At 65.9% G+C, this 112,375-nt stretch carries 110 protein-coding genes (2 of these 110 only partly in view); 38 read left to right on the top strand and 72 right to left on the bottom strand.

Annotation, left to right across the window (positions count from 1 at the left end):
- Positions 1-213: the 3' portion of an isochorismatase family protein gene (locus BDOA9_RS18285; protein ID WP_025035410.1), read on the top strand. Its footprint begins 1,362 nt before the window's first position; the window shows 213 of its 1,575 coding nt (coding positions 1,363-1,575); its start codon lies off the left edge, out of view; it ends in the stop codon at positions 211-213.
- A gap of 3 nt (positions 214-216) precedes the next feature.
- Entirely contained in the window at positions 217-843 is a 627-nt protein-coding gene (locus BDOA9_RS18280) for an FMN-dependent NADH-azoreductase (protein ID WP_025035409.1), read from the top strand.
- A gap of 238 nt (positions 844-1,081) precedes the next feature.
- On the opposite strand, the gene hydA is transcribed toward BDOA9_RS18280, so the two are convergent.
- The 6 genes from hydA to BDOA9_RS39460 are packed head-to-tail and all read right to left on the bottom strand — an operon-like array spanning position 1,082 to position 6,159.
- A complete protein-coding gene (hydA, locus tag BDOA9_RS18275) occupies positions 1,082-2,542 on the bottom strand; it encodes a dihydropyrimidinase (RefSeq protein WP_082847836.1) in 1,461 nt (486 codons plus the stop codon).
- The gene (locus tag BDOA9_RS18270; RefSeq protein WP_042336203.1) at positions 2,503-3,234 is read right to left on the bottom strand and encodes a maleate cis-trans isomerase family protein; all 732 of its coding nucleotides are present in this window, start codon (positions 3,232-3,234) and stop codon (positions 2,503-2,505) included. The genes hydA and BDOA9_RS18270 overlap by 40 nt, the downstream gene beginning before the upstream one ends.
- Before the next feature lie 9 nt (positions 3,235-3,243).
- Positions 3,244-4,020, bottom strand: a complete 777-nt coding sequence (locus BDOA9_RS18265) for an ABC transporter ATP-binding protein (protein WP_025035406.1) — start codon at positions 4,018-4,020, stop codon at positions 3,244-3,246.
- Positions 4,020-4,871, bottom strand: coding sequence for an ABC transporter permease (locus BDOA9_RS18260; protein ID WP_025035405.1), 852 nt, complete (start codon positions 4,869-4,871; stop codon positions 4,020-4,022). Before BDOA9_RS18260 ends, BDOA9_RS18265 begins: the two co-directional genes overlap by 1 nt.
- Entirely contained in the window at positions 4,855-5,859 is a 1,005-nt protein-coding gene (locus BDOA9_RS18255; protein ID WP_025035404.1) for an ABC transporter substrate-binding protein, read from the bottom strand. The genes BDOA9_RS18260 and BDOA9_RS18255 overlap by 17 nt, the downstream gene beginning before the upstream one ends.
- Positions 5,860-5,883: 24 nt before the next feature.
- A complete protein-coding gene (locus BDOA9_RS39460) occupies positions 5,884-6,159 on the bottom strand; it encodes a hypothetical protein (RefSeq protein ID WP_244521603.1) in 276 nt (91 codons plus the stop codon).
- Here BDOA9_RS39460 and BDOA9_RS18250 point away from each other — a divergent pair.
- Positions 6,059-6,769 (top strand): GntR family transcriptional regulator, encoded by a 711-nt coding sequence (locus BDOA9_RS18250; RefSeq protein ID WP_025035403.1) that lies wholly within the window; start codon positions 6,059-6,061, stop codon positions 6,767-6,769. The two genes, BDOA9_RS39460 and BDOA9_RS18250, sit on opposite strands and share 101 nt — an antisense overlap.
- A gap of 2 nt (positions 6,770-6,771) precedes the next feature.
- Positions 6,772-7,521, top strand: a complete 750-nt coding sequence (locus tag BDOA9_RS18245; RefSeq protein ID WP_025035402.1) for an aspartate/glutamate racemase family protein — start codon at positions 6,772-6,774, stop codon at positions 7,519-7,521.
- On the opposite strand, the gene BDOA9_RS18240 is transcribed toward BDOA9_RS18245, so the two are convergent.
- Positions 7,522-8,910 (bottom strand): amidase, encoded by a 1,389-nt coding sequence (locus BDOA9_RS18240; RefSeq protein ID WP_025035401.1) that lies wholly within the window; start codon positions 8,908-8,910, stop codon positions 7,522-7,524. It lies immediately after the preceding gene.
- A gap of 88 nt (positions 8,911-8,998) precedes the next feature.
- Here BDOA9_RS18240 and BDOA9_RS18235 point away from each other — a divergent pair, with 88 nt between their 5' ends.
- The 4 genes from BDOA9_RS18235 to BDOA9_RS18220 are packed head-to-tail and all read left to right on the top strand — an operon-like array spanning position 8,999 to position 12,867.
- Positions 8,999-10,093: an ABC transporter ATP-binding protein gene (locus BDOA9_RS18235; protein ID WP_025035400.1), complete on the top strand. Its 1,095-nt coding sequence runs from the start codon at positions 8,999-9,001 to the stop codon at positions 10,091-10,093.
- A 30-nt stretch (positions 10,094-10,123) separates the two neighbouring features.
- Positions 10,124-11,170, top strand: a complete 1,047-nt coding sequence (locus tag BDOA9_RS18230; protein ID WP_025035399.1) for an ABC transporter substrate-binding protein — start codon at positions 10,124-10,126, stop codon at positions 11,168-11,170.
- 18 nt (positions 11,171-11,188) lie between these two features.
- Complete coding sequence (locus BDOA9_RS18225; RefSeq protein ID WP_025035398.1) at positions 11,189-12,055, top strand: ABC transporter permease; 867 nt, start codon at positions 11,189-11,191, stop codon at positions 12,053-12,055.
- Entirely contained in the window at positions 12,052-12,867 is an 816-nt protein-coding gene (locus tag BDOA9_RS18220) for an ABC transporter permease (protein WP_025035397.1), read from the top strand. Before BDOA9_RS18225 ends, BDOA9_RS18220 begins: the two co-directional genes overlap by 4 nt.
- Here BDOA9_RS18220 and BDOA9_RS18215 read toward each other — a convergent pair whose 3' ends face one another.
- Complete coding sequence (locus BDOA9_RS18215; RefSeq protein WP_025035396.1) at positions 12,868-13,203, bottom strand: hydroxyisourate hydrolase; 336 nt, start codon at positions 13,201-13,203, stop codon at positions 12,868-12,870.
- 26 nt (positions 13,204-13,229) lie between these two features.
- Between BDOA9_RS18215 and BDOA9_RS18210 the strand changes: the two genes are divergently transcribed.
- Genes BDOA9_RS18210 through BDOA9_RS18200 form a run of 3 tightly spaced genes read left to right on the top strand, consistent with a single transcriptional unit; the run spans position 13,230 to position 16,659 of the window.
- Positions 13,230-14,426: an MFS transporter gene (locus BDOA9_RS18210; protein WP_025035395.1), complete on the top strand. Its 1,197-nt coding sequence runs from the start codon at positions 13,230-13,232 to the stop codon at positions 14,424-14,426.
- Entirely contained in the window at positions 14,407-15,774 is a 1,368-nt protein-coding gene (locus tag BDOA9_RS18205; RefSeq protein WP_025035394.1) for an amidase, read from the top strand. The genes BDOA9_RS18210 and BDOA9_RS18205 overlap by 20 nt, the downstream gene beginning before the upstream one ends.
- 24 nt (positions 15,775-15,798) lie before the next feature.
- A complete protein-coding gene (locus BDOA9_RS18200; RefSeq protein WP_025035393.1) occupies positions 15,799-16,659 on the top strand; it encodes an alpha/beta hydrolase in 861 nt (286 codons plus the stop codon).
- A gap of 124 nt (positions 16,660-16,783) precedes the next feature.
- On the opposite strand, the gene BDOA9_RS18195 is transcribed toward BDOA9_RS18200, so the two are convergent.
- The 10 genes from BDOA9_RS18195 to BDOA9_RS18150 form a co-directional block, all read right to left on the bottom strand.
- Entirely contained in the window at positions 16,784-17,116 is a 333-nt protein-coding gene (locus BDOA9_RS18195; protein WP_445291812.1) for a Rieske (2Fe-2S) protein, read from the bottom strand.
- Positions 17,109-17,813 carry an ABC transporter ATP-binding protein gene (locus BDOA9_RS18190; protein ID WP_025035391.1) on the bottom strand — a complete coding sequence of 235 codons (705 nt, stop codon included), beginning with the start codon at positions 17,811-17,813 and terminating at the stop codon, positions 17,109-17,111. The genes BDOA9_RS18195 and BDOA9_RS18190 overlap by 8 nt, the downstream gene beginning before the upstream one ends.
- Positions 17,806-18,588: an ABC transporter ATP-binding protein gene (locus BDOA9_RS18185; protein ID WP_025035390.1), complete on the bottom strand. Its 783-nt coding sequence runs from the start codon at positions 18,586-18,588 to the stop codon at positions 17,806-17,808. The genes BDOA9_RS18190 and BDOA9_RS18185 overlap by 8 nt, the downstream gene beginning before the upstream one ends.
- Positions 18,588-19,631, bottom strand: coding sequence for a branched-chain amino acid ABC transporter permease (locus BDOA9_RS18180; protein WP_025035389.1), 1,044 nt, complete (start codon positions 19,629-19,631; stop codon positions 18,588-18,590). The genes BDOA9_RS18185 and BDOA9_RS18180 overlap by 1 nt, the downstream gene beginning before the upstream one ends.
- Entirely contained in the window at positions 19,628-20,500 is an 873-nt protein-coding gene (locus BDOA9_RS18175; RefSeq protein ID WP_025035388.1) for a branched-chain amino acid ABC transporter permease, read from the bottom strand. The genes BDOA9_RS18180 and BDOA9_RS18175 overlap by 4 nt, the downstream gene beginning before the upstream one ends.
- 306 nt (positions 20,501-20,806) lie before the next feature.
- Complete coding sequence (locus BDOA9_RS18170) at positions 20,807-21,961, bottom strand: ABC transporter substrate-binding protein (RefSeq protein WP_025035387.1); 1,155 nt, start codon at positions 21,959-21,961, stop codon at positions 20,807-20,809.
- A gap of 76 nt (positions 21,962-22,037) precedes the next feature.
- Positions 22,038-23,225, bottom strand: coding sequence for a xanthine dehydrogenase family Fe-S subunit (locus BDOA9_RS18165; RefSeq protein ID WP_025035386.1), 1,188 nt, complete (start codon positions 23,223-23,225; stop codon positions 22,038-22,040).
- On the bottom strand, positions 23,222-24,058 hold the full coding sequence (locus BDOA9_RS18160) for an FAD binding domain-containing protein (protein WP_025035385.1): 837 nt from the start codon (positions 24,056-24,058) through the stop codon (positions 23,222-23,224). Before BDOA9_RS18160 ends, BDOA9_RS18165 begins: the two co-directional genes overlap by 4 nt.
- The gene (locus BDOA9_RS18155; RefSeq protein ID WP_025035384.1) at positions 24,055-26,448 is read right to left on the bottom strand and encodes a xanthine dehydrogenase family protein molybdopterin-binding subunit; all 2,394 of its coding nucleotides are present in this window, start codon (positions 26,446-26,448) and stop codon (positions 24,055-24,057) included. The genes BDOA9_RS18160 and BDOA9_RS18155 overlap by 4 nt, the downstream gene beginning before the upstream one ends.
- Before the next feature lie 9 nt (positions 26,449-26,457).
- Entirely contained in the window at positions 26,458-27,735 is a 1,278-nt protein-coding gene (locus BDOA9_RS18150) for an amidohydrolase/deacetylase family metallohydrolase (protein ID WP_025035383.1), read from the bottom strand.
- Between the two features lie 238 nt (positions 27,736-27,973).
- Between BDOA9_RS18150 and BDOA9_RS40120 the strand changes: the two genes are divergently transcribed.
- A complete protein-coding gene (locus BDOA9_RS40120; RefSeq protein WP_025035382.1) occupies positions 27,974-28,417 on the top strand; it encodes a MarR family transcriptional regulator in 444 nt (147 codons plus the stop codon).
- A 267-nt stretch (positions 28,418-28,684) separates the two neighbouring features.
- The gene (locus BDOA9_RS18140; RefSeq protein WP_025035381.1) at positions 28,685-30,103 is read left to right on the top strand and encodes a cytosine permease; all 1,419 of its coding nucleotides are present in this window, start codon (positions 28,685-28,687) and stop codon (positions 30,101-30,103) included.
- An 8-nt stretch (positions 30,104-30,111) separates the two neighbouring features.
- On the opposite strand, the gene treZ is transcribed toward BDOA9_RS18140, so the two are convergent.
- A complete protein-coding gene (gene treZ / locus BDOA9_RS18135; RefSeq protein ID WP_244521489.1) occupies positions 30,112-31,941 on the bottom strand; it encodes a malto-oligosyltrehalose trehalohydrolase in 1,830 nt (609 codons plus the stop codon).
- A 180-nt stretch (positions 31,942-32,121) separates the two neighbouring features.
- On the opposite strand from treZ, the gene BDOA9_RS18130 reads away from it, so the two are divergent.
- The 3 genes from BDOA9_RS18130 (at position 32,122) to BDOA9_RS18120 (ending at position 35,798) form a co-directional block, all read left to right on the top strand.
- Positions 32,122-32,355, top strand: coding sequence for a DUF3606 domain-containing protein (locus tag BDOA9_RS18130; RefSeq protein WP_042336195.1), 234 nt, complete (start codon positions 32,122-32,124; stop codon positions 32,353-32,355).
- 20 nt (positions 32,356-32,375) lie between these two features.
- Positions 32,376-34,613 carry a glycogen debranching protein GlgX gene (gene glgX, locus BDOA9_RS18125; protein ID WP_025035379.1) on the top strand — a complete coding sequence of 746 codons (2,238 nt, stop codon included), beginning with the start codon at positions 32,376-32,378 and terminating at the stop codon, positions 34,611-34,613.
- A gap of 174 nt (positions 34,614-34,787) precedes the next feature.
- Positions 34,788-35,798, top strand: coding sequence for a patatin-like phospholipase family protein (locus tag BDOA9_RS18120; RefSeq protein ID WP_042336193.1), 1,011 nt, complete (start codon positions 34,788-34,790; stop codon positions 35,796-35,798).
- A 223-nt stretch (positions 35,799-36,021) separates the two neighbouring features.
- On the opposite strand, the gene BDOA9_RS18115 is transcribed toward BDOA9_RS18120, so the two are convergent.
- A complete protein-coding gene (locus tag BDOA9_RS18115; protein ID WP_025035377.1) occupies positions 36,022-36,459 on the bottom strand; it encodes an NUDIX hydrolase in 438 nt (145 codons plus the stop codon).
- 280 nt (positions 36,460-36,739) lie between these two features.
- Here BDOA9_RS18115 and BDOA9_RS18110 point away from each other — a divergent pair, with 280 nt between their 5' ends.
- Complete coding sequence (locus BDOA9_RS18110) at positions 36,740-36,955, top strand: hypothetical protein (protein WP_025035376.1); 216 nt, start codon at positions 36,740-36,742, stop codon at positions 36,953-36,955.
- A 36-nt stretch (positions 36,956-36,991) separates the two neighbouring features.
- On the opposite strand, the gene BDOA9_RS18105 is transcribed toward BDOA9_RS18110, so the two are convergent.
- Positions 36,992-37,390 carry a hypothetical protein gene (locus BDOA9_RS18105; RefSeq protein WP_052363094.1) on the bottom strand — a complete coding sequence of 133 codons (399 nt, stop codon included), beginning with the start codon at positions 37,388-37,390 and terminating at the stop codon, positions 36,992-36,994.
- Positions 37,387-37,560, bottom strand: coding sequence for a hypothetical protein (locus BDOA9_RS38875; protein WP_192859581.1), 174 nt, complete (start codon positions 37,558-37,560; stop codon positions 37,387-37,389). Before BDOA9_RS38875 ends, BDOA9_RS18105 begins: the two co-directional genes overlap by 4 nt.
- A gap of 168 nt (positions 37,561-37,728) precedes the next feature.
- On the opposite strand from BDOA9_RS38875, the gene BDOA9_RS18100 reads away from it, so the two are divergent.
- A complete protein-coding gene (locus BDOA9_RS18100) occupies positions 37,729-37,917 on the top strand; it encodes a hypothetical protein (protein ID WP_025035374.1) in 189 nt (62 codons plus the stop codon).
- Positions 37,918-37,938: 21 nt separating this feature from the next.
- Here the strand turns inward: BDOA9_RS18100 and BDOA9_RS18095 are convergent, their stop codons facing one another.
- The 24 genes from BDOA9_RS18095 to BDOA9_RS17980 all read right to left on the bottom strand — a co-directional run bounded on the left by BDOA9_RS18095 (position 37,939) and on the right by BDOA9_RS17980 (position 63,058).
- Positions 37,939-38,409 carry a metallophosphoesterase family protein gene (locus BDOA9_RS18095; RefSeq protein WP_025035373.1) on the bottom strand — a complete coding sequence of 157 codons (471 nt, stop codon included), beginning with the start codon at positions 38,407-38,409 and terminating at the stop codon, positions 37,939-37,941.
- Between the two features lie 90 nt (positions 38,410-38,499).
- The gene (locus BDOA9_RS18090; RefSeq protein WP_025035372.1) at positions 38,500-39,867 is read right to left on the bottom strand and encodes a sensor histidine kinase; all 1,368 of its coding nucleotides are present in this window, start codon (positions 39,865-39,867) and stop codon (positions 38,500-38,502) included.
- Positions 39,842-41,296 (bottom strand): sigma-54-dependent transcriptional regulator, encoded by a 1,455-nt coding sequence (locus tag BDOA9_RS18085; protein ID WP_025035371.1) that lies wholly within the window; start codon positions 41,294-41,296, stop codon positions 39,842-39,844. Before BDOA9_RS18085 ends, BDOA9_RS18090 begins: the two co-directional genes overlap by 26 nt.
- Positions 41,293-42,993, bottom strand: coding sequence for a hydrogenase maturation protein (locus BDOA9_RS18080; protein WP_025035370.1), 1,701 nt, complete (start codon positions 42,991-42,993; stop codon positions 41,293-41,295). Before BDOA9_RS18080 ends, BDOA9_RS18085 begins: the two co-directional genes overlap by 4 nt.
- 8 nt (positions 42,994-43,001) lie before the next feature.
- A complete protein-coding gene (gene hypE / locus BDOA9_RS18075) occupies positions 43,002-44,042 on the bottom strand; it encodes a hydrogenase expression/formation protein HypE (RefSeq protein WP_025035369.1) in 1,041 nt (346 codons plus the stop codon).
- On the bottom strand, positions 44,039-45,181 hold the full coding sequence (gene hypD / locus BDOA9_RS18070; protein WP_025035368.1) for a hydrogenase formation protein HypD: 1,143 nt from the start codon (positions 45,179-45,181) through the stop codon (positions 44,039-44,041). Before hypD ends, hypE begins: the two co-directional genes overlap by 4 nt.
- The gene (locus BDOA9_RS18065; protein WP_025035367.1) at positions 45,178-45,414 is read right to left on the bottom strand and encodes a HypC/HybG/HupF family hydrogenase formation chaperone; all 237 of its coding nucleotides are present in this window, start codon (positions 45,412-45,414) and stop codon (positions 45,178-45,180) included. Before BDOA9_RS18065 ends, hypD begins: the two co-directional genes overlap by 4 nt.
- Positions 45,414-47,669 (bottom strand): carbamoyltransferase HypF, encoded by a 2,256-nt coding sequence (gene hypF / locus BDOA9_RS18060; protein ID WP_192859580.1) that lies wholly within the window; start codon positions 47,667-47,669, stop codon positions 45,414-45,416. Before hypF ends, BDOA9_RS18065 begins: the two co-directional genes overlap by 1 nt.
- A gap of 2 nt (positions 47,670-47,671) precedes the next feature.
- Complete coding sequence (hypB, locus tag BDOA9_RS18055) at positions 47,672-48,571, bottom strand: hydrogenase nickel incorporation protein HypB (RefSeq protein ID WP_025035365.1); 900 nt, start codon at positions 48,569-48,571, stop codon at positions 47,672-47,674.
- Positions 48,571-48,912: a hydrogenase maturation nickel metallochaperone HypA gene (gene hypA, locus BDOA9_RS18050; RefSeq protein WP_025035364.1), complete on the bottom strand. Its 342-nt coding sequence runs from the start codon at positions 48,910-48,912 to the stop codon at positions 48,571-48,573. Before hypA ends, hypB begins: the two co-directional genes overlap by 1 nt.
- Positions 48,905-49,993, bottom strand: a complete 1,089-nt coding sequence (locus tag BDOA9_RS18045) for a hypothetical protein (RefSeq protein ID WP_025035363.1) — start codon at positions 49,991-49,993, stop codon at positions 48,905-48,907. Before BDOA9_RS18045 ends, hypA begins: the two co-directional genes overlap by 8 nt.
- Positions 49,990-50,502: a [NiFe]-hydrogenase assembly chaperone HybE gene (gene hybE / locus BDOA9_RS18040; protein ID WP_025035362.1), complete on the bottom strand. Its 513-nt coding sequence runs from the start codon at positions 50,500-50,502 to the stop codon at positions 49,990-49,992. The genes BDOA9_RS18045 and hybE overlap by 4 nt, the downstream gene beginning before the upstream one ends.
- Positions 50,499-50,708: a rubredoxin gene (locus tag BDOA9_RS18035; protein WP_025035361.1), complete on the bottom strand. Its 210-nt coding sequence runs from the start codon at positions 50,706-50,708 to the stop codon at positions 50,499-50,501. The genes hybE and BDOA9_RS18035 overlap by 4 nt, the downstream gene beginning before the upstream one ends.
- Positions 50,705-51,568, bottom strand: coding sequence for a hydrogenase expression/formation protein (locus BDOA9_RS18030; protein ID WP_025035360.1), 864 nt, complete (start codon positions 51,566-51,568; stop codon positions 50,705-50,707). The genes BDOA9_RS18035 and BDOA9_RS18030 overlap by 4 nt, the downstream gene beginning before the upstream one ends.
- A complete protein-coding gene (locus BDOA9_RS18025; protein WP_025035359.1) occupies positions 51,565-52,011 on the bottom strand; it encodes a hydrogenase accessory protein in 447 nt (148 codons plus the stop codon). Before BDOA9_RS18025 ends, BDOA9_RS18030 begins: the two co-directional genes overlap by 4 nt.
- Before the next feature lie 269 nt (positions 52,012-52,280).
- Entirely contained in the window at positions 52,281-52,577 is a 297-nt protein-coding gene (locus BDOA9_RS18020; protein WP_025035358.1) for a HypC/HybG/HupF family hydrogenase formation chaperone, read from the bottom strand.
- Positions 52,578-52,605: 28 nt separating this feature from the next.
- On the bottom strand, positions 52,606-53,184 hold the full coding sequence (locus tag BDOA9_RS18015; protein WP_025035357.1) for a HyaD/HybD family hydrogenase maturation endopeptidase: 579 nt from the start codon (positions 53,182-53,184) through the stop codon (positions 52,606-52,608).
- Positions 53,185-53,200: 16 nt separating this feature from the next.
- Positions 53,201-53,944, bottom strand: coding sequence for a Ni/Fe-hydrogenase, b-type cytochrome subunit (gene cybH, locus BDOA9_RS18010; protein ID WP_025035356.1), 744 nt, complete (start codon positions 53,942-53,944; stop codon positions 53,201-53,203).
- 9 nt (positions 53,945-53,953) lie between these two features.
- Positions 53,954-55,744: a nickel-dependent hydrogenase large subunit gene (locus BDOA9_RS18005; protein WP_025035355.1), complete on the bottom strand. Its 1,791-nt coding sequence runs from the start codon at positions 55,742-55,744 to the stop codon at positions 53,954-53,956.
- A gap of 29 nt (positions 55,745-55,773) precedes the next feature.
- Positions 55,774-56,865 carry a hydrogenase small subunit gene (locus BDOA9_RS18000; protein WP_025035354.1) on the bottom strand — a complete coding sequence of 364 codons (1,092 nt, stop codon included), beginning with the start codon at positions 56,863-56,865 and terminating at the stop codon, positions 55,774-55,776.
- Positions 56,866-57,061: 196 nt separating this feature from the next.
- Positions 57,062-58,501 carry a nickel-dependent hydrogenase large subunit gene (locus BDOA9_RS17995; protein WP_025035353.1) on the bottom strand — a complete coding sequence of 480 codons (1,440 nt, stop codon included), beginning with the start codon at positions 58,499-58,501 and terminating at the stop codon, positions 57,062-57,064.
- Complete coding sequence (locus tag BDOA9_RS17990) at positions 58,498-59,514, bottom strand: HupU protein (RefSeq protein ID WP_025035352.1); 1,017 nt, start codon at positions 59,512-59,514, stop codon at positions 58,498-58,500. Before BDOA9_RS17990 ends, BDOA9_RS17995 begins: the two co-directional genes overlap by 4 nt.
- A 68-nt stretch (positions 59,515-59,582) precedes the next feature.
- Positions 59,583-60,896 (bottom strand): DUF3422 domain-containing protein, encoded by a 1,314-nt coding sequence (locus tag BDOA9_RS17985; RefSeq protein WP_025035351.1) that lies wholly within the window; start codon positions 60,894-60,896, stop codon positions 59,583-59,585.
- Positions 60,897-61,009: 113 nt separating this feature from the next.
- Positions 61,010-63,058, bottom strand: coding sequence for a methyl-accepting chemotaxis protein (locus BDOA9_RS17980; protein ID WP_192859579.1), 2,049 nt, complete (start codon positions 63,056-63,058; stop codon positions 61,010-61,012).
- A gap of 435 nt (positions 63,059-63,493) precedes the next feature.
- Between BDOA9_RS17980 and cybH (BDOA9_RS17975) the strand changes: the two genes are divergently transcribed.
- Positions 63,494-64,210, top strand: a complete 717-nt coding sequence (cybH, locus tag BDOA9_RS17975) for a Ni/Fe-hydrogenase, b-type cytochrome subunit (RefSeq protein WP_445291824.1) — start codon at positions 63,494-63,496, stop codon at positions 64,208-64,210.
- 2 nt (positions 64,211-64,212) lie between these two features.
- Here cybH (BDOA9_RS17975) and BDOA9_RS17970 read toward each other — a convergent pair whose 3' ends face one another.
- Both BDOA9_RS17970 and BDOA9_RS17965 read right to left on the bottom strand, forming a co-directional pair.
- On the bottom strand, positions 64,213-66,525 hold the full coding sequence (locus BDOA9_RS17970; RefSeq protein ID WP_025035348.1) for a TonB-dependent receptor: 2,313 nt from the start codon (positions 66,523-66,525) through the stop codon (positions 64,213-64,215).
- On the bottom strand, positions 66,506-67,585 hold the full coding sequence (locus BDOA9_RS17965) for a HoxN/HupN/NixA family nickel/cobalt transporter (protein ID WP_025035347.1): 1,080 nt from the start codon (positions 67,583-67,585) through the stop codon (positions 66,506-66,508). Before BDOA9_RS17965 ends, BDOA9_RS17970 begins: the two co-directional genes overlap by 20 nt.
- Before the next feature lie 324 nt (positions 67,586-67,909).
- On the opposite strand from BDOA9_RS17965, the gene BDOA9_RS17960 reads away from it, so the two are divergent.
- Positions 67,910-68,113: a hypothetical protein gene (locus tag BDOA9_RS17960; RefSeq protein WP_025035346.1), complete on the top strand. Its 204-nt coding sequence runs from the start codon at positions 67,910-67,912 to the stop codon at positions 68,111-68,113.
- A 26-nt stretch (positions 68,114-68,139) separates the two neighbouring features.
- On the opposite strand, the gene BDOA9_RS17955 is transcribed toward BDOA9_RS17960, so the two are convergent.
- From BDOA9_RS17955 to BDOA9_RS17910, 10 genes are all read right to left on the bottom strand, one after another.
- Positions 68,140-69,141, bottom strand: a complete 1,002-nt coding sequence (locus BDOA9_RS17955) for a formate dehydrogenase subunit gamma (RefSeq protein WP_025035345.1) — start codon at positions 69,139-69,141, stop codon at positions 68,140-68,142.
- A gap of 40 nt (positions 69,142-69,181) precedes the next feature.
- Complete coding sequence (gene fdh3B, locus BDOA9_RS17950) at positions 69,182-69,778, bottom strand: formate dehydrogenase FDH3 subunit beta (protein WP_025035344.1); 597 nt, start codon at positions 69,776-69,778, stop codon at positions 69,182-69,184.
- A gap of 13 nt (positions 69,779-69,791) precedes the next feature.
- The gene (locus BDOA9_RS17945; RefSeq protein WP_025035343.1) at positions 69,792-72,734 is read right to left on the bottom strand and encodes a formate dehydrogenase subunit alpha; all 2,943 of its coding nucleotides are present in this window, start codon (positions 72,732-72,734) and stop codon (positions 69,792-69,794) included.
- Between the two features lie 14 nt (positions 72,735-72,748).
- Positions 72,749-72,958 carry a twin-arginine translocation signal domain-containing protein gene (locus BDOA9_RS17940; protein WP_025035342.1) on the bottom strand — a complete coding sequence of 70 codons (210 nt, stop codon included), beginning with the start codon at positions 72,956-72,958 and terminating at the stop codon, positions 72,749-72,751.
- A 29-nt stretch (positions 72,959-72,987) separates the two neighbouring features.
- A complete protein-coding gene (locus BDOA9_RS17935) occupies positions 72,988-73,767 on the bottom strand; it encodes a molecular chaperone TorD family protein (RefSeq protein WP_025035341.1) in 780 nt (259 codons plus the stop codon).
- 128 nt (positions 73,768-73,895) lie between these two features.
- Entirely contained in the window at positions 73,896-74,507 is a 612-nt protein-coding gene (locus BDOA9_RS17930; protein ID WP_025035340.1) for a DUF3306 domain-containing protein, read from the bottom strand.
- The gene (locus BDOA9_RS17925) at positions 74,504-75,019 is read right to left on the bottom strand and encodes a DUF3305 domain-containing protein (RefSeq protein ID WP_025035339.1); all 516 of its coding nucleotides are present in this window, start codon (positions 75,017-75,019) and stop codon (positions 74,504-74,506) included. Before BDOA9_RS17925 ends, BDOA9_RS17930 begins: the two co-directional genes overlap by 4 nt.
- A complete protein-coding gene (locus tag BDOA9_RS17920) occupies positions 75,016-76,023 on the bottom strand; it encodes a DUF6352 family protein (RefSeq protein ID WP_025035338.1) in 1,008 nt (335 codons plus the stop codon). The genes BDOA9_RS17925 and BDOA9_RS17920 overlap by 4 nt, the downstream gene beginning before the upstream one ends.
- Positions 76,020-76,559 carry a DUF6505 family protein gene (locus BDOA9_RS17915; RefSeq protein ID WP_025035337.1) on the bottom strand — a complete coding sequence of 180 codons (540 nt, stop codon included), beginning with the start codon at positions 76,557-76,559 and terminating at the stop codon, positions 76,020-76,022. Before BDOA9_RS17915 ends, BDOA9_RS17920 begins: the two co-directional genes overlap by 4 nt.
- Entirely contained in the window at positions 76,556-77,323 is a 768-nt protein-coding gene (locus tag BDOA9_RS17910; RefSeq protein ID WP_152033343.1) for a biotin/lipoate--protein ligase family protein, read from the bottom strand. The genes BDOA9_RS17915 and BDOA9_RS17910 overlap by 4 nt, the downstream gene beginning before the upstream one ends.
- 135 nt (positions 77,324-77,458) lie before the next feature.
- Here BDOA9_RS17910 and BDOA9_RS17905 point away from each other — a divergent pair, with 135 nt between their 5' ends.
- Both BDOA9_RS17905 and BDOA9_RS17900 read left to right on the top strand, forming a co-directional pair.
- Entirely contained in the window at positions 77,459-79,429 is a 1,971-nt protein-coding gene (locus tag BDOA9_RS17905; RefSeq protein ID WP_025035335.1) for a 4Fe-4S binding protein, read from the top strand.
- Positions 79,430-79,482: 53 nt separating this feature from the next.
- Positions 79,483-79,782: a hypothetical protein gene (locus BDOA9_RS17900; RefSeq protein WP_244521488.1), complete on the top strand. Its 300-nt coding sequence runs from the start codon at positions 79,483-79,485 to the stop codon at positions 79,780-79,782.
- A gap of 7 nt (positions 79,783-79,789) precedes the next feature.
- Here BDOA9_RS17900 and BDOA9_RS17895 read toward each other — a convergent pair whose 3' ends face one another.
- Both BDOA9_RS17895 and BDOA9_RS37985 read right to left on the bottom strand, forming a co-directional pair.
- On the bottom strand, positions 79,790-81,079 hold the full coding sequence (locus BDOA9_RS17895; RefSeq protein ID WP_025035333.1) for a c-type cytochrome: 1,290 nt from the start codon (positions 81,077-81,079) through the stop codon (positions 79,790-79,792).
- Between the two features lie 74 nt (positions 81,080-81,153).
- Entirely contained in the window at positions 81,154-81,414 is a 261-nt protein-coding gene (locus tag BDOA9_RS37985; protein ID WP_152033342.1) for a hypothetical protein, read from the bottom strand.
- Between the two features lie 183 nt (positions 81,415-81,597).
- On the opposite strand from BDOA9_RS37985, the gene BDOA9_RS39900 reads away from it, so the two are divergent.
- Together BDOA9_RS39900 and BDOA9_RS17890 are read left to right on the top strand one after the other, a co-directional pair.
- Complete coding sequence (locus BDOA9_RS39900) at positions 81,598-81,720, top strand: hypothetical protein (RefSeq protein WP_256375397.1); 123 nt, start codon at positions 81,598-81,600, stop codon at positions 81,718-81,720.
- A 176-nt stretch (positions 81,721-81,896) separates the two neighbouring features.
- Complete coding sequence (locus BDOA9_RS17890; protein WP_025035332.1) at positions 81,897-83,033, top strand: GNAT family N-acetyltransferase; 1,137 nt, start codon at positions 81,897-81,899, stop codon at positions 83,031-83,033.
- A 19-nt stretch (positions 83,034-83,052) separates the two neighbouring features.
- Here BDOA9_RS17890 and BDOA9_RS17885 read toward each other — a convergent pair whose 3' ends face one another.
- On the bottom strand, positions 83,053-84,270 hold the full coding sequence (locus BDOA9_RS17885) for an FAD-dependent oxidoreductase (protein ID WP_025035331.1): 1,218 nt from the start codon (positions 84,268-84,270) through the stop codon (positions 83,053-83,055).
- Between the two features lie 408 nt (positions 84,271-84,678).
- On the opposite strand from BDOA9_RS17885, the gene BDOA9_RS17880 reads away from it, so the two are divergent.
- The 3 genes from BDOA9_RS17880 (at position 84,679) to BDOA9_RS17870 (ending at position 88,972) form a co-directional block, all read left to right on the top strand.
- A complete protein-coding gene (locus BDOA9_RS17880; protein ID WP_025035330.1) occupies positions 84,679-86,025 on the top strand; it encodes a lipopolysaccharide biosynthesis protein in 1,347 nt (448 codons plus the stop codon).
- 206 nt (positions 86,026-86,231) lie between these two features.
- On the top strand, positions 86,232-87,407 hold the full coding sequence (locus tag BDOA9_RS17875; protein WP_025035329.1) for a glycosyltransferase family 4 protein: 1,176 nt from the start codon (positions 86,232-86,234) through the stop codon (positions 87,405-87,407).
- Between the two features lie 29 nt (positions 87,408-87,436).
- Positions 87,437-88,972, top strand: a complete 1,536-nt coding sequence (locus BDOA9_RS17870) for a glucosamine inositolphosphorylceramide transferase family protein (RefSeq protein WP_025035328.1) — start codon at positions 87,437-87,439, stop codon at positions 88,970-88,972.
- On the opposite strand, the gene BDOA9_RS17865 is transcribed toward BDOA9_RS17870, so the two are convergent.
- From BDOA9_RS17865 to BDOA9_RS17835, 7 genes are all read right to left on the bottom strand, one after another.
- Positions 88,969-90,651, bottom strand: a complete 1,683-nt coding sequence (locus BDOA9_RS17865) for an FAD-dependent oxidoreductase (protein ID WP_192859578.1) — start codon at positions 90,649-90,651, stop codon at positions 88,969-88,971. The two genes, BDOA9_RS17870 and BDOA9_RS17865, sit on opposite strands and share 4 nt — an antisense overlap.
- Before the next feature lie 80 nt (positions 90,652-90,731).
- Positions 90,732-91,199 (bottom strand): MarR family winged helix-turn-helix transcriptional regulator, encoded by a 468-nt coding sequence (locus BDOA9_RS17860; RefSeq protein WP_025035326.1) that lies wholly within the window; start codon positions 91,197-91,199, stop codon positions 90,732-90,734.
- Between the two features lie 160 nt (positions 91,200-91,359).
- The gene (locus tag BDOA9_RS17855) at positions 91,360-92,307 is read right to left on the bottom strand and encodes an ABC transporter substrate-binding protein (protein ID WP_025035325.1); all 948 of its coding nucleotides are present in this window, start codon (positions 92,305-92,307) and stop codon (positions 91,360-91,362) included.
- A gap of 98 nt (positions 92,308-92,405) precedes the next feature.
- Positions 92,406-93,446, bottom strand: a complete 1,041-nt coding sequence (locus BDOA9_RS17850; RefSeq protein WP_025035324.1) for an ABC transporter permease subunit — start codon at positions 93,444-93,446, stop codon at positions 92,406-92,408.
- Positions 93,439-94,962, bottom strand: coding sequence for a sugar ABC transporter ATP-binding protein (locus tag BDOA9_RS17845; protein WP_025035323.1), 1,524 nt, complete (start codon positions 94,960-94,962; stop codon positions 93,439-93,441). Before BDOA9_RS17845 ends, BDOA9_RS17850 begins: the two co-directional genes overlap by 8 nt.
- A gap of 130 nt (positions 94,963-95,092) precedes the next feature.
- On the bottom strand, positions 95,093-96,538 hold the full coding sequence (gene xylB, locus BDOA9_RS17840) for a xylulokinase (protein WP_025035322.1): 1,446 nt from the start codon (positions 96,536-96,538) through the stop codon (positions 95,093-95,095).
- Between the two features lie 13 nt (positions 96,539-96,551).
- Positions 96,552-97,475, bottom strand: a complete 924-nt coding sequence (locus BDOA9_RS17835) for a LysR family transcriptional regulator (protein WP_025035321.1) — start codon at positions 97,473-97,475, stop codon at positions 96,552-96,554.
- 107 nt (positions 97,476-97,582) lie between these two features.
- Here BDOA9_RS17835 and BDOA9_RS17830 point away from each other — a divergent pair, with 107 nt between their 5' ends.
- From BDOA9_RS17830 to BDOA9_RS17780, 11 genes are all read left to right on the top strand, one after another.
- A complete protein-coding gene (locus BDOA9_RS17830) occupies positions 97,583-97,906 on the top strand; it encodes a Dabb family protein (RefSeq protein WP_025035320.1) in 324 nt (107 codons plus the stop codon).
- Complete coding sequence (locus tag BDOA9_RS17825; RefSeq protein WP_025035319.1) at positions 97,903-98,982, top strand: maleylacetate reductase; 1,080 nt, start codon at positions 97,903-97,905, stop codon at positions 98,980-98,982. The genes BDOA9_RS17830 and BDOA9_RS17825 overlap by 4 nt, the downstream gene beginning before the upstream one ends.
- A 4-nt stretch (positions 98,983-98,986) precedes the next feature.
- Positions 98,987-100,351 carry an amidohydrolase family protein gene (locus BDOA9_RS17820; protein ID WP_025035318.1) on the top strand — a complete coding sequence of 455 codons (1,365 nt, stop codon included), beginning with the start codon at positions 98,987-98,989 and terminating at the stop codon, positions 100,349-100,351.
- Positions 100,352-100,372: 21 nt separating this feature from the next.
- Positions 100,373-101,275 carry an NAD(P)-dependent oxidoreductase gene (locus BDOA9_RS17815; RefSeq protein WP_025035317.1) on the top strand — a complete coding sequence of 301 codons (903 nt, stop codon included), beginning with the start codon at positions 100,373-100,375 and terminating at the stop codon, positions 101,273-101,275.
- Between the two features lie 14 nt (positions 101,276-101,289).
- Positions 101,290-102,174, top strand: coding sequence for an intradiol ring-cleavage dioxygenase (locus BDOA9_RS17810; protein WP_025035316.1), 885 nt, complete (start codon positions 101,290-101,292; stop codon positions 102,172-102,174).
- Positions 102,175-102,225: 51 nt separating this feature from the next.
- On the top strand, positions 102,226-103,620 hold the full coding sequence (locus BDOA9_RS17805; RefSeq protein WP_025035315.1) for an FAD-linked oxidase C-terminal domain-containing protein: 1,395 nt from the start codon (positions 102,226-102,228) through the stop codon (positions 103,618-103,620).
- Positions 103,617-105,140 (top strand): sugar ABC transporter ATP-binding protein, encoded by a 1,524-nt coding sequence (locus BDOA9_RS17800; RefSeq protein ID WP_025035314.1) that lies wholly within the window; start codon positions 103,617-103,619, stop codon positions 105,138-105,140. The genes BDOA9_RS17805 and BDOA9_RS17800 overlap by 4 nt, the downstream gene beginning before the upstream one ends.
- On the top strand, positions 105,133-106,083 hold the full coding sequence (locus tag BDOA9_RS17795; RefSeq protein ID WP_025035313.1) for an ABC transporter permease: 951 nt from the start codon (positions 105,133-105,135) through the stop codon (positions 106,081-106,083). Before BDOA9_RS17800 ends, BDOA9_RS17795 begins: the two co-directional genes overlap by 8 nt.
- Entirely contained in the window at positions 106,080-107,057 is a 978-nt protein-coding gene (locus BDOA9_RS17790; protein WP_025035312.1) for an ABC transporter permease, read from the top strand. The genes BDOA9_RS17795 and BDOA9_RS17790 overlap by 4 nt, the downstream gene beginning before the upstream one ends.
- 42 nt (positions 107,058-107,099) lie before the next feature.
- A complete protein-coding gene (locus BDOA9_RS17785; protein ID WP_025035311.1) occupies positions 107,100-108,074 on the top strand; it encodes a sugar ABC transporter substrate-binding protein in 975 nt (324 codons plus the stop codon).
- A 76-nt stretch (positions 108,075-108,150) separates the two neighbouring features.
- Positions 108,151-108,438 carry a YciI family protein gene (locus BDOA9_RS17780; protein WP_025035310.1) on the top strand — a complete coding sequence of 96 codons (288 nt, stop codon included), beginning with the start codon at positions 108,151-108,153 and terminating at the stop codon, positions 108,436-108,438.
- Between the two features lie 251 nt (positions 108,439-108,689).
- Here the strand turns inward: BDOA9_RS17780 and BDOA9_RS17775 are convergent, their stop codons facing one another.
- The 4 genes in view from BDOA9_RS17775 to BDOA9_RS17760 are tightly spaced (at most 43 nt apart) and all read right to left on the bottom strand, a layout consistent with a single transcriptional unit that may run on beyond the window.
- Positions 108,690-109,682, bottom strand: a complete 993-nt coding sequence (locus BDOA9_RS17775; protein WP_025035309.1) for an ABC transporter ATP-binding protein — start codon at positions 109,680-109,682, stop codon at positions 108,690-108,692.
- Positions 109,679-110,668 carry an ABC transporter ATP-binding protein gene (locus BDOA9_RS17770; RefSeq protein WP_025035308.1) on the bottom strand — a complete coding sequence of 330 codons (990 nt, stop codon included), beginning with the start codon at positions 110,666-110,668 and terminating at the stop codon, positions 109,679-109,681. Before BDOA9_RS17770 ends, BDOA9_RS17775 begins: the two co-directional genes overlap by 4 nt.
- A gap of 43 nt (positions 110,669-110,711) precedes the next feature.
- Positions 110,712-111,635 carry an ABC transporter permease gene (locus BDOA9_RS17765; RefSeq protein WP_025035307.1) on the bottom strand — a complete coding sequence of 308 codons (924 nt, stop codon included), beginning with the start codon at positions 111,633-111,635 and terminating at the stop codon, positions 110,712-110,714.
- Positions 111,632-112,375, bottom strand: the 3' portion of a protein-coding gene (locus BDOA9_RS17760) for an ABC transporter permease (RefSeq protein WP_025035306.1). Its footprint extends 198 nt past the window's final position; only the last 744 of its 942 coding nucleotides appear in the window; the start codon falls outside the window, past its right edge; the stop codon is at positions 111,632-111,634. Before BDOA9_RS17760 ends, BDOA9_RS17765 begins: the two co-directional genes overlap by 4 nt.

The following is a 112,375-nucleotide window of genomic DNA, read 5'->3' as shown; positions in this document are numbered from 1 at the left end:
GGCCGCGACATGATCATCAATACCGGCGCCTGGACCAACATGTCGATCGAGCACACCGCGCGGACCGGGGCCGACAAGGGCTATTTCATGATCGTGCCCGAGGATTGCTGCTCGACCATGAATGCCGAATGGCACAATGCCTCGATCAATTTCGCCATGCAGAACGTCGCGGTCGTCACCAGGGCCGATACCGTGATCCGAGCGCTGGGATGAGTTGTGGCAAAGCTCCTGCACCTGTCCTGCTCGCCGCGCCCCGAGTCCGAATCGTCCGCCGGCGCGCGGGTCTTTCTCGACGGCTTCCGCCAGGCCCGGCCGGATTGGGACATCGACGTCGTGGACATCTGGCGTGAGCGCATGCCGGAGTTCACCGGTCCGATCGTCGAGGCAAAGTACGCGCGCATGAAAGCTCAGGGCTTCACCGATGCGCAGCGCGACAGCTTTGCCGAGGCCGAGCGAATGGCGCTGCGCTTCTCGCTCGCCGATCGCGTGCTGATCTCGACCCCGATGTGGAACTTCGGCCTTCCCTACAAGCTGAAGCAGTGGTTCGACATCATCGTCCAGCCCGGCCTCACTTTCCGGTTCGATCCGGTGCAGGGATATCTGCCGCTGCTCAAGGACCGGCCGACGCTGGTGGTCATCGCCAGCGGCAGCGATTTCGCCACCGGCATGAACCGCGGCCGCATTGATATGGCCACGCCCTACTTGCGGGAAATCCTGCGCTTCATCGGCATCAGCAATGTCCGCTTCGTGCTGATCGGCCCAACCACGGGACCGCAAGCGCCGATCGATGCCGCCCGCGAACGGGCCCATCAACGCCTCGCTGCAATCGCGGCGACGTTCTGAAGCGCGATGAGATGAGAGTTAACTGCTGCGACAACGGTAGTGCGCTCCCTCGCCCGCTTGCGGGAGAGAGTTGGGGAGAGGGTGCTTCCGCAATGGGATTGCCCCCTAGAAGAGAAAGCCCTCAGCCGCGCCTTCGGCGCGACCTCTCCCGCAAGCGGGAGAGGTGAACGAGCCGCGGCAATCGATTCAACCTCAAGCCATTCGGCTTTAGAGCGCTTCGGCGGCGTCTGGAGCCGGATCAGATCAGGCTCGACTTGCCCCGGCTCAGCACCTGGCCTGCGCCTTTGGTGCCGACGATCCGCCCCTCGCTGTAGACCACCTGTCCCTTCGCGATCGTCGTCACCGGCCATCCCGTGACGTCGAAACCTTCCCAGGGCGTATAGTCCGAGCCGTGATGCAGATCAGCCTGCCGGATCGGCTTCTTCAATTTGGGATCCCAGAGCGCGATGTCGGCATCAAAGCCGACGCCGATCGAGCCTTTGCGGGGATAGAGGCCGTAGATGCGGGCGTGGTTGGTCGCGGTCAGCTCGACGAACTTCTGTAAGCTGATGCGGCCCTTCGAGACACCTTCGGAGAACAGGATCGGCAGCCGCGTCTCGACGCCGGGGATGCCGTTCGGCACCCAGCGGAACGAGGTGCGGGCGTTCGGCGTCAGCTTGCCCTGGGGATCGTCGTAGCGGAACGGGCAGTGATCGGACGAGAAGGTCTGGAACACGCCCGACGTGATGCCTTCCCAGATCGCCTGCTGGCTCTCGACATCGCGCGGCGGCGGCGAGCAGACGTATTTCGCGCCCGTGATGTCCATGTTGAGGCCCTTCATGTCGTCGGCCGTCAGCGTGATGTATTGCGGGCAGGTCTCGGCGTGAACGGGCAGGCCGCGCTGCTGGGCCCAGCGCACCTGCTCCATCGCCTCGCGCCCGGAGACGTGTACGATCATGATGGGCACGCCGATCACCTCGGCATGGCTGATGGCGCGGTGCGTCGCCTCGCGCTCGACCGCCTGCGGCCGCGAAGTGCCGTGATAGTACGGCGCGATATGACCTTCGCGCTCCAGCTTGGAGGTGAGGAAGCGGATGGCGTCGTAGCCCTCGCAATGGACCATGACCAGCGCCTCCTCGCGGCGCGCGACCTCGAACACTTCGAGCAGCTGCTTGTCGCTGAGCACGAGGTCGTCATAGGTCATGAACACCTTGAACGAGGTGTAGCCGTCCTTGACCAGCGCCGGCAGCTCCTGCCCGAGCACCACGGCCGTCGGGTCGGAGATGATGAGATGGAAGGCGGTGTCGATGTAGCACTCGCCTTCGGCAAGCTTGCGATAGTCCTCGACGCAAGCGCGCAGCGAGGTGCCCTTCTCCTGCAGCGCGAAGGGCAGCACCATGGTGTTGCCGCCGGCCGCCGCCGCGCGCGTCGCCGAGGCGAAGTCGTCGGCCATCACCACGTCGGGGCCCGAGGGCTGCGAGATATGGACGTGGCTGTCGATACCGCCCGGCAGCGCCAATAGGCCCGTCGCATCGATCTCGCGCGCCGCGCCCTCGATGCGATCGGCGATACTGACGATGCGGCCGCCCTGAATGCCGATATCGGCACGAAACTCGTCGCTGGCCGTCACGATGGTGCCGCCGCGGATGGCGAGGTCGAGCTGCGTCACTGATGTCTCCGTCACTTGATGTCTGGCATGGTCTGGAAGATCCGCCCCCATGGCGCAAGAGCCGTCACAGCGCCGCCGGCAAGGCCCAGGGTCCGCCACAATGTGACCGCGACCGAATCGAGCACGGCGATGCCCAGCTCCCGCTCCAACGTGGCCGCGAGCGCCGCACCATCGAGATTGGTGCAGAGGATGACGATCGCGTCGGCGTCCTCCGCCGCCACCGCCCGGATCATGTCCGCGATATCGGCCGGCGCGACCTCACCAAAGGAAAAATTGTCCCGCAAGCCGAGATGCCGCTCGGCATGCGGGGCGATCCCCTCCTCGGCCCAGACGTCGGCAATACGGCGCTGCACATCGTCGGTATAGGGCGAGACCAGGCCGATGCGCCTTGCGCCGAGCGCGCGGGCTGCATCGATGCACGCCAGGGTCGATGTCGTCGCCGGCACATTCGTGCGGGCCGTGATCGCCGCGCACAGGCTGCGGTCGCGGCCGATGCCGAGCCAGCTTGCCGACGTGCCGTTCCACGCGATCGCGTCGACCTTGGCATCCGCCAGCAGATCGGCCGCCGGCAACATCACCGAGGCATCGAACTGGCTCAGCGCAGCGGCATCGAGCGCGATCTCGGTGACACGGAAACGCGAGAAATGTGCGGTGATGCCGGGGGCTCCGGCTAGCATGGCGCTGGTGACGGGCTCCAGCACCGAGTTGGAGGACGGCGTGATCATGCCGAGGCGTTTGCGCATGGCGATACCTTACGACGCCTGCGCAAGCCGCGTCGACTCCTCCCGGATCAAAGCCAGGATGCGGCGCTTGGCGTCGTTGAACTCGGGACTGGTGATGTCGCGCGGGCGAGGCAGGTCGAAATTGACGGCTTCGCGGATCCGGCCGGGGCGCCTCGTCATCACCACGATTTTGTTGCCGAGCACCAGCGCCTCGTCCACGCTGTGGGTGACGAACACGATGGTGCAGCGGCGCTTCTGCCAGATCGCGACCAGCTCCTCCTGCATTTCGAGCTTGGTCTGGGCGTCCAGCGCCGCGAACGGCTCGTCCATCAGGATCACGCTCGGGTTCATCAGCAGCGCGCGGGCGATGCCGACGCGCTGGTTCATGCCGCCGGACATTTCGGAAGGATGATGGTGCTCGAAGCCGCGCAGGCCGACGAGGTCGATGAACTCCATCGCACGGTCGTAGCGCTCGGCCTTGGCGATGCCCTTGAGCTTGAGGTGGAAGGCGATGTTGTCGATCGCGGTCAGCCACGGCATCAGGGTCGGCTGCTGGAACACCACGCCGCGGTCCGAGCCCGGCCGCTCGACCTGCTTGCCGCCGACCAGCGTGCGGCCGCTCGTCGCCTGCTCGAAACCGGCGATGATGTTGAGCAGGGTTGACTTGCCGCAGCCGGACGGGCCGAGCAGGCAGACGAAATCGTTGGCCTCGATGTCGAGATTGATGTTGTCCAGCGTCAGGAGGTCACGACCGCGCCGCTTGTCGGAAAACACCTTGACGATGTTGCGAAGCTCGATGGCCGCCATCAGCCCGCCCTGCCCTGCACGGTGGTGGTCTGCTGCCAGCGCAGCGTGCGCGCCATGATCGCCTTGAGGCCGAGGTCGGAGAGATAACCGAGCAGCCCGATCGAGATCATCGCAGCGAGCACGATGTCGTAGCGCAGGAAGTAATAGGAATCCCAAAGCACGTAGCCGAGACCGCTCTTCACCGCGACCATCTCGGCCGTGACCGTCAGCATCCAAGCCGAACCGACCGCGATGCGTAGACCTGCGAAGATCGAGGGCAGCGCCGCCGGCAGCACGATGTCGGTCAGCATCTGCCGGCCGTTCGCGCCCATCATCGCGCCGGCGCGGACCAGATTGTGGTCCACGGTCTTGACGCCATGGATGCTGTTCATCAGCACCGGAAAGAAGGCGCCGAGGAAGACCAGGAAAATCGCCGGCTTGTCGGCGATGCCGAACCAGATGATAGCGAGCGGAATCCAGGACACCGGCGGGATCGGACGCAGCATCTGCAACGTCGGCTCCAACGTCTTCTCGAACAGGCGCGACCAGCCGATCGCGACGCCGGCGAGGATGCCGAGCAGGCTCGCCAGCGCAAAGCCGCCGAACACACGAAGCGCGCTGGCGAGCGCGTCGCGCAGCCAATGGCCGGAATAGGTCTGCGTGGTCTCGTCGAAGCCGAACACCCAGTCGCCGAGCGCATGCAGCACCGCGCTCGGCGCCGGCAGCAATGCGGGCGGAAGCATGCCGCTGCGGGCAAAGACTTCCCAGCCGGCGATCAGCAGCGCCGGCACGACGAGGCGTTCAATCCCCCCAAACGCCCGTGTCAGCCGAAACGCCGGCCTTGCCGGCGAGACGTCAGTAACCGAGGTCATTCTTGGTTTTTCCGGTGGCCTGCTCCAGGAACGAATAGTCCATGTTCTTCGCTGCTTCCGCGGAGACGTCCTTGGAGATGTATTTGAGGTCGCGCATCATCGCGGCGATCGCAAGCGTCTGCGAGCGATGGATCGCGGGATCGGGCGAGGCATTCTTCAGCGCCTCGGTCGCCACGTTCTTGTCGAGACCGGTGAGCTTGTTGATGACCTCGATCCACGGCGCCTTGTCGGCGATCAGCTTGTCGTCGAGCTCGACCACGGCGCCGACGACGCCCTGGACGCCGGCGCGCTGGCTCGCGATCACGTCGGAACGGGTGACGATTAGGTTGGTGAGATTGCCTGCAGCCTGCTCGTACGGCAGCACGAAATGCTTGCCGGCGCCGGCGAGGCGGATCTGCGAGGCGAATGGCTCGACCGAGCAGATCATGTCGACCTCGCCGCGCTGGAGCGCTGCGAGATGGTCGGACGGATTGGGAATGTTGATGAACTGGATGTCCTTGTTGGGATCGACGCCCTGCTTGAGGAACGCGCCGCGCATGTGGATGTCCTGCGCATTGCCGCGGGACGCCGCGACCTTGAGCGGCTGACCGTCGCTCTTCGCCTTCGCAACGGTCGTCTTGAACGTGGCCCAGTCCTCAGGGGGAAGGCTCAACTTGGCGGAGGAGAGACATTCCGAGCCGCCATTGATCTGTCCGGAGACGGCGACGACGTCGAAACCTTTGTCGAGCGCGGTGATGTAATGGAGATAGGTGACCTGTGCGACGTCGATGCTCTTCGACACCAGCGCGGTGAGCACGTCATTGCCCGAGTTGAAGCCGGTGGCCTGGACCTCGACGCCCTTCGCCAGGCCCGGGATCAGCGACATCGGCAGGCAGTGCGCGCATTTGGCGTAGCCGAGCTTGATCTTCGCGGTCTGCGCCAAAGCGAGATCGCTGCCGCCAAGCACTAAAGCCATCACCACCAGGCCCAGTCGCACACTCGTCCGCATCGCTCACTCCGTTTCGAAGGCGCGTCATTCCCGCGCGTCGAAAACGATCATCCGCCGGCCTTCGCTGCGGCGCAATCCGGTTTTTGCATGCTGCATACAATTTGCGCGGTATGCCATTGTTTTCAGCGGGATGCGTCGGTATTTTGGGCAAGCAGACAGGCCGCAAATGGCTAAGATCAACGTGAGAAGTGAGGCACGCGTGCAGCCAAAATCGGAAGCGCCAAAGGGACGAAAGTCGCCCAAACTCAAGCGGATGGGCCTGCATGAGCGCGCCGCCGCGCGGATGCGGACGATGATCATTCGCGGCGAGCTGGCGCCGGGCTCGCAGACCCAGGAGACCAGGCTGTCGAAGGAGCTCGGGGTGTCGCGCACCCCGTTGCGCGAGGCGATGAAGGTGCTGGCGGCGGAAGGGTTGATCGAGCTGCGCCCCAACCGCAGCCCGCGCATCGCCGATATCGCGGTCGACGGCATCTCGGAATTGTTCGAGGCCCTCGCCGGCATCGAGCGGCTCGCCGCCGAGCTCGCCGCGGAGCGCGCCACCGAGCGCGACCTCGCCCGCCTGCGCACGCTGCAGACCCGGATGGAAGGTCATCACCGCAGCGGCAAGCTCGACGATTATTTCGCGCTCAACGGCGAGATCCACAACACCATCGTCCGCATGGCCCGCAACACGCCGCTGCGCGAGGCGCACGAGACGCTGATCTCCCGCGCCGAGCGTGCGCGTTATCTCGCGCTCGGGGCCGACAGGCGCTGGAGCAATTCGGTGAACGAACATGCTGATATCCTCGCCGCCCTCGAAGCGCGCGACGGCGAAGCGGCCGGCCGCCTGCTCGGCGCGCACGTCGCACGCACCGGCACGGCGCTGCTGGAAGTTCTTGCCGCCTCTCAGGCCAAGCGGACGGCGGCATAATCATGAAGCTGCTGCTGCTCAACCCCAATACCAGCGCCGAGGTCACGCAGCTGATGCTGGGCGTCGGACAGCGTGCCGCCTCACCGGGCACCGAGCTGATCCCCTGCACCGCGACCCGCGGCGTGCCCTATATCGCCACGCGCACCGAGGCGCAGATCGGCGGCGCCATCGCGCTGGAGATGCTGGCCGAGCAGCATAGGAAGGTCGACGCCGCGATCATCGCGGCGTTCGGCGATCCCGGCCTGTTCGCCGCACGCGAAACCTTCGACATCCCCGTGGTCGGCATGGCGGAGGCGGCGATGCTGACGGCGTGCATGGCCGGACGCCGCTTTGCCATCGTCACCTTCGCGCAGGCGCTGGGGCCGTGGTACGAGGAATGCGTCCGCGCCCATGGCCTGTGGGAACGCTGCGCCGGCATCCGCATGCTGGATACGCCGTTTCAGGCGATTTCCGGGGTCGGCACCGAGAAGGAGGACGTGCTGGTCGATCTCGCCCGGCGCGCCATCGTCGAGGACGAGGCCGATGTGCTGATCTTTGCCGGCGCCCCGCTCTCGGGCCTCGCCGAGCGCGTCGCGGACCGCATCCCCGTCCCCGTGGTCGATCAGGTCATCGCTTCGGTGAAGCAAGCCGAGGCGCTGCACGCGCTGCGTTTGCGCAAGGCCATTGCCGGCACGTTCCGCCGCCCCGCCGCCAAGCCGACTATCGGCCTTGCCGATGCGCTCGCCGCCCGGCTCGAACATCGCGACAGCTGATCAGAGAGGCGGCCGGCGATGCGAAAAACCCAGTTCGTTCTCAAGCACACGGCCGAAGGCAAACAAGCGGGATTCGCATCCCGGTGGCGCGATGATCTGGATGCCGAAGGGCAGCTCATTCTTCCCGCGCGGCACCGGGAGGGTCAGCACCGGAAAACCGACCAGCGACACGATGAAGGTGACGGCGAGATAATCGATCGGCGTCTCCAGCGCGGCCCCGTCGATGGCAGTGACGTCGCTGATCTCGTTCGGCCAGGGCAAGACGGACGCGGCCGGTGCGACCAGGAAATCGGCGTGAGCGAACAGCTCGCGGAAGCTGCGGTAGATCGCGCTGCGGCGGCGCTCCGCGTTGAGGTAATCCTGCGCGGACAGGTTCGCGCCGGCTTCGATATTCCAGATCACCGTCGGCGTGAGCTCCGCACGTCGCGTTCCCAGCAACTCGCCGTAAGCGTTGGCGATGTGCGCGGCACGCAAAGTGCGGAAGGTTTCGATCGCCCCGCCGCAATCGGGCGAGGATGGCGCGACAGCGGCAACACCCGCGAGCGCCTCGCAGGCCGCCGCGAAGCGCGCACGCACCTCGCGCGCAACCGGCGCGACACCGAAATCGGGCGTGACCGCAATCCGAGGACGGCCGGCGATGAGCGGATCGTCAGCGGCACTGCCGAGCGAGATCGGATCATTCGCATCGCCTCCGGCGCAAACCGACAACGCGAGTTCGAGATCGTCGACACCACGGGCGAGGAAGCCGTGGGTCGCCAGCATGTCCCAGCCGAGCGGTCGGCGCGGCGACGGGATGCGGCCGGGCGTCGGCCGGATCGAGGCGACGTCGCAGAAGCTGGCGGGCGTGCGCACCGAGCCGCCGAAATCGGTGCCATGCGCCAGCGGCACCATGTGGGAAGCAACCGCAACGGCAGAGCCGCCGGAGGATCCGCCGGAGGTCAACGCGGGATCGAACGGATTGCGGGTCGGCCCGCACAATCTGTTGGTGCAGACCGCGCCGAAGCCAAACTCCGGCGTGTTGGTCTTGCCCAGAATGATCGCGCCGGCGCGCCGCAGCCGCGCCACGACGAGATCATCCTCGGCCGGGACGTGATCGCGGAACAGCACCGATCCGTAAGTCGTCGCAAGTCCCGCAGTGTCGGTGAGGTCCTTGATCCCAATGGGCACGCCATGCAGCGGGCCGATCGGCGCAGAGGCGGCATCGCACATCTGCGCGGCGCGGCGGGCACCGTCGGCATCGACCGTCACGAACGCCGCCAATTGGCCGTCGAGGCCCGCGATCCGCGCCAGATGCGCTTCGACGACCTCACGCGAGGACACTTCGCGCCGCGCAATGGCGCGGGCAAGCTCCGTGGCCGTGAGGTCGCAAATCGATCGATCCGATGTCATCGGACCACCATGCCAAAACGCCCGCCGAAAAGCGACGGGTGCGGGCACGAGACTTGCTTTCTCCTCGGGGGCAACGGGAGGCAACACCATGGCTGATGCGCCAAGCGGCCGATCGCTCGTCGTTGATGCGGTCACCCACCGGTATCCAAGTGGCGCGCTTGCGGTCGAGAACATCAATCTCGACATCAAGGGCGGCGAGATCATCGCCCTGCTCGGCCCGTCCGGCTGCGGGAAGACCACGCTCCTGCGCATCATCGCGGGCTTCATCGCGCAGACGCAAGGGCGGATCATCATCGGCGACGACATCGTTGATGCGCTGCCGCCGAACAGGCGCGCCGTCGGCATCGTGTTCCAGAACTACGCGCTGTTTCCTCATCTCAGCATCAGCGAGAACGTCGCCTACGGCCTTGCCGCCCGCGGCATCGACAAGGCGACGCGCCAGCGCGAAGCGCAGCGCCTGCTGGAGCTGGTGCAGCTGCCGACCATGGCCGAGCGTTTGCCGCGGCAGCTCTCCGGCGGCCAGCAGCAGCGCGTGGCGCTCGCCCGCGCCCTCGCGATCAAGCCGTCGATCCTGCTGCTCGACGAGCCGTTCGCCGCGCTCGACAAGAATCTGCGGCTGGACATGCAGATCGAGGTCAAGCGGCTGCAGCGGGTCTCCGGCATCACCACGCTGATCGTGACGCACGACCAGGAAGAAGCACTGTCGATGGCCGATCGTGTCGCCGTGCTGAGCCATGGCCAGCTCGAGCAGTTCGGCTCGCCGTCCGACGTTTACGACCGGCCGCAGACGTTGTTCGTCAACACCTTCGTCGGCTCCACCAACCGCATGCCGGGTGTGGTGGTCTCGGCGGACCGCACGGCGGCGAAGGTGCGCCTCGATGCCGGCGCGGAGATCATCGCGCGTCCCGCGGGCGGTGCGCTCAGCGAGGGCGGCCGCGTCACCGTCTGCATCCGCCCCGAGCATCTGCAATTCGTCGGCGACGAGACCGGCTTTGCCGGCGTCGTCGGCATGTCGCTGCCGCTGGGCGCCACCGTCGTGCATGAAGTCACCACGGCCGACGGCTCCGGCGTCAAGGTTTCCCAGGCGCGCATTGGCGAGACGCGCGCCCTTACGAACGGCGCGGCGGTGCGCCTCGCGCCGCTCGCCCCGTCGCTCGCCAACGCCTTTCCCGCAACGCTTTAGATCCAGTTTTTGTCCAGAGGGGAGTTTGACATGATCATGAACCGCAGAAGCCTGCTGACCACGGCGCTCACGCTCGGGGCCATGAAGGCGTTTCCAGGCCTGAGCTACGCCCAGGCGCGCCCGCTGGTGTTTGCGACCTTCACCGGAAGCTGGGAGGAAGCCCACAAGGCCGTGCTGGTGCCGGCGTTCCGCAAAGCCAATGCGGATGCCGCGATGGTGCTCGATCCCATGCTCTCGGTCGACCAGATCGCCAAGGTCAACGCGGCCAAGGCCAATCCGCCGATCGACGTCATGCTGCACGATCCCGGCCCTGCCCTCGTCGCCATCGGCCAGGACCTGGTCGAGCCCTATCCGGTGGAGAAGAGCGCCTATTACAAGGACCTGATCGCCGAGGCCCAGGAGCCGACGGGCCCCGCCCCGTTCTTCCAGGTCGTCGGCCTCACCTACAATCCGGAAGCGGTCAAGACGCCGCCGACGTCGTGGGCCGATCTCTGGAAGCCGGAATTCAAGGGCCGCGTCGGCATCACCAACCTCAACTCGACGCTCGGCACCGGCTGGCTGGTGGAAATCGCCAAGATGCGCGGCGGCTCGGAGGCCAATGTCGATCCCGGCTTCAAGGCGCTGGAGGAGCTCAAGCCTAACCTCGCCGCGGTCGCCGCCAATCCCGGCGCGCTCGCCACCCTGTTCCAGCAGGGCCAGATCGACATCTCGCCCGGCAATTTCAACGCCATCCAGATCCTCAAGGCGCGCGGCGTGCCGGTCGAGTTCGTGGCGCCGAAGGAAGGCGCGATCGCCTTCAAGACCACCATCCACATCGTCAAGAACTCGCCGAACCGCGAGCTCGCCTTCAAGCTGATCGAGGCGGCGCTGACGCCGGAGGTGCAGACCACGCTGATGAACCCGCCCTACCTGATCGTGCCGACCAATTCCAAGGTGACGATGGGCGGCGAGATCGCGCGCGTGCTGGCCAAGGACACGGCTGAATTGAAGAAGAAGTTCGTGTTCCAGGACTGGAAGAAGATCAACGAGCAGCGCTCGGCCTGGATCGAACGCTTCAACCGCGAGATCAAGATCTAAACCTCGAAGGCTCAAGCCATGGGCGTAGCACCGGCAGCACGGGACGTGACGTCCTACGGAATGGGATTGGCAGCGCCGCTGGCGCTGTTCTTCCTGGTCTTCTTCGTCGCGCCGCTGCTGCAATTGTTCTGGCTTTCGCTGCACAACGACACGGCCGGGCTCCATTGGGGGCTCGGCCAATATCTGCACTTCCTCACTGACCCCTTCAGCCTCGGCGTGCTCGGCTCGACGCTGCTGCTCGGCGCCGAGGTGACGGCCGTGTGCCTCGTGCTCGGCTTCCCCATCGCCTGGCTCTATCAGCGGGTCGGGCCAAAGCTTCAGACAATCATCATCCTGATCGTGCTGCTGCCGCTCCTGACCAGCGTCGTGGTCCGCACCTTCGCCTGGATCGTCATCCTCGGGCGCCAGGGCATCATCAACGCGACGCTGCAATCGCTCGGCATCATCGATACGCCGCTCAAACTGCTCTACACCCAGTTCGGCGTCGTGATCGCGCTGGCGCAGGTGCAGATGCCCCTGATGACGCTGCCGCTGATCACCGCGCTCGGCCGCATCGATCCCAATCTCGACGATGCCTCCTGCTCGCTCGGTGCCGGGAGCTGGCGCACCTTCTTCCGGATCGTGCTGCCACTGTCGCTGCCCGGAATCATCGCCGGCTGCACGCTGACCTACGCCGCGGCGATCACCGCCTTCATCACCCAATCGCTGGTCGGCGGCGGGCAGATGCTGTTCATGCCGATGTATCTCTACCAGCAGGCCTCGACGCTGCAGAACTGGCCGTTCGCGGCCGCGATCTCGATCATCTTCCTGCTTGCCGTGCTCGCGGTCGTCTCGGTCTTCACCACGCTCGGCCGCATGTCGCGCGGCTATGGAGGGGCAGGATGAGCGGCCGCAAGCGCACGCTCGAGGCGATCAGCTTCGAGCTCGTCATGACCGTGATCGCGGTGATCGCGCTTGTCATCATCATCGCCCCCTCGCTCGTGGTGCTGATCGTCTCCTTCACCAGCGGCTTCTCGCTGCGCTTCCCGCCGCCGGGCTATTCGCTGCGCTGGTACGTCGAGCTGTGGAATGCCTGGCAGCTGCATTTCGCCGCCAAGAACAGCCTGATCGTGGCGCTGTGGGCGACGGGCCTGTCGGTCGGCCTCGGCGTCGCCGCGGCGCTTGCGATCTCCAGGTCGCGGGCGCTGTCGGCACGGCTGCTCGATTCCCTGTTCATGTCGCCGCTGGTGCTTCCCGCCCTCGCCTTCGGCCTCGCCGCGCTGATGCTGTTCTCGCTGGTCGGCCTGCCGGTGTCGCCGCTGACGCTGGTGATCGGCCACACCGTCGTGTGCGTGCCCTATGTCGTGCGCAACACGGTCGCAGCGCTGGCCCAGCTCGAGCCGACCCTGCTCGAAAGCTCGGCCGTGCTCGGCGCGAGCCGCCTCTACACGTTCCGCCGCATCGTGCTGCCGTTGATCCGGCCGGGCATCATCGCCGGCGCCTTCATCGCCTTCATGTCGTCCTTCGACAACGTGCCGGTGTCGCTGTTCCTGCGCGATGCCGCCACCGACATGCTCCCGATCCGGATGTGGCAGGATCTCGAAGGCAAGCTCGACGTCACCATCGCCGCGCTGTCGGGCGTGCTGATCATCGCCACCGTCGCGCTGGTCGCGATCATGGAGCGCGTCACCGGCCTGTCGCGACGGCTGACCAACTGATCAGGCGCCGCGGAACAGCGAATAGCCCCAGCGCGTGAATTTCAGCGGCAGATGAAAATGCTCGTCAACGTTCTTGATGCGGAAGCGGAACGGGGTCACGGTGAGGAAGCCGTCGTGATCGCCAAAGAACTCGCCGAGATGAAACAGCACCTCGTACTCGCCGGCCGTGACGCCCGCGCCTTGCGCAACGGCATGATCGAGCACGCCGTTGGCGCCGAGCCGCCCGTCGGCGATGCGCTGGGACTCCGGATCGATCCGCCAGATCTCGACGCGCAGGCCTTGTGCCGGGCGCCCGCTCGCGACATCGACCGCGTGAATGGAAATACCACCTGCCACAATGTTCCTCCCGTGAGCCTGCCGCCATGGTAGCCGGAAACACGGCCGCTCCGCCAGCGCCCGCGCTGCTGCCGGCGCTGGGGGCGATGACCGGGCTGCAGGCCCTGGTCGCGCTGGCCTTGTTCGCGCCGGGCGTGGTCGCCCCGCGCGCGCATATCGAGGTGTGGCAGCTCTCGATGTTCTCCTGCGCCGTGTTCGCGGTCGGCATCCCCGCCTCGTTCTGGGGCGGCGGCTTCATCGCGCGCCTTGGCTCGCTGCGGGTCGCGAGCCTGTGCGCGGCGGCCATCGTCCTCGGCATGGCACTGGCTTCGCTCGGAACGAGCGCCGCCCTGCTGGCCGCCGGCCTCTGCATCGGCCTTGCGATGGGGCCCGAGACGCCGGCCAGCGCGGCGCTGCTGGCGCGACTCGTCACCGCCGAGCGGCGCGCCTTCGTGTTCTCGGTGCGCCAGACCGGCAACCAGATCGGCGCGGTCTGCGGCTCGCTGGCCCTGCCCGCAATCGCGATCGCGTTCGGACCGGCGTGGTGCTATGCGGCCGTCGCTACCTTGGCGCTGGTTGCGATCGCACTGTTCGAGCGGCTGCGGCCGGCCTACGCCGGCAAAGTCGCCCCGCCGCCAAAGCTCGATCTCCGCGCGCGGCTGGCGCTGGTGATTGCGGATCGGCGGATCGCGATGCTGGCGCTGGCCTCGATGCCGTTCAGCGCGATACAGGTGTCGCTCAACACGGTGTTCGTCACGCTCGGCACGCGCGAGCTCGGCCTCAGCCATATCGAGGCCGGCATGGCGCTCGCCTGCGCGCAAGCCGGCGGGCTCGTCGGCCGGCTCGGCTGGGGCTATGTCGCCATGCGCCTCGATGCTTCGCGCGCCGTGCTCGTCGTCATCGGCCTCGGCATGGCCTTCTGTGCCGCGCTGCTGGGCCTCAACGGCGCTTCGCTCGGGCGCAGCGGACAATTCATCATGGCCGCATTGTTCGGCCTGACGGCGTCGGGCTGGAACGGCGTCTTCATCGCCGAGATCGCGCGCCTCGCCCCGCAGGACCGGATTGGCGAGACCACCGGCGCGGTGCTGACCGCCTCCTATGCCGGGCTGCTCGCGGCGCCGGCGCTGGTATCGATCCTGGACGGCGTGGCGAGCCTCGGCACGGCCTTCTTCGCCCTGGCGTGCCTTGCCCTCGGCGGCACATTGGCGTTGATGTGGGGAGGCCATGACAACGCGGACACATAGCGCGCGCGAGATCGCTGCCGAAATCACCGCCGGAAGGACCAATGCCGTCGAGACCGCGACAGCCGCGCTCGGCCGCGTCGAGGCCGGCAAGGCCTTGAACGCGGTCGTCACGATCGATCCTGCACGCACGCTGGTGGATGCTGCGGCGGTCGATGATCGCCTGCGCATGGGCGAGATCATGCCGCTCGCCGGCGTGCCCGTCATCGTCAAGGACAACATCTGGGTCGCCGGCTGGCGCGTGACGCAGGGCTCACGCTTGTTCGCCGACTTTGTCGCGCCGCGCGATGCCATCGCGATCGAGCGGCTGCGCAGGGCTGGTGCCGTCGTCGTCGGCATCGGCGCGAGTTCCGAGTTCGCATGCAAGGGCGTCACCACCTCGCAGCTATACGGGCCGACGCGACATCCGCTCGATCCGGCGCTGACGCCCGGCGGCTCATCGGGCGGCCCGGCCGCGGCGGTCGCGGCCGGCCTGGTGCCGCTCGCGATCGGCACCGATGCAGGCGGCTCCAGCCGCAGGCCGCCGGCCCATGTCGGGGTCGCCGGCTTCAAGCCGTCCTACGGCGCGATCCCCTATGGGCCGGGTTTCGCCGAGCCGTTCTTCGGCCTCTCCGTGATCGCGCCGATCGCATCCGATGCGACCGACATCGCGCTGGCGTTCGAAGCCATGGTCGGCAACGATCCGCGCGATCCGGATTCAGCCGTCGTTGCGCTTGAGGCCAAAGACATCGGCACTCAGCGCATCGCGTTCTCGCCGCGCCTCGGTCTCGACGTCGCGGTTGACGACGTGGTCGCGAACGGCCTCGGCTCCGCCGTCGACCGGCTTTCCGCCGCAGGTCTGCGCATCGCACGACGCGATCCGGTCTGGCCGGCAGGCGCCACGGAGGACGCGATCATGCCGCTGCAGCATGCGGGCCTCGCGGCGCTCCATGGCGATAGCTTCCGCAAGGATCCGGCTGTGTTCGATCCTGACATCGCCAAGCAGATCGAGCGAGGTCTGTCCTGGTCGGGCGCGGAGGTTGCGGCAGCGCTGCTCGCTAGCACCGCGATCGCCAATGCCTTCGCGGCGTTCTTCACTGAGGTCGACCTGCTGCTGGCGCCGACCGTTCCCTGCGTCGCCTGGTCGCTGACGCAGCTCGGCCCTGACATGATCGGTGGAAAACCCGCAAGCCCGCGGGCCCATGCGGTGTTCACGCCCTTCGTCAATCACGCCCGCCTGCCGGCGATCTCGATTCCGTGCGGAACGGATCGGCGCGGGCTTCCCTTCGGCCTACAGATCATCGCGGCGCGCGGACAAGACCGCTCGCTCCTCGCAGCCGCGCAAGAGATCGAAGCGATCTTGCGAGCGTAGCGCCTGACGCAAACGGAGACTCCCATGGTTGAGAACGCTCATTCGACTACTCGGCCGCTCGACCCCCGCGACCGCTGGTCCGAGTTGTCCCGGGCGGAGCGCAGCGCGGCCTATGACAACAACGCGGCCGTGAAGAACAGCCCGGCCCTGATCGCCGAGCGCAATGAGACTTCGGCACGGATGCGGGGCACGCTGAAATCCCAACTCGACCTGCCCTATGGCGAGCGGGCCAACAACAAGATCGACCTCTATCCGGCCGCCAAGCCCGATGCGCCCTGCCTGGTGTTCCTGCATGGCGGCTACTGGCAGCGCAATTCGCGCGAGCTGTTCGCCATGCTGGTCGAAGGCGTCGCCGCGCATGGCTGGTCGGTCGCAATCCCCGGCTATTCGCTGGCGCCCGAAGTGTCCCTCAGCGACATCGTCGCCGAGATCCCGCGCGCACTCGACTGGCTCGCGGCGCACGGCGCGTCCTATGGAGTTGCCGGGCCGGTCGTGCTGTCGGGCTGGTCCGCCGGCGCCCATCTTGCTGCGATGGCGCTGGACCATCCGCGTGTCCATGCGGGGCTGGCGCTTTCGGGCGTCTACGATCTCGCGCCGATCCGCGATACCGGGCTGAACGACGCGCTGAAACTGACGGACGCGGAGATCGCCGCGCTGTCGCCGCTGCGCCTGCCCGTCACCCGGAAGCGCCTCGACATCGCCTATGGCAGCAGCGAGCTGCCGGCGCTGGTCTGCGATTCAATCAATTTCTTCGACAAGCGCGCAGCGGCGGGAGCGCCGGGCAAGCTCATCGCGGTCGAAGGCGCCGACCATTTCACCATTCTGGAGGCGCTGCGCCGGCCGGACGGAGTCCTGGTGGAGGCCGCGCGGCGGCTCCTGGACTAAAGAGTGCTAAAACAACCCCATGCACAGTAGCGATGCCGTTGTTTGCAAAGGCGAATTGTTTGAGCGTCGATCGAAGTCGCCTCGGCCGCTTTGACTCGTCGGGCAAAACAGGGGCATTATGGCATCATCGCCCAGGCTGCCGCCCCTGCATCTCAATCCAGATTCGCTCGCCGATGATCCGCGCCGGATAAAGCCGCAGCGGCCGGCTCGGCCATCCCGCGCTGATTGCGCCGTCGCGCAAATCGAATGATGCCGCATGGCGGGGACAATTGAGCCGCCCGGCCGTCACCTGCCCCAAGGCCAGATCAGCCTGTTCGTGCGGGCACGCACGTTCGCAGGCGACGACGTTGCCCTCGTTCCAGATCACGAGCAGGTCGCGCCCGGCGACGCGGACGATCGTCTCCGCCTTCAGCCGGTCGAGATCGCAGACGGCAATCCACCCGGTGTCGTCACCCACCGAGATAGGCCTTGCGCACATGCTCGTTCGCGATCAGCTCGCTGCCGGCGCCGGACAGCACGATGCGGCCGCTCTCGAGCAGATAGGCGTGGTCGCACATCTCGAGCGCCGCGAACGCGTTCTGCTCCACCAGCAGCACCGTGGTGCCGGCATCGCGGATGGCGCGGATGATCGCAAAGGTGCGCTCGACGATGTTGGGGGCGAGCCCGAGCGACGGCTCGTCGAACATGATCAGCCGCGGCCGCGACATCAGCGCGCGGCCGATCGCAAGCATCTGCTGCTCGCCGCCGGATAGCGTGCCCGCCGCCTGCCGGCGCCGCTCGGCGAGCCGCGGAAATTCCGTGTAGATGCGGTCGCGATCGGCCGCGATCTCGCTCGAACCACGCCGGAGGTAAGCCCCCATGTCGAGATTTTCCTCGACGCTCATATGCGGGAACACGCGCCGGCCTTCCGGACAATGCGCGATCCCGCTCGCCAGCACCCGCGGCGGCCTCGCCCCGGTGATGTCGATGCCTTCGAACGTCATCTGGCCCGAGCGCGGCGGCACCAGGCCGGAAATCGCGCGCAGCGTCGTGCTCTTGCCGGCGCCGTTGGCCCCGATCAGGGCGACCAGCTGGCCGGCCTTCACGTCGAGCGAGATGCCGCGCAGCGCGGTGACGCCGCCATAGCCGCAGACCATGTCGCGGATCTCAAGCACGTCCTGCTCCATGTCCGAGATAGGCTTCGATCACCGCGGGATCGTTGCGGATCACGTCGGGCGTGCCTTCCGCGATGATGCGGCCATAGTTGAGCACCACGATGCGGTCCGAGACGGTCATCACCATCGGCATGTCGTGCTCGACCAGCAAGATCGTGATGCCGCGGTCGCGGATACCCCGGATCAGCTCGATGAAACGGTGCGTCTCCGAGGCGTTCATGCCGGAGACGGGCTCGTCGAGCAGCAGCATCGACGGCTCCGCCGCCAGCGCCAGCGCGACGCCGACGAGGCGCTGCTCGCCGTAGGAGAGCGAGCCCGCGGCATCATGGGCGCGGCGTTCGAGCCCGACCCATTCGAGCAGCTCGCTTGCCCGCTGCCGCAGGCGGCGCTCCGAGGCGCGGGCGCCTGGCAGGCCGAGGATGGCGTCGAGCAGCCGGACCCGGCTCTGCCGGTGCAGGCCGATCATGAGGTTGTCATAGACGGTGTCGTTCGGGAACACGCTGGTGCGCTGGAAGGTGCGGATCAGGCCGAGATCGGCGATCTCGTGCGGCTTCAATCCGGCGAGCGCCGTGTTGCGGTAGGTGACGCGGCCCGCGCTTGGCGTCAGGAAGCCGGTCATGACGTTGAAGGCGGTGGTCTTGCCGGCGCCGTTCGGCCCGATCAGGCTGACGATCTCGCCCTCGCCGACCTCAAAGCTCATGTCGGAGATTGCAACCAGTCCTCCGAAGCGGACCGCGACCTGATCGATGGTCATGGCGATGCTGCGCGCATTCATCACGCCGGCTCCTTGGCAGCGGTCTCCGTGACGGTGACCGGCGGAGGCCCCGCAGGCCGCCGCCACTTCGCCAGGCGCAGTGCGAGCGAGGGCACGATGCCGCGCGGCAGCACGAACAGGATGGCGATCAGCACGCCGCCATAGGCGATCCATTGCGCTTCCGGTGCCATCACCGGACGTAGCCCCACCGGCAGCAGGCCGAAGATCAGGCCGCCGACGACGGGCCCCGCCAGCGAGCCCTTGCCGCCGGTGATGACCATGATCACCATGGTGACGGTGTTGATGAAGGCGAAGACCTCCGGATCGATGATCCGGATGTAGTGCGCATAGAGGCTGCCGGCCGCACCGGCGATCGCGGCGGAGATCACCGCGGCAATCGTCAGCGTCCTGGTCACGTCGATGCCGACGGAGACGGCGAGCGTTTCGTTCTCCATCAGGCCACGCATGGAGCGGCCGAAATGGGAATGAACGAGGCGCGCGATCAGGAGATAGGCGATGAGCGCGACGACCAGGACGAGATAGTAGTTGTGGAATTTCGTGCGCAGCGTCAGCTCGCCGAAGCCGGGCAGCGGCAATGCGATGGACGGGATGTTGGTCAGCGCCAGCGGGCCCTGCGTCAGCTCGACCCAGTTCAGCGCGACCAGCCGGACCACCTCGGCGAAGGAGATCGTCACGATGACGAAATAGGCGCCGCGGACGCGGAACGACAACAGGCCGACGAAATAGCCGCACAATCCCGCGATCAGGATCGCCAGCACGAAGCCTATGATCGGCGGCCAGGGTGCGTGGACAAGACGAAAGCCTCCGGGCAGGCCGATGTCGAAGCCGAGCGAGGTCAGTGCGCTGACATAGGCGCCGATGCCGAAGAAGGCGATATGGCCGAGGCTGAGCTGGCCGGTGAAGCCGAGCAGCAGGTTGAGGCTCATTGCGCCGATGACGAAGATTCCGGTCGTGATCAGCGCGTTGAGCAGATAGGGGTCGCGCAGCCAGAGCGGCACCGAGGCCAGCGCTGCGACGGCGAGAATGGTGACGATCGCCTTCATCCGACGCGCTCCGCGCGCGCGAACAGGCCGGTCGGCCGGAAGATCAGCACCGCGATGATGATGAGAAAGCCCATGGCGTCGCGGTAGCCCGACGAGACGTAGCCGGCGCCGAGCTCTTCGGCCAGGGCGAGGATGAAGCCGCCGATCACCGCGCCCGTGATGTTGCCGAGGCCGCCGAGGATGACGATCGCGAAGGCCTTCACCGCGGCGAGATCGCCCATCTGCGGGAAGATCACGTAGACCGGCCCGAGCAGTGCGCCCGCGGCGGCGGCGAGGCTCGAGCCGATCGCGAAGGTCGAGGTGTAGATCATGTCGACGTTGACGCCCATCAGCGAGGCCGTGTCGTGGTCCTGGAACGTCGCCCGCATCGCGCGGCCGAGGCTGGTCTTGTTGATGAGCAGATAGGTCACCAGGATCAACATGGCCGCCGCGGCGAGCACGAACAGGCGCAGCCATGAAACGGAGACCGGCCCGAGCACCAGCGGCGCCTCCGGGAATGGCGTCGTCACCGACTTGGCGACTCCGCCCCAGATCCACAGCGTGCCCGACTGCATCGCGATCCAGGCGCCGATCATCACCAGCATGGTGGTGTCGATGTCGGAGCCGCGCAGCGGACGCAGCAGGGTCAATTCGATGGCCGCCCCGAGCAGCCATCCGGCCAGCACGGCCACGGGTAGCGCCAGAAAGAAGTTGAGCCCGAGCTGCTGCACCACGATGAACATGATGTAGGCGCCGAACGTGTAGAGCACGCCGTGGGTGAAATTCACGACGTTCATGATGCCGAAGATCAAGGTGAGCCCGATGCCCAGCAGCGCATAGGTGCCGCCGAGCACGAGCATGTTGATCAGATGCTGGAGGAATTCGCTCAAGGCCGGTCCTGATGTTCTGGATGCCGGCGAAGGCCGCAACGTGCCGCCCTCGCCCGGGATTGATCGATGCTAAAGCGGAATCGCTTTAGGTTGGATCGATGACCGCGGCAGCTTGTTCACCTCTCCCGCTTGCGGGAGAGGTCGGCGCGTCCCGGGCGATGCGAAGCATCGTCCCGCGCGCCGGGTGAGGGTTCTATCCTCTTGGGGAATCCCATTGCGGAGACACCCTCTCCCCAGCCCTCTCCCGCAAGCGGGAGAGGGAGCGCACCACCTTCGTTGCTACGCCGAACCTGATCTCATCGCGCTCTAGAGCGTCTTCATCTCGATCTTGCCGTCGGCGATCTCGATGAGATAGACGTTCGGCTGGCTCTGCCCGCTCTCCTTGCCTTCGGGGCCCGACTTGCGGAACACGATGTCGCCGTTCAGCCCCTTGATGTTGATGTTCCAGAGCGCCGCCTTGATCGCGGCGGGCTCGGCCTTGCCGGCCTTCTCGATCGCGGCGGCCACGGTGCGGATGCCGTCATAGCCGCGGAAGCTTTCGGTGCAGCCGGCGAACTCGAAGCCGCGCTTCTTCCATTCCGCGACGAAGTAATTGGTGGCTTCCGGGTTCGGCGTCTTGTCCGGGAACCAGGGCAGGAAGGTCGTCAGGTGCATGGTGCCATTGGCGGCAGCGCCCGCCTGCGCGATGATCTGGTCCGGGTTCTGCGATCCGCCGGTGGTGATGATGCGCTTCTTCAGACCGAGCGCGGCGGCCTGCTTGAAGATCAGGGTCAGCTGATCGACGGCGGTCGTGACGATGACGGTCTCCGAATCCGAGCCCTTGATCTTGGAGAGCTGCGCGCTCATGTCCTGCGCGCCCTGGTCCATGGTCTCGACGAGGCCGATGGCGATGCCCTTGTCCTTCATCATCTTGCTGAAGTCCTCGGCGGTGCCGCGGCCCCAATCGTTGTTGATGACGAGGAAGTCGACCTTCTTCAGCGCGAGCTTGTCGACGATGTTCTTGAACGCGGCCGCCTCGACCGCCGAGGGCGGCGAGATGCGGAAGATGAAGGGATTGCCCGTGGTCGTGATCTTGCCGGAGGACGAGGTCTCCACCACCATCGGCGTCTCGTATTCCATCAGCTTGGGCATCACCGCGAGCGTCAGGCTCGAGCCCCAGGCGCCCATCAGCACCGGCACCTTGTCGCTGGTGATGAGCTTCTCGGCGACGGCGGCGGCCTCCGTCGGGTTGCTCTTGTTGTCCTCGATGACGAGCTCGATCTTCTTGCCGAGGATGCCGCCCTTGGCGTTGATCTCGTCGGCGGCGATCTTGGCGCCGTTGACGACGTAGGTGCCGGACGCGGCGAACGCGCCTGTGAGCGGCTCGTTGACGCCGATCTTGATGGTCTGCGCCCCTGCGGCGCCGCCAATCAAGGTCGTCGCCAGCGCGATAGTCCTGACCAGTCCGAGTGCTCGTGTCATGTTTGTCTCTCCAAATCCCACGCTGTTGATGTCTAGGCAGTCCAGGCTTCGTCACTCCGCGGCGCCGGCGCGCCGATCATTCCGCACCACCTCTTCCGAAGGCGCGGCCGAAAATCCGGGCGAGCCGGGCTCGCAAGACGTCCGATGCAACCGACCAGAAGCCGAGCTCCGCGGGAGCTGCCCTCCCCGATGGCGCACCGGACATGTGGCGGTCGAGATTTGCGGCGAACTCCGCGATCAGGCGTTTGGCGAGGTCGCGCACCAGGCCGGGCCGGCCGACCTGGGCGAGCATTCCCGTCAGCGTGTAGCCGATCGACAGTTCGACTGATGTCGCCGCGCCGTCTTCGAGCGGCAGCAGGCGGTAACGGATCTCACCCTGCGTCGCCGAATGGCTGCGCTGGTCGGTGCCGATGCCGACGATGCGTCCCGAGAGCGCCGCGGGATCCCGCTCGACGCGCGCTGCCCCCTCGAAGCTTGCTACGATCGGACCGAGCCTGACGCGGATCGATCCTTCGACGCGCTCCGACCTTAACGACGTCAGCGACACGCCGGGAAGGCAGGATGCGATGCCTGCGATATCCTCGAACATCGCGAACACCTTTGCCGGCGGATGCGGCAGCGTGAAGCGCTGATCGAGTATTGTTGCCGGCGTGAAGTCGGAGATGCTGCTTGGGGTGGCACTTTCCGATGCCGGCGCAGGCCGCGCAGGCCGCAGCTCGCTCCGGGCGGTTGCCGCTCGCCCCGAGCCGGCAGGACCAAGCACGGTCCGGCCGCCATCCGCCAGCGGCCCGACATTGCGCGCGCGCCTCGCCTCGATCACGGACTGCACCGCGCGCACGATGCCGACATAGCCGGTGCAGCGGCAGAGATTGCCGCTGAGGCCGATGCGAATCCGGCGCTCGTCGGCGTCGGGCAGACGCAGCACGAGGTCGCGCGCGGAGACAAGCATGCCCGGCGTGCAATAGCCGCATTGCAGCGCGTGCTCGCGGGTGAAGGCGGCGCGCAGCTCGGTGGTGATCTCGTCCTCGTCGAGGCCTTCGATCGTCGTGACGTCGGCGCCCTCGCAGGCTGCCGCATAGGTGATGCAGGAGCGCGCCGGAACGCCGTCGAGCAGCACGGTGCAGGCGCCGCAGACCCCATGCTCGCAGCCGAGATGGGTGCCGGTGAGATCGAGCTTGTCGCGGACGAAGTCGGCAAGGCTGGTGCGCGGCTCGGCGGGCAGCTCCACCGCGCGGCGATTGACCTGAAGCGCGATCGTGGTCATGCCGCGGCCTCCAGAACGGCGCGCTTCAACACGCTGATATGGATATGGCGCTGCGCGGCGTCGTCGATGCCGGCTTTTGCAAGGAGCACGTCAGCGACACGGGCATCGAAACGCTGCTTGTAGTCGGCGGCGATGCGGCCGCCGAACAGCTCCGCGGCATCAGTGACGACGATGGGCGTCGTATCGATGGCACCGATCACGATACGCGCCGAGGCGGCGGCGGGATCGACCAACACCGCACCGATCGCATGGGCGAATTCGCCTGTCTTGCGGCAGCTCTTGGCATAGCCCCAATGCGCGGAAGCCGTGCGCGCCGGGACATGGACCGCCTCGACGATCTCACCAGCATGCAGCGCGGATTCAAGTGCGCCGACGATGAAGGCCTCGATCGCCAGGGTGCGCGCACCGGCAAGGCTGCGCAGCGTCACGCGCGCGCCGAGGGCAGCGAGTGCCGAAATCCAGTCCGCGGCGGGATCGGCGTGGCTGAGCGAGCCGCCGATCGTGCCGCGATTGCGTACCGCGCGATAGGCGATGTTGGCGGCGACGGCCCGCATGGCGCCGCGGGTCACGTCGGCCGTGCGGCCGTCCTCGATATCGGCATGGGTGACGAGGGCGCCGAGCACCAGCTCGCCGCCGGAGACCTCTGCGCGCTTGAGTTCGGCAAGGCCGGAGATGTCGACGATCAGCTCCGGCTGCACCAGCCGGAGATTGAGCATGGGGCCGAGCGACTGGCCTCCGGCGATGATCTTTGCCGATCCATTGCTTCCGGCCAGCATCGAGAGAGCCGCGTCGAGGTCGCGCGGGCGTTCGTAAGCAAAGGGCGCCGGTTTCATGCCGCACTCCTCTCCGCCGCACGCGCGGCCAGCACGGCCGCGACGATGCGATGCGGGGTGATCGGCGATTGCATCAGCTCGACGCCGAGCGGGCGCAGCGCGTCGTTGACGGCATTGGCGATGGCGGCGGGCGGCGCGATGGCCCCGCCCTCGCCGATGCCCTTGACGCCGAACTGTGTGTAAGGCGATGGCGTCTCCATGTGATCAAGGCGCGCAGCGGGAACCTCGGTCGGCCCGGGCAGCAAATAATCCGCGAGCGTCGTCGCCAGCGGCTGGCCGGAGGCGTCGAACGGCATTTCCTCGTAGAGCGCGGTGCCGATACCCTGGGCGAGGCCGCCATAGATCTGGCCGTCGACGACGAGCGGATTGACCAGCACGCCACCGTCCTCGACGATCACGTAGTCGAGGATCTCGACCTCGCCGAGATCGGAGTCGACCGCGACGACGGCGGCATGCGCGGCATAGCTGAAGGTGCCGCTGTCGCGTACCGGCTTGTAGCCTTGCGTCACCTCGAGCCCGCCAGGATCGACGTCTACAGGCAAATCCTGCGGGCGGCGATACCAGGTGTGGGCGATAGTCTGGATGCTGACGCTGCCGTTGACGCCGCGCACCTCGCCGTTCTGCAACACCACGGCGGCCGGATCGTGCTGCAGGAGTTTCGCGCCGATGCGGCGCGCACGTTCGCCGAGCTCGCGGCAGGCGGCCGCGACCGCACCACCCGCCATCACCATCGAGCGCGAGCCCCAGGTGCCGGTCGAATAGGGCGTCATCGCGGTGTCGCCGAGGATGATACGCACCTTGGCAACATCCACGCCGAGGATTTCATGCGCGACCTGCGCGAGCGTGGTCTCCATGCCCTGCCCGTGCGAGTGCACGCCGACGCGCAGTTCAAGGCCGCCGTCCGGCGTCAGCCGGGCGGAAGCCTGTTCGTGGCCCGGCACCATCGGGATGCCCCAGCCGGAATAGACCGAGGTGCCGTGCGCGGCCTGCTCGCAATAGATGGAGACGCCGACACCAATGCGGCGGCCGTCGGCCTCGCCCTGCTCTTGCCTGGCGCGGATGGCGTCGATGTCGATGGCTGCGAGCGCGCGGCGCATCGCTTCCGGATAGTCGCCGCTGTCGAAATGCTTCCTGGTGATGTTGTCGAACGGCATCTGCTCGGGGCGTACCAGATTGCGCAAGCGGACCTCACCGGGTTCGAGACCGGCTTCCGCCGCCACGAGATCCAGCATCAATTCCAACGCAAAGCAGACGCCGGTGCGCGCGACGCCGCGATAGGGCAGGATCGGGCATTTGTTGGTCGCGACCGAGAAGGTGCGGCAGCGATAGGCCGGCATCTTGTAGGGGCCGGGCAGGATGCTGGCGACCTGTGCGGCCTCCAAGCAGGCCGAGAACGGATAGGACGAGTAGGCGCCGGAATCCACCGTCGCTTCGCAATCGATGCCGCGCAACGTGCCGTCGCTGTCGGCATAGACCGTGATCCTGTAGTGATGCTCGCGACAATTGGAGCTGGCGACGAGATGCTCGCGGCGGTCTTCGAGCCAGCGCACCGGATGGCCGCAGCGCATCGTCAGCCAGGACAGGCAGACCTCTTCGGGCAACAAAATGCCCTTGTGACCGAAACCGCCGCCGACATCGGGCGAGATGACGCGGATCCGGCCCTCCTCCATGCCGAGGCATTCGGCAAGGCCGCTGCGCGTGATATGCGGCATCTGCGCCGCCGAATGCAGCGTGAGCTGGTCGAGCCTCGGATCGAACGTCGCGACCACGCCGCGGCCTTCCAGCGGCGACATGCACTGCCGCGCCGTCGAGATCTCGCGCGTCACCTTGATCGGCGCATCGAGCGCTGCGGAGATGTCGACCTCGTAATTGGTCTCCAGGAAGACGTTGTCGCCCCAATGCTCGTGCACCAGCGCCGAGCCTGGCTCGCGCGCCTTCAGCATGTCATGGATCGCCGGCAGGTCCTCCAGATCGAGCGTCACGGAGGCTGCGATGTCCTCCGCCTCGGCGCGGGTCGGCGCGAGGCACATCGCGACGAGCTCGCCGACCTGGCGCACCTTGCCGGTCGCGAGCACCGGCTGCTCGGAGATCTTGAAGCCAGGGAGCCCTGACACCGCACGGATCGGCTTGATGCCGACGAGATCGGCCGACGTGAAGACACTGCCGCGATAACGTTCGGGCACATCGATGCCGCGGATGCGCGCATGCGCCAGCGGGCTGCGCACGAAGGCGACGTCCTGAAGGCCGGCGAGCCTGACGTCGCCGACATAGAGGCCGCGGCCCCGCATCAGGCGGTCGTCTTCCTTGCGCGGCAGCCGTGCGCCGACGCCCTGCCCGGTCTCTCGTTGCGGAAATTCTCGCTCGTTACGCAACTCGGCGTTCTCCTTCACCGCCCGGCCTTATGCCGCGACGGCCTGCGGCAGGATCGGTGCGACCGCGTCGAAGCGGGTGCCGGCGCGCAGGCAGAAGGCCGGCTGCAGCAGGCGCTCGGCGATCACCTCGTTGTTCTCGTTGTCTTTGAGGACGAAGCGGCCGTTTCTCTCCGCGAGCACGGAGACGTCGGCGTCCATGCCGACCCTGAGCGCACCGATCTCGCCGCTGCGGCCGAGCATTTTCGCGGGATTGGAGGTGACCATCGGCACCACCTGCTCCAGCGTCAGGCCGAGCGCCATCATCGAGCTCATCGCCTGGACCAGGCTGAACTTGGCCTGGCCGGCGAAGGGATGGTTCTCGTCGTCCTCATGCTGGTCCGGCGTTCCCGCCGGCGCCGGCACATGGGTGTTGTAGCCGTGGATGTCGGCACCTAACGTGGTCGGCATGATGCCGGCAGCGATCGCCTTCTTCGCGAGCCGATAGGAGAAGTGGCTGCCGTGGCCGACATCGACCTTGAGGCCGCGGTCGAGCGCGGCCTGGATCACCGGATGCACCTCGCCCTCGCGGTTGACGAAGCCGCCGGGATGGCGCGTGAAGGGATGAGCAAGGATGTCACCCTCGCGCAAGAGCGGGATGACGCGGGTGAGGATGGTGTCGGCGTCCTCGCCGTTGGCGCCGCTCTCGGGCAGACCCCAGAGCTGGCCGAAATGCACATAGACCGGCAGGTCGGCGCGCTTGCCGATCTCGGCCGCCATCTCGATGACGCGGATGCCCCAGCGCGCGAAGCCGCCGATCTCGGCGTGAGCCTTGATGCCGCGCACGAGATCGAGATTGGCGGTTGCCGCCTTGACGGTCGCGTCGATGTCGACGCCGTCGGGGCTATAGAGCTGCGGATAGAAATGGCCCTCGAGTCCGCCGACGAGATAGGCGGAGATGAACGCATAGACGCGCGAGGCCGCTGCTTCCGCGATGAAATGGCGGAAGCCCGGCAGCGTCATGCAGGACGGACCGCCCTGATCGACCAGCGTCGTCACGCCAGACTGCACGCCCACCATGTCGGGGTTCATGCCGAAGCGTCCCGAGACATATTGATAGACATGGGCGTGGGTGTCGATCAGACCCGGCAGCACGAGCTTGCCGCTGACATCGACGACCTCCTTCGCGCTGGTCGGCAGAATGTCGGATGCGACCGCCGCGATCTTGCCATTGCGGATGGCGACGTCCTTGAGGCCATCGACGCCGGAGGCCGGGCAGATCACGCGACCGCCTCGCAGCAGAAGGTCGAAGCTGGCAGTGACGGACATGGCGCTCTCCTTACTCTCGCGCAGGCGGTTGCCCCGCTCTCGAAATACGAAGCATGCTTCGTATTTTGACATTACGAAGCATGCTTCGCATTTGGACAAAAGCAAGCTTCGTGCCATGATGCTGTTGTGGCGGGCGCGTTCGAATCGAGCTAAGCGCGAACGGTTTTCGGGGTTGGGAGAGCGTGCATTGCGGCAAGCCAGGAAAAGTCGCAGCGGGGGCAAGCACCGCCCCTGGCCATTGTCGGAACGGCCCGGCTATCTGATCCGCCGGCTGCACCAGATTCACGTCGCGCTGTTTCAGGACGCCTGCGGGGAATTCGAGGTCACGCCGCTGCAATACAGCCTGCTCTCGGCGCTGGCGGTGCGCGAAACAGCCGATCAGACCACTTTGGCGGCCGATATCGCGCTCGATCGCACCACGACGACCGGCGCATTGAAGCGGCTCGCCGCGCGGAACCTGGTCGAGCGCGCGGTGAACAAGGACGATCGGCGCGCGCGATTGTGCCGCCTGACGCCCGCCGGTGCCGCGCTGCTGGTGAGAATCGAGGGCGCGGCACGGCGGGCGCATCGCGCAACGCTCGGCGATTTGAGCCAGCGCGAACAGGCGCTCTTCATCGAGATGATGCAGCGCATCGTCGCCGGCAATCCCAGTCGCGACAGCGCCGCTGCCCTATTCGACTAGCGGCGCGTGCTGCGCTTTTGAGTTGGGCTGCTTAATTTATCATCGTACCGCTGCCCGGCCGTGCACCGATCGCCACCATCGGGCGGCAGGTCCGGTGTGCCGCGGCAAGCCGGCGCAGCAGCCTGGCCCGCGCTCGAAAACGCAGTCGCATCCGAGGCGCGCCTCGTTGCATTCGGCATCGAAACGCGCCCTCCCCGGCCGCACCGCTAGTCCATGGCACGATTTATGCTGCGATGATGCGAAGCGTGCTTCGTATTGGGGGATCTCATGACGGATACCGAACTTCGCGCTGATATTCACAGCATCGAGCCGATCCCGGACGCGGACCGGGACTCCACCGGGCCGCAGCAGATGTGGATCTGGGCCGGCGCCAACATCGCGCCGGTGAACTGGGCGCTCGGCGCGCTCGGCATCATCCTCAAGCTCGGCCTGATGGAGACGATCGCGGTCATCGTGCTCGGCAACATCGTGGGCTGCGCGATCTTCGCGACCTTCACGGTGATGGGACACAAGACCGGCGTCAACCAGATGGTGCTGAGCCGGTCCGCCTTCGGCGTCCGCGGCGCCTACCTGCCGAGCATCCTGATGTTCCTGATGACGCTGGGCTGGATCGGCGTCAACACCTACTTCCCCGTCAAGGTCTCGATGGGCATCCTCGGCCAGTTCGGCGTACCCGACACCTGGTTGATCGAGATGGTCGTCATCACGCTGGTGATGGCGGTGCAGGTGCTGATCGGCGTCTACGGCTTCTACGCAATCCGCACCTTCGAGAAGTACACGGTGCCGCCGACCATCGCCATCATGGTGCTGATGAGCGTGCTGGCCTGGACGCGGCCCGGCGTCGTCAACTGGAACCTGACCACCTCGCTGCCGCCCGGCGCGCATCTGGCGATGCTGACGATGCTGATGACCGCAATCGGCGTCGGCTGGGGCATCTCCTGGGTCACCTGGGCCTCCGACTATTCGCGCTTCGTGCCGCGCTCGACGCCCTCGAAAGCCGTGTTCTGGTACAGCTATGTCGGCATGTTCGTGCCGACGGTCTGGCTCGGCATTCTCGGCGCGACCATTGCCTCGACGACGCTGGACACGGACCCCGCCAAGATGGTCAGCGCGGTGTTCGGCGGTCCCGTCAGCATCCTCGTGCTCCTGATGGTGCTGCACGGCCCGATCGCCACCAACATCCTCAACGTCTATTCGGCGGCGCTGGCGGCCTTAAGCGCAGGGCTGAAGCTCTCGCGCTTCTGGCTCACAATCATCGTCGGCGTCGCCGGCTATCTGGTGACCCTCTACTTCATCTTCGCGCCGTCCTTCGCGAAGGCGTTCGACCATTGGATGATCAGCCTGCTGTTGTGGATGAGCCCGTGGGCCGGCGTGGTGCTCGCCGACTTCTACATCAAGCGCAAGGGCAAGATCGAGGTGGCCGAGCTCTATCGCTCGCCGGAGACCAGCGCCTATGGCGACATCAACTGGGCCGGCATGATCGCGTTCTTCGCCGGCCTCGTTGCCGGGTGGCTGGTGGAGGACGGCCTCGTCAGCGCATTGCAGGGGCCGGTCTCGATCTATCTGCTCGGCGGTGCCGACCTGAGCTGGCTGTTCGGAATCGGCGTGGCAGGCCTCGTCTATCTCGGGCTCGGCAAGTTCGCGACCTCGCCGACGCCGGCTGTCGCGAGCCGTGCCGGAGGGTAGCCCGCTCGTCAGCGCTTGCGGCCAAGCCTCACGATCATGTCGCCGGGCGCAAGTGCTCCGGCGACATGAGGACGCAATCGCCACAGGCTCTCGCCGTCGACCAGCGAGGGCATCGGCAGTTCGTGGTCGGCGAAATTGGCGACGATCTGCAGAACGTCGCCCTGCTCCGTCTGCCAGCGCACATCCACGCCGCCCATGCGGGGATCGGTACCCAGCAGCTGTCGCTGCGCCGAAACAAACCCGCGTTTGACCAGCGGGACGATCTTCTCGCGCCTTATCGTCAATAGCTGCGTCGTCAGCGTCCGGAACCTTGTGCCAGTGGGCGATTGCTCGATGCTGGTCCAGTCCAGCCTGGAGGCAAGGAAGGTTCTCTCGTCGCACGGGTCCGGGATCCCGGCGCGCGTTTCGGGCGACGCGAAGGCCTTGAAGTGTGAAAACTCCTTGCGGCGGCCCTCCCGCGTCAGTTCGGCAGCCTCGCCCGTCCAGTCGGCGAAGAACAGGAAGGGCGTTTCGGCGGCCGCTTCCTCGCCCATGAACAGCATCGGAATATGCGGGCTGAGCAGAACCAGTGCGAGGGCCAGCTCCAGCCTGTCCGGACCGACCAGCCCGGACAGCCGTTCCCCGAAGGCGCGGTTGCCGATCTGGTCGTGGTTCTGGGCGAAGAAGATGGTGGCTTCCGGCGGAAGATAAGCACTCGGCTCGCCGCGCGGCGCCTCGTGCAGCGGAAACACCTCGCCCTGATAGGCAAAGCCCTCGGTGAGGGATCGCGCCAGATGCTCGAGCGGCTTGTCCGCAAAGGCCCGGTAATAGCCTTCGTCCTCGCCGGTGAGCAGGACGTGGAGCGCGTTGTGGAAATCGTCGCCCCATTGCGCGTCGTAGTACGTCGCCCGTCCTTGTGAACGCGCGAGCAGGTGCGCCTGATTGGCCTCGTTCTCCAGCATCAGATGGACGCGCCGGCCCGCCAACTGACTGCGCAGGGTCTCGGCGAGCTCGACCAGGAAATGACGGTCCGAATCGTCCTTCAGCGCATGCACGGCATCGAACCGCAAGCCGTCGAACCCATAGTCGCGCAGCCACATCAGCGCATTCTCGATCAGGAATCCACGCACGAACGCGCCGTCGGCGCCTTCCAGGTTGACGGCGGGCCCCCAGCCGGTGGTGTGGCGCGGGTTGAAGAAGTTCTCCGCATAGAGATGCAGATAGTTCAGCTGCGGTCCGAAATGGTTATAGACGACGTCGAGATAGACCATGATGTCGAGGGCATGCGCGGCGCGCAGCAGGTGCTTGAGATCCTCCGGCCGGCCGTAGCGGGCATTCGGCGCGTTCAGGAGCACGCCGTCATAGCCCCAATTGTGCCGGCCGGGGACGTCGTTGAGCGGCATCAGCTCGATGGCGGTGATGCCGAGATCGCGAAGATAAGGCAGCCTCTTCGCGACGCCGGCATAGGTCCCCTCCTCGCTGAACGTGCCGACATGCAGCTCATAGATCACCGCTTCCGCCCAGGGGCGGTCCGGATAGAGCACCGGGTCCCTCAACGCGGCCGTATCGACCACCTCGCTCGGCGCGCCGACATCGTCCGGCTGGAAGCACGAGGCGGGATCGGGCACGACGAGATCGTCGTTGATCCTGAACTGATAGCGCGTGCCGGCGCGCGCGGTGTGGCTGAGCAGCTGGTACCAGCCGTCCGCATCGCGCGGCATCTTCCGTGGCGGCTGGCCGATTTCGAGCAGCTCGACCGATCGCGCCGTCGGCGCCCACAGGTTGAACAAGACCCCGTGATCGACGATCTGGGGACCATGGCGCCGACTTTGCTCGGCCTTTCCCAGTCTTTGATTCAAGCCCGTCGCCTTTCGCCGCATGCCCGCCTTGGCACGCTTCAAGATCGCTTGCGCGCGTTGGGGCGACAAAGCGGAGCCGCGTGCGTTCGTTCCTCCGCGGCGCCGGCGCCGGACATTTGCAGCGCGACGGGAACGGAATCAGCCGCGCGACGGTTACCATCCCACACAGGAGCCGTGGCCATGCGCCGCCCGAAGCCGCAACCGATCCGCAACAAGCTCGACCTGACCGACCGCACCCAGGTGCGCCTCGTCAAGAAACGGCTCGGACTGTCGGACGCCGAGCTGATCGCGATCGTTGGACGTATCGGCAACTCCATTCCGGCCATCAGCAAGGAGGCCGCCCTGCAGAAAACCAGCGCGCTGTCCAAGCCGGCCGACGTGGAGCCCCTTGCCGCGACTGCGCCGATATCCTGACGGGCAATTCGGGGGCAGAGATGGACCAGCCAGCACATCCGGACGACGCCCTGACGCGGGCGGCCTCGCGCCTGCGCCGCACCCGGATCACCGAAGGCAGACCCTTCCCGCTCGGCGCCACCTGGGATGGCCTCGGCGTCAATTTCGCGCTGTTCTCCGCCCATGCCACCAAGGTCGAGCTCTGCCTGTTCGACGATGCCGGCGAAACCGAGCTCGAGCGCATCGAGCTGCCCGAATATACCGACGAGGTCTGGCACGGCTATCTGCCCTCCGCCCGCCCCGGCACCGTCTACGGCTATCGCGTCCATGGTCCTTACGAGCCCGACGCCGGCCACCGCTTCAACCCCAACAAGCTCGTGCTCGATCCCTACGCCAGGCAGCTGGTCGGCCAGCTCCGCTGGGGGCCGGAGCTGTTCGGCTATCGGCTCGACCACGCCGACAAGGATTTGTCCTACGACGAGCGCGACAGCGCGCCCTTGATGCAAAAATGCCGCGTCATCGATCCTGCTTTCACCTGGGGCGTGGCGCGCAAGCCGGAAGTGCCATGGGAGCGGACGATCGTCTACGAGATGCACGTCAAGGGCTTCACCCAGCTGCACCCGCTGGTGCCGGAAGCCGAGCGCGGCACCTTCTCGGGCCTCGCGCATTCGGAAGTCTCGGCCTACTTGCGCTCGCTCGGCATCACCAGCGCCGAGCTGCTGCCGATCCATGCCTTCGTCGACGACAGCTATCTGGTCGAGAAAGGCCTGCGCAATTACTGGGGCTACAATTCCATCGCCTTCTTCGCTCCTGATCCGCGCTACCTCAAGGCGACGTCCGCGAACGAGTTCAAGGCCATGGTCAACCAGTTTCACGCCCATGGCATCGAGATCATTCTCGACGTCGTCTACAATCACACTGCCGAAGGCAACGAGCTGGGCCCGACCCTGTCGTTCAAGGGTATCGACAATGCGAGCTATTACCGCCTGCTGCCGGACAAGAAGCGCTACTACATCAACGACACCGGTACCGGCAACACCGTCAATCTCTCGCATCAGCGCGTGCTTCAGCTCGTCGCCGATTCCTTGCGCTACTGGGCGACCGAGATGCGCGTCGACGGCTTCCGTTTCGACCTCGCCACCATCCTGGCGCGCGAACCCTATGGCTTCGATGAAGGTGGCGGCTTCCTCGACGCCTGCCGCCAGGATCCCGTGCTCTCCAGCGTCAAGCTGATCGCAGAGCCCTGGGACATCGGTCCCGGCGGCTACCAGGTCGGCCAGTTTCCGCCGGGCTGGGCCGAGTGGAACGACAAGTTCAGGGACACCGTACGCGCCTTCTGGAAGGGAGATCCGGGCACGCTGGCCGATTTTGCCAAGCGCGTCTCGGGCTCCGGCGACCTCTTCAACAAGCGCGGTCGCCGGCCCTGGGCCAGCGTCAATTTCGTCACCGCGCATGACGGCTTCAACCTCAACGATCTCGTCTCCTACAACGACAAGCACAACGAGGCGAATGGCGAGGACAATCGCGACGGTCACATCAACAACCATTCCTGGAATTGCGGCGTCGAAGGGCCGACCAACGATCCGGAGATCACCGCCTTGCGGGAGCGCCAGAAGCGGAATCTGCTGGCCACGATGCTGCTGTCCCACGGCACGCCGATGCTGCTCGCGGGCGACGAGTTCGGGCACAGCCAGAACGGCAACAACAATGCCTACGCCCAGGACAACGAGACCACCTGGCTGAACTGGATGGGTATCACCGCGAACGGCCGCAGCCTGCGCGAGTTCGTGCGCAAGCTGATCGCCACCCGCAAGGCGTTTCCGATCCTCTACCGCAGCCGCTTCCTGGTCGGTTCGCACAACGAGGAGCTCGACGTCAAGGACGTCACCTGGCTGTCACCATCCGGCGAGGAGATGGCGACGGAGCAATGGCAGGACGGCAATGCGAAGTGCTTCGGCATGCTGCTCGACGGCCGCGCGCAGGAGACCGGGATCAAGCGCCGCGGCTCGGATGCGACCATGCTGCTGGTCTACAACGCGCACCACGACGTCGTGAACTTCACCCTGCCGGAGGTCACCGACGGACGCAGCTGGCTCGGCCTGATCGACACCAATCGGCCCGACGCGCCGATGGCCGAATTCGAGTTCGGGCATGCTTACGCGGTGACCGCGCGCTCGCTCGTGGTGTTCGGCCTGGCGAACGACAGCATCGCGACGCGGCGCCTCCGCCAAGGCCTCGGCGCGCTCATGGACATCGCCGACACGCCTCTGCCCGAGTAGCCGCGTCGTTCGAGCCTTTGGAACACCGCATCGGGAGCCGCGTTCAATGTCGAAATCGGAGGTTTGAGAGGAGATATCGATTGCTCACCGCCGCTCTTGTGATCAATCCCTCCTGCCACTATGCGCGCCGTTACAGGAGTGCTCCGACGTCCCGGCTGGCAACTGGCGCCCATCTTGGCTGACAGTGCACCTGGACCAGGCGGCGCGGCCGCAGCCGAGCGTCCTCTCACCGCAGTCGTGTTCTCCGGCGGCCTCGGCCTCGGCGCCTATCATGGCGGTGTGTTTGAAGCACTCATTTCGCTTCGGCTGCCAATCGACTGGGTGACCGGTTCGTCGGCTGGAGCCATCACCGCTGCGCTGATCGCGGGGAGCGCGCGCGACGACCGGCTCCAGAACCTGCGCAGCTATTGGCATGCGCCAAGCAGTCCGGCCGACGTGCCGAACCCGGGCCGCCATGCGTTTGCGTGGCTGAACTCGATCAATACGCGCGTGCTGGGACACTCCGGCTTCTTCCACCCCCGCCTCCCGCTCCCTGCATCTCACTTCGGCGGCCTCTACGATCTCGGCCCGACCCGCGAACGCCTTCAGCGCTTGATCGATTTCGGACGTCTGAACGGCGGCGATTTGCGCATCACGATCTGCGCCACGGACGTCGAAAGCGGCGATGCCGTGTTGTTCGACTCCGCATCGGAGCGGATCGAGATGGACCACATCATGGCGAGCTGCGGATTCCTCCCCGAATTCGCTCCGGTGCAGATCGCGGGCCGCTGGCTTGGCGACGGCGGGTTCTCGCTGAACGCGCCGTTCGATCCGATCCTCGATACTGCAGGCCCGCTCCGCCTCTATGTGATCGATCTGTTTCCGCGCGATGGCAAGGTCCCTGACGGACTCGAGGCCGCTTCCGAGCGCAAGAGCGACCTGACCTTCGGCAATCAGACCTTCCAGCGCCTTGGCTACGCGCTGGAGGCCCGTCAGCTCCGCGCCGAGCTCCAGGACCTCCACTACGAGGACGAGGTCTATCTCATGAGCTACCGCCCCGGCCGCGAGGAAGCCGGGCCCGAGAAATCCTTCGACCTGTCGGAGACGGCCATGGCGCAGCGCTGGCGCGCCGGCTTTCTGGACATGCAATATGCCGCAAGCCTCACGCCAGCTCCGAACGAGATCTGCAGCGTGCGGCGGCCCTAAAGCGCGACGCGATTTGGATGGGCTATCGCATACGACCCATCGGGGTCGCCTGCGCGCACGCCTCGTCCTTCGGGACGGCGCTTACGCGCCTCCTCAGGATGAGGCTGATCAGCATCGGTGCTCGTTGAAACTGCGGCCGCGCACTCTGTCCTCCCCCTGAGGAGCCCGCCTCAAGCGGGCGTCTCGAAGGATGGCCGCCGGGAAAAGCGATCAATGCCACTCCTCACCGGCTCAGCGGCAAGGTTGCCTCGCGCGCCGTCTGCGCCGCGAACCGGGCGATCAGGCGCCGAAGCTGCGCCTTGTGCACCAGGCGCGCCGCCGTCTTGGGCGAGACCCAGATCGCTTCCCGCTCACCCTTCTCGGGCCACCAGCGCTCCCGCCCGTGCACCTTCATGGGGAAGACCGCAACGTTCATGGTCTGCTTGCGATCGCCTTTTCGCTTGCGATGCTTGAAGCTGCCCAATGCGCGCGTGGCCACGACACCGACCAGGCCCGCCTCCTCATAGGCCTCGAGAGCAGCCGTCAGGTGCGGCTCCTTGTTGCGCATCGGCGAGCCCTTTGGGACGCTCCACCTGCGCTTGCGCCTGGTCGTGATCAGCATCACCCGCAGCTCGGACTTGTCCAGCCGAAACGGCAGAGCGGCAAATTGCTTCTTTCCCATCAGGCGCCTCCAACTCGCGTCTGATAAGCGGGCGCCGCAGCCATGGTTCCTGTTTTGCGAAGTGGCGCGTTAAGCGAGCGAGACATTCGTCGGCACGCATGCGCGATTGGCTATCGGCTTCATTCACCGATAGGAACGTTCGATATCACGTTGCGTCTGTCGTCCACACGATGGAGATGCACATGCCGAGAAGATCGTTCTTGCTTTGGGTGGATTGTCGACCCTGAGTAACCTCAGGGAAATCGCATAAAGCGTAGCGACGAAAGCCAGAGAGGCGATCATGGCATACGCCCTGTTCAAGGACGGAGACAAGGTGAGCCGCACGTTTTCGACCAAGGAGGAAGCGCTGGAGAAAGCCGACGAGGCGGGACTGGTCGAGCATGCCGAGGGCGAGGCGGTGCTCCAGGACGGGTTAAAGATCAGGCCTTGCCCGGCTGACCCCCAGCCTCGCGACGATGCAGACCTGGACTGGACGCCGGTCAAGCCGGCGTCCTGATCAAGGGTTCAGCATCATGGGCTCAGCATCGTGAGCTCAGCATCCCTTGCAGATGCTTTTGATCTTTCGATCCGCCTCGGAATTGCGCGAGGTCTCGGAGCGAATCTGGTCGTCGCCCTCGAGCGAGGGTCCGGGCGTGACCGTCCCATCGATGCGTCCGACATTGGCGCCCCCTGCCGGATTGCCGGGTCGCCCGACCGTCGTCGATCCGCGCGGGCCTGCGCCGCCACTCGACTGAGCCGTCCCCGCCGAATTGGTTCCCGGCGCCGACGACGTGCTCCCGGCCGCCCCGCCACCGGCGCTTCCTCCCGCGCCGCCGCCACCTCCCTGCCCCCATGCGGGCCCGGCGGAGGCGGTGGCCAGCACGGCGGCCAGCACAAGACCCGTCATGCGCATCGAGCGTCTCTCACTGCGTCTGTCGAGGTCGAGCATCATCGATCCTGCTGGTAGCCCTGGTTGGTCGTGTTCTGCTTGATGTTGCCGTGGCGGCCCTGGGTGTCGAAATTCTCGCGGCCCGGCACACGTTCTTCCACTTCGGTTGCCGGATCTGCGCCGGGTCCCTTGTTGCTTCGCTGCTCTTCGGGGACGGGAGGCATTTTTGACATCTTTTGCTCCTGTATCGCTTCGCGATCCTGACATGGAGCAATGAATTGACATCCGGAGTCGTTCCTGAGCCGATCGCCGCAGCCGGAACCATGACGAAGCCGCTGGAACGAGCTGATCCTGCTCGGGTTGTTGCCCTACCGGCACGCGCAAATCCCGGGAGAGCACACATGCCAAAGGCGACCGACCCTGAAACCGACCCGCGCGAGACACCGCTTGACGATCCGCGCCAGCAGACGGACATGCCGACCCATCGGCAAACCACGAAACCCTGGCAAGGCAATCCCGAGAAGGACCAGATCGATCCGAAACGGCCGCCGGCGGACCTGGAGCGTTGGCAGAAATCGAAGACGCACTAGGCAGCGGCCGCTGGCCCAGCGTCAGATCCTGTCGAGATCATGAATGACGGGCCGCAGCGGCCCGCCGGAACCGAGCTCCAGAGTTGCCAGCGTAATCGGCAGCTTGAAGCGCCGCTTCCCTGCGCTGCCTGGATTCAGATAAAGCACGCCGTTGACGGTTTCGATCCGTGCACGGTGGGAATGCCCTGAGACCACGACGTCGATGCCGCGCTCAGCAGGATCGATCGTCAGCGCGTTGAGGTCGTGCAGGACGTGGAAACTGAAGTCGCCGAGCCGCAGCGTTTGGGTTTCGGGAAAGCGTTCGGCCCACGCGCCCCGGTCGACATTTCCCCTGATCGCGGTGACGGGCGCGATGCGGCAAAGCCCATCCATCACAACCTGGGTGCCGATGTCGCCGGCGTGGATAATGTGCGCGACGCCGGCGAGGCAACGCTCCGCCTCCGGCCTCAGCAGTCCATGCGTGTCGGCGATCACTCCAATCCTGAACGTCATGTCAGCTCATCGTTAATGTCGCACGAATTCGTGGAAACGGCTGGGCTTGCCGCCTCGCCGCCCCCGCTGAGACCGACAGGGGCCGGCCGCCTACGCCGCCGGTAACGCGAAGGAGAACATCGCGCCGCCGTCCGGCTCGTGCGCGGCGACCAGCTCGCCGCCATGCTCCCGCACGATGCCATAGCTGATCCAGAGGCCGAGCCCGGTGCCTTCGCCGACCCGCTTGGTCGTGAAGAACGGCTCGAAGATGTGGCTGATGTGATCCTTGTCGATTCCGGGACCGTTGTCCGAGATCCGGAACAGGATTTCCTCGCCCTTGCGCGCCGCGGAGACGACCAGCCGCGGCGCCTCGGTGCCGCGCATCGCGTCGATCGCGTTCTCCACCAGGTTGACGATCACCTGGTGCAACTGCCCCTCGTTGCCCGAGACCCACAGCTCCGGCTCGATCTCCAGCTGCAGATCGATGCGCACCTGCTTGGTGCGCACCGCCCACAGCACGGCGGTGTTGATGAGCCGCTCGATATTGACGCGCTCGACCTCGCCCAGCTTGCTGAAGGACAGCCGGCGCAGGTTCTTCACGATCTCGCTGATGCGGACGGCACCTTCCATGGTGCCTTCGATCAGCGGGCCGAAATCCTCCAGAATCTCGTCGATGCGCAAGCTCCGCCTTTGCGCCGAGAGATCTCCGGCGTTGCTCTTGCCATGGACCGCGTCGAGATAGGCCGTGATGGCGGTGCGGTAGCGCATCAAAGTGTGGACGTTGCCATAGACGAAGCTGATCGGGTTGTTCAGCTCGTGCGCGACCCCCGCGACGAGGCGGCCGAGGCTCGCCATCTTCTCCTGCTCGACCAGTTGCCGCTGCGCGCGCTGCAGCTCGTGATGCGCCTTGTGCAGCTCCTCGTAGGCGCGGCGAAGCTCACCGATCGGACGTCCCGTCAGCACCACGCCGATGAAGCGGCCGCGATGGTCGTGGCGCGGGGATGCGTTGATCGCAAACAGATCGGAACGGCCGCCCTGGCGCGAGAACCGCAGCTCGCCGTCGACGACGTCGGAGGCGCTGCGCGGCTTGAGCAGCGGAACCAGCTTGACCTTGTCAGGGCCATCGATGACATCGGCGATGTTTCTGCCGACGATGTCCGCAACGCTGCAGCCGAGCGTCTGCTGGAACGCCGAATTGACCTGCTGCACCAGCCCTTTCGCATCGCAGACGATAAGGATGTCGGAAACGGATTCGATGACGTTGGTGACGAAGGCCTGCGCCTCCTCGAGCTCCGCATTCTTGTGCTCGAGGTCGACCTCGTAGCGCAGGAGGTCGGAATAGACCTCGTCCATCTTGCGGATGACCTCGATCCAGGCGCCTTCGCGCTCCTGGTCGAGCTCCATCGCACCGCGATTGGTGATCAGCTTGAGCAGCGGTGCGGTCTCGCCGGCCTCAGGAGGATGGATCGGCTTTGCCATTCTTTCTCAGATCATACCTGGACAGCTTGTTTCTCAGTCCGACACGCGACAGCCCGAGCTCGGTTGCGACCCGGCTGATATTGCCTTCGTATCGCTCCAGACAGTTGATGATAACCGACTTCTCCAGATCTTCCACCTTGTCCTTGAGCGTCGCGGAGCCGTTCAATCCGCCCTGGAGTGCGGCCGCCGGCTGCCTGCCGTTGCGCCGGCCGAGCAGCGGAGGCGCCTGCAAGTCATCCGCATCCGCCAGCACCACCATGCGCTGGATCTCGTTCTGCAGCTCCCGGACATTGCCGGGCCAGTGGTAGTTGGCGAATGCCTCCAGCGCCGAGGCCGCAAAGCGCAGGTCCGGCCGGTTGAAGGAGGTCTTCACCGACGACAGCACCCCTTGCGCGATCAAGGGAATGTCCATGCGCCGCTCGCGCAACGCCGGCATGTGGACGGGAAACGCCGCCAGGCGGTAGTAAAGATCGCGCCGGAAGCGGCCGGCCTCGACCTCGGCCTCGAGATCCCGGTTGGTCGCGGCCACCACGCGGACGTCGACCTTGCGGACCCGCTGCGCGCCGAGGGGGCGGATCTCGCTCTCTTGCAGCACGCGCAGCAGCTTGACCTGGAAGGCCGGCGAGGTTTCCCCGATCTCGTCGAGGAAGATGGTCCCGCCGTCGGCGACCTCGAACAGGCCGATACGGTCCTGATAGGCGCCGGTGAAGGCGCCCTTCTTGCAGCCGAACAATTCGCTCTCGAGCAATTCATCCGGCAATGCGCCGCAATTCTCGACCACGAAGGCCTTGCCGGCGCGGGCGGAGCCGTAGTGAATGGCGCGCGCGAGCAGCTCCTTTCCGGTCCCGGACTCACCCGTGATCAGCACGGAGATGTCGTAGTCAGCGGCGCGTTTTCCGAGCTCGATCACCTTGTGCATCGGACTGTCCATCGAATGCACGATGCGGTCGAAATCATAGAGCTGCTTGGCGACGCCGCGCTTGACGGACACGACCTTCTTGATGTGCCCGGGAGTCGCCTTGACGTCGACGCCGGCCGTTTCCGTCTCCTTCTGCAGGCGATAGAGCTGGACCGCCTCCTTGACCGTGTCGACCAGCCGGTCGGGCTGCCAAGGCTTTGTGATGTATTGATAGATGCCGGCCTCGTTGAGGCCGGCGATGATGTCCTCGGAGTCCGAGTAGCCGGAGATGATCATCCGCACCGGATCGGGCCAAAGCTCGCGCACGCGCTTCAGGAAGCTCACGCCCGACTCGTGCGGCATGCGCTGGTCGCAGAGAATGGCGTGGACGATCTCCCCCTCCAGCAGCTTCTCCGCATCGGCCGCATTGCCGGCGCAAAGCACCTCGAAATCCTCCTTGAGCACGCGCCGCAGCGCCTCCTGCGAACGGACCTCGTCGTCGACGACGAGAATGGTTCCCTGGACACTCATGAGGGCACCGCCATGCGCTGGGCCCGTTCGGTCGCGCGCCGCGAGCGGTGGTTGGCGATGGTCAGCGGCGTGCGCGACTTCGGCACCTTTTGGATGAAGTTGTAGCGGGCGACGTGGTAGCTCGGATCGAAGCCGTAGAAGTTGAGCCGCATCCGCCGCAACTCCTCGTCGCGGTAGGCCTGCAGCGGCTTCTCGCTCTCGTCCGCTTCGCGGCGTCTCCTCTTGTCGGCGAGACAGAGTGCAAAGCCTGGGTCCGAGCCTGCATCAGCAGCGAGCTTCAGGAGAGCGTCGCGCGCAAGCTCGTTTCCAGCGAGCACACGATCGACGATCCCGAGGCGCTGCGCCTCGGCGACACCCATCGGCAACCGGCACTGCGTAATCCGTCTCGCGTTCTCCGCGCCCGCGCGGCGCGGCAACAGATAGGTCCAGTATTCGGAGCCGAACAGATTGCCCATGTCCTTGTAATGCGGATTGAGGACGACCTGATCACCGGCCCAGACCTCGTCGGCCGCCAGGCTCAAGAACACACCCCCGGCGCCGGCGTTGCCTCGGATGACGGATATCACCAGCCGGTCCGTCGTCTCGATGACGGCGCGTGCAAGATCGTCGATGGCATTGATGTTGCGCCAGGATTCATCGGCGGCGCTGTCGGCGGCCTCGATCTCGGCCAAATGAATCCCGTTCGACCAATAGTCGCTGCCGCCGGTCAGAAGCAGCACCTTCGTCGGGCGCGCCAGTGCGGTCCTATAGGCGTGCAGCAGCGCTTCGCAGTCATCGGTCGACATCGCGCCGTTGTAGAAGGAGAACTGCAACTCGCCGACCTCGCCATGCTCGCGGTATTGCAGTGGCGCATAACCGCAATCCGGCCGCCGCGGCAGGCGCGCGGCTTGCCCGGCGAACACCTTTGCCGCAGATCGCTTCAAGCTCTTCGGGGCCAGCTGCCGCACATGGCCGATCCAGACCGCCCCATCGACCGTCGCGCACGCCAAGGCACCATCGCATTGCGCCACGATCGTCCCGGGAACACCGGAGATGCCGTGCGCTTCATGGACGTCGAAGAGCCGCACGTCCTGGAAGAACAGGCTGTCGATCAGGCCGGGCATGCCGTCGGCGCTGTTGATCTTGCGCAGCACGATCTCCGTCGTGTCGTGCTGCCAGTCGATCGCCCGGTCGGACTGGCGGCAGGGCCCGCGCACGCGAATGCGCGCGTCGCCCTCCCGCATCGGGTGCGGCGTCGGCTGTCCCGCTTCGATCGCAGCGATGGCTTCCAACACCGCATCGACCGCGCCCGATGTCACCTCGTTGCGGTAGATGCTGGATTTCGCGGCGCGCCGCAGCGGGAAGGAGCGGAACGCCCACACTGGACCGGCGTCGAACTCGCCGGTCGCCTGCAACACGGTGACGCCCCACTCCGCCACGTCTTCGAGAATGGCCCAGTCGAGCGCCGCCGGGCCGCGGTCGCCGGGCGGACCGGGATGGACGATCAGGCAGCGCACGCTGCGCCAGACGTCTTCGGGAATGGCCCGCTTGAGGAACGGCGCGATCACCAGATCCGGCCGGTAGAGCGCGACGCTTTCGCGCGTGACATCGGCATGGATGTCGAGCTCGACCGAAACCTCATGGCCGCGCTCGCGCAGCTCGACATGCAGGCGCTGCGTCAGGCTGTTGAACGAATGCGAGAGCAGCAGGATGCGCATCGTGGGCCTCAACAAATCCGCGGCAATTGCTCGCCCGACAGCCAGTCGACGATCCGCCCGCCGCCGAAGCTCGTCGCCATCTGCACGAAATGGTGGTCGTCGGCGACGGCCTCGCCGATGTCGGCGGCATCGCGGCCGAGCGGATGCGCCCGCATGGCGGCGAGCACCGTGCCGGCGACATCAGGCGCGACGATCGCAACCAGCTTGCCCTCGTTGGCGACATGGAGCGGATCGAGCCCGAGCAGCTCGCAGGCCGCCGCCACCCCCGGCTTCACCGGGATCGCCTCCTCCTGGAGGTGGAAACCGACATCGGATTGCAGGGCGATCTCGTTCAGCGTGGCGGCGAGCCCGCCGCGGGTGGGATCGCGCATCAGGCGGATACCCCGGCCGCCGGCTTCCACCATCCTGGCGACGAGATCGTTCAGCGCCGCCGAATCCGAGACGATCTCGGTCTCGAAGGCGAGATTCTGCCGCTTCGACATGATGGCGACGCCGTGGTCGCCCAGCGTGCCCGAGATCAGGACGCGATCGCCGACCCGCGCGTTCTCGGCCGAGAGATCGAGCCCGTCGGGCACGATCCCGACCCCCGCGGTCGAGATGAACAGCCCGTCGGCCTTGCCGCGCTCGACCACCTTGGTGTCGCCGGTGATGATGTGGACGCCGGCCTCGCGCGCCGCCTGCCCCATCGACTCCGCGATCAGCTTGAGATCGGCGAAGCGAAATCCCTCCTCGATGATGAAGCTCGCCGAGAGATAGAGCGGCTTCGCACCGGCCATGGCGATGTCGTTGACGGTGCCGTGCACCGCGAGCGAGCCGATATTGCCGCCGGGGAAGAACAGTGGCGAGACCACGTAGCCGTCGGTCGTCATCACCATCCGCCCGGCACCGACGTCGAACGCCGACTGGTCGTTGCCGCGCGCCAGCCATTCATTGCCGAAGGCCTCGTGGAACAGGCCCGAGATCAACTGCGCCATGGCGCGGCCGCCCGAACCGTGGGAGAGGTCGACACAGCCGTTCCTGATATCGAGCTTGCGCTGATAGGCCCTCATGACGCCCGCCTCTGCTGATGGTCGCGGAAGCGGCCGTAGGTCCAGTGCGCAGCGCAGGCGCCTTCCGAAGAGACCATGCAGGAGCCCATCGGCGTCTCCGGGGTGCAGACGGTGCCGAACAGCTTGCAATCGACCGGCTTCTTCACCCCGCGCAGGATGGCACCGCATTCGCAGGCCGGATTGTCGTCGACGCGAAGCTCGTTCATGCCGAAGCGGATTTCGGCGTCGTATTTGGCGTAAGAGCGCTTCAGCTTCAGCCCGCTATAGGGCACCTGGCCGAGCCCCCGCCATTCGAACTGATCGCGCAGCTCGAAGATGTCGGACACTTCCTCCTTGGCCCGCAGATTGCCGTCGCGGGTGACGGCGCGGCTGTACTGGTTCTCGACCTCATGCCTGTGCTCGTTGACCTGCCGCACCAGCATCAGGATGGCCTGCATCATGTCGAGCGGCTCGAAGCCCGAGATCACCACCGGCTTGCCGAACTCTTCGGCGAAGAACTCGTAAGGCGCCGTGCCGATGATGGTCGAGACGTGGGCGGGTCCGACGAAGCCGTCAATCTCGACCCGGCCGATATTGCGGATATCGGGGCTCTCCAGGATGTTCTGCATCGCCGGCGGCGTCAGCACGTGGTTGCAGAACACGCTGAAGTTTTCGAGCTGCTTCCTCTCGGCGAGCCGTATCATCACCGCGGTCGGCGGCGTCGTGGTCTCGAAGCCGATCGCGAAGAACACGACCTCGCGCCCGGGATTCTCCTCCGCGATCCCCAAGGCGTCGATGGTGGAATAGACCATGCGGATGTCGGCGCCGCGCGCCTTCGCCTTCAGCAGCGAGCCGCCCTGCGAGCCCGGGACGCGCATCAGGTCGCCATAGACGCACAGGATGATGTCCGCACGCTCCGCGAGGCGGATCGCCATGTCGATGCGCCCGGCCGGCAGCACGCAGACCGGGCAGCCGGGACCGTGGATCATCCGCACGTTCTTCGGCAGCATGTCTTCCAGGCCGTAGCGCGAGATCGCGTGGGTGTGGCCGCCACAGAACTCCATGAAGCGATAGGCTCGTCCGGCGTCGGCCTCGGCCCGGATCGCCTTGGCAAGACCGAGCGCGATCTCCTTGTCGCGAAACTCGTCGGCATATTTCATGGCGAGACCCCCTGTCCTTCGGCGCTGAGCTCGCGCAACAGCTCGAGCGTCCGCCGGGCCTCTTCCGGATCGATCTTGGTCAGGGCATAGCCGACATGGATGATCACGTAATCGCCGACGGCGAGGTCCTCGATCAAGGCGACCGAGATCTCCTTGCTGACGCCGTCGATCGAGACGATCGCCATCTGGTCGGGCAGCAGCTTCGTGACCTCTGCCGGGATCGCGAGACACATCAGGCGGTTCCTTCCAGGGCTTGCCGTTCGAGGAGCGTTAGCGCGGCGATCCAGGCCTGACCGAGGCTGAGGCCACCGTCATTGGGCGGCAGCTGGCGTTGCAGCAACGGCACGAGGCCGGCTGCGCTGCAGCCGCGCTCGATCGCGGCACTGAGGATCGCGTTGAGGAAGCAGCCGCCGCTCAAGGCAACGGTCGTGATGCCGGTCGCAGCTGCTGCGCGATGGATCCAGTCGACGCAGGCTGCGGCCAGCGTGCCGTGGAACAGCTCGGCACCTTCGACCGGATCAATCTGCTCGGCGGCCAAGCGCGCAAACAGCGGAGACAGGGACAGCACGCCGCTTTCGATGGTCCAGCCGTCCTCCGCGACACCAAGTGTGCGGACACGCGCTTCCAATTTCATCGCGGCCTCGCCCTCGTAGCTTTGCACCGGGCAAAGACCCAGCAGCGCCGCCGCCGCATCGAACATGCGGCCTGCGCTGGTCGTCGTCGGCACGCCCGGCTGGTCGAGCATGGTGCCGAGGCGCGCGGCTAGCGGCTGTGCACCGAACCGGGTCGCAATCGCGTCGCCATGCCCCAGGCCAAGCAGCACGCTCGCGGCCATGCGCCACGGCTCGCGCGCGGCGCGATCGCCACCGGGCATCTTCATCGGCGCCAGATGCCCGAGCCGCCTGAATTGAGCGCCATCGCACAACAGCAGCTCGCCGCCCCAATTGCCGCCGTCGCTGCCGTAGCCGAAGCCGTCGAGGATCAGCGCCAGTGCCGGCTCCGCGACGCCATGTTCGGCCAGCACGGAAGCCGCATGGGCATGGTGGTGCTGAACCGCGATCAGCGGCTTTCCCCTGGACTCGGCGAAGCGGGTCGAAGCCATGTTGGGATGCAGGTCATGGGCAATGACGACCGGCTCGACGTCGAGCGTCGAAAGCAGGTGATCCACCGCCTCCGCGAAGAAGCGGACGCCTTCCGCCGTGTCGAGGTCGCCGATGTGCTGGGAGACGAAGGCTTCGTTGCCGCGCGTGAGCGTCACCGTCGATTTCAATGCGCCGCCGACGGCGAGGATCGGCGGCACCGAGCGGGCGAGGCGAACCGGCTCGGGCACGTAGCCGCGGGCGCGGCGGATGAATTGCGTCCGGCCCGCGACGAATGCGGCCACGGAATCGTCGGCCCGGGTGACGATGTCGCGGTCATGCGTGACGATGAGATCGGCAATGCCGGCAAGGCGCCGCTCGGCCTCGCGATTGTCGATCAGAAGCGGCTCGCCGCCGGGATTGGCACTGGTTGCGACGATCGCCCAGCTCCCGCACGCCCGCCGGTAGCCCGCATTCAGGGCGTCGAAGATCAGGTCATGGAGCGGCGTGACCGGCAGCATGACGCCGAGGCGCGACAGCTCCGGTGCGATGGCCGGCGCGAGTTGGTGGCGCGAGGCCATCAGCACGATCGGCCGCGGCGACGTCTGCAGCAGAGCGAGCTCGGCGGCATCGGCCTCGGCGATGTCGGCAACCGCCGCCACCGAGCCGACCATCACGGCAAAGGGCTTTTGGTCGCGCTGCTTGCGCCGCCGCAGCCGCCGCACGACGTCGTCGTCGCGGGCATCGCAGAGCAGCTGATAGCCGCCGAGCCCCTTGATCGCCACGATCTTGCCGCCCGCGATCGCGGCGGCTATGTCCGCGACCTCGTGGCTGAGCCGCGGGCCACAATCCGGACAGGCGATCGCCTCGGCATGGAAACGGCGGCTGCTCGGATCGGCGTAATCGTCCGCGCAGGCTCTGCACATCGCAAAGCCCTTCATTGCCGTGGTTGCGCGGTCATAAGGCAGCCGCTCCGCAATGGTGTAACGCGGGCCGCAATGGGTGCAGTTGATGAACGGATAGCGATAGAAGCGGCTGCTCGGATCGAACAGCTCGCGCAGACATTCGCCGCAGGTCGCGGCGTCGGCGACGATGCGGGTCGATACCCTGCCCTGCTCGCTGGCGCGGATGCAGAACTCCGCGCTCGCGACCGCGCCGACCGGCTGCACCGAAATGTCGTCGATCCGGGCCAGCGGGGGCTTTTCGAGCCGAAGCGCGGTGACGAAGTCGGCGGCACGCTCGCCCTCGACCTCTATGACCACCCCGTTGGGATCGTTGGCGACGAAGCCGCCGAGACGATAGCGCGTGGCGAGACCGTAGACATAGGGACGAAATCCGACGCCCTGCACCGCGCCGCGCACGTGCAGTCGCAACCTCCTCCCGTCCTGCGCGCCCGTCGCTCCGTTCATCGTCAACCCTGCGCAGTCCTCTCAGCCTGCTTCAGCTTCGCCCAGCGCTTGCGGATCCAGGCATAGAAGGCGGAAAACCCCTCGCCCGTGCGCGCCGACACCGTCAGCACCTCGATGCCCGGATTGACCCGCCGCGCATATTCAATCGTCCTGTCGAGGTCGAAATCAAGCACCGGCGCGAGGTCGATCTTGTTGATCAGCATCAAGGAGGAAGCCGCGAACATGTCAGGATATTTCAGCGGCTTGTCCTCGCCCTCGGTGGTCGAGAACACGACGATCTTGCAGGCTTCGCCGAGATCGAATGCCGCCGGACAAACGAGGTTGCCGACATTCTCGATGAACAGCAGGCCGCCGTTCAGCCAGGGCAGCCGGTCATAGGCCTCGCCGACCATGGCCGCATCGAGGTGACAGCCCTTGCCGGTGTTGACCTGGATCGCCGCAACGCCGGTGGCGCGGATGCGCTCGGCATCGTTGGAGGTCTGCTGGTCGCCCTCGATCACGCCGATCGGAAAACTGTCCTTCAACTCCGCGACCGCCCGGACGAGCAGCGACGTCTTGCCGGCGCCGGGGCTCGAAACCAGGTTGAAGACGAGCACCCCGTCGGCGCGGAAGCGCGCGCGATTGTCGGCCGCGAGCCGGTCATTCTTGCCGAGAATGTCGCGTTCGACCTGGATGATGCGCTCGCTGCTCATGCCGGGAATCGTCTGCCCGGCCGGGTTGGCGCCGCGGTCGAGCAGTCCGGCATCGCCGGGCGCGAGATCGTGGTGATGGTCGTGGTGGTGGTCGTGGTCATGCCCATGACCGTGATGGTGATGATGGTGATGCCCATCGTGGCCATGATGATGATCATGCGCATGTTCGATGGATGCCTTGCCGTCGCTGCAGCCGCAGACCGTACACATCAGTCGACCTCCAATTCCCGCACGCGCATCTCCTCGCCGCCCGTGACCTGCAAATGATAGCCGCCGCAGGACGGGCACGGCTCGTAGCGCTGCCTGATCTCGACGCTCCTGGAACAGTCCATGCACCAGGCCGTGCCCGGCGTCTCCACGATCTCGAGCCGTGCGCCTCGCGCGATGGTCCGCGCGGCAACGGCCTCGAAGCAGAACTTCAGCGCCTCCGGCGCGACATGGCTGAGCGCGCCGATCTCGAGGCAGACCACGTTCACCTTGGCGAAGGCGCGCTTGCGCGCCTCCTCCTCGACGATGCCGATGATGCCCTCGCACAGCGCCATCTCATGCATGGCCCACCTCGCGGAAATCGAGCTTGAAACCGACGCAAGGGTCGAACGCGCCGACCAGCGTGCGAACCGCGTCCTGGCCGCGCCGGCCGGCGGCCAGCATCGCACCCTTGAGACTCCGGACCAGCGGTCCGCGTGCGTGGAAATTCCACTCGGTCGGCGCCAGGAATTCGAAGCTCACGATGCGTTCCGCCTCGTCGAGCGCGACCGCGTGGTAGAGCCGGCCCCGCGCACACTCGACCGCGGCCGCCGCCTTGCCGGCGCCCAGCCGGTAGCTCGCAACGACACCGTCGTCGAGGTCAGCCTCGCCATGATCAAGCCAGGCGCAGAGCCGCGCGACCTCGGCGATTCGCGCCTCGAGCCGCGCCGTCGGTCCCGCCGCCAGCGGCACGGGCTCGCGCTGCGCCCGGCGCGCCCAGACGCCGGTCTCCGGAATTCTGCCGCAGAGGTCGGGCGCATCGGAATAGGCCGGCCCGTCCGCGAGCAGGCGCGTGACGATGTCGAGATCATCGGCGGTCGTCAGGAATGATGGCTCGGCCGCCGGCGGCGACAATGCCTTGCTTTCGCAGCGTGCGACATAGAGGGCGAGCGTACTGCCGGGCGCGAGAGCCGGACCTTCGCCAACAATCCCCAGTGAGGCCAGCGCAGCCTTGATCTGTGCCACGGCCTCGCGCCGCGAGCCTTCCGGTACGCCTTCGCTCGCCACGCCGAGAACCGCGCTCGCCTGCATCATGGCGCGGACCGCACCGGCGCTGCCGCCATCGAGCGCAATTGCTCCGACGAACAGGCCCCGCAACAACTCGGTCAGGCGTTCGGCAACGACCGCCGTGACGCGGCGGCGTGCAGTCGCTGGCGTCGCCTCCTGCCCGGAAGCGGTCTCGATCGCCGTCAGATACGCCGTCTGATGTGCGACCGAGCAGAGCGAGAACAGCCGCGGCAGCACCGGAACCAGGGACGACGCGGGCTTTCCCGCAAACAGCCGCGTCAGCGGCGGCCGGCTGCGCGGCCGGATCGCGACATCGGCGATGGTGGCGCCGGCGAGCCACACCGTGATGTCGATCTCGTTGCGGAAGACCAGGCTCATCCGCGCCGCTCCGTCAAGGCCCCGCGCAGGAAGTTGCGCCGATCGATCTGACTTGTTGCGGGCGCGCGGCGGCGGACCGCTTCCTCGCTGTCCGCGGGCAGCATCAGCTCCGCAAGCGCAGCTTCGGCCGTTGCCCGCGCAGCTGCCATATCCGCGAACTCGAACATCGGCGAGAACAGCGAGCAGCTCGCGACCCGGCCCATTTGCCCGATCTCGCTGAGGGTGAACTCGATGTCGCCCGCGGGAAAGCGGATTCGCACGCTGGTGCCCGCCGTCTCCCGCGCCGCGCTCGCCGGCATTACCACGTTCATGAACCACGGCGTGACCATGATGCCGACCATCGTGCCATTGAAGGAGCAGAAGCCGACCGCCTCGACGCCGAGCGCATCGTTGTAGATCGGCAGATCGCGCATCGCGCGATCGCCGATCTCGCGATAGCTTGCGGCCAGGAGCTCGCCCCACGCCGCGGCGTCCGGGTCGCGAGCAGGATTGGGCACGCTCCCCGTCATGCCTCGATCGCCATGAACTTGGATTTGGGCGCGTCGCAGTTCGGGCAGTGCCAGTCCTCCGGCAGCGCCGCGAACGGCGTGCCGGGCGCGATCTGGGCGACCTCGTCGCCGTCGGCGGGATCGTAGACGGTCCAGCAGATGCCGCATTCGAGCCGCGTCACGTCGGCCACGTCCTGGCGCACGCCAAAATTCTCGAAGGCGCTCATTTGAAATAGGCCTCGATGATTTCCTGCAGCCGCTCGGCGGAGTCCTCGAAATCCTCGTCCGCCGCGAGCGCGACGGTCGGCACGCCGCCGACTTCCAGCGTGTCGAGAATGATGGTGTCCATGGCGTTGAAGAACTGTACCGACCAGACATTGCGGATGCCTGTCGACAGCACCCGGCAGGTGCCGTAGCCGCGCGACACCAGCTGGATCGGTCCGTTCCGGATCGTGTCCTGCAGGAAGCTCATGTCGACCGGGCTCATCGGCAGCAATGTGAAATTGATGATCTGCGAGCGAGTGCCGGGCCGCCAGGCCAGCGCGCGCTCGCGGATCTCCGCGAGTACCGGCAGCACGTTCATCGCCCCCTCCGGCACCTGTCCGATCTCGAAATCGGCGGACGTCAGGTCGGCCGCCGCGCGCTTGACGATCTCCGGGATGGCGCCGATCTCGACATATTCGGAGGCCGCGTCGGTCTCGAGCCGCACGCGCCAGATCCCCGCGAGCACCGATTCCTGGATCTGCGCCAGCGAACCGTCCGGAAGCGCGACGACGCCGCCGACCTCGCCCTCGCCGAGCACGTCCGCGACGAGCTTGCTCTCGAGATCGTTGAGGTTGGCGAGCCGGAACAGCTGGTTCGGTCCGTCCGCCTTTTGCTCCGCGATGGCCGCCGCCATCTTCGAGAGCAGCGCCACCGCGTTCGGGCAGCGCCCGGCAAGCTCCGCGCTGTCGAGCGTTGCGAGCCGCGCGAGCGCGCCAGCGGCCGTCAAGCTGCCGCTCGACGCATTGAGACTCTCCTCACCGATCGGAAACACGCTGACCGGTTGCTCGGCGCCTTCGGGCGCATCCCAGAAGCCCACCTTCATGGCGCGATACCTTGTGTGCGATGCTGGGGAACGATGTTGACCGCGACGGCGGCGCTCTGCCCGCGCGGCCTTTCGATCAGCGTCGTGATGCGGTCGATATAGACCGACCAATCCTGGATCTTGGCGATCAGGCCCAGTGTTTCGCCCTTGGCGACGAAGATCAGCGTCGGTTGCACGCGCACGGCGAAGCGCTCGCCCAGCGCTCGCTCGGCATCGCGTGCGATGACCGCGCCACGCAGCCGGCCTCCGAATGCGGCGATCAGCTCCGGCAGCACCACGGCGACGTCGATCGCCTCGGGAAAGCGGTTGGGATCGCCTGCGGACAGCAGCACCGCGATCGCACCGGCCCCGTCCGCTCCGCCCAGAAACTCATCGACCGTCGCGGCATCGACCTCAGGCAGACCGTGCCGCGTCAGATCATGTTTCCCCACCTGGAATTCCATCAGACCTCCCCCTGGCAAGCTTATGTTTTCGCTTCGAAATGGGGTTAGCAAGGCACATGCCAGGATAGACTAGCAATCCGCCCGGATTATCCATTTGATCTACATCATGTATTTTCGAGCCCACATAAGGGCGCATACATCGATGGCAAGATACTTTCCAGTTTTGCATGGAAGTCATCTTTGCAGATAGAAAGATGACTTCCAGGAAGCCTGCACCGCGCAAGCCGATCCCGCGGCGGAGCACGGTCATCGCAGTGCCGGAGGCTCGCTTACTCGGAGCGAAGGTGTGGGGGCAGTTGCGGCTCACGGTCGATCAGGTCCGCGAAGAAGCGGTCGCAATCCTCGCCCTCGAGCGCAGCGCCGAGGCCGTCGATGGCCGCGCCGATCAAGCGCGCCTCGTTCTCATCCAGAAGCCGGATGGCGCTATCGATGTAGACGAGCACGTGAGCGCCGACCGGCGGATTGGACAGCAGCAGCACCGAGACGCGGCGCTGTTCGCCGCGAAATTCGCACAGCGCCGACATCCCGTCGGTCTCGACAATCGTCATCGGCAGGCCGAGGCACATCGCGCGTTCTCCAGAAGGCCGGTGCCGGTCAGGCCGGCCGCATCTCGTAATTGAGATGATCGATGTCGTTGGCGAGCAACCGCTCGGACGCGACCATGGGTTCGCTGCGCTGCCGTACCTCGATGCCCCAATCGGCCAGGATCTCGCAGGCGAGATTGATCGCGGGCGCGATCTGGTCGCGCACCGGCTGCGTCAGCGGTCCGCCCCAGTCTTCGAGGTCGAGCGGCTGGCAGCCGATCAGCACGAGATGCTCAGGGCAGCGGCCGAGCAAATCGGCCGCGCTGATCACCTCCTGGAAACCGGTCTGGTGCAGGCTCATCTTCTTGGCGCCGGTGAAGCGCGGCACCTCGTCGTCGCGCACCAGCTTCAGCTGGCCAGGCTCCAGGCCATAATCGATGGCGTCGAACACGATCAGGCGATCGGCGTCCTCCAGATAGTTCACGAGGTAGAGACCCTGCGTGCCGCCGTCGAGAATGGTGACGTTGTCGGGCACGGCGTAGCGGCGGTGGAACTCTTCCACCACGCGCACGCCAAAGCCTTCGTCGGCCCACAGGATGTTGCCGATGCCGAGCACCAGGATGCGGTCGTCTTGCGGAGATGTCAGCATCGATCGCGTTCCCGTCTCAGTCGCGGAATTGCCGCTCGCCGGAGACCATCGAGGAGATGATGCTCTGGCGCGACATGATGTCCTCGCGGATCGCGGCGTAGATGTGCACCAGCACGAACATCACCAGTGCCCACATGCCGAGATGGTGCCAGGTGTGCACGTCCTGGCTGTTCGGCCAGATCGCAAACACCCAGCCGAACAGCTTGTGCTGCCAGCTGTCGATCCCCATGCCCTCGGAATAGAGCGCAAAGCCGGTGACGATCATGAAGGCCACGAACAGGGTGAAGCCCGTGAACATCGCGGTCTGCGCCAGCGGATTGTGGCCGACATACATCTTCGGCTCGCGCTCCAGGAACGCGTACCAGCGGATCTCGTGCAGGACCTCCTTCCAGAACTGCCCGCGATGCACGGGAATGTAGAAGATCTGCCGGGAGTGATGATTGCCGACGAAGGCCCACAGAATACGCGTCAGGAAGAAGACCGCGAGCACCTGTCCCGCGGCGAAATGGGCGAAGCGGATATAGCCCATCACGAAGTGGTCGGACGCTTCGCCCGCGACCGTCGGCAGCGGCGATGCGATGAAATAGCCTGTCACCATCAGCACGAGAATCGAGAACGCGTTCACCCAGTGGCAGATCCGCACCGGCGCTTCGTAGACGTAGACGGTGGGCCGGCCCACCGCACGTTCTCCGGCAGCGTCGGCGGCGATCGCGGAGAGGTCCGGCCTTCCGTCCGAACCGGGAGCAATGGCATCCATCATGGCCGCCTCCTACCTGACCTTGACCTTGGCGAGTTCCTGACCGTCAGGACTCATGACGTGCGTCGAACAGGCGAGGCACGGATCGAAGGAATGGATCGTGCGCAGGATCTCCAGGGGCTGCTCGGGATTGACCATCGGCGTGTTCATCAAGGACGCCTCGAAGGCGCCGATGTTGCCCTTGGGATCCCGCGGCGAGCCGTTCCAGGTGGTCGGCACCACGCACTGGTAATTGTCGATCTTGGTATCCTTGATCCTGATCCAGTGCGCGAGCGCGCCGCGGGGCGCCTCGGTGAAACCAACGCCCTTGGCCTCCTTGGGCCAGCTCTCCGGCTTCCATTTGTCCACATTGGCGGTGGAAGAGTCGCCCGACTTGATGTTGGCGACCAGCTTGTCCTGGAAGTAGCGCATCTGGCGACCGGCCCAGACGGATTCAAGCGCGCGCGCGGCGGTGCGGCCGAGCGTCGAGAACAGCGCCGAGGTCGGCAGGTTCAGATCCTTCAGGAACTTGTCGACGGGATCCTTGAACTCCGCCTTGTTCTGCGCGTATCCGACGACCCAGCGCGCCAGGGGACCGACCTCCATGGCGTGTCCCTTCCAGCGCGGCGCCTTGATCCAGGAATATTTGCCGGCCTCGTCGAGCTGCTCGATCGCGGTCTTGGTCCCCTTCGCATTGGCGCCCAGCACGTAGTTCGGCTCGGTGACGCCGTCCCAGGGATGCAGGCCCTTGGTCTCGTCGGGATATTTGTACCAGGAGTGCACCACGAACTCCTGGATCTCGTCGGGGTTGGCGAGATCGACCGGAAACACTTCCGAGAGATTGCCCTTGATGATGGCTCCGCGCGGCAGCTTCAGACTCTTGGCGGAATAGTCGTTGGCGTGTTCGGGCACGTCGCCATAGGCGAGCACGCTCTTGCCGGAGAGGCCGCCGCCATAGAGCCAGTCCTTGTAGAACGAGCCGATCGCCGCGACGTCGGGCAGATAGACCTGCTCATTGAACTGGATCAGCTGATCGATGATCGAGGAGATCAGGTTCAGCCGCTCCATGTTGATGGCGCCGACGGCACCCGTGCCGTCGACATTGATCGGACAGGGCACGCCGCCGACCAGCCAGTTCGGATGCGGGTTCTTGCCGCCGAAGATGGTGTGGATCTTGACGATCTCCTTCTGGAAATCGAGCGCTTCGAGATAATGCGCGACCGCCATCAGGTTGGCCTCGGGCGGCAGCTTGTAGGCCTTGCTGCCCCAATAGCCGTTCTTGAACGGTCCCAATTGGCCGGATTCGACAAACTTCTTCAGCCGGGTCTGCAAATCCTTGAAGTAGCCCGGCGAGGACAGCGGCCAGCTCGAGATCGACTGCGCCAGCGTCGAGGTCGCGCGCGGATCGGCCGAGAGCGCGGAGACCACGTCGACCCAATCGAGCGCATGCAGATGATAGAAGTGGACGACGTGGTCGTGCACCTGCAAGGCAAGCTGCATCAGATTGCGGATCGAATTGGCGTTCTCCGGAATGGTGATTCCGAGCGCGTTCTCCACCGCGCGCACCGAGGTCAGCGCGTGCGTTCCGGTGCAGACGCCGCAGATCCGTTCGGTGAATGCCCAGGCGTCGCGCGGATCGCGGTTCTTCAGGATCACCTCGATGCCGCGCCACATCGTGCCGGTCGAGACCGCGTTGCGGATGACGTTGTCGGAATCGACGTTGACCTCAACCCGCATGTGTCCCTCGATGCGGGTCACGGGATCGACGACGATGCGCTTGCCGGAATTGTCGAGATTGAAGCCGTTGGGAGTCTGGATGCCCATGATTGCTCTGCCCTGGTCTGTCGCTTTGATCAGCTGTTGTGGTCGGCGTCTTCGCGCTTCGACGCGAGCCGCTTGACCGCCGTCACCGCCGCGTGCGCAGCCACCGCGGCGCCGACGGCGCCGGCCGCCACCATGCCGATCTGATCGGCATTCTTCTCGATGCCGAACTGCTTGATGTTGGTGAGGCGATCGTAGAACGAGCCCTTGTCCCAGAAGCCGTCCTCCGAGCAGCCGATGCAGCCGTGGCCCGACTGGATCGGGAACGAGACGCCGCCGTTCCAGCGCACGGTCGAGCAGGCGTTGTAGGTGGTCGGGCCCTTGCAGCCCATCTTGTAGAGGCAATAGCCCTTGCGCGCGGCTTCGTCGTCCCACTCCTCGACGAACTGGCCTGCGTCGAAATGCGGGCGCCGGTAGCACTTGTCGTGAATGCGCTGCGAGTAGAACATCTTCGGACGACCCTGACGGTCGAGCTCGGGCAGCTTGCCGAATGTCGTGATGAAGGTGACGACGCCGGTCATCACCTCGGCGATCGGGGGGCATCCCGGCACCTTGATGATCGGCTTGCCGGTGATGACCTTGTCGATCGGCGTCGCCTGGGTCGGATTAGGCTTGGCCGCCTGCACGCAGCCCCAGGACGCGCAGGCCCCCCAGGCGATGATCGCCATGGCATCCTCGGCCATCATCTTCAGCTTCTCGACGAACGGCTTGCCGCCGTCGATGCAGAACATGCCACCTTCGTTCAGCGGCGGATTGCCCTCCACTGCGAGGATGTACTGGCCTTTGTGCTTGGCGCGGGTCTCCTCGAGAATGGCCTCGGCCTGATGGCCCGCGGCCGCCATGATGGTATCGTCGTAGTCGAGCGAGATCATCGACAGCACCGCATCCTTCACCAGCGGATGGGCGGACCGGATGAAGCTCTCCGAGCAGCAGGTGCATTCGAGCCCGTGCATCCAGATGACGGGCACGCGCGGCTTGGTCTCGAGCGCGTTCGCGATGCGGCTCGCCGCCAGGGGGCCGAGCCCGAGGCTCGTCGCCGTCAGGCTGCAGAATTTGTGAAAGCTTCGACGCGTGATCCCTTGCCGCCTGATCACGCTGTAAAACGTCTCCGTCGCCGCGCCCATATGTCCTCCCGCCTCGGCTTTGACTTTTCGATGACGCCAAAGACAGCAAGAAGCAGGCCAACGATCTGGAGTGATTCAAAAGTAGAGAGATTCCAAAACCTTGGGGGTTGAACTGCTCAACGTACTGCGACGCGGCGGTGCTGAAAGCAGGAGAAGCGGAAACAATTCGATTTGCACTCGGCAACGAAGTTTCCGCCTAGTGCGCGGTGCACACCATGCAGGGATCGAACGAACGCACGATGTGCTGGATCGCGACCGCGCGCGCGCCGGCTTCGCCGACATCGGTGCCGACAAGCGCCTGCTCCAGGGGGCCACCGACGTCGCAAGAATCGCGCGGCGAGAAATTCCAGGTGGTTGGTGCAATGATCTGGTAGCGCTCGATCTTGCCGTTCCGCACCGCCAGCCAGTGCCCGAGACTGCCGCGCGCGGCCTCGACCAGCCCGACATAGCTGCCGTTCGGGGTCTCGCGCGAGTCGCGACAGAACGGCTCCGACAGCCGCAGCGCGCGCGTCCACTGCTCCATTGCGAGCGCGATGCGCGCGGTCTCGATCAGCCGTGCGATCACGCGGTTGCGCACATTGGTGCCGCTGACCGAGACCAGGTCGGCAATCAGCGACTGCCCTGCAACGGTCTGGCGCGCGACGGCGCCGACCTCGATCGGCTGCCCCGAGAGCCGCGGCGCCTTGCACCAGCTGTAGGCAGCCGGCTTATCGGGATCCGGGACCGTGCTGCTGTGGGCGGGGTCGACGGAGGACTCCCGCATCCAGGCGTGAGAGACGTCTTCGGTAATCTGGGCCAACGGCAGCGGCTCGATCGCAGCGCGCGGGCCGAACAGGCCGCGCGGAAACAGCTCGCCGTCGGGACCATGATAGGCGCCGTAGCTCATCATCAAGCCCGTCCCCTTGCCGAGCCCGGCGAGCGCGAGGCTATCGGCAAGCCGCAGGAAATGGGCGAAATCGCCGCCACGGCCGTCGCGCCAGCGATCGAGCTCGTCCGCAGTCGCGATCGCCAGCACATTCTCCAGCGCATCCGCAAAAACGATCCGCTCGAGAAAGCTTCGGAACGCCGTCGCGATGGAGAGCAGCCGGACGCGCTCGCCGAGATCGATGGCACGCGTGGTGCCGCCGGGCTGGAAGGCGAGGCTGTGCGGCCATTTTCCGGCGATGATGCCCATGGTCTCGAGCAGCCGCGCCCGCGCCGGCAGGGCGTCCCGTGCCGCGCTGCCGCGCGTCGCGGCAAAGCGCTCGCGGGTCGCCGCGTGCCAGCCATGCACGGCATAGGCCTCGCGGGCGAAGTCCGGCATGAAGAAGATATAGAAATGGGTCAGATGGTCGGCCGCATTCTCCGCAGCATGCGCGATGTTGGTCGCAAGCAGCCCGTTCGGCGCAGCCTCGATGCCCATCGCCTCGCGCAGCGCGGCGGCCGCGGCAACCGATTGCGAGACCGAGCAGATGCCGCAGATCCGCGGCGCCAGCGCCAGCGCATCGAGCGGCGGCCGCCCTTCCAGGATCTGCTCGAAGCCACGGTAGAGCGGTGCCGTCACTTCGGCACGCACCACGCGCCCGCTCTCGACGTCGAGACGGACTTCGAGATCGCCCTCGACACGGTTGAACGGACCGATCGTGATCCGTGTCATGGCGTTCGCTTGGCCCCGGCGCTGCCGGGCGGCACCACGACGTGGTCGGCCGTTGCGTTCAACCGCACGCGCCGCGGCGTCGCGGACTTCGACAACGCCGCGAGCGCGACGAACCAGGCCTTCGGCATGTCGGTGGGCAGGCCGACCGGGATGCCCGCGAGCTTGGCGGTCTCGAGGAAGTTCTGCGCGCCTTCGAAACCCGGCGACGTGCAGGCGATGCAGGCATAGCCGCCCTTGGTGCACGAGCCGCCGCCGTTCCATGAGCGCTGGTTGCAATCGCCCACGGCCTGCGTTGCCTTGCAGCCGAGATGCTCCATCAGGCAGCCGCGCTCCGACATGGTCTCGGCGCTCGCCTTGAACTCGTAGAATTCGTTGCGCGAGCAGCCGTGATGGGCCAGATGGTTGGCGATGAATTTCGGCCGCCCGTATCCGTCGAGGTCGATTGCTGCAATGTCCTTGGTGGTCAGTGCCAGAATGGTTTCCATCATCCAGCCCGGATGCGGTGCGCAACCCGCGACGTTGATGACGGGCAGACCGAGCCGCGAGCGGAACGCCGCGCCCAGCGCGCCGCCACTATCGGATCCCTCGAACTGCAGGCCGACGGCATCGGTCGGGTTGGCGCCGGCGGCTGGAACGCCACCATAGGCCGCGCAGCTTCCGACCGCGATCACGTAATCGGCGCGCGGTGCCAGATCGAGCATCCAGCTGTAGACGGAGCGGTTGGTGCCCGCGAGCATGTTGAAGCGGCCGGTGTCGTTCGGTCCCCTCGCGACCGAGCCCTCCAGCAGAAGCAGGTCGAGCCGCACCTTGCCGTCGAGCACCGATTGCAGGACCTCGACCGCCTCCTCGCCCGTCTCCTCGCTGACGGACGGATGCCAGAGCAGGTTGACACCGAACTGCCGGAGCTCGTCGAACCAGCCCGAGGCGCCGCTCTCGAGGATCGACATGGTGCATCCGCCGCAACTGGCACCCTGCAGCCAGAGCACGTTGGTCATTCCGTCGGATCGGTCCATCTCATGTCTCCCGGTCGCCCCCAGCTTCAACCGCTCGCCTGCGAAGCGCAAGGGGCTCGTTGCCGGCCTCAGTCGTGAGCGCCCGGCATTTCGTCGTGTTTCAAGTGCCGTCTGCGGATATTGCGGGTAACGAGCCAGATCACGGCCACGGCCACCGGCACGAAGATCGCGGTCGCCAGCGAAGGCTCGACATGCAGTCCGCTGTCATGGGCGCCCTTGGCGAGATAGCCGAACAGGCTGACGACGTAGTAGCCGATCGCCGCCACCGACAAGCCTTCGACGGTGCTCTGCAGCCGCAATTGCAGCCTTGTGCGCTCGTTCATCGAGTGCAGCAGATCGCGATTCTGCTCCTCGAGCTCGACGTCGACGCGCGTGCGCAACAGATCGGCCGCGCGCGCGAGCTTGATCGACAGAGTGGCTTGCCGGTCCTCCGTCGTGGCGCAGGTGCGCATGGCCGGTGCCATGCGGCGGGCAAGGAACGAGGACCAGGTCGGATATCCCGCGATCTCGCCGCCTTCGATCACGGCCAGACGCGCCTGCACGATCTCGTAATAGGCGCGGCTCGCGCCGAAACGAAACAGGCTGCCGGCAGCGCCTCTCTCGAGCGTAGCCGCCAGTGCGGTCAGCTCGTTCAAGAGATGGTTGTTCAGCTTGAGATCCTCGGCGCGCTGCATCTCCTCGAGCACTTCGACCAGCCGGCGGCCGATATGATCGACGGAAGGCGCGAGCTCGAGCGCGGCGGGCAGGCCGAGCAGCGCCAGCGTGCGGTAGGTCTCGATCTCCAGCACGCGCTGCACCAGCGCGCCGAGGCGGCCGGGCGACAGGCCGTCATTGCACACGAGAATGCGGACGAAGCCCTGCTCGTCGGTGCGGAAGTCGGATGCAACGACCGCGGGCCCGCTGCGGACCGCGGCCATGGCGAGGCTGGCTCGCTCGAAAAGCTGCTGGGCACGCTCAAGCGCGGACGAGGTCTGCTCGACCTCGAGCTTGACTGCGACCAGCAACTGGCCGGCCTGGTGCAAAGACCGGATCAGCGCCGCAGCCTCGTCGCCGATCTCGCCGAACTGCCGCGCGGACGGGCCTTCCAGAATCCAGGTGAAGGTGGCGAATTCCGAGTGTTGCTCCCAGCGCAGCTGGGTCGTGCCGATCGTGACCTGATGATGCTTGGCCGCGGCATCCGGCGGCGCCTGCCCGTGCGACGTGCAGAACGCCACGAACCTCTCGCGATCGGCCGCCGCAATCTCGCCCTGGCTCAGAAAGGCAAAACGCAGCACCGTGAGCGGCGCGATGAGCCGGGTGAAGGGACGGGCATGCACCTCGGCCAGCACCGCACCACGCTGCGGATGCAATTCGAAGTCGGCGAGATCGAGGTCATTCTTCATCCGACGTCCCTTGGTAGCGCTTTCAGACGGCGATGTCCCGCACGCCTCGCCGTTCACTACCACGACACGCCCCTGCTGTTGCAATCACCCCTTTGCAGGATACGACCGCCACCTCAGGCCGCCGCGACGTTGGCCATGAAGCTGTCGAGCTCGAGGCGCAGGCGCTGGCTGGCCTCGGTCAGGCCGCGGGCCGATTGCAGCACGGCGGAAGCCGCAGCGCCGGTCTCGGTCGCTTCGCGATTGACCTGCTCGAGGTTGGTCGAGACCTGGCCAGTGCCGGCGGCCGCATGCTGGGCGTTACGCGCAATTTCCTGCGTGGTCGCGGTCTGCTGATCGACGGCGGAGGCGATCGAGCCCGAGATCGAGGAGATCTCGCCGATCGTGCCGGCGATGGTCTTGATCGCGGCGATCGATTCACCCGTCGCCTGCTGCATGCCCTGGATGTGCGCGCCGATCTCGTCCGTGGCGCGTGCCGTCTGGCTCGCGAGCGACTTCACCTCGGATGCGACAACCGCAAAGCCGCGCCCGGCCTCGCCGGCGCGTGCGGCTTCTATGGTGGCGTTGAGGGCCAAGAGATTGGTCTGCTCCGCCACCGCGGTGATCAGCTTGACGACGTCGCCGATGCGATGCGAGGCCTCGGACAATGCGGCGATGCGTGCATCGGTGTCGCGCGCCTGTTGCACCGCGCTTTCCGAGATGACGTTGGAGCTGCGCACCTGCGAGCGGATCTCGTTGATCGAGAGCGACAGCTCCTCCGCGGCGGATGCGACCGACTGGATGCTGCCGGCCGACTCCCTGGACGCGCCGACCACTGCATTGGTCAGCTCCCCGGTCGCCTCCGCATTTCGCGACAGCGACGAGGCGGCGGCCTCCAGTTGCCGGGCCGAGGTCGAGATATCGTTGACGATGTCGCCGACTGCCGCCTCGAACGTGCCGGCAAACCGGCTCAGCTCGGAGCGACGCAACTCCGCGGCCGACCTGCTACGCTCCTCGATCTCGGCGGCCTCCCGCTCGGTACGCTCGATCGCCTGGCGCTTGAACAGCTCCACCGCACCAGCCATCCGGCCAACCTCGTCGCGGCGGCCGAGGCCCGGCAGCACGATCTCGTGCCGCCCCCTGGCGAGCTCCATCATCGCGCCGCACATCACGATCACGGGCCGTGCAATGCCGCGTCCGATCGCGAAGGACAGAACGAGGCCGATGGCGATCGACGCCAGCGCCAGCATCACCACCACGGACTGACCGCTGGCGATCTGCTCCGAGGTCTTCTTCTCGGCCTCGGCCTGCTCGGCCAGCGCAACGCGCTTGAGCGAGCTCGCCGCGCCCGACAGGTTGTGCCGCAGCTTCCACATGCCGTCGACGAGACGATCGGTCTCCTGTGCGGATTCGACCACGCGCGAAACATGCTCGCCATACACGACAAGGCGGTCGGAGAGCGTCTTCTCGCCGACGGCATCGAGCGACCGCAGCGCACCGCCTTCGACAAGGCGCTTCATTGCCGCGAGCCGGTGCGTGGCGCCCTGCACTGTCGCGGCATTGTGCCGTTTCAACTCGGCCATCACGAGCAGATCGATGACCTCGAAACGATCGAGCAGGCCGCCGGTCGCATCCGCATCGCCGCGCAGCACCCTCGCATCCGTCAAAGCCGCCTTGATGGCTCGCGCCTGCTCCGCCAGCATCGCACCGGAACGGTCGATCTCCGAGCGCAGCGCCAACACCTTGTTAAAGGCGTTGGTATAGGCGCGATAGGCCTCAAAAAGCTCGTTGATCGATTGCTGCCAGCTCAAGGTCGATGTTTCGGATTTGGCCACGGTCATGGTCCGCTCGAGCTGTCGCCTCGCCTCCTCGGCGGCAGCCTCTGCTTCCCTGGTGCCGGCGATGGCGAAATAGCGCGCATTGCTCTGATAGGCGGACAGGGAGCTGTCGATCTCGCGCGCATAGCCGGATTCCGACATGCTGACCCGGTAGATGCCGAATCCGTCGAGGATCTTCTCGTAGCCGAGCCAGGCGCCGGCCATGGTGACGGCCGACAGCAGCAGCACGACGGCAAAGCCGATCATGATCTTGGCTCGGATCGATATGTTGGCGAAGACCGGCTCGCTCTTCGGAAGGCTCATGGCGGCGGCATTCATCCGTCCATGGCCGTGAAACAGGCCCGACATCGAGTGCCCGTCCCGGGCAAGAACACGTGTGATGAAGTTCGGATTCATTTGGCAAAAACCGTTCTCGAAAGCTCGCAATGGCGCGACGATGCGGCCTCTCCCCTAATCATCGGTAAACCGAAACCTGCTGCTCCGCAGCGAATGAAGCCGCGAACGCGACGATATCGATCGTGCTCGCGCGCAACAATTGGCAGAACGCCTGCCCGCGCGGAAAAAAAGAGCGAGCAGTTTCAAGCAGTGTCTGAGAGGTGAATTTCCATCGCGAGACAAAGCTTGTTTCCAACGCGTCGCATCATGCGCCGCATCACGCGCTGCAAGAAATTTTTTCGCTGCGGGGATTTTGCAGAGGACCGCGCGCGATACTGTCGGAAGGGTCAGCCGATTCGTTTGTTGCTGCGTCGGATCGCTTGGGGGCAGGAGCAATCGATGACTGAGATGACCGAGATTCCCGGCACGCTCGATGCGGTCGGCGCCGTCGGGACCAATCGCCAATCGATCTATGTGTACGAAGCGCCGGTGCGGATCTGGCACTGGCTGAACGCCGCCCTCATCACGACGCTCGTGATATCAGGCTATCTGATCGCCTCACCGTTGCCGTCTATGCCGGGCGAGGCCTCCAACTGGTACACGATGGGTTACATCCGCTTCATCCATTTCGCCTCGGGGCAGGTGCTGGCGGTGGCCTTCCTTTATCGCGTGTACTGGGCGTTCGTCGGCAACGGTTACGCGCGGCAACTCTTCGCGCTGCCGTTCTACAACCGGATCTGGCGCTGGGGCCTGCTCTACGAGCTGCGCTGGTATCTCTTCCTGGTGCGCTACCCGAAAAAGTATATCGGCCACAACCCACTCGCCAACGTCGCGATGTTCCTGTTCGTCATGGCAATGGTCGGAATGATCTTGACCGGATTCGCGCTCTATGGAGAAGGCGCGGGCATCGACAGTCTCTGGTATCGGCTGTTCGGCTGGGTTTTCAGCATCTTTCCGAACAGCCAGGACGTTCACACGCTGCATCATCTCGGCATGTGGTTCATCGTCGTGTTCGTCATCCTGCACATCTACGCGGCGCTGCGTGAGGACATCATGTCCCGCCAGAGCATGCTATCCGCCATCATCACCGGCGAACGGACTTTTCGCGATTCGCGGCCCGACTGAGGTTAGAAGCTCGCTGCAATGCTGACCCGAAAGGCCATCGGCTCGACCGGGTGCAACACATAGTCCATGACGCCGTTCCGGCAGACGGCGGCCGGGGCGGCATTGGCTGCGCAGAGATTGTAGAGCGTGTCCGTCTTCAAGAGCGAGCCGTAGGCATAGGTGATCTGGTCCGCCTTGCTGTTGAAGAGATTGAGCACGTCGAACTGGATGCGCCAGCCGTTCTCGGCGCGGTAGCCGATCCGTGCGTTGACGATGCCGGTCGGCCGCGAGCGGAACGCATTGTCCTCCGTCAGCGGGCGTGAGCCGATGTAGCGCCAGCGCGCGCTGCCGAACCAGCCGGTCTTCTCGCCGAGCGTTATTCCGGCCGATGCCACCATTGCCGGGGCGTTGGGAATGTAGTTGCCGGGTGCATTGCCGATCTGTGCCTCGGGATAGCCGGCGAGCGAGGCATAGACCGCGGCCTGCTCGTCGTCATGGCCGCGGAAGCGCGCATGCGTCATTGCGAGATCGGCATCGATGTCGATCCAGGACCGCGGCCGGTAATGGTTGGTCCACTCGAAGCCGTAGCGGCGGCTGGCGCGGGTTGCCGACGTATCGCCGGCATCGCCGGAGAACAGGATCTCGGAATCCTGGTCCAGGATGAAGAGGCTGAGAGAGCTGTCGAGGCCGGGAACGATCCCGCTGCGAACACCGATCTCCGCGCCTCTGGTGCGCACCAGGAGCGGCGACGGCGTCAGCCGTGTCGCGGGATCGGCGGGATCTTCCGTCGTGGTCGCGCCGCGGGCATCGTTGGAGTGCATGCCGTAGCCGGCACCGAGGAAGAATTCGGTCTGGTTGAACGGACCAAGCACCATCCTGAATTTCGGGCTGCCGAGCGCGGCGTCAGTGCGGCCGGAATTTGCGGCGTTGAACAGAGAAGTGACGTCGGCGGCGTAATAATCGCCGCGCCAGCCCAATGTCGTCCTGAGCCAGTCGGTCCAGCGCACCGTGTTTTCGGCATAGACCCCGACGCTGCCCTCGCCGACCTTGTCGCTGCGGATATTGCCGATGAAGCCGCGCTGGAACGTGTTGGTGAGCGCGAGGTCGACCGCATCATAGCGCGATTGCAGACCGAAGGTGGTCTGCATCGGCAGGCCGGCAAGGGAGCCGTTCAGCGTGCGCGAGACGTTGGCGCCCGCCATCACGCGGTCGTCGTGCTGGTGGAATTGGTCGCCGAGCACCGGATCGTCGAGGACGTAGGTGAAATTGTTGAAGAGGTCGAGCTGGCTCTTCACCAGATAGGCGTTGGCTTTCCACGCCCCCGCGTCATCGGTCTGCGCGATGCGCCCGGACAGCGCAAAACGGTTGGCATGGCCGCCGTCGCTCGGATCTTCCGAACCGTGGCGGCCGAGCAGGCCGCCCGTGATGGCGCGCTGCGGCACCTGGTCGGTCGAATTCCATTTGTTGACGTAGGCCATGCCGGTGACGGATGCGCCGTCGGTCGCGGTACCCTGGCTGTAGCGTACGAGGCCGTTGAGCTTTCGCACATTGTCCGGATTGTCCCAGGGGCCGTCGTAGGTGCCGATCTCGCCGGCCACCAGGATTGAACCGTCGCCGACCTTCGCGGAATCCATGCCGAGCAGACGGCGGTAACCGAAGCTGCCGGCGCTCGCCTGCGCCAGCCTCCGGGTGCTGTCGATCAGGCCGATGTGAACGCTTCCGACCGAGGCGAAGTCGCCTTCGTCGGCGAAGTAAGGTCCCTTGCGCACGTCCATTGCGGCGATGGTCTCCGGGATCAGCCAGTTGAGATCGGCATAGCCCTGGCCGTGGGCGTGGGTGCGCATGTTGACGGGGACGCCGTCGACGATGATCGCCAGATCGGTCCCGTGGTCGAGATTGTAACCGCGCAGGAAATACTGGTTGGCTTTGCCTTCGCCGGAATGCTGCGTCACGATCAGACCCGGCACGGCCTCGAGCACCTCGCCCGGCCGCGTGAAAGGGCGCGCGTTGATCTCCTCGCCGGAAACGGTGATCTCGCTGGCCATGCCGGCTGCAGCCTTTGCACCCGAGCCGGCACTGCGCGGATCCGCCGCCTGCATCGTTGCGGGAGCCACGAAGATGCGGCGGCCGGCCGCGGTCGGTCTGCCGATACGGCGCGATGCGACCGGCATCTTGCGCCCGGGCGCGGCGCCGCCACTGACCTCGATCGGCGGCAGCTCGCGTGAGGCGCTATTGCTCTGTGCAAAGGCGCGGCCGTCATCCGCGAGCAGCGCCAAGACCGAAAGTGCCGTCAAAGCGCCGCCGCGACGACCGGGCTCAGGCCGCCTCGGTCGCATCGGCACATTCCAAAACTTTCGTGCCGGCGCGGCGACGGCCATTCGCGAACATGCGGCGATAGAGCACGACCGAGACGAGCCATGCGGCCGCGAACAGCGCGATCACGACGAAGCCGACATTGGCAAGCGATTCGTTGAGATCCTCGACCAGCGCCCATGCGCCGCCGGAGAGGCCGAGCCGGTCGCTGATCAGGCCGAGCGCCTCGATCCCGCCGATGAACAGCGCGACCGCCACGGAGGCGCCGGTGATCGTGAGATTGTACCAGAGCTTGCGCAAGGGATCGACGAAGGCCCAGCGATAGGCGCTCACCATCAGCGCGGAATCGGCCGTGTCGACCAGCGCCATGCCGGCAGCGAACAGCGCGGGGAAAACCAGCACATCGGCGAGCGAGGCGCCGCGCGCGGCTTCGCTGGCGGAGATGCTGAGCAGGCTGATCTCCGTCGCAGTGTCGAAGCCGAGGCCGAACAGGAAGCCGAGCGGGTACATGTGCCAGGGCTTCGTCACCAGGCGGAACATCGGGCCGAGCAGCCGCGCCAGCACGCCGCGGCTGGCAAGCAGCGCATCAAGTTGCGCAGCATCGTGAACGCCCTGCTCCCGCGCCGCGCGAAACGTCCGCCACAAGCCGGCGAAAATGACGAGATTGATCGCGGCGACCGCGAGCAGGAACAGCGCCGAGACCGAGGTGCCGACGAGGCCTCCGACCTCCTTGAGCAGGCTGTCGCCGCCAAGGCTCACGACGCCCAGTGCCAGCAGCAAGGTCGCCACCACCACCACGGTGGAATGGCCGAGCGCGAAATAGAGGCCGACGCTGCGCGGCGTTTCACCCCCGTGCATCAGCTTGCGCACGACGTTGTCGATCGCGGCAATGTGGTCGGCGTCGACGGCGTGACGCAGGCCGAACACCCAGGCCAGCAAGGCGGTCGCCATCACCGTCGGCCGCTCGCCGAACAGCGTGAAGGCCCACGCCCATGCGGCGAGGTTGGCGGCGACGAGCCCGCCAAGCAGCACCGCCGTTCCGGGCTCGACCGCCCGCAAAGTCCGCACCGCTGCTCGTTCCATTCGCCCGCCTTTACAGTATGACGTTTACCAAAATCTCTCATACTGGCAAGAGCAAGAGCCGGACCAGTTTCGCGCCGGCGCCTGACGAGCCGGCGAAATGCGGGCCAAATGGCTGGCTTGATGGAAGAATTCCGTCTCAGCCGATCGCAGTGCCGGTGCGGGATGAGGCGCTTGCATTGGCAAGCAGATATCCACTTCGACGACGAAGTTGACGGTCGCCGGGGAGCCCGCAGGTGGAACCCATCGCTGTGAAGCGGCTCACATCGGGTTTGACGAGCCGGATGTATTCATCGTGGCGGGTGGAGATGGCAGACGGAGACGCGCATGAAACTCCTCATGCTCTCGCTTATTGCAGCCATGCTTCTCGCCGGTGCGGCCAACAGCGTGTTCAGGCCGCATGCAGTGCCTCATGTCGGGCAGCCCGGCATGGCGTCCATTCAAGACATGCAGACGGGAAAGGCCGACAAGCTTCCCGAGCAGGAGCTGCAGGACCGCTCCGTCTTGTTCGCGAAAGAGCCGGCCCGGTAGGCCGGCCCGGCCGCGCAAGAACCGCCCTACTCTGCCGCCGCGGGTGCGGGTTGCCGCGGCCCGTCGTTCGGTCCCGTTCGCGCCATCTGCTCGTCGAGCCAGAGGCTGTGGTGCTCGCGCGCCCAGTTGACGTCGACTTCGCCCGAGCCCATGGCCGCGAACGCACCTTCCATGCCGATGGTGCCGATATAGATGTGCCCGATCATCGCCGCGACGAACAGCACCCCCACGATCGAGTGAACGATCTGGGCCATTTGCATGCCCTCGATCCCGGTGCCGTAGAACGGGAACATCAGCGCGTAACCCGACGCTGCGACCAGTCCGCCGCCGATCACGACGATCCAGTAGATCATCTTCTGGCCGCCGTTGAAGCGATAGGCCGGCGGATGGTCATGTCCGATCAGTCCGCCGCCGCGCCTGGCCCATTCGATATCCACCTTGTTCGGGATATTGCCGCCGATCCACATCAGGAAGATCAGGACGACGCCGAGCGTGAACGGGAAGCTCAGATAATTGTGCGCGTACTTGGCCCATTGCGACCATTCCGAGAACGCCTCGAAACCGATCAGCGGCAGCAGGAGCGGCCGGCCGAACGTGATGTTCAGCCCGGAAATGGCCAGCACGATGAAACAGGTCGCCGTCAGCCAGTGCACGAAGCGCTCGAAGGCGTTGAAGCGCACGATGGTGCGGCCGGACCGTCCGGCTTCGAGGCGCACCATCCCCACCTTGAGATAGAAGATCACGATGGCCGCGATCATGCCGAGGATGGCGATGCCGCCGATCCAGCGCAGCGTCACGTTGCGGAAGTCCCGCCACTCCCGCCCCTGCGGCTGCTCGAGCACGCCGGAGCGCTGATCGGGAATGCTGACGCGGCCCTGGATCCGGTTGAGCTCCTGCAGGAGCTGCTGCTCCTTGACCGAGCTCGCGGTCGGATTGACCTGCTGAGCGCTCGCGGACGCCATGCTCACCAACAGAAGCAGCGCCCAGGCGCCCAGCGCCAGACGAATGAACCTTCCAAACGACGCCATCACGTCCTCCCCGGTCTTGCGCGCCCGTCGACTGCCCACGTCAGGACTCGATTGTCTCGCGATAGGCGGTCTTCCAGCCCCACGCACCCGAGCCATAGCCGCGCTTCATGACGCGCTCCTTGTAGATCTGCGCGATGATCTCGCCGTCGCCGGCGAGCAAGGACTTGGTCGAGCACATCTCGGCACACAGCGGCAGCTTGCCTTCGGCCAGCCGGTTCGCACCGTATTTCTCGTATTCCTCCTTGCTGCCGTCGGTCTCCGGGCCGCCGGCGCAATAGGTGCACTTGTCCATCTTGCCGCGCGAGCCGAAGTTTCCGACCTTCGGATATTGCGGCGCGCCGAACGGACAGGCGTAGAAGCAATAGCCGCAGCCGATGCAGAGGTCCTTGGAGTGCAGCACCACGGCATCGGCCGTGGTGTAGAAGCAGTTCACCGGACACACCGCCGCGCAGGGCGCGTCCGTGCAGTGCATGCAGGCCATCGAGATCGAGCGCTCGCCCGGCTTGCCGTCGTTGATGGTGACGACGCGCCGCCGGTTGATGCCCCAGGGCACCTCGTGCTCGTTCTTGCAGGCGGTGACGCAGGCGTTGCACTCGATGCAGCGATCAGCGTCGCAGAGAAATTTCATTCGAGCCATGTGCGTGCTCCTCTCAGGCTGCGACGATCTGACAAAGCGTGACCTTCGGCTCCTGCATGCCGGTTGCAGGATCGTAGCCGTAACTCGTGATCGTGTTGGCGCTCTCGCCAAGCACGATCGGATCGGTGCCGGCGGGATAGTTCTTCCGCAAATCGTTGCCGCCGAGCCAGCCGCCGAAATGGAACGGCATCCAGGCGACGCCCTTGCCGACGCGTTCGGTCACCAGCGCCTTCATCTTGGCCCGCGAGTTGTTCTCGGCGCCGCTCACCCAGACCCAGCCGCCGTCCTTGATGCCGCGATCGGCGGCGTCAGCCGGGCTGATCTCGATGAACATGTCCTGCTGCAATTCGGCAAGCCACGGATTGGTGCGGGTTTCCTCGCCGCCGCCTTCGTATTCGACCAGACGCCCGGAGGACAGGATCAGCGGGAACTGCTTGGCGATCCCCTTCTCCACCGCCGCCTTCTGCACCGAGAAGCCGATGTTGGGCAGGCGGAACTGCTTGGCGTCGGGCAAGGTCGGATATTTCTCGACGAGGTCGACGCGCGGCGTGTAGATCGGCTCGCGATGCACCGGGATCGGATCCGGCAGACCGAACGCGTTCATGCGCGCCTTGCCGTTGCCGAACGGCACGCAGCCGTGCTTCAGCGCGACGCGCTGAATGCCGCCGGAGAGGTCGAGCGCCCAGGACACCGCATCCGGATTGGCCGGGTTGACCCGCTGGATCGTCGCCATCTCGGCCTCGGTGAGATCCTTGTCCCAGCCGAGCTTCTTCAGGCTCGCCAGCGTGAACTCGGGATAGCCGTCCTCGATCTCCGAGCCCTTGGAGAAGGACTTGTCGGCGAGCAGGCTCACCTTGCGCGTCGTGCCGTCCGGCAGCTTCTCCTCGCGCTCGATGCCGAAGCGCGGACGGAATGCGCCGCCGCCGTCCATGACGTGCAGATTGTTGTTGTAGAGCAGCGGCGAGCCGGGATGCTTCACCTCGGGCGAGCCCCAGCACGGCCAGGGCAGGCCGTAATAATCGCCGCCGACTTCCGGATCGTCCTTGGGCGCGCGCATCGTCACCAGGTCGAACTTGTGCTGGTTCTTCATGTGCGCCTTGATGCGCTCCGGCGACTGACCGCAATAGCCAGTCGACCAGCTGCCACGGTTGATCTCGCGCAGCACGTCCTCGGCGACCGGGAGATTGTTCTCGACCTTGATGTTCTTGAACATCTTGTCGGCGAAGCCGAGCTTCTTCGCCATCAAATAGATGATCTCGAGGTCGTCCTTGGATTCGAAGATCGGCTTGACGATCTGCTCGCCCCACTGCATCGAGCGGTTGGAGGCGACGCGCGAACCCGTGCATTCGAACTGCGTCGCCACGGGCAGAATATAGACGCCGTCCTTGCGTCCGGCCTCGACGGCCAGAGACGCCCAGGTGGTCGGGTGCGGATCGGCGATCACCAGCAGCTCCAGCGCCTTCAGGCCCTTCAGCGATTCGGGAATGCGGGTGATGCTGTTGCTGGCGTGGCCTTGCACGAACACGGCCTTGACGTTGTCCTTCTGCGCGACGTCGGCCTTCGGCAACAGCGCGGCGTCGAACCAGCGCGTCAGCGGGATGCCTGGCGTCTCCATCTGCTTCTTCTCGTCGAAGCGGGAGACGAGATAGTCGTAGTCGACTTCCCAGACCCGGGACCAGTGCTTCCAGGCGCCTTCCGCGAGGCCGTAATAGAACGGCAAGGTCACGATATCGAGGCCGACATCGGTCGCGCCCTGCACGTTGTCATGGCCGCGCAGGATGTTGGCGCCGGCCCCGGCCTTGCCGATATTGCCCGTCATCAGCAGCGCGATGCAGCTCGCCCGCACGTTGGCGGTGCCGACGGTGTGCTGGGTCTGACCCATGCACCAGATGATGGTCGCGGGTTTGGCGGTGGCAAACGTCTTGGCGACGCGCTCGAGCTGCGCGGCGGGAACGCCGGTGACGCGCTCGACCTCCTGCGGATTCCATTTCTCGACCTCCTTGCGCAGGTCGTCGAAACCGTAGACGCGCGAGGCGATGAATTCCTTGTCTTCCCAGCCGTTCTTCAGGATGTGCCACATCATGCCGTAGAGCACGGGAATGTCGGTGCCGGGACGGATGCGGACATATTCGGTGGCATGCGCAGCGGTGCGGGTCAGGCGCGGATCGAAGACGATGAAGTTCGCCTTGTTGATCTCCTTGGATTCGAGCAGGTGCTGCATGCTGACGGGATGCGCTTCCGCCGCGTTGCTGCCGATGAACAGCATCGTCTTGGAGTTGCGCATGTCGTTGATGCTGTTCGTCATCGCGCCGTAGCCCCAGGTATTGGCGACGCCGGTGACGGTGGTGGAGTGGCAGATCCGCGCCTGGTGGTCGGTGTTGTTGGTGCCCCAGAACGCGCCGAACTTGCGGAACAAATAGGCCCCTTCGTTGGTCATCTTGGCCGAGCCGAGCCAATAGACGGAATCGCTGCCCGACTTCTCGCGAACCTGCAGCAGCTTGTCGCCGATCTCGTTTACCGCAATGTCCCACGACACGCGCGTCCACTGCCCGTTCACCAGCTTCATCGGATAGCGCAGGCGGCGATCGCTGTGCACGAGCTCGCGCACCGAGGCGCCCTTGGCGCAATGCGAGCCGCGGTTGATCGGCGAATCCCAGCTCGGCTCCTGCCCGATCCAGACCCCGTTGAGCACTTCCGCCGTCACCGTGCAGCCCACGGCACAATGCGTGCAGATGCTCTTCTTGACGGTGGCGCCGGCCGCGAGCGGGCCGGCTGCGGCCGCCTCCGCCTTGCGCACATTGCCGACCGGCATGGCCCCGAGCGCGGCGAGCGCGCCGCCGGCGAGGCCCGATTTACGCAGGAACGTGCGGCGATCAAGTCCTCCGCCCTGGCTCGCAAGCGAGTCGGCGACGGATCCGCGGCGATCGGAACGCTGGTGTGTTCGCTTGATAAGCACGGGCAGCCTCCCTGTCAGGCCGGATAACGGTTGACGCGGTAGAACGTCTTGACGTGATCGGATTCCTTGTAGCGCGCCTTGCGCTTCTCATCGTTGGTCTCGCTGTCGGCCTGGGCGGCCCCGACCAACGGCGTCGCAAGCGTCGCGCCGACGCCGGCCGTGCCCAAGCCGACCTTGCGCAGGAAATCGCGGCGTCCGACCTTTGCTTTCGTCTCGTTACTCATCGCATCTCTCCCGGACCGAGGCGCCTCGGTCAGCTGGCGAATGTGAATGCTTCCGTCTCGATTTCGATGAAAGTGCGGCCGAGCGCGCCGACCGCGCGATAGAAACGGGCATCCCCCGCGTTCTCCATGTCGGCGAACAGCCGCCCCATCCAGGGCGAAACATGCTTTTCGAAGAAGGCGCGCTGCGCCTCCGCCGAGGCGTCGAAGCGGCCCTCGGCGAGGCCCGACATGATCTCGCACAGGATGGCGGCGTGATCTTCGGGTTCGGAATTGTTGGCGATACGCTCGATGCCGAGCGTCATCAGGTCGCCGCGCAGGCGCGACAAGGGCCGTTCGTTGAGAAAGCCCGTGAGATAATAGGAGGCATAGGGCAGCAATTCGCCGCGGCCGAGCCCGACGAACAGGTCGAAATATTCCCGCTCGACTTTCGCCGGGACGGCGCTGGAGGCGGCCTCCGCAAGCGCCGCATGCGCGCGCCCGAGCGGCGTCGCGTCACCGCTGAGCGCGGCGAGTTGATCGAGCAGGCGCTTCGACGGAGGCGCAGACAGCAGCACCGCCAGCAGCGCGTATTCGCGCGCACGCGCCGCGTCGATGGGATCGACGAGCTCGGCGGAGCCGGCTTGCTCGCCGTAAAGATCGGGCCGCAGATCGTTCCGGGATACGCCGGTCGCCGTTTCGACCGCAATCACCCGTTGTGCGGGCACACGGGTCCAATTCGATACGGAGGGCTGGCTGATGCCTATTTTGCGTGCAAGCTGAGCGATGCCGCCTGCGGCATCGATCGCTCGATCAAGCCCGTCATCTCGCACGTGGACCTCCCATCCAAGTCCCGTCTGCTTGATTATCGCTTTTGTTACAAAGCAGTAGGTAGCGTAAACCGGGTTCCGGCAACGGTCAATCGCCTGCCATAGCCTGTCCCTATAGCCTTTGGTCGTGGTCAGCGCGGCAGAGCACCACCGTGCGTACGGAACCTGACCGGCTCCGCAGAATTCGCAGATCTTTCACCCACTGCCGGTTGCACCGCGGCAGCCATTGCCTGGCGCTCCGTCTCATCCGGCGCCTCGACCATATTGGCGGTCACCGGCCCATCGGCTCGCTGCAATTCTGCCGAGGAATTCGCTGGTTCGATCGATGCCTCGGCGAGAGACTGGGCCGCCTCCCGCACGCCGCCGACAATGCGATCGACCAGTGCTGCCAGTTCGTCCGAGGAGCAATCCAGCGGGCCAAAGCCCGGCATTGCCGTCGGATCGTTGAAGTCCCATGCATTCTCCGCAAGCCCGACGAAGTCGCGAATCGCGGGATCGGTCGCCCAAGCGCGGCGAAGAGCCGCACGGCTCAAGTCGCGAGGAATCCCCTTGGCGAGAAATGCTGTGATGTCGGTGGCAGCATTGATCTCGTCGATCGACGGCAGGCCCGACAGATCGAGCTCAGTCTCGTCCTCTTTGGTCTCGGACGGCGCCGTCGGCTGTGCCGGGGCAGGCTTTGCCGGCTCCGCTTGCGATTCGCGCTTGCGGCGGGACCAACGTGCAAGGAATTCCTCCTCACTCATTCCTGTCCGCCTTCATGTTCGCGCCGCGCCAGCGCCTCCGGGTCGGCACGGCGCCGCTTGCGCTTGACGAATTCCCGCTCGACATGGTGCTCGGCGATGAAGCTTTCAATCGCCTCGCGCAGCACCTCCGGCATCGGCACGGCCTCGACGAGGTTGTCGGCTGCCTCGGTGAAGCCTTCGCCCTCGGCGGGGTCGGCGGTCACCGCGGCGATGGCATAGGGCCAGGCGCCATCCGAGGGCGACAGCACGATCCAGACGCTCGGACTTCCCGAGGCGAGATTGTCGCGATAGCGCGCCGTCTCCGAGGGATAGAGATCGACGGACGCGCTTCCGGCATAGAACAGGGTCGTGCCGTCCTGCTCGCGAAGCACGGTCCAGGATTGCGTCGACGGCTCGTCCGGCAGGACGGCAATCCCGCGCCAGACGAAATCGACCCAAGGCGAATTGGCCTTGCGCCGCTCGACGACGACGCCGACGGCAATCGAGAGCGATGGCAATGCCGCAGGGCTCATGTCGCCATCTCCAGGTGCTTCACCGGCAGCCCCGTCAGCAGATTCTGCGGCTTCATCCGGAGCTTCTGATCCGCCGTCATCGACAGGATCAGGTAGACCGGCTCATCCCCGACATCGTCGAGGGCACGGGTGGAATCCGCAAACGTCAGGCGGAACAGCGCGAGCACACGAGCGGCGTCGCGCTCGCCGAGCTCTTCGCCGTGCCACAGACGATCACCGAGCCTCGTGGCATCGGCATCGAGCCCGACATACCAGGTGAGCTTTGCCTCGCGCAGCGCCCGTAGCGGCTCGATCACGACGTCGATGCCGAGCAGATGGGAGATCCAGCGCGTCATCGCCTGCGCCAGCGCTACAGGTCCGCGGCCGTCCGCGGTCAGGTCGAGGGCCATGTCGAACTGGTCGCTGCGGTGCCAATAGGCCCCGGCATTGTCCTCGCTCAACACCTCCACCACCGCATCGGTGGTGGCGCCGAGCATCGACATCAGCGAAAGCACCGGGGTCGGGCTCCGGCCGCCGACGACCTCCTCGTCTCCGAGCAACAGCGCCTGCTCATGCGGCAGGATGCGCTGGGTCCGGAAGAACAGTTCGGCCGCGCGCAGCACGAACGGGTCGTCGCAGCCATCGAGCGCGTTGCGCAGGATGACGTGCACGAGCTGGTTGACGAACAGCGGCGGCAGATCGTTCGCCCCCGAGCGCAGCCAGGCGAGATAAGCGGCTTCGAGCGTCGGATGCCGCAGCAGAAGATCGCGAAACGCCAGCACGAACTGCCAATTCTCCCGGGCATCTGGATCGAGGATCGCGGCGATCTCGCCGGCGCTGACCACCTGGCGCGGGTCGGCGAGCAAATCGCGGTGCAGCCGGCGTTCGACCGGGCATGCCTCGTCCGGCGGCATCAGCTCGGGGCGGGCAAAATAGGCTTTGAGAAACTCGTCGGTGACACGCAGCCCGCCGCCCTCGTCGCGATCGAGCAGGTGGTGACCACAGGCGATCCAGAAATCGTTCATCTGACGGTCGGCTCCCGGCGCAGATCCGCAAGCCTGAGATCGCCGTCCGGCTGCACGTCGTCCTCCATCTCCATGAACGAGAACGCCTTGCTGTGTCCTTGCCCCTCCCGGAGTTGCAGCCGGCGGAACGACTCGCGAACCTCACCGTCGCTCGACGTGCGGTGCACTGCAATCAGCGAGCTGATGGGATGGCTGCAGAGCGATTGCGCGAAAGCGACCTCCTCTTCCGCGGCCGTTTTCGCCGCCGCCATGTCCGGCGCACCGAAACGGTCGACCAATTGCCTCGCCAGCAGATCGACCAGGCCATGATAATCGTCTGCCGTCGCCGGAACGATCTGCGCCAGCGTCGACCAGCCCCAGGATTGCACCCCGAGGAAACCGCCGCGAAACGCCGCGCGGGCCTTGCCCTCGAGCTTCCCGCCGTCGCAATCCCAGAAGCGGAAGGCGCCGGAGACGGCCCATTCGCCCGGCTCCGCCGCCACGTCGAACACGAAGGTGTCGGAGGGATCGAGCGCGATGGTGCGCAGGAGCTTCACAGGCGCGGTCCTCCGAGGGCCGGATCGAGCCAGGACGGCGAAGCGAGCGCCCGGACGAGGTCGCTTCGTTCGGTCATATCCGTCCCGATGCGGCGCGTCAGCAGGTCGCCGCCATCGTCGATGCGCTGCACCGTCTGCCTTTCACGCGGCATCCGCGTGAGATAGTCGCGCGCGACACTGTCAAAGCCGTCGACCCGCCAGCCGTCCAGCGCCAGCATCAGGTGCCGGGCGAAGCTCTCCGTGATCTGCGCCGCGCCCGCTTCGCCAAAGCCTTCCTGGTCGAGCGCCGAGGCCAGCGGGTGGACGCCTGGATCGTCATCGTTCATGGCAACCGTCCGTATCATGGCGCCGAACACCAGCCAGGGCGGCGGCGCGTCCTCGTCCGCTCCGGACAGCCAGCCCAACCGTCCGCCGCCGACCAGTCCCCCGTCGATCCTGACCGCATCCGGCCAGCCGATCGTGATCGGCTTGCTCGGCGGCGCGTAGGCGCGAAGCGCGTCGGTCAGCGCGACCATGCCTGCGTAGAACGCGCGCCGCGCACTGCGCAACGGTTCGGCCGGCTCGAGCACCACGGCGAACTCGGCGAGGTCGAAGCGGCCGACATAGACGAGCGTTCCGGCGCCGCTCTCCGGTGCGATGCGGCATGCATGGGCAAAAGCGTCGCCGCTCTCGCGCAATCGCACCAATGTGAAGGGCGGCGGCAGGTGGATCGGTTCCGCCGCGGAAACATGGCTCACTGGGATCGACGGCAGACCGTCCTCCACTTTCCTTTTCTTCCCAATGGATAATGTCTATACGAGGCGAACGGCCGGCGCGAGTCCGTCGTCGGTCCGAATGGCGGAGGGTTTAACCTGGAGCAGCCGTCGAAGACCGTCCTGATCTGCTCGTGCGAAGACACGATGCCCCTCGACGTGGCTGCGATCCGGCGCGGATGCCCGAGCAGCGAGGTCAGGAGCTTTCGCCACCTCTGCGGGGCGGAGCTCGATCATTTCCGCAAGATGGCCGCGACGGAGGGCGTGTTGACGGTCGCCTGCACGCAGCAGGCCGCGCAGTTTTCGGACGAGGCCGGCGAGCGGCGTGAGGCGATCAGCTTCGTCAATATCCGCGAAACGGCCGGCTGGTCCCGCGACGGCGCGCGAGCGGGTCCAAAAATGGCCGCCCTGCTCGCATCCGCCGCTATCCCGGCCCCGGACTATCCGCTCGTCACCTTGTCGAGCGAGGGCGTCATCCTGATCTACGGACGCGATGAGGCCGCGATCGAGGCCGGCCGCCTGCTTGCCGATCACCTCGACGTCACGGTGATGCTGAAGCAGCTCGACGACACGGTGCCGCCGGCGGCAACATTGTTCCCGATCGTGAAGGGCACGATCCGCTCCGCGAAGGGACATCTCGGCGCGTTCGAGCTTGCAATCGACGATTATGCGCCTCCCCGCCCCTCCTCGCGCGATCGCTTCGTGCTCGACCCGCCGCGAAGCGGGGTGACCTCGCGCTGCGATATCGTGCTCGATCTTTCCGGCGGCCCGCCGCTGTTTCCTGCTCATGACCTGCGCGACGGCTATCTCCGCGCCGATGCGAAAGATCCCGCCGCGGTGCTGCGCGCCGTGCTGGCCGCGCGCGATCTCGTCGGCAGCTTCGACAAGCCCAGATATGTCGAGGTCGCGCCCTCGCTTTGCGCCCATTCGCGCTCGAAGCGCACGGGCTGCCATCGCTGTCTCGATCTTTGCCCGACCGGGGCGATCACGCCGGTCGGCGACCACGTCGCAATCGATCCGAACATCTGCGCGGGCTGCGGCCAATGCGCGGCGGCCTGCCCGACCGGCGCGGTCTCCTACACGCTGCCGCCCGCCGATACGCAGCTCCAGCGACTTCGCGCCATGCTGCTCGCCTATCGCGAGGCCGGCGGCGCAAATGCGGTGCTGCTCTTTCATGACAGCCCGCACGGTACGCCGCTGATCGACGCCCTCGCGCGGCATGGCGATGGCCTGCCGGCGAACGTGCTTCCCTTTGCCGTCAACGAGCTCACGCAGGTGGGGCTGGAGGCCATCGTCGGCGCCTTCGCCTACGGCGTCTCCGCCGTGCGCTTCCTGCTCCGTGGCAAGCCGCGCCACGACGTAACAGGATTGACGCAGACGATCGCGATGAGCGAGGCGATCCTCGGCGGCCTTGGATTTGCGGGCCGTCGCCTCGCCAGCATCGAGACCGATGATCCTGACGCGCTCGGCCAGCATTTGACTGATATCGGCGCGCTCACTGCTGTCGCGACGCCGGCAACCTTCAAGACCGTCGGCAAGCGGCGCGATCTCTTGCGGTTCGCCCTGGGCGAGTTGCACCGGCTGGCGCCGCAGCCGGTCGACGTCATCGCGCTGCCGCAAGGTGCGCCGATCGGCGCCATCAGCGTCGACACCGAGGGCTGCACGCTGTGCCTCTCCTGCGTCTCGGCCTGCCCGACCGGCGCGCTGCGCGACGACCCCGAGCGACCGGTGCTGAAATTCATCGAGGACGCCTGCGTGCAGTGCGGCCTTTGCCAGAGCACCTGTCCGGAAAAGGTCATCAGCCTCAAGCCGCAGATCGATTTCCGCGCCGCGCGCGCGCCCGCCGCTGTGATCAAGGAAGAGGAGCCCGCACTCTGCGTCCGCTGCGGCACGCCCTTCGGCGTCAAAAGCACGATCGACCGCATTGCGGCCAAGCTCGAAGGCCGGCACTGGATGTACCCGGCCGGCGACAAGCGGATCGAGGCGCTCAGGATGTGCGCAGACTGCCGCGTCGTGGTCATGAGCGAACAGCAATTCGATCCGTTCAAGGGCGTTCCGGAACGCACGCCGCCGCGAACGACGGATGATTATCTCCGCGAACGCAACGGCAAGGACTAAGCAAGGCGAACAGGCATCTTCTAAAGGGGTCGGAAAACCAGGGAAGCATCACCATGTCTCGTTTGATCACAGCTCTGTCGACGTCCATGATCTTCTTCGCCGTCGCCGGCGGAGCGGCCGAAGCTGCCGCGCCTCCTATGACCAAGGCGCAGAAAACGGCGGTGAAGCAGGCGATCGTCGCCTGCAAGGCCGAAGCCAAGGGCAAGAAGATCGCGTGGCTGTCGCGCCGGAAATACGTCAACCATTGCGTGGCGGAAGCGCTCAAGGAGCACCCCACGATCGACGTCATTCAGATCCTCAAGGAGCATCCCGAAATGAGGGATTTCCCGATGGATAATTGGGACTCGATCTGAGCGAATTTCAGCGCGAGGTCGCGCGGCCCAGAAACTCGGTGAGCGCGCGCCGGTCCTCGGCCGAGCCGATGCGCTGCTCCGGCATCTTCGTGCCGGGGGTGTAGGCATTCGGCCCGATCTCGAACAATCTTGCGACGGTTTCCGGCGTCCAGACGATGTCCATCGCCTTCAGCGCATCGGAGAAGCGATATCCCGGCAGCGAGGCGATCTTGCGGCCGTAGAGTCCCGCAAGTGTGGGACCCGCACGCTGCACCTCCTTGTCCGAGAGCGTGTGGCAGGCAACGCACGCCCGAAACACGTCGGCGCCATGATCGCCGGCGTAGGCCGCAAGCGGATCGGCCGGTGTGCCGATCAGGCTTGAACCGATGGGATTGCCGGTGCGCGCATTCCAGCGCCTGATCCTGCCGTCCGCACCACCCGTCATCAGTGTCTCGCGATCGGCAAGGAAGGCGACCGCCCACACCGGCAGCCCGGGACCAACCAGGCTGCGCAGCAGGATGCGCGACTTGCGCTCGATGATCGCCACGGAGCCGCCGATCCCGGCCGCAGCGATCAGCGCACCGTCCGCCGACATGGCCAAGGCCACCACCGGTGTCGGACTGGCCTCGACCTCGCCGCTGACCTTGCCGTCCGGTGTCAGCATGCGCAGCCTGCCATCGACGGCGCCTGTGACGATCTCGCCGTCCGGCGCGACAGTCACCGCGTTCAGCGGCGCCGGCAACGTCACGATGTCGGGCTGTCCATCCGGCAGACGCCAGATGCGCAGTGCAAGATCGTAGCCGACACTGACGAGCCGGCCGTCGGGGAGGAAAGCGACGCCGTTGACGTTCTGCGTATGCCCTTCGAGCACGCGGGAGGTGCCGTCCGACAGCGACCAGAGCCGCACCGTCCGGTCCCATGACGCCGATGCGAGAAGCGTCCCATTGGGCGACACCGCAAGCGCCGCGATGGGTGCGACATGTCCCTCCAGCACCCGGTCCGGCTCCGGCCGGCCCGCCTCCCACACCGCAATGCGCGCATCGGCGCCGGCCGTGATCATGCGGCCGTCCTTGAGAAAGACGACGGCATTGACGCCATCGGCATGATACCGCAGCACTTGCTCGGCGGTATCCGTCCTGAGCGACCAGCGGATGACGGCCGTATCGAAGCTGCCGGACAGAAGGCTGTCGCCATCAGGCGAAATGGCGAGAGACCGTATTGGGCCGCCGTGTCCGACCATGTCGGCCTGCACCGACGACGCGGCAAGGATGGTCCACAGCACCGCGGCCACCTTGGTGCACAGAGATGATCTGTTCATTCCTGGCCGCCTGCTGACATCCACCCTCTCGAGATTGCCAGAACAGGCAATGGAAATGAATATCCTGAAACGGTCTACTTGGCCGGGGCGGTCGTGGTCTTGGACGACCCCTCCGGCGCAGCCTGCATTCCAGGCGGACTCTGGCCCTGGGGGCTCTCGGGCGGCGCACCACCCGAGCCGGTGTTGATCGGGCCCGTCCAACCTTGCGGCTGGAGTTGGCCCTTGTCTTCGGGAGGCGTTTGCGTCGCCGGCGAGTTGGTTTGGGCGGGCTGGGCCAGGGCACCCTCGACAAGACAAAGTGCCGCGAAGCACAGGATCGTTCTCGGAAATTTCACGCAAGACCTCCGATGCGCTGACTGGGCTTGCAGAAAACTTGCAAGGCCTGCATCCGTTCCGGATCGTGCAGCGCAAACAGCCGGTTCGCGGGATGCTCCGCTTGAACGGCGATCGCCGCGTCGCGCTTGCTCGCCGCAAGCCCTGTCGTATAGATGGCTTGGTCCTATCGAGGGAGGCTGAGGATGAAGGCTTTTTTGCTTGGCTGCGTCGCGGCCGTTGTGATCGCGCTTGCCGGGATGGCGATCCTCAATCGCATGCAGGAGCCCGCCGCGCAGGCGTTTGCTACCACCGGGGTGCGACTCTGAGAGACCCGCACTCGCGCTGGAGCCCGACCATTTGGCAATATGTTAACCATACGAGCATGGTTGAACGCATTGGCGCAAATCGCGCGGTGCTGGTGTCCGACCTGTAACGCCCTTTGCTATAAGCGCAGTTACGGTTCGAGCGACGCTCGCGAATGCCCCGGTTTTCCTGATTGCTCATGAACAAGCCCAGCAACACGTTCGACATCGCCGTCGAGAAGTCGTTCGACTTTCTGTCTCCGGAATATGCGGAGCTGTTCGATCGCTCGGCTGCCACCGCGTTCCAGCATCCGGTCTGGCTGCATAGCCTCTACACCAGGCTCGTGCCTGAAACGGGTGCAACAGCTCTGGTCGTCGTGGTGCGTTACCGCAACACCGGTGTACTTGCGATGGTGCTGCCCCTGCTCCGGATCCGGCGCGGTCCGATACGAACCGTCGAGTTCGCCGACCTCCGCGTTTCCGACTATCTGGCGCCGGTTTGCAGCCCGGACGTGTTCGCACAATTGCTCCGCGATGCGGCCGCATGCGCGCAGATTCGCCGCCTTGTCCGCCCCTTTGATCTGCTCCGGATGGCCAAGCTGCCCGACGGACGGCTTCCCATCGAAGACCTGCTGGCGACGTCCCGCCGCGTCTCGATGAACACCAATGCCTACGCCACGGTTCTGGTCGCACCGTACGAGCAATGGCGGGCCAGCGCGTTGGATCGCTCCTACCAGAAGGAGCTCGCCAAGAAATACCGTCAGCTCCAGAAGAAGGGGGCGCTGAGCTTCGCATGCTGCGGCGACAGCGCCGGCGTGCTCGAGGCGATGGACGTGATGAGGAAGTTTCGCGGCCCACGCTTTCATGCACAGGGCGACGGAGACCTGCTGCAGCGCCCCGAATATTACGGCTTCTATTCCGACGTCTCCGTTCGGGGCCTCGGCTCCTTCGTCCGCCTCTATGCCATGAAGATGGACGGCGAAGTGATCGCCACCGTGCTCGGATTGTGCCACCGCGGCAGCTTCCTCATCATCATGAGCGCCTTCGACATCGACGGCTACAAGAGCCAGTCGATCGGCGCGCTGATGTTCGAACAGGTGGCGCGGGATTGTATCGAGCGCGGAGACCAGATGCTCGACTTCACCATCGGCGACGAGCCCTACAAGAAATCGTTCGGGGCACAGCCTTCGCCGGTGTGGGAGGTGACGCAGGTCGGCAGCGCCATAGGCGCCATCGCCCTGTTCGGGCTGAAGCAGGCGCCCTGGCTCAAGCTGGCGGCCAAGCGGCTCTCGGATCTCAAGGTTCAGCCCGCCCACACGCCGAGGCCGACGCGCTGACCTGCCGGCGTCGCAGAGCTCAGGCGCGCAACGCGCCGCGGACCCGCCCAAGCCAGCCCGGATGCATCTGATCGACGCGGTGTGCAAGACTGCGCCGCAGGAAGTGCAACCGTCGCCGCACGTCCCAGCCGATATCGTTGCGCGAGGTCAGCGCCTGGCGGAAGCGTGCCATCTTCAGCGACTGCTGATCCGCCGCGATCTTGTCGCGGTCGGCATAGAACTGCGAGATCTTGTCCAGGTCCATGCCTGCGGTCATGAGCCATTGCGGCACATATTCGGTGCAAAGACGGTCGACGTCCACCAGAAGACGGGCGACACCCGTTCCGGCCGCGGGACAATTGGTCTGGAACGCATCGCCGATGAGCACGATTCCGGGCTGGAGATGCCCCTCGACGACGGTCAGGTCCATCACCCAGTTCTGCACCCGGTCGGTCACACGGAAATCGCCGAGATAGCTCCGCAATCCCGGCAGCAGGCGCAAGATTGTCGCCTCCGGCTCGCGGCGCAACTCGCGCATGATCGGATCGGTCGGATCGCGAAACATGAAGAGATTGGCACGCATTCCGGCGCGGACGGGAAACAGGCTGAGATAGTCGATGCCATCCGCCGTGCGTTCGCCGTAACAGGTCAGCGCCTCGAAATCGAACGGATTGCCGTCCTTGCGAGCGATCGTGAAGCCGAACGAAACCGAATGGCGCTCGGCCAGAACACGCCGCCTGATGCCGAGCTTGTAGCCCAGGGCCCCCGCCATGCCCGTGGCCAGAACGACGAGGCGCGCCGTCACGCGCCGTCCGGAGGCCAGCTCGAGATGCTGGACGTCGTCGCTGTTGTCGATCGCCGTGACCTCGTCGACGATCAGGCTGGTGGGATCGGGAATCTGGCGACGCGCCATGGCGACGAGATCGGCATAGGGAAATCCGTAAGCCCGGCCGACACTGACATCGACCACCTTGCCCTCACGGATGTTGAGCACTTGATCATATCGGCAAGCGACTTCTTCGAGCGCGTCGAGAAAGCCGAGCTTGCGGAGCAATTCCAGCTGATGGCCGCTGATCTTTTCGACCCGGAACTCGTCCGGATGGACCGCCCGCTTGTCGACGAGAGCGACGCGATGGCCGGCCCGCGCCAGCACGGCCGCCGCGAGCGATCCCGCAAGGCCGCCGCCGACGATGGCGACGTCCGCGTCGATGGTTGCGCCTTCGCCTCCCTCGACGGGCTCGGTCGCGGTTCTCGTCATGGCTCGGGCTCCCACGGTTAACGACGTCTGCAGTGCAATTCCCTCGCCTGATGTCGCATCGCAGGGCCCGGTGCGAACATTTCCTGAGATCGAGGTTAATGACCGGACGCCCGGAGCGCGCCGCCTCGCCGCGGCACGCGTCTTGCTGCCGCGAATCCATTCTGCACGCGAGCGCCAGATCTTGTCTTCTCAGTCATCGATGCTGCGCTATGCCGTCCGTCGCGCGAGCTGGAACTCGCAGAGCTCGGACAATGGAGACAGCAATGTTCCAGAACGAAGCAAGCGATATCGCCGCGACCGCCGAAATCCTCCACTCGTCCATTAACACTCGCGGTTTCTCGACATGCTAGGTTCTCGCCGGTATCGGAACATGTCTCGTCCGGGGAGCGCAGCCCCTTTAACCCTTCCATGATCGCATCCATTCTCCAGTTCATGCGGCGCGACGTCACGCGCGGTGTTGCCGGGACCATCCTGCTCAAGGTCGGCAGCGGCGTGCTCGCGTTCGCATTGTTCTCGCTGGCGGCGCGGACGATGTCGCCTGACGGCTTCGGCAACTTTGCGACCTGGCTTTCGGTCGCGCAGATCGCGGCCGTCGTGGGGCTGGTCGGCCAGGAATCCCTGCTGGTGCGGTTCCTGAACGAATATCAAGTCGGCCAAAGGCCGGACCTTACCAAAGGCGTCCTGCAATCGAGCTTGAAGATCGCCTCGGTCGCAATGCTGATCGTGATCGGCGTCATCGCGATCGTCGCGAGCATGAGAGGCGACTGGTGGGTGCTGATCCTTGCGGTGTCGGCCTACACGGCCGTCAATGCCGGATTGATGCTCGGCAGCCAGATCGCGCGCTCGCTGGTCAGCATTCTCATGGGCGAAGGAAACCGCGAGTTCCTCTGGCGGGCCATCGTCGTCCTGTTCCTGCTCGTCATGCTGCTCGCCCATCGCCAACTCGATCCGGCCGAGCTGTTCGCGGCGATAACGATCGCGATGTCGGTTGGACTGATTGCGCAAATCGTATCCGTCGCGCGCGTGCTGCCGGATCTGCGCAATACGCCGGCTCGTTCCGAGACGTCACGCTGGCGATCGAGTGCCCTGCACTTCTGGCTCGCATCGATCCTCGAAGTCGCCAACCAGTATCTCGACGTCATTCTGGTGTACTGGATGCTGGACCCGACGACCGCGGGAATCTACTTTGCCGCCTCGCGCCTCGCCAACATTTTCGCCATGGTGTCCGCAGCACTTTACACGTTCGGGGCGCGCCGGCTCCCATCGCTGTATTTCAGCAAGAACCACAGGGAGTTCGAGCGGACCTCGCGCTTGATGGCGGAAGTGACTGCGCTCTGCGTCATCGCCGGTCTCGCCACGATCTGGATCGGCGGCCCCTATCTCCTCAACCTGTTCGGACCTCATTTCGCCGAGCAGCATTCGGTCCTGATCGTGCTCGCAATCGGAACCGCCATCCAGGCGGCGGGCGGCCCGTCTGCTGCGATCCTGCAGCTGACCGGCCATGAACGAATCTATGTGCCGGTGATCGCCGCCAACGTCGCGCTGCGGCTCGTCGGATTTCTCGTCCTGATTCCCTTCCTCGGCGTGCTTGGCGCGGCTATTTCGACGACCGTGTCGCTCGCGCTCGCGACCATCGCGCTGAACGTCCTCTGCCGCCGGCGAAGCGGGGTGGATCCCTCCATTCTCGTGCTCTTGCGCTTTCCTGCGTCGAGGCGCGGCAATTATGCCGTCCGCAGCGCGGACTCGCGCGACTAGGTGTCGTCACGTGCCGCTGGGGTCAACGCACAGGACCGATTGGTTAACGCGCCAGCCGGGAACCAGCGGAAATGCTGCGCGAACGACGCCCTCGCCATGGCGCCGCATTAACTCCGTTTGTTGCTAGCCGGTGTCCGCGAGATGCCTGCATGTTAGGTACGGAGTTAAGAAGGTGAACATTTCCTTTCTTTAGCGGGTCGGGATCCGTGCTCCATTTTCAGCCGAACAAGGACTTGGGCGAGACAAGCGCGACGGCACCTGCGCGGCCGAACGGCAAGGTGCGAAAACTTCACGTGCTTCTTGCGCAAACCCAGGCCGAGAACGCCGGTGCACAGGAAATCTCCCGGCTGCTCGGCGCCGGGCTGACCGCGCGCGGCTACCGGGTCACCAACCTGTTCTTCTTCCGCAAATCGGACTCCTTCGACGAGCCGCCGGAGACGCTCTACTGCGCGCCGAGCCGGCCGGGCAATCCGCTGGCGCTGCTGCGGATGCTGTGGACGCTCGGCCACCACATCAGGGCCACGAGGCCCGACGCCGTCCTGACCTTCCAGCATTTCGGCAACGTCATCGGCGCCGGCGTCACGCGCCTCGTCAGCCGTGCACCGGTCGTCGCCAATCAGGTTTCATCCGCGCTGGCGATGAGCTGGCCGGTCCGCACCGCCGACATCGCCATGGGCAGCCTCGGCTTCTTCGACTGCATCACGCTCAATTCGCAGGACATGGAGCGCGAATATTCGCGCTACCCGGCGGCCTACCGGTCGCGCATGGTGCATGTACCGCATGGCTTCGACGACAAGGCCCTCACCCTCTCGAAGGAGGCTGCGCGGCAACGATTCAATCTGCCGCCGGACCGCGTCCTGCTCGGCTGCGCAGCACGACTGCATCCGCACAAGCGGCTCGATCTGGCGATAGGTCTGCTGCCGGATCAACCGTCCTGGCATCTTGCGATCGCCGGCCAGGGTGCCGACGAGGCCCGGCTGAGGCAGCTCGCGGACGACTTGAACGTCTCGGACCGTCTACATTTGCTCGGGGAGATCCCTCCCGGCCGGATGGCGGACTTCCTCGCCTGTCTCGACGTGTTCGTCTTTCCGACCCAGGCCGAGACCTTTGGTCTGGCTGCCGTCGAGGCCGCCAACGCCGGCGTTCCCTCCGTCGTCACCGATCTTCCCGTCCTGCGCGAAGTGTTGTCCTACGAAGGCAGACCGACTGCACTCTTCGTCGATGCCTCCGATCATGCCCAGCTCTCCGCGGCCGTCTCGAGGCTGCTGACGGACCAGCAATTGCGTGACGACCTGCGACAAAACGCCAAAGGCCTGCGGCTGCGCTATTCGGTAGATGCCATGGTCGAGGAATACGTCCGAATTCTCGACCGGGTCGTTTGACCTGATGCGCTGGAACAGATTGGCTCGACATGATCATCGAGTTTCGCTGTGAACGTGACTACGCGCGCCGCTGGATGGACCGCAGGACCCTGTCGGTCGACGGCCGGGACGTGCCGGTGCAAATCGCATGGACGGCAACGGCGGAGCCGCGGCCGGCGGGCCTCGATGCCCTGTTCGAGCTCGAGCGCCTGGTGTTGCACAGGGGCAAGCACAGTGACGCCGACAGGTTGACGATCGGCTCCGAACCGGCACGGGGCAGCGTCGGCCCGGACGACGTGATCGTCGATTTTACCAGTGTGCCGCGCGATCCGGCCTGCCCTGCCCGGCTCTATCTCCGGCCGCTGTTCAATGGCGTCGCAGGCGAAAATGCCGCGCTCGCCGCCATCCTCGCCGGCGACCTGCCGGTGATCGAGATCGTCAACGAGATCGACGGCTCAGTCCTCGACCGCGGCCATCCGTCCGGAGAGATTGCCGCGGGCCTCAGCGGTGCGCTCGAAACGGTCATGGCGCGGACCCTGACCATGCTGGCGGCGATCCTGTCGGGAAGGCCGCGCATCGTGCCGCAACTGCCGCTCCCCGCTGCAAGCGTCCCGCGCCGCGGACCCGTTGGCTACGTTGCGCGCGGCCTTGCCGTATCGATCGCCAAGGAGATCTATCGGCTCTGCTGCTATGCCCCGCATTGGCATATCGGATGGCGCTTCAACGAGGGCCCGGGCGTCTGGCAGACCGGAGACCTGTCAGGTCCCGGCTGGAACGTTCTGAGAGATCCTGGAAACCACTTCTACGCCGATCCCGTTCCCGTCTCGTGGCAGGGGCGGACCTTCGCCTTCTTCGAGGATCTCGATCACCGCGTCGGAAAAGGCATCATCTCGGCGATCGAGTTCGGCGACGCTGGGCCGGTCGGCGAAGTGATGCCGGTGCTCGAGGAGCCCTGTCACCTCTCCTATCCGTTCTTGATCGAGGACGATGGCGAGTTGTACATGATCCCGGAGAGTTCGACCCGCGGGGATGTCGTCCTCTATAAATGCGTTCGGTTTCCGGACAAATGGGAGCGATACGCGACGCTCCTTTCCGGCCTCGAACTGGCCGACGTCACGATCACGCGCCACAACGGCCTGTATTATCTGTTTGGCGCCTGGCGCGACGGAACGGGTGGCTTTTCGGATTCGCTCGCGATCTATTACGCCGATCGCATCTTGGGGCCTTGGTCGCCTCATGCCAGCAACCCCGTCCTGATCGACCGCGCCAGCACTCGGCCGGCAGGAAACTTCGTCACGCTCAATGACAAGCTGTGGCGACCGGTCCAGGACTGCAGCGATGGATACGGCGCAGCGCTTGCCCTGGCGGAAGTGGTCGAACTGTCGCCGACGGCGTTCAAGCAGATCGTCCGCCACGCGCTGAAGCCCGGACCGGCATGGCCCGGCAGGAAGCTGCATACCTTGAATCGCTGCGGCCGGCTCGAGCTGATCGACGGATCGCGCGTCCAACCCAAGACCAATCTCTTCGCGAGCGCGATTCCATCGACTGCCTCGCCTGCGCGAACCAATCCCTCCGCCGCGCGCTAGCTGCCGCTTGCCAGCCGCGCGCCTTCGCTGTCACCGCGCCCGAGTGCGCGGCCGAGCACGCGTCCGATGGTTCCGGCCTGCGATGCGTTGCCGCGCCAGGCCACGATCTGGTCGGGACGTATCAGGGCGAGATCCGCCTCGTAGAGATCGCGCAACGATCCGGGCAGCGTGACGAGCTTTACATCGGCCCCGATCGCGCGGACGGTCTCGGCGAAGGACGCATGGGCCGACATCACGTCCCCAAACTGAAGCAGCGTCCATTCGAATCCGAACAGGTCGTACAGCGACATGCCGTCGTCCAGCCACGCATGCGGTGCGCGGCCGCCGGGACAGGCGGTGGGAACGTAGATATTGGCGGCATCCGGCGGCGGCTCTCTGCCGTCGGGGACGATGATCGGCGAGCCGTCGTAGCGTCCGCCGAAGGTGACGCCGGGGATGTTGAACTCCGCACGGGCATGCCGATCGAGATAGGCGCCCGCAATCCGCCGCGCCTCGTGGCCGGCCTCCGTCGCATCCTCGATCTCCGGGGCCGGCGCGAAGAGACCGAGCGAATCGGCAAAGCGCCGCGCATAATCGGTGTTGCGGAGCGCCACGGGGCGCCGCTCGACCTCGTAGCTGTCGAGCAGTGACGCCGGGCTCACGCCCTTGACGACGCTCGCGAGCTTCCAACCGAGATTGACCGCATCCTCGATCGCGGTGTTGTAGCCGAGCCCGCCGGTCGGCGTGAACAGATGCGCCGCGTCGCCGCCGAGGAAGACCCTGCCCCGCTGCATCCCGTTCGCGACCAGTGCGTGGCCGGCGGTCCAGGTCAGGAAGGACAGAACTTCGCAATCGATCGGCGCACCGCAGGCGCGCTGGAACGCGGTTTTGGCCTCGTTGATCGTAATCGCGCTTTCGTCCTCGCCCGGGCGCAACTGCGTGTGGAACGCAAACTCGTCACGGCCATTCACCGAAGCCATGAAGGCGCGGCGGTCGCCGTTGAAGCAATTGTACATCCACGCTTTCGCGTGGGGGACGCGCGCGTAGAAATCGGGCGCGCGGAGATAGACCGCGAGCATGCGGCCGCCCATGAAGTCGCGCTGCGTCCCGGTCTCGCCGCCGTAGACGATCCCGAGCGACTGCCGGACCATCGAGCGCGGCCCGTCCGCCCCGACCAGGACATCGGCGCGGACGCGGAAGCGGCTGCCGTCGTCGAGACATTCGATGTCGCCGACGATACCGTCACTGCTTTCGGTGTAGCCGATCAGCCGGTGACCGTAGTTGATCTTGATGCCTTGCAGCCGTTCGGCATGGCGGCGCAGCACCGCCTCGACATATTTCTGCGAGACCCGATGCGGCAGCTCCGCCGCGCTCCAGGAGCCCGACATGCCCTTGATCAGCTCGCCCGCCCGCGACGCCGACGGCAGCGCGAACCGCGCCAGCTCGTAACCGGTGTAGCGCGTGAAATAGGCGACATCGGTCGGATAGTCCGCGGGCAGACCTTCACGCCTGATCTCGTCCGCGAAACCCAGCCGCCGATAATGCTCCATCGAGCGCGCCTGCGTCGCATTGGCTTGCGGATTGAAGGCCGTGCCGGGCTTTTCGTCGACCAGGATCGCGGACACCCCGCGGCGGCCGAGCTCGTTCGCCAGCATCAGCCCGCAAGGGCCCCCGCCCACGATGAGCACCGCGGCCGTCATACACGTTTCCAAGACGCTTCCCCCCACCAGCAACCATCTTGCATGGTAAGGTCACCTGACCATATCGTCAAGCTACCTGACTATTTGGGATCGTCGAGCGTGTCGAACTCGGTGCCATAGACCGCGAGGCCCTTCAGGATCGCGTCCATCGTGGCCTTGCCGAGCTCGGCGCGCATCTCCCGCTCGGCAATGTCGACGGCATCGCGGAACGCATCGAGCCATTTGCGTCCCCTGGGCGTGAACATGACGATGCGCGCGCGGCGGTCGGTCGGGTCGGCGATGCGATCGACGAGGCCGCGCGCGGCGCATTGATCGACCAGCTCGCCCATCGCCTGCTTGCTCATGGAGGCGCGGCGGGCGAGCTCGGTGAGCCGCGTCCCCTCCACGTCGAGATTGCGCGTGAGGCTGATATGGGCGATGCGCGTCTCGTCGTGGCCCCGCTCGCTCATCAATTCGAGCACACGGCCTTCGAAGCGCCGCACCGCGTTGTTGAGCAGGCGGCCGATATTGGCATGCCGCCACGCCGTGCCTGACGTCCTGGACTTCACCGGATCTGCTTTCCGAATCGACCGATCGAGATCGTGGAAAGCTAGCACAGGCATCGCTGCGTACTACCGGTCAGCGCGCTGGGTATCGGCGGCGGGCGGCGCGATCGAGCGCCGCCCGTCATCTCTCATGGTTCGAGCGCCTCCAGCAGCGGACGATGCCTTACTGGGAACGATCCGAGGTCCAGCCCTTGTACTGGGCGACGTTGTCCCTGGTCACGAGCTTGGACGGCAGCAGCTCGACGGTCGACGCCGGCTTCTGGCCGTTGAGAATGCCGACACCGACCTGCACGGCCCGCCGCGCCATGAAGAACGGGTCCTGCGACGCTGAGGCCTGGATCTGCGGCGATTGCGGATCTTTCAGCGCCGCCTCGATATCGGGCGCGCCGTCGACGGCGGTGATGACGATGCCCGTGCGGTTCTGCTGGCGCGCCGCAAGGTCGGTGCCGATCGCCTGCGGATCGTTGATGGCGAAGATGGCGTCGATCTTGGGGAAGCGGGTCAGATAGCCCTGCGCGACGGTGAGGCCGCCCTCGCGCGAGCCCTTGCCGTCCTGGTCGCTCGACAACACCTTGATGCCGGGATTCTTCGCGAGCACGTTCTTGCAGCCGACCACACGGTCGATCACGGCGGAGACCTGCGGCCCGTTCTCGATGATGACGTCGCCCTTGCCGCCCAATTTGTCGACGATGTACTGGCAGGAGATCTCGCCGGCCTGCACGTTGTTCGTGGTCACGGTGGCATCGGCACCCTCGGCCGCGGTGTCGACCGCGACGACGACGATGCCAGCGGCCTGCGCCTTCTTGATGGCCGGCCCGATCGCCTTGGGATCGCCGGGATTGAGCAGGATCAGGTCGACGCCGGCGGCGATGAAGTTGTCGATCTGGGTGACCTGCTTGCCGAGGTCGTATTCGAAGCCGACCGCCGTGATCTTCACGTTGGGATTGGTCTTCTTGGCCTCGAACTCGGCGCCCTTCGCCAGCGCGACGAAGAACGGGTTGCCCATCGATCCCAGCGAGACGCCGATCGACTTGAGCTCCTTGGCGGAGGCTGGTGCGGTGGTCAGGGCAAGCGCCATGGCGGCCCCAGTGAGCATAATCGTCTTCAACATGGTCTTCCTCCCTGGTCTGTCTTCGTCCCCGCGCGGCAGACCAGTTGCCGCAACGGAATCTCCTCTCAAGCCATGCGCACATCGCCGCGCGCCAAGCCTCAAGTCCTCGCGGAGCCTTGCAGCCGGTAGCGGTCCAGCGCCACGGCGCCGATGATCACGAGGCCCTTGATCACGTATTGCCAGATGTCGGAAACGCCGATGAGGATGAGGCCGTTGGACAGCACGGCAATGATCAGCGCACCGACAAGCGTGCCCCAGATCGAACCGATGCCGCCGACGAAGGAGGTGCCGCCGAGGATCACGGCGGTGATCGCATCGAGCTCGTAGGACTGGCCGAGCTGGAGGCCGTTGGCCGCATAGAGCCGCGCCGCCTGCATCGCGCCGCCGAGCCCGGCGAAAAGTCCGGAGATGCCGTAGACGAAGATCAGGACGGCCCAGACCTTGATGCCGGCAAGCCGCGCTGCACTCTCGTTTCCGCCCACGGCATAGATATGCACGCCGAGCACGGTCCGGCGCAGCACCAGCCAGGAGACGAGAATGACCAGCAAGGCGATTACCGAGAGCCACGGGATCGACGCAACGCCGGGAACGAGGGTCAGCGACCCGTTGCCGATGAAGGCATAGGGAATGGAGGGATTGAACACGGTAGTGTCGGCCCCGAGCAGCCGCGCCAGGCCGCGCACCGCGGTGAGCGAGCCGAGCGTGACGATGAAAGGCGGCAGGCGAAGCAGCGCAATCAGCGCGCCGTTGACGATGCCGAAGACGAGGCCGGTGAGCAGCGAGGCCGGCAGCCACAGCATCCCGAGCTCCGGCACCTTGGAGAGCGTCAATCCCGCCATCGCGGAGGCCGCCAGGATCGAGCCGACCGACAGGTCGATGCCGCCGGTGAGGATGACGAAGGTCATGCCGGCGGCGAGCACGGTGTTCACCGCGGCCTGCTGCAATACGATGCCGAGATTCTGTCCGGTGAAGAAGCGGCCTTCCGACAGCACGTTGAAGCCGATGCAGAGGATCAGCAGCACCGGCAACATGCCCAGCGCGCTGATCAGCATCCGCATCCGCTGGCGTCTGGTTTCCGCGGCAGCGCCGTTGGTCGGGGTCGATGCCGGCTTCGCCCCCACCGCACCCTTGTCAGGCATCGAGATGCTCCATCCCCGTGGCAAGCCCCATGATGTCTTCCTGCGCCAGCGGCGAATTCGGTCCGCGGCTGACCTCGCCGGCGATGTGCCCCGCACGCATGACGACGACGCGGTCGCAGATGCCGATGATCTCGGGCAGATCGGACGAGATGACGAGGATCGCCGTGCCGGCCTTGGCGAGATTGTCGATGATCGAATAGATTTCCGACTTGGCGCCGACATCGACGCCGCGCGTCGGCTCGTCGAGGATCAGGACCTTCGGTGCGATGGCAAGCAGCCGGGAGAGCAGCACCTTCTGCTGGTTGCCGCCTGACAGGCCGCCGGCGGGAACGCCGACATTGGCGGCGCGGATGCTGAGGCCTGCAAAGGCGCGGTCGGCGCGCTCGCGGGCCTTGTCGCGGTCCAGAATCCAGCCGAGCTTCGCGTCGCGGCCGAGCACGGCGAGGTTGATGTTGTCCAGACACGACATGTCGAGAAACAGGCCGAGCGCCTTCCTGTCTTCCGTCAGATAGGCGATACCGGCCTCGAGCGCCTCGCCCGGCGTGCGGATCTCGACCGGACGCCCCTCCAGCTCGAGCCGGCCGGAGATTTTCGGCGACGCACCGATGATGAGATGCGCAAGCTCGGTGCGACCGGCGCCGATCAGGCCGGCGAGGCCGACCACCTCACCCGCATGCACGGTGAGCGAACAGCCCTTGACGCGTCCGCCATCGGCCATGTCGATCGCCGCGAGCACGGGATGCCCCCGCCCCGCCTTCGGATCATGGTCCTTCTTGTAGAATGAGGAGACGTCGCGGCCGACCATCAGCCGCACGATGGTGTCGGCGCGGATCTCGGGCTTGTCAAGCGAGCCGACCAGGCGACCGTCGCGCAGCACGGTGACGCGATCGCCGAGCGCGTAGACTTCATCCATGCGATGCGAGATGTAGATGATGGCAAGCCCCTCGGCGCGAAGCTGGCGGATCAGTGCGAACAGCCGCTCGCTTTCGGCGGCCGACAACGAGGTGGTCGGCTCGTCCATGATGAGAATTTTCGACCTGACGTGCAGCGCACGCGCGATCTCGACCAGCTGCCGCTGGCCCATGGACAGATGCGCCACCAGCGTCGAGGGCAGGAAGTCCGCGCCGAGGCGCTTCAGGATCGGGCCGACGCCCTCGCGCATGGCGCCGTGCGCCAGCAAGCCCGAGCGCGAGACCTCGCGTCCCAGATAGATGTTCTCGGCAACGCTGAGATTCGGAGCCAGCGACAGCTCCTGATAGATAATGGAGATGCCCGCCGCGCGGCCGCCGAGCGGGCCTTCGATCCGCACCGCCCTGCCCTCGATGTGGATCTCGCCGCCCGGGTCAGGCCGGTAGGCGCCGGACAGGATCTTCATGAGAGTCGACTTGCCGGCGCCGTTCTCGCCCATCAGGGCGTGAATTTCACCGGGATAGACGGTGAGATCGACGGCCCGCAGCGCCTTGATGCCGAAGAAGGTCTTCGAGACCCCGCGCATCTCGAGGATCGGATCGTTCATCGTGCCTCCCGGCGCACAATGCGTTTCCCACCCGCGTCTCGATGTTCTGCCAGCGCGGTTCGCGCATTAAACAAAAGGCCGCGGCACAGGGCAACAGCGAACAGACGGAAATGCTCAAATCGAAGCGATGCTAGTGACGCGGCCGATACAGTTCACGCCAGGCGGGAAGCCGCTCGGCATAGGCATCGGTCAGCCCGGCGTCAGGTTCGAATGTCTCGATGCGCTGCGGACGTGTGCACACGGCGTCGATTGCCTCACCGCTGACAGCAAGCCGCCCCAATCTCGCCGCACCGAACGCGGCGCCGGTCTCACCTCCGGCGAAGCGATGAACCGGAACATTGAGCACATTCGCCAGCACCGAGAGCCAGAAGGCCGAGCGTGAACCGCCGCCGATCACGTCGGCTTCCGCAATCTCAATGCCGGCATCCGCGAGCGCATCGCGGCAATCGGCAAGCGCGAAGGCCACACCTTCGAGCACCGCCTGCACGATCGTCCCGCGATCGGTGCCGTGGCTGAGACCATCCAGCATGCCGCGCACGACGGGGTCGTCGTGCGGCGTCCGCTCGCCGGCGAGATAAGGCAGGAAGCTCACGGGCGACGGCGATCGCGCTCGTGCTCCCAGCGGCGCCAGCAGCTCGGTCTCGGTGGCGCCGAACAGGCGCGCGAGCCAGGCGAGGCAGGAGGCGGCCGAGAGGATCGCGCCGGCCTGAATCCACATGCCGGGAATGGCATGGCAGAACGTGTGCACGACGCGGTCGGGATTGGCGGCGATCCTGTCGGTCGGAGCCATCAGCGCACCCGAGGTTCCCAATGATATGAAGGAGGCTCCCGGCCGGATTGCGCCGATGCCGACGGCGCCCGCGGGGTTGTCACCCGCACCGCCCGCGATCACGGGCTGCCGCTTCATGCCCCAGCGCCGCGCGAGCTCGTTGCGCAATGTCGTTGCGGGTGCGCATCCCTCGACAAGGCGCGGCATGTGCTCGCGTGTCAGGCCGGTCGCGGCCAGCGCTGCATCCGACCAATCGCGGCGCGCCGCGTCGAGCCAAAGGGATCCCGAGGCGTCCGAGACGTCCTCGACGGCCTCGCCCGACAGCACCAGTCTCAGATAGGCCTTTGGCAGCAGAACGAGTTTGGTCGCCGCGAAGATCTCGGGCTCGTGCGTGGCGATCCAGAGCAGCTTTGGCGCGGTGAAGCCCGGCATCGCCTTGTTGCCCGTCACGGCGCGCAAGGCGGGCCAGCGTTGCTCCAGGACACGGCACTCGTTGGCCGATCGTCCGTCGTTCCAGAGGATGCAGGGCCGCAGCGGCCTCGCGCTCGCATCGAGCAGCGTGGCGCCATGCATCTGGCCGGACAGCCCGATGCCTGCGACCGCGGCCAGTGCGCCGGCGTGCGTCGCCTTGAGGGCATCCAGCGTGGCAAAGGCCGCATCGATCCAATGCGCCGGATCCTGCTCGGAATAGCCGGATTGCGGCGAGGCGGTCGCGAGCGCCCGGCTCTCGCTCGCGATCACGCGCTGGTCGTCGTCGACGAGAACCGTCTTGACCGCCGACGTGCCGAGATCGATGCCGAGATACATGGAGGCTTCCCGCTCACTTCGCCGCGTCGATCCAGATCCCCGGCTCCGAATGGTCCCGGATGTAGCTGACGAGGAAGTCGGAGAACACCCTGATCTTGGCGGGCAGCCTGACGCGATTCTGATAGGCGATGTTCATGGTGAGCAACGGCAGCTGCCAATCCCGGAGGACAGACACCAGCCGGCCGGCCGCGATATCGCCCTGCACGATATAGAGCGGCTGGATCAGGATGCCGAGCCCCGCCCGCGCTGCACCACAGATGATCTGGCCGTCATTGCTGTCGAGCGTCGGCGCGATCCGGATCGTCTGCGTCGTGCTGCCCTGGCTCAGCCGCAGCGAATAGGGATCATTGGCGAGGTTGTAGATCAGCATGTTGTGACGGGCGAGATCGGCGGGATGCTCGGGCCGGCCGTGCTTCTCCAGATAGGACGGAGCCGCCGCAAGCACGCGGTGCATCTGGCCGATGCGGCGGACGACGATGTTTGAATCCGGCTCCTGCTCGCGCGTGCGGATCGCAACGTCGATGCCGGCCTCGATGAAGTCGAGATAGCGGTTTGCGCTGATGATCTGCACGCTGAGATCAGGATAGAGCGCGCGGAAGGCGGGCAGCATCGGCGCGAGATAGATCATCGCAAAGGAGAGCGAAGACGTCACGCGCAGCATGCCTTTCGGCGACAGCGCGCGGTCGGAGACGGCGTCCTCGGCTTCGGCGAGCTCGTTCAAGAGCGTGCTGCAACGCTGCAACAGCTCCTGCCCGGCTTCGGTCAGCCATTGCCGGCGCGTATTGCGCTCGATCAGCCGCACCGCCAGCCGCTCCTCCAGCGCACTGAGATGGCGGCTCGCGGCCGCGTTCGACATCCGCAGGATTTCGGCGGCCTTGGACAGGCTGCCGAGCTCAGCGGTTTTGGAGAAGACTTCGAGTTGGAGCAGCCGGTCCATTTTTGCAAAAACAGGAAAAGAGACTTACAAAATTTGACCTTTATTTCCGTTTTCTGCAAGGCAAAATAGCCTCAACAACGCATAATCGCAGGCGAGGAAATCAGGAAATGTCGGGCCCGATCAGGCACATCGTGATGTGGCGGCTGCGCGGGGAGACCCCTGCGGAGCGCTCCGCCGCCCGGCTCAAGGTCAAGACCCTGTTCGAGGGCCTCAAGGGCCGGATCGACGGCCTCACCCATATCGAAGTCGGCATGGACGTCAGCGGGGTCGATTACGCCTGCGACGTCGTGCTGTTCTCCGAATTCACCGACCAAGCCGCGCTCGCCGCCTATGCCAAGCACCCGGAGCATCTGCGCGTGCGTGAGGCACTGGGCGACTTGCGGATCGGGCGCTTCCAGGTCGATTATCCCATCAAAGAGACCGGCGCATGATCGGTTCGTTCACCTTTGAAAACCTGCCCTGCCGCGTCGTGTTCGGCAGCGGCACGCTTGCCTGTGCCAAGGCCGAGGTCGAGCGGCTCGGCGGCAAGCGTGCGCTGGTGCTGACGACGCCGCAGCAGGAGGCGCAGGGCAAGAGCCTGGGGGCCGCGCTCGGTCCGCTCTATGCCGGCATCTTTTCCGGCGCCACCATGCACACGCCGGTCGAGGTCACGGAACGCGCGCTCGCGGCGATGAAGGCGTGCGAGGCCGATTGCGTCGTCTCGCTCGGCGGCGGCTCGACCACGGGCCTCGGCAAGGCGCTGGCGTTGCGCACCGGGATCAACCAGCTCTGTATTCCCACCACCTATGCCGGCTCGGAGATGACGCCGATCGTCGGCCAGACCGAGAACGGGCTGAAGACCACGGTGCGCGATGCGGCCGTGCTGCCGGAGACCGTGATCTACGACGTCGACCTGACGCTGACGCTGCCGGCAAGCTTGGCCGCCACCTCCGGCATCAACGCGATCGCGCATGCGGTCGAGGCGCTCTACGCCCGCGATGCCAATCCTGTGACGTCGCTGATGGCGGAAGAAGGCATCCGTGCGCTGGCGCGCGCTTTGCCCGCGATTGCCGCCAAGAGCGACGATCGCGAGGCCCGCACTGAGGCGCTCTATGGTGCATGGCTGTGCGGCGTCTGCCTCGGCACAGTCGGCATGGCGCTGCATCACAAGCTCTGTCACACGCTCGGCGGCACTTTTGATCTGCCGCATGCCGAGACGCATACGATCGTGCTGCCGCACGCGCTGGCCTACAATGCACCGGCTGTACCCGATGCGATGGCGCGCATCTCCCGCGCGATCGGCGCGGCCGACGCATCGCAGGGACTTTACGACCTCGCCAAGCAACTGGGGGCAAAGCTCGCGCTGCGCGACGTCGGCATGCCCGAGAGCGGCATCGACAAGGCGGCCGATCTCGCCGTCACCAATGCCTATTGGAACCCGCGCCCGCTCGAGCGTGGCGCCATTCGCGACTTGATTGCACGCGCCTGGGCGGGCGAGCCGCCAAGCGCTGTGAAAGCGGCGGCGTGAGGCGATGCGGCGCACGCTGATCAGATCGGCCATTGTCATCAGCATGGATGACGCGATCGGCGATCTCTCGACCGGCGATGTGCTGGTCGAAGACAGCCGGATCGCCGACGTGCGGCCATCGATCGAGGTCGCGGCCGAAACGGAGGTCATTGACGGAACGGGCCGCATCGTCATCCCCGGCCTGATCAACGCGCATATGCACACCTGGCAGACCGGCTTGCGCGGCTTTGCCGCCAACTGGACGCTGCTGGAATACTTCCGCCGCATGCATGCGGGCCTTGCCACCGTGTTCCGGCCCGACGACATCTACATCGCAACCCTCGTCGGCGCGCTGAACCAGATCAATTACGGCGTCACCACGCTGGTCGACTGGTGCCATAACAACCCGACGCCCGATCATACCGACGCCGCCGTGCGCGGCTTGATCGAGAGCGGCATCCGCGCCGCGTTCTTCCACGGCTCGCCGAAACCCGAGCCGAAGCCGGGCGAGCCGCATTTCTCGGAAGTGCCGCATCCGCGCCGCGAGGTCGAGCGGCTGCTGACAGGCCCCCTCGCCGACCGCGACGGGCTCGTCACGCTCGGCCTCGCCATTCTCGGCCCGCATTATTCGACGCTCGACGTCGCCATGCACGATTTCCGCCTGGCGCGGGAGCTGAACCTGATCGCATCGATGCATCAGGGCGGCGGCCCGGCCAAGACGCCCGGCGGCTGGGAGAAGCTGCTCGCGGCCGGTCTCGTCGGCCCCGGCATCAACATCGTCCATGGCAATGATCTGCCTGATGAACTCCTGGACCGGATGGTCGATCTCGGCGTGTCCTTCTCGGTGACACCCGAGAACGAAATGATCCAAGGCCATGGCTTTCCGATCACCGGCCGCCTACTGAAGCGCGGCGTGCGACCGACCGTCGGCATCGACCTGGAATCCGTGCTGGCCGGCGATCTCTTCTCCGCCGCGCGCGTTGCGTTGTCGATGCAGCGGGCGCTCGATAATGCGGAATCGCGTAAAGTGAGCGGCACCATTCCAGCTACCACCACTATCCCACTCCGCGAAGCGCTGCGCTGGATCACGACGGAAGGCGCCCGGATGCTCGGCCGCGAGCGCCAGATCGGCTCGTTGACGCCGGGCAAGCTCGCCGACCTCGTCGTCATCAATGCCTCCGATCTCAATCTCCTTCCGGTGCACGATCCCGTCGCAACCGTCGTGATGCAGACGAGCCTTGCCAATATCGAGGCCGTCATGATCAACGGCGCCTGGAAGAAGCGGAATGGCCGGTTGCTGTGTGACGGGCTGGAGGAGAAGAAGCAGCTGCTGGCGCAATCCGGCCGGCGGCTTGTGCAGGATATCGAACGACAGGGACGCGCTGCCTGACGGCGCCAACGGACAACAACAATGACTGACGCTTCGAAGAATGTTGCTTTCATTGGCATCGGCAAGATGGGCCTGCCGATGTCGGTCCTCGTCTCCAAGGCGGGCTACGCCGTCACCGCGTTCGATCAGAACGCGGCGCGGATCAGCGAGGCACGTGCGCAAGGCATTGCGATCGCGGCTTCGCCGGCCGAGACCGTGAGCGGCAAGGCGGCTGTCGTCACCTCCTTGCCCGACGACGCTGCCCTGCGCGGCGCGCTGCTCGGTCCCACCGGCATCATTGCCGCGATGATGCCCGGAGCCGCTCTCATCGAAACCAGCACCGTGAGTGTCGAGGCTTCCACCGAGGTTGCAGCTGCCGCACAGGCACGCGGCATCGCCTATCTGCGCTCGCCGGTCTCCGGCAATGCCAGCATCGTTCACACCGGCGCGCTGACCTGTTTCGTCTCGGGTCCAAAGGACGTCTTCGAGAGCGCCAAGCCGCTGTTCACCGCCTTCACCCGCGCCCAGACCTATCTCGGTCCCGCCGAGGAAGCGCGTTACGCAAAACTCTCGGTCAACCTGATGATCGCGGTGTCAGCCGCGATGATGGCCGAGAGCCTGGCGCTGGCGCGCAAGGGCGGCATCGCCTGGCAGGATATCTTGAAGGTACTCGACGACAGCGCGGTGGCCTCCCCCATGGTCAAGTACAAAACCGCACCGCTGCGGACCCGCGACTTCGAGTCCACCTTCTCCTGCAAGCAGATGGCCAAGGACCTCGACCTGATCCTCGGCGCGGGCCATGCTGTCGGCGTACCGCTGCAGCTCGCCGCGCAAGTGCGCGAGACCTACGGCTCGCTCGTCGCACAGGGCGACGGCGACACCGACTTCATTGCGACCGTCAAGCATCTCGAACGGCTGTCCGGCCTCGGCGAGCCAAAACTCTGATCGCGGAGATTCACATGCGTAACTTCAACGAGACCACCATCACCGACGCCGTTCTGGAGCGGATCGCGGGCGCGACCGATCCGCGCATCAAGCAGGTGAGCGAAGCGCTGGTGCGGCACTTGCACGCCTTCGTCCGCGAGGTGCGGCCGACCCAGAAGGAGTGGGAGTACGGCATCGACTTCCTGACCCGCACCGGGCACATGTGCACCGACAAGCGCCAGGAATTCATTCTGCTGTCGGACACGCTCGGCGTCTCCATGCTGGTCGATGCCATCAACCATCCGGTGCCCGAAGGCGCGACCGAGACCACGGTGCTCGGACCGTTCTTCGTCCAGGCCGCGCCGGAGAAGGACAGCGGCGCTGACATCTCCGGACCGATGGAAGGCGATCCGATGCTGGTCACCGGCTCGGTCTCGACCGTGGACGGAAAGCCGCTCGCCGGCGCCATCGTGGACGTCTGGCACTCCGACGACGACGGCTATTACGACGTGCAGCAGCTCGACAAGATCGGCGATCTCGCGATGCGCGCGCGCTTCCACACCGACGCCAACGGCCGCTTCCATTTCTGGTCGATCAAGCCGGCCGCCTACCCGATTCCGCATGACGGGCCGGTCGGCGAGATGCTGGAGGTGCAGGGACGCCATCCCTGGCGCCCGGCGCACGTGCACTTCATGATCTCAGCGCCAGGTTTCGAGCAGCTCGTGACGCACGTGTTCGTTGCCGGCGACCAATATCTCGACAGCGACGTGGTGTTCGGCGTCAAGGACAGCCTGATCCGCGAATTCGTCCGTCATCCCGCCGGCCGTGCGCCGGATGGTCGCATGGTGGAGCACGACTATTTTCATCTCAACTATGATTTCGGCCTGAAGCAGGTCGCAAGTAACGCAAGAGCCGCTTAAGCTCGACGACGGACCGACAAGAGTCCGCAAAACAGGGAGTGGAGCTTTAGGATGGGACCGCGGATCAGCACGGGCATGTTGGCCGAGCGCCTCACCGGCATGATCGGTTCGCGCGCGAGCGTCGCGCGCGGCGTGCTCGATCAGCATGGACAGAGCGAGTCGCACTACCAGAGCCTGCCGCCCGACATCGTGGTCTTCCCTGAGACCACGCAGGAGGTCGCCGACATCGTCAAGCTCTGCGCCGGCGTGGGCATGCCGATCGTCCCGTTCGGCGCCGGCACCTCGCTGGAAGGCAATGCAGCCGCGGTCGCCGGCGGCGTCTGCTTCGACTTCGCGCGCATGAACAAGGTGCTGGCCGTGCACGACAGCGACATGGACGTTGTGGTGCAGCCCGGCATCACGCGCAAGCAGCTCAATGCCGAGCTGCGCAACACCGGCCTGTTCTTCCCAATCGATCCCGGTGCCGATGCCTCGATCGGCGGCATGACCTCAACGCGCGCCTCCGGCACCATGGCGGTGCGCTACGGCACCATGAAGGACAATGTCATGGCGCTCGAAATCGTGCTGGCCGACGGCCGCGTGATCCGGACCGCGCGGCGCGCACGCAAATCGGCCGCCGGCTATGATTTGACGCGCATGTTCGTCGGTGCCGAAGGCACGCTGGGCGTCATCACCGAGATCACGCTGAAGGTACACCCGGTGCCGCAGGCGATCTCGGCCGCGGTGTGCAGCTTCAACACCCTGCACGATGCCGTCGATACCGCGATCTCCGTGATCCAGTCCGCGATTCCCGTGGCGCGCATCGAGCTGCTCGACGACGTCATGATGCGCGGCATCAATGCCTATGCCAAGCTCGGCTATCGCGAGGCGCCCACCTTGTTCTTCGAGTTCCACGGCTCCGAGAGTTCGGTCGCCGAGCAGGCCGAGGCCGCGCAGGCGATTGCCGCCGACCATGGCGGCCACGGCTTTGCCTGGGCCAAGGCACAGGAAGACCGCAGCCGGCTCTGGCATGCCCGCGACAACACGCTCTATGCGGGCCTCGGCCTGCGGCCCGGCGCCCGCGCCGTGATCACCGATGTCTGCGTGCCGATCTCGCGGCTGGCGGAATGCCTGACCGAGACGCGTCGCGACGCCGACGCGCACGGCTTTACCGCGCCGATCGTCGGCCATGTCGGCGACGGCAATTTCCACATGCTGATCCTGATCGATCCGACGAAGCCCGAGGAGGCCGAAGGCGCCAAGGCGCTGCAGGCGCGCATGGTCGCCCGTGCCATTGCCATGGACGGCACCTGCACCGGTGAGCACGGCATCGGGCTCGGCAAGATCGACTATCTCACCGATGAGCTCGGCGAGGCCGTCGACGTCATGCGATCGATCAAGGCGGCGCTTGATCCCAACGGCTTGATGAACCCCGGAAAGATCTTTGCGAGGGAAGCCAAGACATGAGCGACGCGCTCCCGATCGAGGTCACCGCGCCCACGCCGCTGCTGGAGCTGCGCGGCATCAGCAAGGAGTTTCCCGGCGTCAAGGCGCTCGACGACGTGTCCTTTGCCGTCTATCCCGGCGAAGTCCATATGCTGCTGGGCGAGAACGGCGCCGGCAAGTCGAGCCTGATGAAGGTGCTGTGCGGCGCCTACCGCGCCGACGCCGGCGAGTTCTATTACAACGGCGCACCGGTCGCGATCTCATCGACCGCGGATGCGCAGAAGCTCGGCATTGCCGTGATCTTCCAGGAATTCTCGCTGGTCCCCCACCTCGACATCGCCCAGAACATCTTCTTGGGGCGCGAGCCGAAGGGCCGCATTCCCGGCACGATCGACCGCCGCAGGATCCTGGCCGACGCAAGGCGCGTGCTCGATACCATCGGCTTCGACATCGATCCTGCCACCACCGTCGACAAGCTCGGCGTCGCCCAGCAGCAGATGGTCGAGATCGCCAAAGCGATCAGCCAGAACGCCCGCATCCTCGTCATGGACGAGCCGACTGCGGCGCTGTCCGACCGCGAGACCGAGCTCTTGTTCGCGCTGATCGGGCGGCTGAAGGCCGACGGCGTCTCGATCGTCTACATCTCGCACCGCATGGCCGAGGTGTTCGCACTCGGCGATCGCATCACCGTGCTGCGCGACGGCCGCCGCATCGATGGCGTCCGTCCCGCCGATGTCACACCGGACCAGCTGGTCCGCATGATGGTCGGCCGCAACGTCGACATGACCTATCCGCGCCATTTTGCCGACAAGCCCGGCGAGGTGCTGCTCGAGGTCAAGGGCCTGAGCGCGTCGACGGGAATCTCCGACATCAACATCGAGGTGCGCCGCGGCGAGATCGTCGGGCTGTGCGGGCTGGTCGGCTCCGGCCGCAGCGAGGTCGCCCGCGCCATCTTCGGCGCCGATCCCGTGACATCGGGCGAGATCATCTTCGACGGCAAGAGCATGTCCGGCGAGCCCGACCTCGCCGCCCGCCGCGGTATCGCGCTGATCCCGGAGAGCCGCAAGAGCGAAGGCCTCGCCTTGCTGCGATCCGTCAGCGACAATCTGGTGGTGTCGGCGCTGAAAAAGCTGTTCCCGAGCGGGCTGTTCGACCAGCGCTCGGCCCAGCGTGCCGCCGACGGCCTGATCCGGCAGCTCCGTATCGCAACACCGAGCGCACGCCAGACCGTCGGCCTGCTGTCGGGCGGCAACCAGCAGAAGGTCGTGATCGGCAAATGGCTGGCCGCCGGCTCGAAGCTCTTCATCTTCGACGAGCCGACGCGCGGCATCGACATCGGCGCCAAGTCGGAAATCTTCGCGCTGATCGACCGCCTCGTCGCGGACGGCGCGGCGGCGTTGATGATCTCGTCCGAGCAGGTCGAGATCTGCCATGTCTGCGACCGCGCCTATGTGATGCGCGAGGGGCGCATCGCCGGGCATCTGACGCGCAACGAATTGACGGAGGAGAACATCGTGCGACTGGGGATGCATCATGCGTGAAGCCGCGGTCATCTCACAGCCCAATCCACTGCAGCGCATCCCCGGCGTCGCCATCGTGCTGGTGCTGCTGATCGCGCTGTTCAGCGCGATTGCGCCCGGCTTCCTGTCGGTCGCCAATCTTTCCAACGTGCTGGTGCAGTCCACCATCCTGCTGATGCTCGCGCTGCCCATGACCTTGATTATCATGACCGAGGGGCTGGACCTGTCGATGGGCGCGGTGCTGACGCTGACCTCGCTCTGCGTCGCGATCGTCTCGCTTGCGACCAAGTCGATGCTGCTGGGCCTCGGTGCCGGCCTTCTGGTCGGCACCGCCTTTGGCGTCGCCAACGGCTGGCTGGTCGCCATAACAGGCATTCCCCCCTTCGTCGCGACCCTCGGCACGCTCGGCATGGCGCAAGGCCTGTCACTGATCGTCAGCGACGGCCAGAGCGTTGTCGGCATTCCCCACAGCGTGCGCGACATCTATTCGGCGACGCTGCTCGGCATTCCGGTGCCGATCGTGATGGCGCTGGTCACCTATGCCGTCTTTCACGGCCTGCTCTATCACACCCGGTTCGGCACCTACATCTTCGCGCTCGGGGGCAACCGCGAGGCGTTGCGCTATGCCGGCCTCTCGCCCAACAAGCTGCTGATCGCGGTCTATGCGATCGGCGGCGCCATGGCCGGCATCGCCGGCCTTTTGATGACCGCACGCATGAACTCCGGCCATCCCACCGCCGGCCTCGGGCTCGAGTTCGATGCCATCGCGGCCGTCGCCGTCGGCGGCACCTCGTTCGAGCGCGGCAATGGCTGGCTGCTCGGCACCCTGCTCGGGGTCCTTTCCGTCGGCGTGCTCCGCAACGGCCTGAACCTGATCTCGCTGCCCTCCTCGGTACAGGTCGCCAGCGTGGGCGTGCTCGTCATCCTTGCCCTGTTCCTCGACGGCCTCAGGAGCCGCACATGACCGACATCACCAAGGGCGCCATCGCCCCGCCCCGCTCCTTCCTGTCGCAGGACGCGGTCCAACTGTTCTATCGCCTGCTCGCGGCCTTCCTGATCTGCGCAGTGCTCGCCGTGCTCAGCGATTCCTTCCTGACGCTCGGCAACATCCTCAATGTGCTCCGGCAAGCGAGCCTGACCTTCTTCATCGCCTCCGGCCTGACGCTGGTGGTGCTGACCGCCGGCCTCGATCTCTCCGTCGGCGCCAATGTCGCGCTGTCGGCCTGCATTGCCGGCACCGTGATCCACACGACCGGCTCGCCGGCGCTCGGCATCCTCACCGGGCTTGCCTGCGGCGGTCTCGTCGGCCTCATCAACGGCGTCATGGTCACGGCGCTCCGCATTCCGTCCTTCATCGCCACCTATGGCATGCTCTGGGTGCTGAACGGCCTCACTTACTGGTACATGGCGGGTGAGACCCTGCACGGCTTCCCGGCCGGCTTTCGCCAGATCGGCAGCGGCTATCTGTTCGGCCTGCCCATTCCGGTCTACCTGCTGCTGGTCTTCCTCGGGATCGGGACGTTCTTCGCCCAGCGCACGGTCTGGGGCCAGGAGATCTATGCGATCGGCGCCAATCCGGTCGCAGCAAGGCTCTCCGGCATTCCGGTCGCACGCCGCCTGTTGCTGGTCTACGCGGTCTCAGGCACCATGGCGGGGCTCGCCTCGATCATCTTCCTGTCGCGGCTCAATTCAGCCGAAGCCGACATCGGCGAAAGCCTGACGCTGCCGGCGATTGCGGCCGTGCTGATCGGCGGCACCTCGCTGTTCGGCGGCGTCGGCACCGTGTTCGGCACCTTCATCGGCGCGCTGATCCTGACCCTGGTGCTGAACGGCATGAACTTGCTGTCGGTCAGCGCCAATTGGCAGCCGCTCGTCACCGGAATCATCGTCATTCTCGCGGTCTGGCTCGACATGAAGACCCGCCGCCGCGCGCAATGAGCATCTAGAGATCCAACAAGCAAAATGAGGGATGGAGGCAACATGAAAAAGACACTGGGCTATCTGGCGCTGCCGCTGCTGATGGCGGCTGCGTTCACCACCGGAGCGCGCGCCGACGGCGAAACCATCGCGGTCTTCACCAAGAACCAGACCAACCCGTTCTTCCAGACGGTGCGGGTCGGCGCCGACAACATGGCGAAGGTGATGAACGCGAAAACGCTGCAATACATCCCGACCAAGCCGGACTCGATTCCCGAGCAGCTCAGCCAGATCGAGGACGTCGTCGTGAAGAAGCCGAGCGCGATCGTGTTCACGCCGGTCGACTACAAGGCGATGGTCCCCGGGGTCGAGAAGATCAACGAGGCCAAGATCCCGGTCGTCAACATCACCGACCGTTCCGCCGGCGGCAAGTTCCTGTCCTTCGTCGGCGCCGACGATTACAGCCTGGGGCTGGAGACCGCGCGCTTCCTGCTCAAGACGCTCGGCGGCAAGGGCAACATCGTCATCATCGAGGGCGTCAAGGGCTCGCTGACCAATGTCGACCGCGTCCGCGGCTTCAACGATGCGCTGAAGGAAGCGCCCGGCGCCAAGCTTTTGGCCTCGCAGCCCGGCAATTATCAGCGGCTCCAGGCGCTCCAAGTCATGGAGAATCTGATGCAGTCGAATCCGCAGATCGACGGCGTGCTGGCGGCCAACGATGCCATGGCGGTCGGCGCGATCGAGGCGCTCGACGGCGCCAACCGCAAGGCGCAGGTGATCGGCATCAACGGCACCAAGGAGGCGATCGACGCGATCAAGTCCGGCAAGCTGCTGGCCAGCGGCGACTACAACGGATTTGCGCAAGGCTGCCTCGGCACCATGATGGCGATCCGCTCCTTGCGGGGCCAGCCGGTCATCAGCGAGATCGTGCTGAAGCCGACCGTGATCACCAAGGACAATTACGGGCCGTTCGACGTGCCGCTGGAGCAGCGGACCTGCCCGACCTTCGAGGACGCCGGCAAGCTCAGCGCGAAGTAGACGGCCCGATCACCGCAAGCCCGGACGGCCGCAGCCCGCGGCCGTCCCAACAATGAAGCCAAGAAGCGGAGACACCATGCTGTTCGCCATTCACGCCGTCGACCGCGCCGGCGCGCTGCCGACGCGGCTCGCCAATTACGATGCCCACAAGGCTTTCCTCAGTGACACCTCGCGCTTCGGCGTCAAGATCGTGATGTCGGGGCCGCTGGTGTCCGACGACGGCCAGACCATGATCGGCAGCCTGTTCCTGATCGAGGCCCCTAGCCGTACCGAAGTCGAGGCCTTCAATCGCGCAGATCCCTTTGCCGCAGCCGGCATCTGGGACAAGGTCACGATCACCGGCTTCCTGCGCCGGCAGGGATGAGCCCCTCATCGAAAGTGCGAAAACAACCCCATGCACAGTAGAACGGGGCTTGTTTTCGCTTACGAATTTCCGATGCACCGCACGGCCTCGGATCCGGGGCCAATGCCGACCCAAATCGGCGGTGGATTTTGACTCGTCGGGCAAAACAGGGGCATAATGCCATCATCACCCGATGTCAGTGCCGTCCTCCGTCGAAGCGCCCACCCCAGGCGTGGGCGTGAGCGCGCGACGCGGACTGGCGTCAGGTCCCTTCAACTGCTCATTGCCGGCGCAGCTTCTTCCAGGTGGCACGCCACCCACTGCTCGGGACCCGCCGCGCGCAGCGTCGGCTCCTCGCTCCGGCAACGATCGAACACGAACGGGCAACGGGTGTGAAAGCGACAGCCCTTCGGCGGGTTGATCGGGCTCGGCACGTCGCCCTTGAGGATGATGGGATTGCGCTGGGCTCCGGGCTCCGGCAGCGGCACCGCCGACAGAAGCGCCTTGGTGTAGGGATGCCTTGGCGCGGCAAAGATCTCGCGGCGCGGCGCCACCTCGACGATCTTGCCGAGATACATCACCGCCACGCGGTGGGTCATGTGCTCGACGATGGCGAGATCGTGGCTGATGAAGAGCAGCGCGAGGCCGAACTCGCTCTGAAGATCCTGCAGCAGATTGACGATCTGCGCCTTGACCGAAACGTCGAGCGCGGAGACCGCCTCGTCGCAGACGATCAGCTCGGGTTCGGCCGCCAGCGCCCGCGCGATGCCGATGCGCTGGCGCTGGCCGCCGGAGAATTCGTGCGGCCTGCGGTTCAGCGCCTCGCGCGGCAGGCGCACCGTGTCCATCAGCGATGTGACGCGAACCTCGAGATCCTGCGCGGACTTGGCGAGGCCGAAATTGCGGATCGGTTCGGCGAGAATGTCGCGCACGCGCATGCGCGGATTGAGGCTGGAGAACGGGTCCTGGAACACGACCTGCACGCGGCGGCGCATCTGGCGCATCGTGCTCGGATGCGCGTCGTCGATGCGCTGGCCGTCGAGGATGACCTGGCCCGAGGTGATGTCGAACAGCCGCAGGACGGCGCGGCCGACCGTCGACTTGCCGCAACCGGACTCGCCGACCAGCGACAAGGTCTCGCCGCGCGCGATCTCGAACGACACGCCATCGACCGCATAGACGAATTCGGTTTGTCGCCCGAAGAGGCCCTTGTTGACCGGAAAATGCTTCTTGAGGTCGTTGACCTGGAGCAGCGGAACACTCATGCCGCGATCGCTCCCTTGGCGGCGTAATGGCACGCGGCGATGTGGCGGGGGCCCTTCTCTTCCAGCCCCGGCGCAAATTGGCGGCAGAGATCGGTCGCGAGCGCACAGCGCCCGGCGAAGACGCAGCCGGTGATCGGCTTGCGCAGATCCGGCACCTGCCCGGGAATCTCGGCAAGCCGTCTTGCCGTGCCCGTCAGCGAGGAGCCGAGCCGCGGCACCGCGCCAAGCAAACCTTGTGTGTAGGGATGACGCGGCGAACGGAACAGCTCCGCCACCGGCGCCTCCTCGACCTTGCGGCCGGCATACATCACCATGACGCGCTCGGCGATCTCGGCGACGACGCCGAGATCGTGGGTGATCAGGATGATGGCCGCGCCGACCCGGCTCTTCAGGTCCAGCATCAGCTTCAGGATCTGCGCCTGGATTGTCACGTCGAGCGCGGTGGTCGGCTCGTCCGCGATCAGGAGCTTCGGATTGCAGGCCAGCGCCACCGCGATCATCACGCGCTGGCGCATGCCGCCGGACAGCTGGTGCGGATATTCGCCGACGCGCCGTTTCGGCTCGGGAATGCCGACCAAGGTCAGCATCTCGACCGCGTGCGCCTCCGCCGCCTGCTTGTCGAGACCTTGATGGATCATCAAGGTCTCGCGGATTTGGCGCCCGACGGTGAGCACCGGGTTGAGGCTCGTCATCGGTTCCTGAAAGATCATCGAGATGTCGTTGCCGCGGATCGCACGCATCTCGCGGTCGGACAGCCTCAAGAGATCCCTGCCCGCGAAGCGGATGCTGCCTGCGATCCGGCCCGGCGGCTCCGGAATCAGCCGCATCAGGGACATCGACGTCACCGACTTGCCGCAGCCGGACTCGCCGACGATGGCGAGCGTCTCGCCCTCGTTGACATGGAAGGACACCCCGTCGACCGCGCGGTTGATGCCGCCGGGCGTGCGGAAATGGGTCTGGAGGTTCTCGACTTCGAGCAAAGCCATCGCGATCAGCCTCGATCCATCACAGGCAACATCACAGACAACATCAAAGACTCTTGGCCATGCGCGGGTCGAGCGCATCGCGAAGGCCGTCGCCGAGCAGATTCACGGCGAGCACGGTGACGGACAGGAACGCCGCCGGGAAGAACACGATGTAGGGCTTGACCTGCCAGAGCGCGCGGCCCTCCGCCATGATGTTGCCCCATGACGGGATGGTCGGCGGCGTGCCGGCGCCGATGAAGGACAGGATCGCCTCCGTGATCATGGCGCTGGCGCAGATGTAGGTCGCCTGGACCAGCATCGGCGCAACCGTGTTGGGCAGGATGTGGCGCAGGATGATCATCGGCGTGCGCGTGCCGCAGGCCACGGCCGCGTCCACATAGGGCTGCTCGCGCAAGGACAGCACGACGCTGCGGACGAGGCGCGAGACGCGCGGGATCTCGGCGACGGTGATGGCCAGGATGACGTTGCCGACGCTGCCGCGCGTCAAGGCCATCAGCGCGATCGCCAGCAGGATCGGCGGGATCGACATCAGCCCGTCCATGAACCGCATCAGGATGCCGTCGGCCCAGCGGATGAAGCCGGAGACCATGCCGATGGCAAGGCCGATCGCCGAGGCAAAGATCGCGACCGACAGGCCGACCGTCAGCGAAACCCGCGCGCCGTACAGCACGCGCGAATAGATGTCGCGGCCGAGCACGTCGGTGCCGAACCAGAAATCGGCCGACGGCGCGCGGGTGCGCTTGGCGGGCGCAAGCGCGGTCGGGTCGACCGTGCCGAGGTAAGGCGCAAAGACCGCGATCAGCACCAGCGTCAGCAGCAGCGCGCCGCCGATCGCGACCGTCGGGTGGCCGCGCAGCAGGCCGACGAAGCCGCGCCTTATCCTGACCGGCCGCAGGATCTCGGGCAATTGCGGCGCAAGGACGAGGCCGGCCGGAAGCGATTGCGGGTTGACGGTGGTGTCGGTCAATAGCGGATCCTCGGGTCAACGAGCGTGTAGACGACGTCGATCATCAGATTGACGAGGACGTAGACGAAGCTGAACAGCAGCACGATGCCCTGGATCACCGGATAATCGCGGCGCAGGATCGCATCGATGGTGAGGCGGCCAAGGCCGGGGATCGCGAACACGCTCTCGGTGACGACCGCGCCGCCGATCAGGAGCGCGATGCCGATCCCGATCACGGTGACGATCGGCACCGCCGCGTTCTTCAGCGCGTGGATGAACAGGATGCCGCCCTGCCCGAGGCCCTTGGCCTTGGCGGTGCGGATGTAGTCCTGCTGCAGCACTTCGAGCATGGCTGCCCGCGTGATGCGTGCGACCAGCGCGATATAGACGCAGCCCAGCGCGATCGCCGGCAGGATCAGGTTCTCGAGCCACGGCCAGAAGCCCTGGCTGAGCGGCGTGTAGCCCTGCACCGGCAGCCATTCCAGCTCCAGCGCGAAGATGTAGGCGAGCATGTAGCCGACCACGAAGACGGGCAGTGAGAATCCGAACACGGCAAAGCCCATGATGACGCGATCGATCAGGCTGCCGGCCTTCCATGCCGCCACCACGCCGAGCGGCACCGCCACCACGATCGTGAGCAGCAGCGTGACGATCATCAGCGACAGCGTCGGTCCGAGACGCTGCCCGATCATCGCCGACACCGGCAGGTTGGTGAAGATCGAGGTGCCGAGATCGCCGTGCAGGATGCGCCAGACCCAGCC

It is taken from the genome of Bradyrhizobium sp. DOA9 (genome assembly GCF_000617845.2).
In the GTDB taxonomy this organism is placed as follows: Bacteria; Pseudomonadota; Alphaproteobacteria; order Rhizobiales; family Xanthobacteraceae; genus Bradyrhizobium.
This window is presented reverse-complemented; position numbering and strand designations above follow the sequence as displayed.

What these genes read in the sequence shown, in the direction of transcription:
- hydA (WP_082847836.1), bottom strand. Translation starts at nt 2,542, where the DNA reads ATGGGGGCGGATCTTCCAGACCATGCCAGACATCAAGTGACGGAGACA.
- BDOA9_RS18270 (WP_042336203.1), bottom strand. Translation starts at nt 3,234, where the DNA reads ATGCGCAAACGCCTCGGCATGATCACGCCGTCCTCCAACTCGGTGCTG.
- BDOA9_RS18265 (WP_025035406.1), bottom strand. Translation starts at nt 4,020, where the DNA reads ATGGCGGCCATCGAGCTTCGCAACATCGTCAAGGTGTTTTCCGACAAG.
- BDOA9_RS18260 (WP_025035405.1), bottom strand. Translation starts at nt 4,871, where the DNA reads ATGACCTCGGTTACTGACGTCTCGCCGGCAAGGCCGGCGTTTCGGCTG.
- BDOA9_RS18255 (WP_025035404.1), bottom strand. Translation starts at nt 5,859, where the DNA reads ATGCGGACGAGTGTGCGACTGGGCCTGGTGGTGATGGCTTTAGTGCTT.
- BDOA9_RS39460 (WP_244521603.1), bottom strand. Translation starts at nt 6,159, where the DNA reads ATGATCATCGTCCGCATCCGCGCGGCGGCGCGCTCATGCAGGCCCATC.
- BDOA9_RS18245 (WP_025035402.1), top strand. Translation starts at nt 6,772, where the DNA reads ATGAAGCTGCTGCTGCTCAACCCCAATACCAGCGCCGAGGTCACGCAG.
- BDOA9_RS18240 (WP_025035401.1), bottom strand. Translation starts at nt 8,910, where the DNA reads ATGACATCGGATCGATCGATTTGCGACCTCACGGCCACGGAGCTTGCC.
- BDOA9_RS18235 (WP_025035400.1), top strand. Translation starts at nt 8,999, where the DNA reads ATGGCTGATGCGCCAAGCGGCCGATCGCTCGTCGTTGATGCGGTCACC.
- BDOA9_RS18230 (WP_025035399.1), top strand. Translation starts at nt 10,124, where the DNA reads ATGATCATGAACCGCAGAAGCCTGCTGACCACGGCGCTCACGCTCGGG.
- BDOA9_RS18225 (WP_025035398.1), top strand. Translation starts at nt 11,189, where the DNA reads ATGGGCGTAGCACCGGCAGCACGGGACGTGACGTCCTACGGAATGGGA.
- BDOA9_RS18220 (WP_025035397.1), top strand. Translation starts at nt 12,052, where the DNA reads ATGAGCGGCCGCAAGCGCACGCTCGAGGCGATCAGCTTCGAGCTCGTC.
- BDOA9_RS18210 (WP_025035395.1), top strand. Translation starts at nt 13,230, where the DNA reads ATGGTAGCCGGAAACACGGCCGCTCCGCCAGCGCCCGCGCTGCTGCCG.
- BDOA9_RS18205 (WP_025035394.1), top strand. Translation starts at nt 14,407, where the DNA reads ATGACAACGCGGACACATAGCGCGCGCGAGATCGCTGCCGAAATCACC.
- BDOA9_RS18200 (WP_025035393.1), top strand. Translation starts at nt 15,799, where the DNA reads ATGGTTGAGAACGCTCATTCGACTACTCGGCCGCTCGACCCCCGCGAC.
- BDOA9_RS18185 (WP_025035390.1), bottom strand. Translation starts at nt 18,588, where the DNA reads ATGAATGCGCGCAGCATCGCCATGACCATCGATCAGGTCGCGGTCCGC.
- BDOA9_RS18180 (WP_025035389.1), bottom strand. Translation starts at nt 19,631, where the DNA reads ATGAAGGCGATCGTCACCATTCTCGCCGTCGCAGCGCTGGCCTCGGTG.
- BDOA9_RS18170 (WP_025035387.1), bottom strand. Translation starts at nt 21,961, where the DNA reads ATGACACGAGCACTCGGACTGGTCAGGACTATCGCGCTGGCGACGACC.
- BDOA9_RS18165 (WP_025035386.1), bottom strand. Translation starts at nt 23,225, where the DNA reads ATGACCACGATCGCGCTTCAGGTCAATCGCCGCGCGGTGGAGCTGCCC.
- BDOA9_RS18160 (WP_025035385.1), bottom strand. Translation starts at nt 24,058, where the DNA reads ATGAAACCGGCGCCCTTTGCTTACGAACGCCCGCGCGACCTCGACGCG.
- BDOA9_RS18150 (WP_025035383.1), bottom strand. Translation starts at nt 27,735, where the DNA reads ATGTCCGTCACTGCCAGCTTCGACCTTCTGCTGCGAGGCGGTCGCGTG.
- BDOA9_RS18140 (WP_025035381.1), top strand. Translation starts at nt 28,685, where the DNA reads ATGACGGATACCGAACTTCGCGCTGATATTCACAGCATCGAGCCGATC.
- BDOA9_RS18130 (WP_042336195.1), top strand. Translation starts at nt 32,122, where the DNA reads ATGCGCCGCCCGAAGCCGCAACCGATCCGCAACAAGCTCGACCTGACC.
- glgX (WP_025035379.1), top strand. Translation starts at nt 32,376, where the DNA reads ATGGACCAGCCAGCACATCCGGACGACGCCCTGACGCGGGCGGCCTCG.
- BDOA9_RS18115 (WP_025035377.1), bottom strand. Translation starts at nt 36,459, where the DNA reads ATGGGAAAGAAGCAATTTGCCGCTCTGCCGTTTCGGCTGGACAAGTCC.
- BDOA9_RS18110 (WP_025035376.1), top strand. Translation starts at nt 36,740, where the DNA reads ATGGCATACGCCCTGTTCAAGGACGGAGACAAGGTGAGCCGCACGTTT.
- BDOA9_RS18105 (WP_052363094.1), bottom strand. Translation starts at nt 37,390, where the DNA reads ATGATGCTCGACCTCGACAGACGCAGTGAGAGACGCTCGATGCGCATG.
- BDOA9_RS38875 (WP_192859581.1), bottom strand. Translation starts at nt 37,560, where the DNA reads ATGTCAAAAATGCCTCCCGTCCCCGAAGAGCAGCGAAGCAACAAGGGA.
- BDOA9_RS18100 (WP_025035374.1), top strand. Translation starts at nt 37,729, where the DNA reads ATGCCAAAGGCGACCGACCCTGAAACCGACCCGCGCGAGACACCGCTT.
- BDOA9_RS18095 (WP_025035373.1), bottom strand. Translation starts at nt 38,409, where the DNA reads ATGACGTTCAGGATTGGAGTGATCGCCGACACGCATGGACTGCTGAGG.
- BDOA9_RS18090 (WP_025035372.1), bottom strand. Translation starts at nt 39,867, where the DNA reads ATGGCAAAGCCGATCCATCCTCCTGAGGCCGGCGAGACCGCACCGCTG.
- BDOA9_RS18085 (WP_025035371.1), bottom strand. Translation starts at nt 41,296, where the DNA reads ATGAGTGTCCAGGGAACCATTCTCGTCGTCGACGACGAGGTCCGTTCG.
- BDOA9_RS18080 (WP_025035370.1), bottom strand. Translation starts at nt 42,993, where the DNA reads ATGCGCATCCTGCTGCTCTCGCATTCGTTCAACAGCCTGACGCAGCGC.
- hypE (WP_025035369.1), bottom strand. Translation starts at nt 44,042, where the DNA reads ATGAGGGCCTATCAGCGCAAGCTCGATATCAGGAACGGCTGTGTCGAC.
- hypD (WP_025035368.1), bottom strand. Translation starts at nt 45,181, where the DNA reads ATGAAATATGCCGACGAGTTTCGCGACAAGGAGATCGCGCTCGGTCTT.
- BDOA9_RS18065 (WP_025035367.1), bottom strand. Translation starts at nt 45,414, where the DNA reads ATGTGTCTCGCGATCCCGGCAGAGGTCACGAAGCTGCTGCCCGACCAG.
- hypF (WP_192859580.1), bottom strand. Translation starts at nt 47,669, where the DNA reads ATGAACGGAGCGACGGGCGCGCAGGACGGGAGGAGGTTGCGACTGCAC.
- hypB (WP_025035365.1), bottom strand. Translation starts at nt 48,571, where the DNA reads ATGTGTACGGTCTGCGGCTGCAGCGACGGCAAGGCATCCATCGAACAT.
- hypA (WP_025035364.1), bottom strand. Translation starts at nt 48,912, where the DNA reads ATGCATGAGATGGCGCTGTGCGAGGGCATCATCGGCATCGTCGAGGAG.
- BDOA9_RS18045 (WP_025035363.1), bottom strand. Translation starts at nt 49,993, where the DNA reads ATGAGCCTGGTCTTCCGCAACGAGATCGACATCACGGTGTGGCTCGCC.
- hybE (WP_025035362.1), bottom strand. Translation starts at nt 50,502, where the DNA reads ATGACGGGGAGCGTGCCCAATCCTGCTCGCGACCCGGACGCCGCGGCG.
- BDOA9_RS18035 (WP_025035361.1), bottom strand. Translation starts at nt 50,708, where the DNA reads ATGAGCGCCTTCGAGAATTTTGGCGTGCGCCAGGACGTGGCCGACGTG.
- BDOA9_RS18030 (WP_025035360.1), bottom strand. Translation starts at nt 51,568, where the DNA reads ATGAAGGTGGGCTTCTGGGATGCGCCCGAAGGCGCCGAGCAACCGGTC.
- BDOA9_RS18025 (WP_025035359.1), bottom strand. Translation starts at nt 52,011, where the DNA reads ATGGAATTCCAGGTGGGGAAACATGATCTGACGCGGCACGGTCTGCCT.
- BDOA9_RS18020 (WP_025035358.1), bottom strand. Translation starts at nt 52,577, where the DNA reads ATGTGCCTCGGCCTGCCGATGACGATTGTCGAGACCGACGGGATGTCG.
- BDOA9_RS18015 (WP_025035357.1), bottom strand. Translation starts at nt 53,184, where the DNA reads ATGCTGACATCTCCGCAAGACGACCGCATCCTGGTGCTCGGCATCGGC.
- cybH (WP_025035356.1), bottom strand. Translation starts at nt 53,944, where the DNA reads ATGATGGATGCCATTGCTCCCGGTTCGGACGGAAGGCCGGACCTCTCC.
- BDOA9_RS18005 (WP_025035355.1), bottom strand. Translation starts at nt 55,744, where the DNA reads ATGGGCATCCAGACTCCCAACGGCTTCAATCTCGACAATTCCGGCAAG.
- BDOA9_RS18000 (WP_025035354.1), bottom strand. Translation starts at nt 56,865, where the DNA reads ATGGGCGCGGCGACGGAGACGTTTTACAGCGTGATCAGGCGGCAAGGG.
- BDOA9_RS17995 (WP_025035353.1), bottom strand. Translation starts at nt 58,501, where the DNA reads ATGACACGGATCACGATCGGTCCGTTCAACCGTGTCGAGGGCGATCTC.
- BDOA9_RS17990 (WP_025035352.1), bottom strand. Translation starts at nt 59,514, where the DNA reads ATGGACCGATCCGACGGAATGACCAACGTGCTCTGGCTGCAGGGTGCC.
- BDOA9_RS17985 (WP_025035351.1), bottom strand. Translation starts at nt 60,896, where the DNA reads ATGAAGAATGACCTCGATCTCGCCGACTTCGAATTGCATCCGCAGCGT.
- BDOA9_RS17980 (WP_192859579.1), bottom strand. Translation starts at nt 63,058, where the DNA reads ATGTCGGGCCTGTTTCACGGCCATGGACGGATGAATGCCGCCGCCATG.
- cybH (WP_445291824.1), top strand. Translation starts at nt 63,494, where the DNA reads ATGACCGAGATTCCCGGCACGCTCGATGCGGTCGGCGCCGTCGGGACC.
- BDOA9_RS17970 (WP_025035348.1), bottom strand. Translation starts at nt 66,525, where the DNA reads ATGCGACCGAGGCGGCCTGAGCCCGGTCGTCGCGGCGGCGCTTTGACG.
- BDOA9_RS17965 (WP_025035347.1), bottom strand. Translation starts at nt 67,585, where the DNA reads ATGGAACGAGCAGCGGTGCGGACTTTGCGGGCGGTCGAGCCCGGAACG.
- BDOA9_RS17960 (WP_025035346.1), top strand. Translation starts at nt 67,910, where the DNA reads ATGAAACTCCTCATGCTCTCGCTTATTGCAGCCATGCTTCTCGCCGGT.
- BDOA9_RS17955 (WP_025035345.1), bottom strand. Translation starts at nt 69,141, where the DNA reads ATGGCGTCGTTTGGAAGGTTCATTCGTCTGGCGCTGGGCGCCTGGGCG.
- fdh3B (WP_025035344.1), bottom strand. Translation starts at nt 69,778, where the DNA reads ATGGCTCGAATGAAATTTCTCTGCGACGCTGATCGCTGCATCGAGTGC.
- BDOA9_RS17940 (WP_025035342.1), bottom strand. Translation starts at nt 72,958, where the DNA reads ATGAGTAACGAGACGAAAGCAAAGGTCGGACGCCGCGATTTCCTGCGC.
- BDOA9_RS17930 (WP_025035340.1), bottom strand. Translation starts at nt 74,507, where the DNA reads ATGAGTGAGGAGGAATTCCTTGCACGTTGGTCCCGCCGCAAGCGCGAA.
- BDOA9_RS17925 (WP_025035339.1), bottom strand. Translation starts at nt 75,019, where the DNA reads ATGAGCCCTGCGGCATTGCCATCGCTCTCGATTGCCGTCGGCGTCGTC.
- BDOA9_RS17920 (WP_025035338.1), bottom strand. Translation starts at nt 76,023, where the DNA reads ATGAACGATTTCTGGATCGCCTGTGGTCACCACCTGCTCGATCGCGAC.
- BDOA9_RS17905 (WP_025035335.1), top strand. Translation starts at nt 77,459, where the DNA reads ATGCCCCTCGACGTGGCTGCGATCCGGCGCGGATGCCCGAGCAGCGAG.
- BDOA9_RS17900 (WP_244521488.1), top strand. Translation starts at nt 79,483, where the DNA reads ATGTCTCGTTTGATCACAGCTCTGTCGACGTCCATGATCTTCTTCGCC.
- BDOA9_RS17895 (WP_025035333.1), bottom strand. Translation starts at nt 81,079, where the DNA reads ATGAACAGATCATCTCTGTGCACCAAGGTGGCCGCGGTGCTGTGGACC.
- BDOA9_RS39900 (WP_256375397.1), top strand. Translation starts at nt 81,598, where the DNA reads ATGAAGGCTTTTTTGCTTGGCTGCGTCGCGGCCGTTGTGATCGCGCTT.
- BDOA9_RS17890 (WP_025035332.1), top strand. Translation starts at nt 81,897, where the DNA reads ATGAACAAGCCCAGCAACACGTTCGACATCGCCGTCGAGAAGTCGTTC.
- BDOA9_RS17885 (WP_025035331.1), bottom strand. Translation starts at nt 84,270, where the DNA reads ATGACGAGAACCGCGACCGAGCCCGTCGAGGGAGGCGAAGGCGCAACC.
- BDOA9_RS17880 (WP_025035330.1), top strand. Translation starts at nt 84,679, where the DNA reads ATGATCGCATCCATTCTCCAGTTCATGCGGCGCGACGTCACGCGCGGT.
- BDOA9_RS17870 (WP_025035328.1), top strand. Translation starts at nt 87,437, where the DNA reads ATGATCATCGAGTTTCGCTGTGAACGTGACTACGCGCGCCGCTGGATG.
- BDOA9_RS17865 (WP_192859578.1), bottom strand. Translation starts at nt 90,651, where the DNA reads ATGACGGCCGCGGTGCTCATCGTGGGCGGGGGCCCTTGCGGGCTGATG.
- BDOA9_RS17855 (WP_025035325.1), bottom strand. Translation starts at nt 92,307, where the DNA reads ATGTTGAAGACGATTATGCTCACTGGGGCCGCCATGGCGCTTGCCCTG.
- BDOA9_RS17850 (WP_025035324.1), bottom strand. Translation starts at nt 93,446, where the DNA reads ATGCCTGACAAGGGTGCGGTGGGGGCGAAGCCGGCATCGACCCCGACC.
- BDOA9_RS17845 (WP_025035323.1), bottom strand. Translation starts at nt 94,962, where the DNA reads ATGAACGATCCGATCCTCGAGATGCGCGGGGTCTCGAAGACCTTCTTC.
- xylB (WP_025035322.1), bottom strand. Translation starts at nt 96,538, where the DNA reads ATGTATCTCGGCATCGATCTCGGCACGTCGGCGGTCAAGACGGTTCTC.
- BDOA9_RS17835 (WP_025035321.1), bottom strand. Translation starts at nt 97,475, where the DNA reads ATGGACCGGCTGCTCCAACTCGAAGTCTTCTCCAAAACCGCTGAGCTC.
- BDOA9_RS17830 (WP_025035320.1), top strand. Translation starts at nt 97,583, where the DNA reads ATGTCGGGCCCGATCAGGCACATCGTGATGTGGCGGCTGCGCGGGGAG.
- BDOA9_RS17825 (WP_025035319.1), top strand. Translation starts at nt 97,903, where the DNA reads ATGATCGGTTCGTTCACCTTTGAAAACCTGCCCTGCCGCGTCGTGTTC.
- BDOA9_RS17820 (WP_025035318.1), top strand. Translation starts at nt 98,987, where the DNA reads ATGCGGCGCACGCTGATCAGATCGGCCATTGTCATCAGCATGGATGAC.
- BDOA9_RS17815 (WP_025035317.1), top strand. Translation starts at nt 100,373, where the DNA reads ATGACTGACGCTTCGAAGAATGTTGCTTTCATTGGCATCGGCAAGATG.
- BDOA9_RS17810 (WP_025035316.1), top strand. Translation starts at nt 101,290, where the DNA reads ATGCGTAACTTCAACGAGACCACCATCACCGACGCCGTTCTGGAGCGG.
- BDOA9_RS17805 (WP_025035315.1), top strand. Translation starts at nt 102,226, where the DNA reads ATGGGACCGCGGATCAGCACGGGCATGTTGGCCGAGCGCCTCACCGGC.
- BDOA9_RS17800 (WP_025035314.1), top strand. Translation starts at nt 103,617, where the DNA reads ATGAGCGACGCGCTCCCGATCGAGGTCACCGCGCCCACGCCGCTGCTG.
- BDOA9_RS17795 (WP_025035313.1), top strand. Translation starts at nt 105,133, where the DNA reads ATGCGTGAAGCCGCGGTCATCTCACAGCCCAATCCACTGCAGCGCATC.
- BDOA9_RS17790 (WP_025035312.1), top strand. Translation starts at nt 106,080, where the DNA reads ATGACCGACATCACCAAGGGCGCCATCGCCCCGCCCCGCTCCTTCCTG.
- BDOA9_RS17785 (WP_025035311.1), top strand. Translation starts at nt 107,100, where the DNA reads ATGAAAAAGACACTGGGCTATCTGGCGCTGCCGCTGCTGATGGCGGCT.
- BDOA9_RS17780 (WP_025035310.1), top strand. Translation starts at nt 108,151, where the DNA reads ATGCTGTTCGCCATTCACGCCGTCGACCGCGCCGGCGCGCTGCCGACG.
- BDOA9_RS17775 (WP_025035309.1), bottom strand. Translation starts at nt 109,682, where the DNA reads ATGAGTGTTCCGCTGCTCCAGGTCAACGACCTCAAGAAGCATTTTCCG.
- BDOA9_RS17770 (WP_025035308.1), bottom strand. Translation starts at nt 110,668, where the DNA reads ATGGCTTTGCTCGAAGTCGAGAACCTCCAGACCCATTTCCGCACGCCC.